The sequence below is a fragment of the Arthrobacter sp. efr-133-TYG-120 genome, assembly GCF_030209785.1.
GTDB lineage: Bacteria > Actinomycetota > Actinomycetes > Actinomycetales > Micrococcaceae > Arthrobacter.
In genome coordinates, this window is sequence record NZ_JARVRI010000042.1 from 1 (window position 1) to 103,922 (window position 103,922).

The following is a 103,922-nucleotide window of genomic DNA, read 5'->3' on the forward strand; positions in this document are numbered from 1 at the left end:
CGGCCAGTACCTACTCTGCCAGCCAGTCCCAGACCAGCCACCCCAATCCTCACAGTCGTTTTGGGCGCTCAAAACGACAACAAATGCGAGTTACTTGGGTGAGGCGTCGGGCTCTTCCAGCAGGGCCGCCTTGCGGGCGCGCAGGGCGTAAAACGCGCCAAAAGCGAAGACCTGGGTCACCACGACCAGGACGATGATCCCCAGGATCTTGTTGCCGCCCAGGATCATAGTGAGCCCGACGATCGCGGACAGGAGCGCGAAGAGCGGCAACAACATGTAGCCGAGCACGAACAGGGTCTCAGGTTTCTTCAGCATTCTCAGTCTTCCGTCCGGCGCCACGTGGCGATCCGGTAGTTGGTGCCGTTCTTGGAGGTCAGCCAACCATCAGCCGGCTCTGTCGACTCAAGGTTCCAGGCCTCGCCGAACTCCGGCGCGAACGTGTCGCCGTCGGTGTCGGAATCGATGACCGTGACGACGGCGACATTCGCGATGTCCATGGACTGCCGGTAAATCTCGCCCCCGCCAATGATCCAGACGTTCTGGCCGCCAGGTGCGAACTGGGACTCGAGGAGCGCTGCGTCAAGCGAGGAGACGACGACGGCGCCACGTGCGTCGGGCGTGTCCGCCCAGCCGTGCTGCCGGGTCACCACGATGTTGGTGCGGCCGGGCAGGGGACGGTACTTTGCGGGGAAAGACTCCCAGGTCTTCCGGCCCATGATGACGGGATGCCCGGTTGTCAGCCGGCTGAAGTGCTGCAAATCTTCGGGAACGTGCCAAGGCATGGTCCCGCCTTTGCCGATCACTCCACTGCCGGTCTGTGCCCACACGAGGCCGATTCCGTTGAGCGTTTCCGCGGCCTCCCCGGGGGAAGGCGACTCCGCGGCGGGAGTTTCCTGGGCGTTCATACCGCCACGGGCGCCTTGATCGCGGGGTGGTGCCGGTAGCCGACTACTTCGAAATCCTCGAAGGTGTAGTCGAAGATCGAGTCCGGCTTGCGGGCGAAGCGCAATTGCGGGTACTCGTAAGGCTCCCGGGAGAGCTGTTCGGTGACTTGCTCCACATGGTTGTCGTAAACGTGGACGTCCCCGCCGGTCCAGACGAAATCGCCGGGCTCGAGGCCCAGCTGCTGGGCCACCATGCAGGTCAGCAACGCGTAGGAGGCGATGTTGAAAGGAACGCCCAGGAACATGTCGGCGGAACGCTGGTACAACTGGCAGGACAGCTTGCCGTCGGCAACGTAGAACTGGAAGAACGCGTGGCACGGCGGCAACGCCATGTCCTTGATCTCGGACACGTTCCAGGCCGAAACGATGTGCCGGCGCGAATCCGGGTTGGCGGCCAGGCCCTTCATGAGCTCTGCGATCTGGTCAATGTGCCCGCCGTCGGGAGTCGGCCAGCTGCGCCACTGCACGCCGTACACCGGGCCGAGTTCGCCATCAGCGTCTGCCCACTCATCCCAGATGGTGACGCCCTGCTCTTGGAGCCACTTCACGTTCGACTCGCCGCGGAGGAACCACAAGAGTTCCAGCGCGAGGGATTTGAAGTGGACCCGCTTGCTGGTGATGAGCGGGAAACCCTGGCTTAAATCGAAACGCAGCTGGCGGCCGAAAACGCTCCGAGTGCCGGTGCCCGTGCGGTCCGACTTGTGCGTGCCGTTGGCCATGACGTCGCGCAGGAGGTCTTCATATGGGGTTGGGATGCTCACGCACCCAGCTTACTGGAGTCAGTCATCGAAGGGCTTGATCTGTTCCACGGCAACTACGCGCTGGCCGTTTCCGCGGGCCACATGGCACACGATCATCTCGCCAGGCGCCAGGTACGGATCCTGGGCCGGCAGCATCTCGTGAAGCTCGGGGCCCATCCGCTCGCCGAGCGTCTTCAGGACGGTGGGGAGTGCCGGCCTGTGGGTGCAGAGCGCAACCCCGCGTTGCTTGTCGAATAAGCCCTCGACGATCGCGGCTGTCTTCTTCGGGCTCCGCTGGTGATGGTGTTCCGTCAGGGCCTCCACAAGTTTCACCTTGGCTCCGGCTGACTTGGCGTACGGCGCGATGGTGGACACACACCTGGCCCAGGGACTGCTCACGATCCGCAGCGGCTTCCACACGCCCAGAAGCCGTTCGACTGCCAGTGCCTGGCGCAGGCCCGTCACGGCCAGCGGCCGGCTGCCCTCTGCCTTGGTCCAGGAGGATCGCGGCTTGGCCTTGGCATGGCGCACCAGAATCAGGGGCCATGTTTCCAGCTCACCATTGAGGTGGGCCTTCGCCAACGCCTGGAGGGGGCCCACATCCGTCGGGTTGCTCAGGAAACGTGCCGCCTTGTCCGGCGCGGCCCACATGTAGGCATCCACTTCTTGGCCGTCCGGCTTGATGATGGACCCGTTGACTTGCGTCGCCCAGTAGTGCACCACCTTCAGCCCGGCCGACACATGGTAGTGCGTCGGAGGAAGCGGAATCCCGAGGGCAGCCTTGAGGCCGATCTCTTCCCTGATCTCGCGGACGGCGCACTCCGGGATGGTTTCCCCGGCGTCGAGCTTGCCCTTGGGCCAGGACCAGTCGTCGTACTTGGGCCGATGGATCAGCAGGACCTCAAGGGTGCCCTTGGTGACGCGCCAAGGAATGGCGCCGGCCGCCGTGACGGCGATCGGCTCCCCCGGATGGTCCGTCTGGTCCGCAATAGGTGTATCGCTCTTCAACTTTTCGCTGCCTACCGCCGGGCAACTGCACGTTGGCGGGACCGGGAGGCAAGCAGCCAGGACTGGATGTCCAGAAGCGGCGAGCCGTCCTCGGCCTGGTGGAACCTGGTCCAGTGGCCTTCGTTATCGAGGTGCCAGCTGGCAGTGCCGGGGTCCATGTAACGGCGCAGCAGATCCATGACCTCGGCTGTATCTTCGCGGCTGGAGAGCTGCACCAGCGCCTCGACCCGGCGGTCGAGGTTGCGGTGCATCATGTCCGCGGAGCCGATGTAGACCACGGGATCGTTGGCATTGGCGAAAGCAAACACGCGCGAGTGCTCCAGGAAGCGGCCCAGGACGGAGCGGACCGTGATGTTCTCGCTGAGTCCAGGAACTCCCGGACGCAGCGAGCAGATGCCGCGGACTATGACGTCGACCTTTACGCCGGCCTGCGATGCGCGGTAGAGGGCATCGATGGTGGCCTCGTCAACCATGGAGTTGACCTTGATCTGGACCTTGGCGGCAATTCCCGCCCGGGCGTTGCGGATCTCGGTCTCGATCCTGTCGATCAATCCGGACCGCACTGAGCGCGGCGCCACGAGGAGCCGCTTGAAGGTCGACTTCGGAGCATACCCGGAGAGCTGGTTGAAGAGCTTGGACAAGTCCTCGCCCACCTGCTCATTGGAGGTCAACAGGCCAAGGTCCTCGTAGTAGCGGGCCGTCCTCGGGTGGTAGTTGCCCGTGCCGATGTGGCAATACCTGCGGAGGCCATCCACTTCCTGGCGGACAACAAGGGACAACTTGCAGTGCGTCTTGAGTCCCACGATGCCGTACACCACGTGCACGCCGGCCTGCTCCAGTTTGCGGGCCCAGGAGATGTTGGCCTGCTCGTCGAAGCGGGCCTTGATCTCCACGAGGGCCAGGACCTGCTTGCCGGCCTCGGCGGCGTCGATCAGTGCGTCCACGATGGGGGAATCGCCGGAAGTGCGGTACAGGGTCTGCTTGATGGCCTGGACCTTGGGGTCGGCAGCCGCCTGCTCCAGGAAGGCCTGGACCGACGTCGAGAACGAGTCGTACGGGTGGTGCAGCAGGATGTCGCGGCGGCGCATCGCCGCGAAGACGTTGGCGGCCTTGGATGTCTCGGATTCGTTCAAGTACCGCGAGGTGTGGGGCACGTGCTTCGGGTAGTGGAGGTCGGCGCGGTCAATTCCGCCGATGACCGACAGGCCCCGGAGGTCCAGGGGAGCCGGAACGGAGTAGACCTCGGATTCCTCGACGCCGAGTTCCCGCACCAGGAGCGCGCGGATGTTCGGGTTGATGTCCGTGGTGACCTCAAGCCGGACGGGCGGGCCGAAGCGGCGGCGCAGCAGTTCTTTTTCAAGTGCCTGCAGGAGGTTCTCGGCGTCGTCCTCTTCGACTTCCACGTCCTCGTTGCGGGTGACGCGGAAGGTGTGGTGCTCCATGACTTCCATTCCGGGGAACAGCTTGTCCAGATGCACCGCGATGACCTCTTCGAGCGCGATGAAGCGTGCCACCCGGCCCGGGACCGCGCCGGCACGCGGTCCGTCGATCGAGACGAGGCGCGGGAGCTGGTCCGGGACCTTGACGCGGGCGAACAGTTCCTTGTCGCTGACCGGATTGCGGACAATCACGGCCAGGTTGAGGGAAAGCCCGGAGATATAGGGGAAGGGGTGGGCGGGATCGACGGCGAGGGGGGTGAGGATCGGGAAGACCTTCTCGCCGAACATGATGCTCAAGCGGTGCTGGGCCTCGTCGTCGAGTTCGTCCCAGCGCATGAGGTGGATGTGCTCATAGGCCAGAGCGGGGCGGATCTGCTCGGCGAATACGCGCGCATGGCGTTCCTGCAGCTTCCGGGCGGCATCGCCGATCTGCTCCAGGACTTCGATGGGGCTCAGTCCGGCGGGGGAGGGCACCGCGAGTCCCGTGGCGATGCGGCGCTTCAAGCCGGCAACGCGCACCATGAAGAATTCATCCAGGTTCGAGGCGAAGATGGAGAGGAAATTGACCCGCTCCAGGAGGAAGAGGTCCGGATCCTCCGCGAGCTCAAGAACGCGGGAGTTGAAGGCGAGCCAGCTTAGCTCGCGGTCCAGGAAGCGGTCCGGGCTGATGTCGCCTTCGGGCTCCAGGGAGGGCGCAAATTCAGGAATGTCGATGCGGTCCTGGGTTGCCCGCGCAGCCGGGACTTCGGAAGACCCGAAGCGGGGAGGCAAGGTTGCGCCCTTGACCTCGGTTTTGGTGGTTCCGACCGGGTCCGGATTCATCGGGCTCTCCTTCGTTCAGCGCGGGGTTTGATTCAACCCTACAAGGATTCCACGTACCGGAATCCTAGATGTCCTAGCCTTTCAGATACGCCTTCGTTCCGGGTTACTTCCCGGTTAACGGCGCATACATGACATCGACGTCCCAACGAACGAAGCCCAGTTTCTGGTAAAGGGCGACGGCCGCCGTATTGTCGGCGTCCACGTACAACATGACCGAGTGCAGTTCGTGGCTCTGGAGATACCTGATGCCAGCGACAGTGAGCGCTTTGCCAAGCCCCAGGCCTTGGGCCGCGGGTGTCACACCCACGACGTAGACCTCCCCGATGGCCGGATGGGGTCCTTGCCGGGGGTGCACCTTCGTCCAATGGAATCCGAGCAGTTCCCCGGCCGGGTTCACGGCGAGCAGGAAACCTGCGGGATCGAACCAATCCTCGGCCATTCGGGCGTCCAGGTCGGCCCTGGTCAGGGAGCCCTGCTCGGGATGGTGGGCAAATGCCGCCCTGTTGGCGGCCAGCCAGGCGGACTCATCCTGACCCGGCACGAAGGCGCGCAGCGAGACTCCCTCAGGCAGGCCGGCGTCGGGCAGTTCCGCGGTGGAGGACATAAGGCGCATCTTCCACAGTTCGCGCGCCGGACCGTAGCCGTAGCGGGCCGCAAGCTCCGCGGCGGCCTCGTGATTCCCGTGGGACCACGCGTTCAGCCCCTCGAGCCCGCGGCTGTCCCGGAGCGAGTCCAGCAACCGGCCCGCGGCACCCTGGTTGCGGTAGCTCGGGTGCACTGCCATTTCCAGGACTCCGGTCCCGTCGTCCGCTTCAACCACGACGGCGATTCCCGCCAGGTCCTGGCCGCTTGCGGGATCGGACTGCTCGTCCGGGGCGTACAGGGCCAGGGCGAGCACAGAGTGGTCGCCGGCATCGGCCCCGCGCAGCATGACCAGGGTCTGTTCTGACAGCGGGGGATTGCCGTCCGACTCCTCGGCGGCTGCGGCGAGCGCCTTGATGTCTTTCAACAACTCGTTGTCCGAGGCGCCTTTGACGACAAGGACGGGCCAGTTCTCCGGGTGCGCAGGGCTCATGCTGCAAGGCTATACGTCTCCGGCCGGTTTGGCGGGATGGATTTTGCAGGCACTGTGTTGGCCGTGTAAGGTCTATATCTCGTCCGGCTTCGCGAAGCAGGATACGAGGGGGATCCACCAGTGGGGTGGCCTCGATACGTTCGACCCGTATGTCCTCCACTCAAGCAAAAGAAGGCCCGGACTCAGTGAGTCCGGGCCTTCTTTGTGCTTCGAAGCTTGGGGTTCGGAAGCCTAGGCCTCGGTGAGCTCATCTTCCGGCAGGCGGACCAACGTCAGCCTGTAGCCAACGTTGCGGACCGTGCTGATGAGGTTCTCGTGGTCCACGCCGAGCTTGGCGCGCAGGCGCCGGACGTGGACGTCCACGGTGCGGGTGCCTCCGTAGTAGTCGTAGCCCCATACTTCGGTGAGAAGCTGCTGACGGGTGAATACCCTGCCCGGGTGCTGGGCGAGATACTTCAGGAGTTCGAACTCCTTGAAGGTCAGGTTGAGCGGCTGCCCGTTCACGCGGGCCGTGTAGCTTGCCTCGTCGATCACGACGCCGGCCGCCCGGATTTCCGTGTTGGTTTCCTCTTCGCCGGGGATTGCGCGGGCCACGGCCAGGCGGATCCGGGCTTCGACTTCGGCCGGGCCGGCCGAGTCGAGGACGATGTCATCAACGGACCAGGCGGAAGAGACGGCAGCCATGCCGCCTTCCGTGAGGATCAGGATGAGGGGGGCGCTCAAGCCCGTGGCTTTGAGCAACTGGGTGAGGGAGCGGGCCCCCACGAGGTCCTTGCGGGCATCAAGGAAGACGACGTCGGTGGGGTCGGTTTCGAGCAAGGCCGTTGGCTCTGCCGGAAGGATGTGGACCCGGTGGTTCAAGAGCTCCAAGGCGGGCAGGATGTCTACCGACGACCCGGTGCTGTTCGTCAGGAGCAGGATGTGCGACATAGTTCCTCCAATGGGCGGTCCGCGCATCATCGGGCGTCTGAACCGGGTTTCCACCGGCCGGTAGCTGCTTATGGGGCGTGGTTCCGTTGTAACGGAAGCGTTGCAACAAGAAGCGCTGTTGACAACCGAGTATACCCAAAGGCCCCTGCAACGTCAGGGATTCGTGTCACCTTCAGCCCATGTTTGCGACATATTTGTGCCGTATAAGGCAGGATTGGCAGGAGGTTGCTCGCGGCTTGGAACGAAATGGGCCCATCGAGGATCCCATGAAGGCGCGGCGAGGTTAGGGACACAGTGAGGTCAGGGGCGCAGTGAAGTCTTGGAGCATCGGGGTGGTCGGCCTCGTGGCGCTCGCGGTTTTCGTCGCCAGCTCTTACGGCCCCACGGAAGGGTTGGTCGCCGTCGGAATCCTGGCGTCGGCCGCGGTTGGCATCGGCTGGCCCCACTTTCTAGCCGTCCCGGCGAAGAAAACGCTCGCCACGGTGATCGGCCTGAGCGGCGCGGGTTCAGCCTTGGCTGCCGGCTTCGTGCCAGCCCCCGGATTTCTCGATGCAACTCCGGCCTTCATCGCCGCAGGCGTGATTGCGGTGTTCGTCGTGCAGTTGATCCGCGGAACCGGTCAGGCCCAACGGCTCGAGTCCACTCTGGGCAGCTGCGCCGGTGTGCTGCTGAGCTGCCTTGGCGCTGGCTGGATTGCGGGGGCGAGGTTCAATGGGATCAAGGAAATGGTGTTGGTCGCTGCCCTCAGCGCCGCGGTCGCCCTCCTCGCCGGCTTGTTGCGATGGCCGGACCGGGTCGTGGCGCCCTTGGGCATCGTGGCCGCAGGGTTGGTGGCTCCGCTGGCAGGCCTGGTGTTCTCCAACATCGCGATCGTGGCTGCCATCGTGGTGGGCGTCGTCATCGGCTCAGTCCTGGTCAGTTTCCGTCGGATGGTGACGCTTCGGCTCGGCCGCCTGAACTTCCAGGCTGTCCTTGGAATGGGCGTCGCCCCCGTTTGGGCGGTTGGCGCCTTGTGCTACTTCATCGACAAACTACTCATCTACTAACAGTTAGGATGGCATCATGTCCGTACTTGCATTTGAAATCTTCTTCCTTGTCCTCCTCGGCCTGGCCAGCCTCTCGATGGCGTGGTTCGCTGGTTTTGTCGTTTACCGTCTCTTCAAAGGCCAGAAGTAGAGCTCCCATCGATTTTGATCAACCCGTACCTTCCGGTCCACTGAGGTAATTGCTGTGCCCATTGAAATTCCTTCCGACCTGACACCCGAACTGGTACCCCTTTCCTGGCTCATTGGTGAGTGGGAAGGCCGGGGACGGCTTGGAAGCGGTGAAGAAGACTCGGATCACTTCATCCAGCACGTCTCCTTCACGCACCACGGCCTGCCCTACCTGGAGTATCGGGCGGAAAGCTGGCTCAGCGACGAGGACGGCACCAAATTGCGGCCCCTCACCGTGGAGACAGGCTTTTGGGCGCTGGAGCGGAAAATGCTCGACGCCGACGGCGGGCCCGGCTTGATTCCCGCGGAAATCGTCCCGGTATTGAAAACTGCCGATGACGTCGAAGCCCACCGGAACGCCGACGGCGGGTTCGACATCACTGTGACGATTGTCCATCCCGGTGGCATCAGCGAGCTGTACTACGGTCAAATCAAGGGGCCGCAGATCCAGATGAGCACCGATATGGTGATGCGCGGCGGCCACTCCAAGGAATACACTGCGGCCACACGCATCTTCGGCCTCGTGGATGGCAATCTGTTGTGGCGCTGGGATGTGTCCACTCCGGGCAAGTCGCTCGAGGCCCACGCTTCGGCTTTCCTGAACAAGCTCTCCTAGGGTGCTTGTTACATAGCTTCAAGGTCTCACCGAAGAGGTCTCACTGAACGTCCCGTTTCGCAGTTCGAACCAAAGGGGAGCAGCAAGTGAACGAAGCAACTAAACCTGCCAGCTATGACGATCTCAAGGCGGTCTTTTTCAACGGGACGCTCAAGCCATCGCCGCAAGTGAGCAATACCGACGGACTGATTGCCATCAGCCGGCGCATCATGGAAAAGCAGGGCGTCAGTACCCAGGTGATCCGGACCGTGGATCACGACATTGCCGCCGGAGTGTATCCGGACATGCGCGAGCACGGCTGGGCCACGGATGAATGGCCGGAGTTGTATCCGGCGGTGCTGGAGGCCGACATCGTGGTGGTGGCCGGTCCTATCTGGCTTGGCGATAACTCCTCCCAGACCAAGAAGCTCATCGAGCGGCTCTACGCCCATTCGGGCCAACTCAACAGCAAAGGCCAGTGGGCCTACTATCCAAAAGTCGGCGGCTGCCTGATCACCGGCAACGAGGACGGCATCAAGCACTGCGCCATGAACGTCCTGTACAGCCTCCAGCACGTCGGCTTCACCATTCCGCCCCAGGCCGATGCCGGCTGGATCGGCGCCGTCGGCCCCGGGCCCAGCTACCTCGACGAAGGGTCCGGTGGTCCTGAGAGCGACTTCACCAACCGGAACACCACCTTCATGACCTGGAACCTGCTCCACTACGCCCGGATGCTCAAGGACGTAGGCGGCATTCCTGCCTACGGGAACCTCCCGGACGAATGGAAAGCCGGTACGCGCTTCGATTTTGAAAACCCGGAATACCGCTGAGCCCCAAGGACTTCTACTACATATGACTTACACGAGCCCCCTATTGTCGCGCCCCGGAGCTGTAGAAGGCGGCGGCGAGGACTCCGGCGTCGCGGCCCACTACGGCGAGCCCCTGCGGGAGCAGCGCGCACTCGCCGCAGGCACCGCCGTCGTCGATCTTTCCTACCGGGGCGTTGTCACGGTCACCGGACCGGATCGCCTGAGCTGGCTCAATACTCTTTCCTCGCAGCAATTGACCAACCTCCAGCCGCGCGTCTCAAGCGAACTGTTGCTCCTCACCATTCAGGGACGCATTGAGTTCGACGCCCGCGTGGTGGACGACGGCGAGACCGCCTGGCTGTTGGTCGAAGCCGCCGAGGCTGCCCCGCTGGCCGAGTGGCTCAACAAAATGCGGTTCATGTTGCGCGTCGAGGTGGCCGATGTGTCGGCCGAGTGGGCCGTCGTTGGCTCAACGAAGCCCGTTGACGCCTGGTCCGGGCGGCTCGTCTGGGAAGACCCGTGGCCGCACATCGGCGTCGGCGGCTATTCCTACAGCGTGGTGGAGGAAAGCTCCCATCCCGGCCTTGAGAGGCCCTGGTTCGAGTACCTCATTCCGGCAGACGAGCTTGAAGCGGCCGTTGAGGGCATGGCCCTCGCTGGCTCGTTGGCCGCGGAGGCGCTCCGCATTGCTGCCTGGCGTCCCCGGCTCGGCGCGGAGACGGACGAGAAGACCATCCCGCACGAGCTCGATCTCCTCCGGACCTCGGTCCACTTGTCCAAGGGCTGCTACAAGGGCCAGGAAACCATTGCCCGTGTCCACAACCTCGGACACCCGCCCCGGCGGCTCGTTTTCCTGCAATTGGACGGCTCGCAGCACACCCTTCCAGCGCCGGGCAGCGTTGTATTTGCCGGAGAGCGCAAGGTGGGTACGCTGACATCTGTGGCCCAGCACTTCGAAATGGGGGCAGTAGGACTGGCCCTGATCAAGCGGTCTGTGGACCCGCACGAAGTGTTGACCGTGCTGGACGGTGAGGAGCCTTATCCGGCCGCCCAGGAAGTAATCGTTGCGCCCGATGCCGGACAGGTGGTGGGGCGTCAGACCGGATTCCTGAAGGGACCCCATCGATGAGCGAAACGACGGACGCTGAAGCCCAAGCGACGGGTGCCGATGACGAGGCCATTGCCTTGGCGCACACCTTGTTCGATGCCGCCAGGGAAGGCAACTCGGAGCTCCTGCGGAGCTACCTCAACGCCGGTGCTCCGGCTGGAATGCGCACTGCCGCAGGCGACTCTCTCCTGATGCTGGCCGCCTACCACGGCCACGCGGAAACCGTTCAGCTTCTGCTGTACCACGGTGCCGATGCGAACGGGGCAAACGACCGTGGCCAGACTCCGCTGGCCGGCGCGGTTTTCAAGGGCTACACGGAGGTGGCCCGGGTTCTGATTGACGCCGGCGCAGATCCCGACGCCGGTGCCCCCACAGCGCGCGAGGCCGCCCGGATGTTTGCCCGCGCGGAGATTCTCGAACTGCTCGGATAGGCCAAGGGGGGCCGTCGGGCTGAGCCCGTGCCTGGCGGCGCGGCCGCGGCGGCTGCCTTGCGGGCAAATATTCCATGTGGAATAGTTGTTGTGGAATAGTTCGCACGGAGGATGGGGAAATGGCACGAGCCGCACTGACTCCGCTTGGTGTCGCCGCATTGGCCCTCCTCGTGGAGGCGCCGATGCATCCATACGAGATGTACCAGCTCCTGATGGCCCGTCACGAGGACCGCTTGGTCAAGGTCCGGCCGGGCACGCTCTACCACGCCGTCGGCCGCCTGGAAGAGGCGGGTTTCGTCGAGTCCACGGGCATTGACCGCGCCGGCAACCGGCCCGAACGGACCACGTACCGAATCACGGGAACCGGCAGGGAGGCGCTGACCGAGCGCCTCCAGAACATGCTGGCGGAACCCGTGAACGAATACCCGAGCTTCCCCCACGCGATCGCCGAGGCACACAACCTGCCGTCCGGCGTCGTCCTCGAACTCCTGGACCGCCGCGTGGCGAACCTGGAAGACCAACTCGACTTCCTGGTCCGCGGTGAAGAAGCTGTCGCCGCAAAAGGCGTCGAGACTAAGTTCTGGATCGACGTCAAGTACCAACAAACCATGCTGCGGACGGAAATCGACTGGATACGCAGCTTCCAAAACGATCTCCGCAGCGGGCAGTTGCCGTGGTAACCGCCCAGCCAACGCACCAACGTGCAAGATATTCAGCACAGTCAAAGGAAACCCATGGAAAACGTAGCTAAACCGTGGCCCGCACTGTGGTCCCTCGTGGTCGGGTTCTTCATGATCCTGATCGACACCACCATTGTCTCCGTGGCGAACCCACGGATCATGGAGGGCCTGCATACCGACATCAACGCCGTCATCTGGGTGACGAGCGCCTACCTCCTCGCCTACGCCGTGCCGTTGCTGATCACCGGAAGGCTCGGTGACCGCTTCGGGCCCAAGAACCTCTACCTGATCGGCCTCGTGGTCTTCACGCTCGCTTCGCTGTGGTGCGGCCTCTCGGGCGACATCGGCATGCTGATCGCGGCCCGGGTGGTCCAGGGCATCGGCGCAGCCATGATGACGCCCCAGACCATGGCCGTCATCACCAGGATCTTCCCGCCGGACCGCCGCGGCGCGGCCATGGGCCTCTGGGGAGCGACGGCTGGCATGGCCATCCTCGTCGGTCCGATCCTCGGTGGCGTGTTGGTTGACGGCCTCGGCTGGCAGTGGATCTTCTTCGTCAACGTTCCCATCGGCGTCGTTGCCTTCGTCCTCGTGACCCGGCTGGTACCGAAGCTGACCACGCACAGCCACAAGTTCGACGTCGTGGGTGTTTTGCTGTCCGCGGCCGGCATGTTCCTGCTGGTGTTCGGCATCCAGGAAGGCCAAAGCTACAAGTGGGGCACCGTCACCGGGCCCATTACCGTGTGGGGACTGATCATCACGGGGCTCGTTGTCCTTGCCGTGTTCGTCCTCTGGCAGTGGCTGCTGGAGCGCCGCGGCGGCGAGCCTTTGCTGCCGTTGGGCCTGTTCAAGGACCGCAACTTCTCCTTGGGTAACACCACCATCATGGCGGTGGGCTTCACCATCACAGCGTTCCCGCTCCCCACCATTTTCTACTACCAGGTAGTCCGTGGGCTGACACCCACGCAGTCCGCGTTGCTCATGATCCCCATGGCCGTGATCTCCGGCGCTTTGGCACCTTTTGTCGGCAAGTTGATCGACCGGATCAATCCGCGCTGGTTCGCGGCCTTCGGGCTCCTCTGCCTGTCCGGTGCCCTGTTCTGGACGGGGACGCTGCTGAAGCCGGACACTCCCATCTGGATGTTCCTGCTGCCCAGCGCCCTCCAGGGCGTGGCCAATGGTTTCATTTGGGGCCCGGTCTCCAACGCCACAACCCGCAACCTGCCGCCGCGCTCGGCCGGCGCCGGTTCCGGCGTCTTCAATACGACGCGCCAGATCGGTGCGGTCTTGGGATCGGCCGCGATTGCTGCCCTCATCCAGTCCCGGCTCGCGGCTGAGCTGCCCGCGGCCCCGCCAGGCGCTGCCCCGGCAGGCGAAGGGGGATTCACCGGCAAGTTGCCAGAATTCCTGCACGACGGCTTCTCGACCGCGATGAGCCAGTCGGTCCTGCTGCCCGCTTTTGCGATTCTGCTGGGGGCAGTAGCGGCGTTGTTGTTTGGCAAGCCCAAGGCCGTCCAGGGTTGGGGTTCTCCGGCGGCAGCCCCGTCCGAGGCTAAGACTCAAACTGTTTCGCAAGACGGCTAGCCCGCGCGAACTGGCAGACGATGCCCTCAAAATGGGGGCATCGTCTGCCAACTCGCGGTTAGCGGAGCAGGACGGAGGTCTGGATGCCCCCGTCGACGAATCCCAGCTTTCGGGCCAAGGCCATGGAGCCCCGGTTGTCCAGCGCTGTTCGCCATTGCAGCGTCAGGCCGGAGGCGAGTGCCTCGTGGGCGGCGATCGAGGCAGCCAGGGTTCCAAGTCCTTGCCGGCGCAAATCCGGCGGCACCAGGACGCCCATGTCCGCGAGGATCCCCTGCCACTCCGCATAGGCGCCGCAGGCCACCGGTTTGCGGTCCGGTTCGTTGCCGTCCATCACGGTGAAATGGTGGTCCATCCTTGAGAGATGGACTTCATTGACGTCGTCTGGAGGGCACCTGCCCTCCAGCTCGATCGCCTCCGGGTGGCCGTGCGAGACGGTGACTTCGCCGCCCGGCCGGAAGAGGGGAAGGTCGTCGGCGAACAGCAGCGCCGACGTCCCGAGCCCGTGGCCGCCGTGTTCGCGGCTGATCCGCAATAGTGCGGAATGCTCGCTCAGTTGATCGTCCGAGAGTTCGACGGCGGCAGCCACCGCCCACGCGGGAGCCACCAATGCGGAGCGGCCAAAGAGCCTCACGAAGGTGATGGATTCGGCGTCTTCGTCTTCCCTGACCAGCCGCTCCCCGGTGCGGGCAGCAGGTGAGCCGGAGACGAAACTGAAGGCCTCGTCGTCGAACCCTAAGTGCCGGGCCCAGGCCAGCAGCACAATTTCCGCCGATCCCGCATCAAGTTCCATGACATCGAGTCTATGCAGTCCCGGAAAAGGAAAGGAGCAGGCAGGCACCGGGTGGTACCTGCCTGCTCCTTGAAGAATCTGCTCTTGTGAAGAACCGGCTCAGCCGAACAGCACCGCAGCTTCGTCATAGCGGTTCTGCGGGACGGTCTTGAGCTTGCCCAAAGCGGCTTCGAAGCCCACATGCTCGATGTCCGTGCCCTTGAGGGCCACCATGGTTCCCCAGCGGCCTTCCACGACGGAATCGATGGCCGCCATGCCCAGGCGGGTGGCCAGGACGCGGTCAAAAGCCGACGGGACGCCGCCGCGCTGGATGTGGCCGAGGATCGTGGCACGGGTTTCGATGCCGGTGCGGGCTTCGATCTCCGGGGCGAGCTGGTCGGCGATGCCACCCAGGCGGGGCCGGCCGAAGGTATCCAGGCCGCGTTCGGAGTGCGGGGCCTCCATGTGGTCCGGAACAAAGCCCTCAGCGACAACAATCAGCGGCGCACGGCCACGATCGTGGGCCTCCTGGACCCACTCGGTGATCTGCTCGATGCTGACCTTCTGCTCGGGGATCAGGATGGCGTGCGCGCCGGCGGCCATGCCCGCGTGCAGGGCGATCCAGCCCACGTGGCGGCCCATGACCTCGGCGATCATGCAGCGGTGGTGGGATTCTCCCGTGGTGCGCAGCCGGTCGATGGCCTCGGTGGCGATCTGGACGGCGGTGTCGAAGCCGAAGGTGTAGTCGGTGGCGTCGAGGTCGTTGTCCACGGTCTTGGGGACGCCCACGATCCTCAAGCCGGCGTCGGTGAGGCGCTTCGCGGCGGCCAAGGTGCCTTCGCCGCCGATGGCGATGATGGCGTCGATGCCGAGGCGGTCCATGTGGGCCTTGATGACATCCGGCCCGCCGCCGTTTTCGAACGGGTTGGTGCGGGAGGTGCCAAGGATGGTTCCACCCTGTTTGGCGATACCGCGGACCATAGTCCGGGGAATGTCGATGACGTCGCCCTCCACGACGCCCCGCCAACCGTCCCGGAAACCGACGAATTCCTGGCCGTGGATGGCGATTCCCTTGAGGACGGCGCCGCGGATGACGGCATTAAGTCCGGGGCAGTCGCCACCGCTGGTAAGGATTCCAATTTTCATGAGGGCTCAAATCCTGGCTAGGAGGTATACGTGCAGAGCGCCACGCTGAGCTCACAACGATTGTAGGGGGCAATGTGGGGTAGGACACAAACCGTGACCGCCGCGGATGAGACTTTTGAAACAACCAGGAAACAGCCCGGGCGAACCCGGGCTGTGCTAGTTCCTGCCTTGCGAGCGCTGGGTGAGGAAGGATTCCAGCGCAATGGTGCCGCTTTGGTTGGGAAGCAGCAACCATGCCACCACGTAGATCACGACGGCGGGTCCTGGTAGCAGGCAGAAGATCAGGTAGCCAATGCGGACGTAGGCTACGTCCACATTCAGCTTGGCGGCGATGCCACCGCAAACCCCTCCGATCAAACGCTGCGGACCGCGCTTCAGGCCGATGCCCCGTACGATGCTGAAGAACTTGTTCATGGCTAGAGCCTTCCCTGTTGTGGCTGCTTTGTCACGTGCTGCTTGCTAGCGGTGGTCGGAATCGGCGGCGCCGGAGTCCGGGCTGGACCCGCGGTCTTTTCGTGAGCGGGCGGAGACCAGGCCTCCGATCACGAGTGCCGCGCCGGCTCCGATCATGAGCCCGATCAGCACATAGGTGCCGTTGAGGACCACGAGGCCGAGTTTGGAAATGATGATCAAAGCTGCGAGTGCCAGGACAATCAGCCCCCAGACCACGGTGCCTACCCTTGCCCGGGCGGTTTGAACCGGGGTTTCAGGTGCTGTTTCAAATGCCTGCGTGGGTTCGTGCGTGCTCATGTCAGTTTCCTTCCTGGACGGTGACGTTGCTCAAAGTGCCGTTGAGCCTGACGACAAGCTTGGCGCCGGGTTTGTCCGTGTTGAAGCTGTCCCGGGTACCGCCATTGCTTTGGGTGACGGCGCTACCGTCTTGCTTGAGGTTCGCGAAGGTCATGTCCGCCTGGACCTCCACCGGCACGGTCGCCGGGATGACGAGTTTGATATTGCTGGCGGTGACGTCCATCGGAACAACGACGTCGGAGCTCAGCGGCGCGCTCAGGTTCAGCTTGGTCAGGTCGACGGTCCCGTTGACCCCGGTGATGTCGAAGCCTTTGCGGGCATCGTCGATGCTCACAGGATTCCATTGGGCATTCTGGAGACGGAAGTGGTCCGCGTTGGGCGCGATATTGAAGATGCCGCCGATCACCAGCGTGGCTATGGCCAGAAAGCCGAGTAGTCCCGACGTGCGGCCACGAAGCCCCGCAACAAGGATCCCGAGGCCGAGGACTCCGGCGCCTGTGGCCCAGACCACCGCGTTGGCGGCATCGCCCAGATGGATGACGTTGCCGGCGTCGAGCAGCTTGAGTGTTCCGCCGGCCAGCAGGGCAGCCCCCGCTGAGACCGCTACGATGGCCGCGCCCGGCCCCTGCCGCCTTGGACGCTCGGGGCGTTCGGGGCGGTTGGGAACGCCGGCCGGTGGGTAGGGCCCTGCGGGATTGACGGGGCCCGAGGGGGTTCCCGGCCCCCCGGTTCCGTAATTACCGGTTCCGCCGGTTCCGTAAGTCCCGGTTCCGTAAGTCCCGGCGCTGTAAGGACCCGCGCTGTAAGGGCCGGCCGGGTAGCCTGCCGAGGCGTGTGTCTCCGCGCCGCCAAAGGAACCTGGAGCGGCCGCGTAGTTGTGTGTGCCCATTGTCTGCCTTCCGTTGCGGGCTTTGCTGCGCTGGACCAGGAAATAGACCAGGTAGATGATGCCGCCTACCCAGAACAGCGTCCACAGGAGTCCGGGAACCCCATTCCAGCCCCATCCCCAGAAACCGCGGCCGAGGCTTGGCAATCCGATGATGGTTGTGATGAGGGCTCCGGTCATGCCTGCGGACCAGCGGCCCGCCCCGGCCTCCTGTGCATGGATGCGGCCATCGGGTTCGGGCAGGAGCGCCCAGGCGATGCCATAGAGCAGGATGCCTATGCCGGCGAAGAGGGTGAGGATGATAAAGATGCCGCGGACGATCAAAGGATCGATGCCGAAGCGGTGGGCGATGCCGCTGGCCACGCCGCCCATCCACCGGTCCCGGCCACGGCTGATGCCTTGGCTTCGGATCCAGTTGAAGAAGTTCTGCGGGGGAGCTGGCACGGCGTGATTCGGTGCCGCGCCGCTGGTGTTGCCGGCGTCCGGCTGGGCCGGTTCTTCGGGCACGCCCGTCGCGGCCGGCTGGATGGATTCTGCAGGTTGTCCGGGCTCCGCAGCTTGTCCGGGGCCCTCTGGATTCATGCTGTTCGCGTTCATACTTCGATCTTGCCGTCCGGCGACGTCTCCCTCTATTGGGGGATACCCTGAACGTTCCCTGAGTGGCCCCCTGAGATGCCCTGCTTCGAGCGCCGAAGACCCTGATACGTGTTTGGATGGATTCATGACAACCGCCACGCAACGCCCGCCGCTGGTCCGGAGCAGCGAACGGATCATTGCCGGCGTGTGCAGCGGCCTGGCGGACCATCTTGGCTGGCCCGTGAAGTACATCCGGCTCGCCATGGTCCTTGCCTCGTTCGCCGGCGGCGCGGGCCTGGCTTTCTACGCCTGGCTCTGGGTCATGGTGCCCACCGCTGACGAAAGCGCCCGCCGAAACAGCCGCCGGCCGGCGTCGCCCATTGCTCCCGCGGTGAGCCTGCCTCCTTCGGTGAGCATTCCTCCCGACGTTGCAGCGCCCGACGGCGCGCAGCCGGTGCCGCTGTCCACCCCGGCTCCCGTCGTCGCCTCCTGGTTCAGGATTCGGCGGATCCAGTATGGGAAAGAGATCCTCCTCGGGGCCGGCCTGCTCCTGGTGGCCGCCATCCTGATCGCCCGGCAGTTCGGCGTCGAGGTCCCCCTCGGCACGCTGATCCCGGCGGCGGCCATACTCGGTGGGGCGGCGATCGCGTGGATGCAGTTGGACGAGACGCGCCGGGCCGGGCTGGTGGACAAGACGAAGGCGGACCAAGCCGGTGGCTGGGTCCGCCTTGCTGCGGGCCTGGCCCTGGTGGTTGCCGGGGTGTTGGTCATGGTGTCCGGTTCCGGCTCGTGGGAGCAGACCTGGCTCGCGCTGCTGGCTTCCATCGCGGTGCTGGGCGGCGTGGCCTTGGTGCTGCTGCCGTGGGGCTTGAAGTTCTGGAAGGACCTTGAAACTGAGCGGGCAGCGCGGGTTCGCGAGACCGAGCGGGCCGAGATTGCCGCCCACTTGCACGACTCGGTACTGCAGACGCTCGCCTTGATCCAACGCCGTGCCGGTTCGGAACAGGACGTGGTCCGCCTCGCCCGTGCCCAGGAGCGTGAACTGCGCACCTGGCTGTACCGGGACGCCGCCAAGGATTCGGGGCTCCTCGCGGAGCGGATTGCCGCAGCCGCAGCCGAAGTGGAGGACGCCCACGGACATCCGGTCGACGTCGTCAGCGTCGGAGACACCGCCATGACGGACAGGCACGAAGCCCTCGTCCTGGCGGCCCGGGAGGCCATGCACAATGCTGCCCGGCATGGCGGCGGAGCCGTGTCCGTCTATCTCGAGACTTCCGACACCGGCAGCGAGGTTTTCGTCAGGGACCGCGGACCCGGCTTTGACCCGGATGCCGTCCCGGAAGACCGGCTCGGTGTCAAGGAGTCAATCGTCGGACGGATGAAACGCCACGGCGGCACTGCGGTCATCAGCAGTAGTTCCGAGGGCACCGAAGTACGCCTGAAACTGCCCGTCGAGAACGCCGACAAAGCAGAGAACCGAAACGGAGAAGCCAAAGTATGAACGCCCTATCAGAGCAAGTAACGCGGAAGGTTCGCGTGGTGATCGTGGACGATCACGCCATTTTCCGGTCCGGGCTGAAGGCCGACCTCGATTCGCGGATCGACGTCGTGGGCGAGGCCGGAACAGTGGAACAAGCCATCGCCGTGATTGCCGAGGTTCAGCCGGAGGTGGTGCTTCTTGACGTCCACTTGCCCGGCGGCCTTGGCGGTGGCGGCCGGGAGGTCATCAGTGCATCCTCGGCGTTGCGCGGGAGCACGAGCTTCCTGGCCTTGAGCGTCTCGGATGCCGCCGAGGACGTCGTGGCCGTCATTCGGGCCGGGGCACGCGGCTACGTCACCAAGACCATTTCCGGCCCGGAGATCTCCGACGCCGTGGTCCGCGTGGCCGACGGTGACGCGGTCTTCTCGCCGAGGCTGGCGGGTTTTGTCCTGGACGCGTTTGGAACTTCCCCGGCCGAGATCGCCGACGACGAACTCGACCGTCTTTCCGCGAGGGAACTGGAAGTCATGCGTCTCATCGCCCGGGGTTACAGCTACAAGGAGGTGGCCAAGGAGCTGTTCATTTCCATCAAGACCGTGGAAACCCATGTCTCTGCGGTACTCCGCAAACTCCAGCTCTCCAGCCGCCACGAACTGACCAAGTGGGCCGCCGAACGCCGCCTCCTCTGACGCCCGCTCACCTATGGGGGCTTAAACCCAAACGCCCGCTCACCTATGGCGGTTTAAACCCAAACGCCCGCTCACCTATGGGGGCTTAAACCCAAACGCCCGCTCACCTATGGCGGGTTAAACCCAAACGCCCGCTCACCTCTATCCCAAGGTGAGCGGGCGTTTGCGCGGGGGAAAGGCTACTTGGCCTGGCCGAGGAATTCCTGGAGGCGTCGAACGCCTTCGGCGAGGTCGTCGTCGCCCAAGGCGTACGAGAGGCGCACGAAACCGGAGGGGCCAAAGGCCTCGCCCGGAACAATCGCGACCTCAACCTCGTCGAGGATCAGTGAGGCAAGCTCAGCGGACGTTGACGGACGGACGGGACCGTTCGAGGTCGGGAATTCCTTGCCCAGCAGCCCGCGGACGTCGGCGTACACGTAGAAGGCGCCGGTCGGCGTCGGGCATTCCACACCGTCGATCGCGTTCAGTCCGGCAACGATCGCCTTGCGGCGGCGGTCGAAGGCGACCTTCATTTCGTCGACGGCGGTCAGCGGACCGGACACCGCAGCGAGGGCTGCGATCTGCATGATGTTCGAAACGTTCGACGTCGCGTGCGACTGGAGGTTGGTGGCGGCCTTGATGACGTCGGCCGGGCCGATCATCCATCCGACACGCCATCCGGTCATGGCATAGGTCTTGGCGACACCGTTGAGGATGACCACCTTGTCGCCGAGTTCGGGAGCGGCAGTGGCGATAGAGGTGAAGGGGACGCCGTCGTAAGTCAGGTGTTCGTAGATCTCGTCGGTGACAACCCAGAGGCCCTTGGCCGCGGCCCATTTTCCGATTTCGGCCACTTGTTCGGCGCTGTAGACGGCGCCGGTCGGGTTGGACGGGGAAACGAAAAGCAGGATCTTCGTCTTGTCGGTGACCGCGGCTTCGAGCTGCTCCACGGTGACCAGGTAACCCTGCTCGGGTCCGGCGAAGACCTCGACGGGAACGCCTCCGGCCAAGCGGATTGCCTCCGGGTAGGTGGTCCAGAAAGGCGTGGGGATGATGACTTCGTCGCCCGGATCAACCAGGGTGGCGAAGGTGTTGTAGACAGCCTGCTTACCGCCATTGGTAACCATCACCTGGGAAGCATCGACTTTGTAGCCCGAGTCGCGGAAGGTCTTGTCCGCGATGGCCTGCTTCAGCTCCGGCAAGCCGGCAGCGGGGGAGTAGCGGTGGTACTTCGGCTGCGAGGCGGCCTCGACGGCGGCCTTGACGATGTAGTCGGGGGTCGGGAAGTCGGGCTCCCCGGCGCCAAAGCCGATCACGGGGCGACCCGCTGCCTTGAGCGCCTTGGCCTTGGCGTCAACGGCAAGGGTGGCGGACTCGGCGATGGCGGAAATTCGCTGTGAAATGCGGGCGGCAGGTATTCCGGCAGACATTAAAGCACCGTTCTTCGCGGGCAGCTCATGAGCTGGATGGTGGGATTCGACGGAATCTACTTTATGCTGTTCTGCGGAGCTATCGGGCTAACGTCTCGAAAGTGACAGTGCATGCTGATCAAACGAGCGCTGATCACACGAGGCTGAACGCTCCGGAAATGGCCCGGTTCGACTATCGCGACGTTGTTGCGTAGACTGGTTCACCGGTGTTGAAAAACATCACAATGGTTCGCGCCCCAGATTGGCCCGGAATCCCGTGTTCTTGGGGATTCCTTGGCAATGATGGAGTGCGGCCAAATATGGATTCGTTCCATAGGGTAGTGGCGCAATTGGTAGCGCAGCGGTCTCCAAAACCGCAGGTTGCAGGTTCGAGTCCTGTCTGCCCTGCGCAAGCTGTTCCGGGTTTCGCTCGGAACAAGCGCAGCAACCATGACTCTGATCAGAGTCGGGTCAACGACGTTTGCATAGATGAGTGAGGATCAGGTGACCGAAACAGCTGCGAGCAGCTCGAAGGGCCGCCCTGCCAAGAAGTCCGATTCCGGACTCTTCGCTCGAATTGCTCTTTTTGTCCGCCAGGTAATTGGCGAGCTCAAAAAGGTAGTTGCCCCCACCCGCAAGGAACTGGTCAATTACACAGTCGTGGTGCTGGTGTTCGTGGCCATCATGATGTTGGTCGTCACCATCCTGGACTTGGCTTTCGGTACGGGAATCAAATGGGTTTTCGGCGCTACCGGCACCACGAACCACTAAGCGGATCGCTCCGCAAACCGCGTGAAATCCCCGGAAAATCAAGGGATTTCACAGGGTTTGCGGAATTGAGCCATTTAAATAGGCATGTTAGGCAATGAGGAAGCAGGAGACCAAGTGTCTGAGCAGGAGCTCGAGGTAACTGAGACTGAGCTGGATGGGCCCGCTGAAAGCACGGCCCACGCCACGGCTGACGCCGTGGAAGGATCCGAGGTCGATTCTGCTGCGCCCGAAACTGCCGACGTCGACGACGCCGACCAGGATGAGTCCGACGACGAGTCCGGCGCCGACGCCCTGGCCGCCGCTGCAGCCGTAGCGCCCGCCGACCCCGCCGAGGAGTTCAAGGCCAAGCTTCGCCGCCAGGAGGGCGACTGGTACGTCATCCACTCCTACGCAGGCTACGAAAACCGCGTCAAGGCCAACCTTGAGACCCGCATCCAGACCTTGGACATGGAAGATTACATCTTCGAGATCCAGGTGCCCATGGAGGAAGTCGTTGAGATCAAGAACGCCCAGCGCAAGATCATCAACCGCGTTCGCATTCCGGGCTACGTCCTCGTCCGTATGGACCTGACCGACGCATCCTGGGGCGCCGTCCGCCATACCCCGGGTGTCACGGGCTTCGTGGGCAACGCACACAACCCGGTCCCGCTTCGCCTCGATGAGGTCTTCTCCATGCTGGCCCCGGTCTTCGAAGAGCAGCAGGCCGAGAAGGGCAAGCCGGTCAACAAGCAGCACCAGACGCCCGTCGACATCGACTTCGAGGTCGGAGAGTCCGTCATCGTCAAGGAAGGTCCGTTCGAGACCCTTCCCGCCACGATCTCCGAGATCAAGATGGATTCCCAGACGCTTGTGGTGCTGGTGTCGATCTTCGAGCGCGAAACCCCGGTTACGCTCGCATTCAACCAGGTCACCAAGATCTAGTTGATCCAAGAATTTCGCCCCGCGGTTGCCCGCTTAGCAGCCACGGAGCGGTCGGTCGCCTTGCCATGGCGGCCACAAACCTGAGGCACGCTCCTGTGTCCTAGGAAGTTATTGAGAGAAGGACCTACATTGGCTCCCAAGAAGAAGGTCACCGGCCTCATCAAGCTGCAGATCCAGGCAGGTGCCGCCAACCCGGCCCCGCCGATCGGTCCTGCGCTTGGCCAGCACGGTGTCAACATCATGGAATTCTGCAAGGCGTACAACGCTGCAACAGAAGCCCAGCGCGGAAACGTTATCCCGGTTGAAATCACGGTCTACGAAGACCGCTCGTTCACCTTCATCACCAAGACCCCGCCGGCTGCAGAGCTCATCAAGAAGGCTGCAGGCGTTGCAAAGGGTTCGGCCACGCCGCACACCGTCAAGGTTGCCAAGCTGACCCAGGCACAGGTTAACGAGATCGCCACCACCAAGATGGAAGACCTCAACGCCACCAGCCTTGAGGGCGCTGCCAAGATCATCGCCGGCACCGCACGCTCCATGGGCATCACCGTCGAGGGTTAATTCCCCTCACCGCTTCATGGCGTCTGTTTTGGGAAACTGACGACGCCGGGTAGCACCGCCGGGAAACCGGCACCATTGAAATATTGAGAATGTTGGAGATCCACGCCGGATGTCCAACTGTGGCAGGGCCCAGCGCGGTCCGCAGACCACAACTGCACAAGGAGAATAAGCAGCATGGCAAAGCGCAGCAAAGCATATGAGGCAGCCGCAGCCAAGATCGAGGCAGACAAGTTCTACGCCCCGTTCGAGGCCATCAAGCTCGCCAAGGACACCAACCCGTCCAAGTTCGACGCCACCGTTGAGGTCGCTTTCCGTTTGGGCGTTGACCCGCGTAAGGCCGACCAGATGGTCCGCGGTACCGTCAACCTGCCGCACGGCACGGGTAAGACTGCCCGCGTCTTGGTGTTCGCAACGGGCGACAAGGCTGAAGCAGCAATCGCTGCAGGCGCCGACTTCGTTGGTTCCGATGACCTGATCGAAAAGATCGCAGCCGGCTGGACCGACTTCGACGCCGCAGTGGCAACCCCTGACCTCATGGGCAAGGTTGGCCGTCTCGGTAAGGTCCTCGGCCCGCGTAACCTCATGCCGAACCCGAAGACCGGTACCGTGACCGCTGACGTCACCAAGGCTGTCAACGACATCAAGGGCGGCAAGATCGACTTCCGCGTCGACAAGCACTCGAACCTGCACTTCATCATCGGCAAGGTTTCCTTCGACGAACTGAAGCTGGCCGAGAACTACGCAGCCGCTCTGGAAGAGGTGCTTCGCCTGAAGCCGTCCGCTTCCAAGGGCCGCTACATCCAGAAGGCTACGGTCGCCACCACGTTCGGTCCGGGCATCTCCGTTGACCCGAACGTCACCAAGGTTCTCACCGAGGCGTAAGCCGCCGGGAGCATCGACTCTGAAAGGACCGTCCGGCATTAGCCGGGCGGTCCTTTCGTTGTAGGCGAACCGTCACCTATCGCGGCCGGCGACCGCTGATTAGGCTGAGGGCATGACAGGCCAGGTTCCGGATTTCAGCATCCACGAGCTCCATCTGCCGGAGTCCCTGGATGGTCCGGACGGCAAGGTTTTTCGGGAGCTCTCATCCGTGATGGACGCCATGGTGCTGGAAACCTGGGGAAACCTGGAACGGGCGTCCTCGGCCCAGGCCCGGCTCGCCGGATGGCGCGATACCCCATACGCGGTATCGAGGCACTTCTTCGCCCGGGTGGACGGAAGGATCATTGGCCACGCGTCCTGCGAAGTTCCGCTCAAGGACAACATCCAAACCGCGTGGCTCGAGGTAGATGTGCTGGAGGCGTACCGCCGGTACGGAATCGGAACCGCGTTGCTTCGCACCGTAGAAGGCATCGCGAAGGCCCAGGGGAGGCACGTCCTGCAGGCGCACACCGAACACCCCATCGGCCTCGCAGGAGCAGAGGGAGTACCCGGGGGAGTATCCGACGTTGCTCCGGGAGCAGCCTTCTGCCTCAAGAACGGTTACACCTTGGAACAGGCCAGCAGATTCAGCACGTTGGACATGGACCACAACGCGGAATGGGCAAGGCTGGAGTTTGCGGCGCACTCCAAAGCAGACGCCGATTACGGGGTCCTTGCCTGGACGAACCGTTGCCCCGCCGAATACGTGGACCGCATGGCCGGGCTGATGGGCCGGATGAGCACGGATACTCCGGCGGGAGGCCTTGAGATCGAGGCAGAGGACTGGGACGCTGCCCGCGTCAGGCAACTCGAAGACACCATGCTTGCCGAGGGTCAGACTGCCCTCGTGGCCGCCGCACAAGACCGGAGGATGGGGGAGCTCGTTGCGTACACCGTGATCTACCTTGATCCCGCGAAGCCCGGTGTGGCCGAGCAGGACGATACTTTGGTGGCACCGCCGCATCGGGGCCATGGGCTGGGAATGCTCGTCAAACTGGCCAATCTGCGCAGGCTGCAGACGGAATATCCGTCCGTGGGGCGCGTCATGACTTTTAATGCCGAGGAAAACGAACATATGCTGTCCATCAACGTACAGCTCGGCTTCAAACCGGCCGGATACGACGGCGAATGGCAAAAGAGGATCAAATGACGAGCACGGTGGAGATCGGCCAACTCTGGATCCCGGATTCCCTTGACGCCGATGACGCAAAGGATTTCCTGGCCGCCGTCGAAGTCAGCCGCAGGGTCCGCATGCAGATCTGGGGCACGGACGATCTTGCCTACACGCCGTTGGAAAAACTGCTCGAACTCGGCGACCCTTACGAACGCCAGGTCATTCTCGTGGCCCGCGTCGACGGCCGCATTGTCGGTACGGTAGACATCGCGCTTCCCCTTGCCGACAACATGGACCTGGCCGAGTTCACCCTCGACATCCTTCCCGAATTCCAGCGCAGGGGCGTCGGGCGGCAGCTCCTGGAAGCTGCCGAGCACTTCGCCAGAAGCGAGGGCCGGACCATGATCATGGTGGACACGAACCATCCTGCCGAGTCCCTCCGGGGCGGTGCCGAAGGGCAACTCGTGCCTGGCAGCGGCCTGGGCTTCGTTCCCTTGGCCAGCCGCGAGGTCGATTTTGCCCGGCGTACCGGTTACACCCTGCAGCACATCGAACAGTTCAGTTCCTGCGCGCTCCCGCTGGATTCAAAGCTCGTAGCCGAGCTTGAGGCCGAAGCCGAGGACGCGAACGCCGGCCGTTACCAGGTCCACCACTGGACCGATCGGTGCCCCCAACAGTGGCTCGAAGCTGTGGCCGCCCTGGAGAACGCAGCCGGCGAGGTGGTGTCGGAAGGCAACGAGGCCCCGGAAGCCGAACAGCAGCAATTAGTGTTCGACGCCGGTGTGTTGCGGCAGGCGGAGGACGCCGCCGTCGCGCAGGGACGCCGAACGGTGGTCACCGCCGTCGAACACGTCGCCAGCGGGCGGATCGTCGGACTCACCACGATCGGGGTCCTGGCGCAACGCCAGGATGTCGTCTTCCAAGACGACACGATCGTCCTGCAGGAGCACCGCGGGAACAAGCTCGGGCTCCTCATCAAGGTCGCCAACATGCAGCGCCTGAGCGAACAGTTTCCCGACGCCCGCGTGATCTACACCTGGAATGCGCCGGAAAACCGGTACTTGCTGACGGTGAACAAGCAACTGGGATTCACCACGGCCGGGGTCACGGGGTTGTGGCAGAAGGAACTGCCGAACATGGGGCCGAGGGTCACCTCCTCCGAGTAGGCGGCGCGATTTGGCGATGCACTTGCCCGTCCCGTAAGCTTGAACTACCAAAGACCGTCGGTTGATGGGAATCCACTCCTCCGGGCACAGCTCAACTCTGTAGCTGCGTGCGGAAGAACCAAGTGGTTTCCTAGACGAAGGACCCTGACAAAGGGCGGCCGGCGCAGGTGAACGAAGCAAATCTCCATGATCATTGGATCGTGTTGAGCCAAGCCCCGTGCATCTGCGCGGGGCGTTTTTTAGTTGCAGCTCTTTTGAGCGGGGACCCGGAAAACCGGCTTTATTCCCCGGAAGGAGGGTTATGGCAACGCCTAGCAAGATCTCTGCAGTAGCTGAGATCACCAACGATTTCAAGGAATCGAACGCCGCTGTCCTGACCGAATACCGCGGGCTCTCTGTTGCACAGCTCAAGCAGCTGCGTGTTTCTCTCGGCCTGGACACCAAGTTCTCGGTCGTCAAGAACACCCTGACCGCCATTGCAGCCAAGGAAGCTGGTGTCGAAGCATTCGACGGTCAGCTTGCCGGCCCCACTGCGATCGCATTCATCAAGGGTGACGCGGTTGCTGCCGCCAAGAGCCTGACGGACTTTGCCAAGGCCAACAAGCAGCTTGTCATCAAGACCGGCTACTTCGAAGGCAAGGCACTGAACGCAGCAGAGGTTGCCGCACTGGCAGCCCTCGAGTCCCGTGAGCTGCAGCTCGCCAAGGTTGCAGGCATCCTCAAGGCACCTGCTGCCGCGGCTGCACGCATCATTGACGCTCTGCGCCTCAAGCTTGAAGAAGAGGGCGGCGCTGTAGCACCGGCCGCTGACGAAGCACCGGCTGCCGAAGAGGCTCCCGCCGAGGCTGCTGCAGAAGAGGCTGCCGCTCCGGCTGAAGCCGCTGAAGCAGCAACCGAAGAGAACTAAGTTCTCCCCACTCAAACTGCGGTGCAGTAACGGACAACGTCCGTGGCAGCACCACCTATAGGAAGGACGCCAAACATGGCGAAGCTCAGCAACGAAGAGCTCATTGAAGCTTTCAAGGAACTGACCATCATCGAGCTCTCCGAGTTCGTCAAGCTCTTCGAAGAGACCTTCGAAGTTACCGCTGCTGCTGTTGCAGTCGCCGGCCCTGCCGGTGGCGCTGCTGCTGAAGAGGCCGAAGAGAAGACTGAATTCGATGTCGTCCTCGAAGCTGCCGGTGACAAGAAGATCGCAGTGATCAAGGAAGTTCGCGCCATCACCTCCCTCGGCCTCAAGGAAGCCAAGGACCTGGTTGACGGTGCACCGAAGGCTGTTCTCGAAGGCGCCACCAAGGAAGCCGCTGAGAAGGCCAAGGAGCAGCTCGAAGCTGCCGGCGCCACGGTTACTGTCAAGTAACTCGCGTTCGCGTTTTCAGGAAGCCCCGTCCGGATTCGTCCGGGCGGGGCTTTCCTGCATTTAACAGCAACGCGGGGTCACTTACGGCCCATTAGGTGCTGCCGGATGGGCCGTAAGTGACCCCGCGTTGCTCAGATGGGGTCGCTGATGTCGGCTACGATCGCGCCCAAGGCCTCAGTGAGGGAATCGGCCTTCACGAAGGCGCTGAATCCGTGTTCGCCTGCGCCCATTGAGATCCTGCGTCCCGCGATGCTGGCATCCGCATAGACCGGCCAGGGCGTCGAACTTCCCAGCGGCGTGATGGTGCCGCGCTCATAACCGGTTGCCTCGAAGGCAATGTCGGCCGAAGGCATGGACAGCTTGTTGACGCCCAGGAGGGCGCGCAACTTGGGCCAGGAGATCTGCCGGTCACCCGGAACCAGCGCGAACAGGAACGAGCCGTCCCGGTGTTTGACCACAAGGGACTTCACGATGTCCGCCGGTGTGACCCCCATGATGCGGGCAGCTTCCTCAAGGCTGCTAGCCGCCGCCCGCTCTACGAGTTGGACGTCGAGTCCGCGTGCGGCCGCGTCAGCCAGGAATCGCTCAGTGCCCCGCATTCATGCTCCATTTCCGTTCACGGCCACTCCGCCGCCGAACTCGCCGAATATCTAGTCGCGGTAGAGAAGCAGTGCTTCACCTTGGCCGCCGCCACCACAGAGCGCAACCGCCGCCTTACCCTTACCGCGGCGCTTCAGCTCGTGGGCCGCGTGGAGGGCCAGCCGCGCTCCTGAGGCACCGATCGGGTGTCCAATCGCGATTGCTCCGCCGTGCACATTGCACTTCTCCAAGGGATAGTCCAGGTCCTTCAAGGACTGTACCGCCACCGAACCGAAGGCTTCATTGATCTCGATGAAGTCCAGGTCGGACGTTGTCCACCCAGCACGGTCCAGCGCGTGCCGTATCGCATTGGAAGGCTGCGAATGCAGGCTGTTGTCGGGTCCCGCCACCTGGCCGGGCTTGCCGACGACGGCAAGGTAGTCAAGGTCGTTCTCCTCGGCGAAGCGGCGGCTCGTGAGCACGAGTGCGGAGGCGCCGTCGGACAGGGGAGAGGAGTTGCCTGCGGTGATGGTTCCGTCGGTGGCAAAGGCGCCCTTCAAGGGGGCCAGGGTCTCGAGCGTGGTCTGCGGGCGGACGCCTTCGTCCCTTGTCAGCACCAAGGGTTCTCCCTTGCGCTGCTTGACGCTGATGGGGGTGATCTCGCCGTCGAACACTCCTTGCTCGGCGGCCGCGGCCGCACGCTGGTGCGAAGCGGCGGCCACTTCATCCTGGGACCGGCGGTCGATGCCCAGCGAGAGGTTCTTGATCTCGGTGGACAGGCCCATTGACTGGCCATCAAAGGCGTCGGTGAGCCCGTCGTGGGCAGCGACGTCGAGGGCCTGGATGGCGCCGTAGCTCCAGCCTTGCCGGGAACCGGGCAGCAAGTGCGGAGCGCGGCTCATCGATTCCTGGCCGCCGGCAACCACGACGGCGGCATCGCCACTGCGGATCATTCGCGCTGCGTCGATCACGGCGGTCAGTCCGGAGAGGCAGACCTTGTTGATGGTGACGGCGGGGATGTTCCAGCCGATGCCGGCGGCGATGGCGCTTTGCCGGGCCGGATTCTGGCCGGCGCCTGCCTGCAGGACCTGCCCCATGATCACTGCGTCCACTTTGTCCGCGGTGAGCCCGCTCGCCGCAATGGCGCCTGAAATGGCGTGAGCGCCGAGCTCGACGGCGGTGAGCCCGGCCAGTTGCCCGTTCAACCGTCCCTGTGGGGTACGGCTGGCGGAAAGGATGACAACGTCGTTGTTGTTGTCCGTTGTGTCTGAGGGGGTGCTCATTTTCTCTCTTCCGATCAAGGGTGGTGAGCCTAGGTTACCGTGGCGTAGATCACCTCTCCATTCAACAATGGAGCCTGGATCAACATTCCGCCCGCGCCAGCAAGAGGCCGTTGCCGCATAGGTGCCTGCGGCAACGGTGCTTGCATTCAGGCGGGATGTGGGGTAGACAGGTGGGTTGATTTGCCGTATTGTGGATATTTGCGTCTTCCCTGTTAACCTTCAGCCTTCATATAGCGGTGGGCTTTACCTCTCAGCTGCGCCATCGACGTGCCGTTAAGAACGAGCATGGTCTTGGTCAGCCGGGGTCCCGGGTCATATAGCGGAACCGGAAAGGTACACTGCGGATTCAATCTGCAGGGTGCAAGCGGGGGAGATCTGAAAACGCCTGAAGGTCTGTGGAAGGATCCCTCTTGGTCGCCTCGAGCACCTCTAATAACGAAACCGCTAATACGGCAAGCACCGATGGTGCAACTCGCCGGCTCTCATTCGCAAAGATTCACGAACCGCTGGACGTTCCGAATCTGCTCGCACTGCAGACAGACAGCTTTGACTGGCTGGTCGGAAACGAACGCTGGCAGTCGCGGGTAGCGAAGGCTGTCGAGGAAGGCGACCTGAGCGTCGCCACCACCTCCGGACTTGCCGACATCTTCGAAGAGATCTCCCCCATCGAGGACTTCCAGGGCACCATGTCCCTGAGCTTCTCCGAGCCGGAGTTCGCTGATCCGAAGTACACCATGGCCGAATGCAAAGACCGTGACGCCACTTACTCGGCACCGCTGTATGTCAAGGCCGAGTTCATGAACAACAACACGGGTGAAATCAAGCAGCAGACCGTGTTCATGGGCGATTTCCCTCTCATGACCGAGAAGGGAACGTTCGTCGTCAACGGCACCGAGCGTGTCGTCGTCTCCCAGCTGGTCCGTTCGCCGGGCGCCTACTTTGAGCGCACCGCAGACAAGACCAGTGACAAGGACATCTTCACTGCAAAGATCATCCCGTCCCGCGGTGCATGGTTCGAACTCGAAATCGACAAGCGCGACCAGGTCGGCGTACGCCTCGACCGCAAGCGCAAGCAGTCGGTCACCGTTCTGCTGAAGGCCCTCGGCTGGACCGAAGGCCAGATCCTCGAAGAGTTCGGCCAGTACGACTCCATGCGCGCAACGCTGGAGAAGGACGCCACCGAAACCCGCGAAGACGCCCTGCTGGACATCTACCGCAAGCTGCGTCCGGGCGAGCCGCCCACCGTCGAGGCTGCCCAGTCCCTGCTGGACAACCTGTACTTCAACGCCAAGCGCTACGATCTGGCCAAGGTTGGCCGTTACAAGATCAACCGCAAGCTCGGCATCGACCGCTCCCTTGGCGACAAGGAAGCTTCGGTCCTGCACGTTGAAGACATCGTGGCCATGATCAAGTTCCTCGTCGCGCTCCACGCCGGCGAGAAGACCCTCATGGGCAAGCGCGATGGCGAAGACCACGAGCTCCGCGTCGAGATCGATGACATCGACCACTTCGGCAACCGTCGCATCCGCGCTGTCGGTGAACTGATCGAAAACCAGGTCCGCACCGGCCTGTCCCGCATGGAGCGCGTCGTCCGCGAACGCATGACCACGCAGGACGTCGAAGCGATCACGCCGCAGACCCTGATCAACATCCGCCCTGTTGTGGCAGCCATCAAGGAGTTCTTCGGAACGTCCCAGCTGTCCCAGTTCATGGACCAGAACAACCCGTTGTCGGGTCTGACCCACAAGCGCCGCCTGTCGGCCCTTGGCCCGGGTGGTCTGTCCCGTGACCGCGCAGGCATGGAAGTCCGAGACGTTCACCCGTCCCACTACGGACGTATGTGCCCCATTGAAACTCCTGAAGGCCCGAACATCGGCCTGATCGGTTCGCTGGCTTCCTACGGCCGCATCAACCCGTTCGGTTTCATCGAGACTCCGTACCGCCTGGTGTCCGAGGGCGTCGTTTCCGATGAGGTCCAGTACCTCACCGCCGACGACGAAGCCGAAGTCCTGATTGCACAGGCCAACGCACCGCTGGATGCCGACAAGAAGTTCGCGGAAGAGACCGTGCTTGTCCGTGCCCGTGGTGGTGGAGGCGAGCCCGTTCTGGTTCCGGCCGGCGAAGTTCAGTTCATGGACGTTTCCCCGCGCCAGATGGTGTCCGTAGCTACCGCCCTGATTCCGTTCCTCGAGCATGACGATGCAAACCGCGCACTCATGGGTGCCAACATGCAGCGCCAGGCTGTGCCGCTGGTCCGTTCCGAGGCTCCGTTCGTGGGTACCGGCATGGAGCGCGCTGCCGCCGTCGACGCCGGTGACGTCGTCATCGCGAAGAAGGCCGGTGTCGTCAACGAAGTTTCCGCTGACCTCGTCACCATGCTTAACGACGACGGCACGGAAACCAGCTACCGCATCAACAAGTTCGCCCGTTCCAACCAGGGCAACTGCTACAACCACCGTGTCCTGGTCAACGAAGGCCAGCGCCTCGAAGTCGGCGGCATCATCGCTGACGGCCCGGCAACGGACCAGGGTGAGCTCGCCCTCGGCAAGAACCTCCTCGTGGCATTCATGTCCTGGGAAGGCCACAACTTCGAGGACGCCATCATCCTGTCGCAGCGCATCGTCGCTGAGGACGTCCTTTCCTCCATCCACATCGAGGAGCACGAGATCGATGCCCGCGACACCAAGCTTGGTGCCGAGGAAATCACCCGTGACATCCCCAACGTGTCCGAGGAAGTCCTCGCAGGACTGGACGAGCGCGGCATCATCCACATCGGTGCCGAGGTTGAAGCCGGCGACATCCTGGTCGGAAAGGTCACCCCGAAGGGTGAAACCGAACTGACTCCGGAAGAGCGCCTCCTCCGCGCGATCTTCGGCGAGAAGTCCCGCGAAGTGCGTGACACCTCCCTGAAGGTTCCCCACGGTGAGTCCGGCACGGTGATCGGCGTGCGCGTCTTCGACCGCGACAACGACGACGAGCTGCCCCCGGGCGTCAACCAGCTGGTCCGCGTCTACGTTGCCGCCAAGCGCAAGATCACCGACGGCGACAAGCTCGCCGGCCGCCACGGTAACAAGGGCGTCATCTCCAAGATCCTGCCGATCGAAGACATGCCGTTCCTTGCCGACGGCACCCCTGTGGACATCGTCCTGAACCCCCTGGGTGTTCCGGGTCGTATGAACGTCGGCCAGGTGCTCGAAACGCACCTTGGATGGGTTGCCAAGACCGGTTGGAAGATCGAAGGCGAGCCGGAGTGGGTCAAGAACCTCCCGAACCTGCCTCGTGAAACCGGCCAGACGACCGTTGCCACCCCGGTGTTCGACGGTGCACGCGAAGAGGAAATCACAGGTCTGCTGGATTCCACCAACGTGACCCGCGACGGCGACCGCCTGATCGACTCCTCCGGCAAAACCCGTCTGTTCGACGGCCGCTCCGGCGAGCCGTTCCCGGACCCGATCTCCGTGGGCTACATGTACATCCTGAAGCTCCACCACCTGGTGGACGACAAGATCCACGCACGCTCCACCGGCCCGTACTCCATGATCACGCAGCAGCCGCTGGGTGGTAAGGCTCAGTTCGGTGGCCAGCGCTTCGGTGAAATGGAAGTGTGGGCGCTCGAAGCATACGGCGCTGCCTACACCCTCCAGGAACTGCTGACGATCAAGTCGGACGATATCCACGGCCGCGTGAAGGTCTACGAAGCCATCGTCAAGGGCGAGAACATCCCCGAGCCTGGCGTTCCGGAATCCTTCAAGGTCTTGATCAAGGAAATGCAGTCGCTGTGCCTGAACGTGGAAGTCCTTTCCACGGATGGTACGACGATCGAAATGCGTGACTCTGATGACGCAGTCTTTACGGCTGCGGAAGAACTGGGCATCGATCTGTCTCGCGCAGAGCCCAGCTCCGTAGAAGAGGTCTAAACAGCCGCTCTGGCTGGCGGTGCAGACCGCCAGCCAAGGCTGCTGCCTCTTTCCGTAAACCCAAGACTTCAGAATTTAGAGAACAAGAGAGAACAGGGACCATATGTCCAGCGAATCCTCCTTCGGCCTCATGCAGATCGGCCTCGCCACCGCGGAAGACATCCGCGGCTGGTCTTACGGTGAGGTCAAGAAGCCGGAAACCATCAACTACCGCACGCTCAAGCCCGAGAAGGACGGCCTCTTCTGCGAGAAGATCTTCGGCCCGTCCCGGGACTGGGAATGCTACTGCGGCAAGTACAAGCGCGTGCGCTTCAAGGGCATCATCTGCGAGCGGTGTGGCGTTGAAGTCACCCGCGCCAAGGTGCGCCGCGAGCGCATGGGCCACATTGAGCTGGCCGCTCCCGTCACGCACATCTGGTACTTCAAGGGTGTTCCCTCCCGTTTGGGCTACCTCCTTGACCTGGCACCGAAGGACCTCGAAAAGGTCATCTACTTCGCTGCCTACATGATCACGAGCGTCGACACCGAGAGCCGTCACGCGGAACTGCCGAACCTCCAGGTGGAGCACGACCTCGAGAAGAAGCAGCTCGTCGACAACCGCGACAGCGACATCGCCACGATTGCCCGCGACCTTGAGGACGAGCTTGCCCGCCTCGAAGGTGAAGGCGCCAAGGCTGCGGACAAGAAGAAGGCCCGCGACTCCGCGGACCGCCAGATGGCCAACGTCCGCAAGCGCGCGGATGCTGAGATCGAGCGCCTCGAGCAGGTCTGGGACCGCTTCAAGAACCTGAAGGTCGCCGACCTCGAGGGTGACGAAGGCCTGTACCGCGAACTGCGCGACCGCTACGGCATGTACTTCGAAGGCTCCATGGGTGCCGAAGCCATCAAGAAGCGTCTTGAGAACTTCGACATGCAGGCAGAGTCGGAGTCCCTCCGCGACACCATCCAGAACGGCAAGGGCCAGCGCAAGACGCGTGCCCTCAAGCGCTTGAAGGTTGTCAACGCATTCCTGACCACCAACAACAGCCCGCTTGGCATGGTGCTGGACGCCGTCCCGGTGATCCCGCCGGAACTGCGCCCGATGGTCCAGCTGGACGGTGGCCGTTTCGCGACCTCCGACCTCAACGACCTGTACCGCCGTGTGATCAACCGCAACAACCGACTCAAGCGACTGCTTGACCTCGGCGCTCCGGAGATCATCGTCAACAACGAGAAGCGCATGCTTCAGGAAGCTGTTGACAGCCTCTTCGACAACGGCCGTCGCGGCCGTCCTGTCACGGGTCCGGGCAACCGTCCGCTGAAGTCCCTGAGCGACATGCTCAAGGGCAAGCAGGGCCGTTTCCGCCAGAACCTCCTCGGCAAGCGCGTCGACTACTCCGGCCGTTCGGTCATCGTCGTCGGTCCGCAGCTGAAGCTGCACCAGTGTGGTCTGCCCAAGCAGATGGCCCTGGAGCTCTTCAAGCCGTTCGTGATGAAGCGCCTGGTTGACCTCAACCACGCGCAGAACATCAAGTCGGCAAAGCGCATGGTCGAGCGTTACCGCCCGCAGGTCTGGGACGTGCTGGAAGAGATCATCACCGAACACCCGGTGCTGCTCAACCGTGCACCTACCCTGCACCGCCTCGGCATCCAGGCATTCGAGCCGCAGCTTGTAGAAGGCAAGGCCATCCAGCTTCACCCGCTGGTGTGTGGCGCCTTCAACGCCGACTTCGACGGTGACCAGATGGCAGTCCACCTGCCGCTGAGCCCCGAAGCGCAGGCTGAAGCCCGGATCCTGATGCTGTCCTCCAACAACATCTTGAAGCCGTCAGATGGCCGTCCGGTGACCCTGCCTTCGCAGGACATGATCATCGGTCTGTACCACCTGACCACCAAGCGCGTTGGTTCCGCAGGCGAAGGCCGTATCTTCTCCTCGGTTTCGGAAGCCATCATGGCCTACGATGCCCGCGAGCTGCACCTGAACTCCCAGGTCAAGATCCGCCTTGAGGGCTTTGTGCCTTACGCCGGCTGGGAAGCTCCGGAAGGTTGGGAGCCGGGTCAGACCGCACTGGTCCAGACCTCCCTCGGCCAGGTTCTCTTCAACGAGACCCTGCCGGAGGACTACCCGTGGGTTGAGGCTGTTGCCGACAAGGGCGAGCTTTCCCGTATCGTCAACGACCTCGCAGAGCGCTACCCGAAGGTTGTCACGGCTGCAACGCTGGACAACCTGAAGGACGCCGGTTTCTACTGGGCAACCCGCTCGGGCGTCACCGTGGCAATCTCCGACATCGAGGTGCCCACCTCCAAGCCGGCCATCCTTGCCGGTTACGAGACCATGGCTGCCAAGATCCAGGGCCAGTACGACAAGGGCCTGATCGACGACGACGAGCGTCGCCAGGAACTGATCGAGATCTGGAACAAGGCCACCAACGAAATCGCCCAGGCGATGCGTGACAGCCTGTCCCCGATGAACACCATCAACCGCATGGTGTCCTCCGGTGCACGTGGTAACTGGATGCAGGTCCGCCAGATCGCGGGTATCCGTGGTCTTGTGGCCAACCCGAAGGGTGAGATCATCCCGCGTCCGATCAAGTCCTCGTACCGCGAGGGCCTGTCGGTGCTGGAATACTTCATCGCCACGCACGGTGCCCGTAAGGGTCTGGCCGACACCGCGCTGCGTACCGCCAACTCGGGTTACCTGACCCGTCGTCTGGTGGACGTTTCGCAGGACGTCATCGTCCGTGAAGAGGACTGTGGCACCGAGCGTGGTCTCATGACCGCAATCGCCGTGCCGGACTCCAACGGTGAGCTGGTCCTTGACGAGAACGTCGAGAACAGCGCCTACGCACGTACCCTCGCCGTCGACGTCGTCGACTCCAAGGGTGCTGTGCTGGCAGCTGCCGGCACCGACTGCGGCGACGTCGTCATTGCCGAGCTGCTCGCAGCCGGCATCACCGAGGTCAAGGTCCGTTCCGTGCTCACGTGTGAGTCCAAGGTCGGTACCTGTGCGCTCTGCTACGGCCGTTCGCTGGCCACTGGCAAGACCGTGGACATCGGAGAGGCCGTCGGCATCATCGCCGCACAGTCCATCGGTGAACCCGGTACCCAGCTGACCATGCGTACGTTCCACACCGGTGGTGCTGTTTCCGCCAGCGGTGGCGACGACATCACCCAGGGTCTGCCCCGTATCCAGGAGCTCTTCGAAGCCCGTACTCCGAAGGGTGTTGCACCGATTGCTGAAGCAGCCGGCCGCATCGCCATCGAAGAGTCCGAGCGCCAGATGCGCCTCATCATCACCCCGGACGATGGTTCCGAGGAGATCGCCTACCCGGTGCTGCGCCGTTCCCGCCTCCTCATCGAGGATGGCGAGCACGTCAGCGTCGGCCAGAAGCTGATCAACGGTCCTGTGGACCCGAAGCAGGTTCTGCGCATCATGGGTCCGCGTGCCGCCCAGAAGTTCCTGGTGGACGAGGTCCAGGGCGTTTACCGCAGCCAGGGCATCGGCATCCACGACAAGCACGTCGAAGTCATCGTCCGTCAGATGCTGCGCCGCGTGACCGTCATCGAATCCGGCGACTCCGATCTGCTTCCGGGCGAGCTCGCTGAGCGCAGCCGCTTCGAAGACGAGAACCGTCGCGTGGTGTCCGAAGGCCGTACCCCGGCTTCCGGCCGTCCGGAACTGATGGGTATCACCAAGGCATCTCTGGCAACTGAGTCCTGGCTGTCGGCCGCTTCCTTCCAGGAGACCACCCGCGTTCTGACGCAGGCGGCCATGGAAGGCAAGAGCGACCCGCTGCTCGGCCTCAAGGAGAACGTCATCATCGGTAAGCTCATCCCGGCCGGTACGGGCTTGCCCCGTTACACCGAGGTCACCGTGGAGCCGACTGAAGAAGCAAAGGCAAGCCTGTTCACGGGCCCCAGCGCCTTCACCGACTTCTCGTATGACGCCCTGGGCGGCGACGGAGCTCCCGAGTTCCACGCCATCCCGCTGGATGACTACGATCTCGGCAACGACTTCCGCTGAGAAGTCTGAAACGCAAGGACCCCGTACTCACTGAGTGCGGGGTCCTTCCCGTTAAGCGCCCGACGACGGCGGCCGGCACCCGCCGTCGTGGTTCACCCCTCTACACCCGATTAAGGCCTCAGATCAAGCCATGCTAGAATTTTGGTAATTGTTCTGTGTGGCAGTGGATGAAGGCCGCCGCAGCATCATTTCGGTTTTGTTCTCATGATGTTGGGTGGAGCCTGTTTCCGGGTTGCGGGCTACGTGCGCAACGAATGCCGCACTTTTGCACGCCCACCGGTCTTCGGGCCAGGGTCGCATGGACAACGCCAAAGCTCTCACGCAAACACAGGCCAACGCCTGGGCGCGGAGCAGAGATCAACCAACGGAGAACACGAAAGTGCCTACGATTAACCAGCTGGTCCGCAAGGGCCGCACGCCGAAGGTCTCCAAGACCAAGGCTCCCGCGCTTAAGGGCAGCCCGATGCGCCGCGGTGTTTGCACCCGCGTTTACACGACCACCCCGAAGAAGCCGAACTCGGCTCTCCGTAAGGTTGCTCGTGTCCGCCTCAACGGTGGCGTTGAAGTTACCGCCTACATCCCCGGTGTTGGCCACAACCTCCAGGAGCACTCCATCGTGCTGGTCCGTGGTGGTCGTGTGAAGGACCTTCCGGGTGTCCGTTACAAGATCGTCCGTGGTGCCCTCGATACCCAGGGTGTCAAGAACCGCAAGCAGGCCCGCAGCCGCTACGGCGCAAAGATGGAGAAGAAGTAATATGCCTCGCAAGGGTCCGGCCCCGAAGCGGCCGCTAGTTTCCGATCCCGTTTACGGTTCCCCGTTGGTCACCCAGCTGATCAACAAGGTTCTGATCGACGGCAAGAAGTCCACCGCAGAGCGCATCGTTTACGGCGCACTCGAAGGTGCACGCGCCAAGTCCGGTGGCGACCCCGTCGCCGCCCTCAAGAAGGCCATGGACAACGTCAAGCCTTCCCTCGAGGTCCGCTCCCGCCGTGTCGGTGGCGCAACCTACCAGGTTCCCGTTGAGGTCAAGCCGGGCCGCTCCACCGCCCTCGCTCTCCGCTGGCTGGTTGGCTACTCCAAGGCCCGCCGCGAGAAGACGATGACCGAGCGCCTCCAGAACGAAATCCTGGATGCGTCCAACGGTCTCGGTGCCGCTGTGAAGCGTCGCGAAGACACCCACAAGATGGCCGAGTCGAACAAGGCCTTCGCACACTACCGCTGGTAAAACTTCCCGTACGCCGCCGGCTCCCTGAGCTGGCGGCGAACGTGTAGTCCATCCGAAAGGGAGACACCGTGGCACAGGACGTGCTTACCGACCTTAGCAAGGTCCGCAACATCGGCATCATGGCCCACATCGATGCCGGCAAGACCACCACCACCGAGCGCATCCTGTTCTACACGGGTGTGAACCACAAGATCGGCGAAACGCACGACGGTGCTTCGACGACTGACTGGATGGAACAGGAAAAGGAACGCGGCATCACCATCACGTCTGCCGCCGTGACCTGCTTCTGGGACAAGAACCAGATCAACATCATTGACACCCCGGGCCACGTGGACTTCACGGTTGAGGTCGAGCGCTCGCTGCGCGTCCTCGACGGCGCCGTTGCTGTCTTCGATGGCAAGGAAGGCGTTGAGCCGCAGTCCGAGACTGTTTGGCGCCAGGCCGACAAGTACAACGTGCCGCGTATCTGCTTCGTCAACAAGATGGACAAGCTCGGCGCTGACTTCTACTTCACCGTAGACACCATCATCAGCCGCCTCGGCGCCAAGCCGCTGGTTCTCCAGCTGCCCATCGGTGCAGAGAACGACTTCATCGGCGTCGTGGATCTCCTTGAGATGCGCGCACTGGTGTGGCCGGGCGATGCCAAGGGTGACGTCACCATGGGTGCCAAGTACGAGGTCCAGGAGATCCCCGCCGATCTCCAGGCCAAGGCTGAGGAATACCGTGCACAGCTCGTTGAGACTGTTGCCGAGGCTTCCGAGGAACTCATGGAGAAGTACCTCGACGGTGAAGAACTCACTGTCGAGGAGCTCAAGGCCGGCATCCGCAAGATGACCATCAACTCCGAGCTCTACCCGGTTCTCTGTGGTTCTGCCTTCAAGAACCGCGGCGTACAGCCGATGCTGGATGCTGTTGTTGACTTCCTGCCGAACCCGCTCGACGTCCCGCCCATGGTCGGTCACGACCCGCGCGACGAAGAGAAGGAGCTCACCCGCAAGCCTTCCGCCGAGGAGCCGTTCTCGGCCCTCGCGTTCAAGATTGCGGCGCACCCGTTCTTCGGTCAGCTCACCTTCATCCGCGTGTACTCCGGTCACGTGGAAGCAGGCGCCCAGGTGGTCAACTCCACCAAGGGCAAGAAGGAGCGCATCGGCAAGCTGTTCCAGATGCACGCCAACAAGGAAATGCCTGTTGAAGGCGCTACCGCGGGCCACATCTACGCAGCAATCGGTCTGAAGGACACCACCACGGGCGACACCCTGTGCGACGCCAACAACCAGATCGTCCTCGAGTCCATGAGCTTCCCGGAGCCCGTGATCTCGGTTGCCATCGAGCCGAACACCAAGGGTGACCAGGAGAAGCTCTCCACGGCCATCCAGAAGCTCTCCGCTGAGGACCCGACCTTCCAGGTCTCCCTCAACGAAGACACCGGTCAGACCATCATCGCCGGCATGGGCGAGCTCCACCTGGACATCCTGGTGGACCGCATGCGCCGCGAATTCAAGGTCGAGGCAAACGTCGGCAAGCCGCAGGTTGCTTACCGCGAAACCATCAAGCGCGCTGTAGAGCGTCACGACTACACGCACAAGAAGCAGACCGGTGGTTCGGGTCAGTTCGCAAAGATCCAGATCGCTATCGAGCCGATGGACACCGCCGACGGCGAGCTCTACGCGTTCGAGAACAAGGTCACCGGTGGCCGCGTGCCCCGCGAGTACATCCCGTCCGTTGACGCGGGCATCCAGGATGCGCTCAACGACGGCGTTCTGGCAGGCTACCCGGTTGTCGGCATCAAGGCCACGCTGATTGACGGCGCGTACCACGATGTTGACTCCTCGGAAATGGCGTTCAAGATCGCCGGCCGTATGGCTTTCAAGGAAGCCGCACGCAAGGCGAACCCGGTTCTGCTCGAACCGCTGATGGATGTTGAGGTCCGCACCCCTGAGGAATACATGGGTGAAGTAATCGGTGACCTGAACTCCCGCCGTGGCCAGATGCAGTCCATGGAAGACGCCGCTGGCGTCAAGGTGATCCGTGCGCACGTTCCGCTGTCCGGCATGTTCGGCTACATCGGTGACCTGCGTTCGAAGACCCAGGGCCGTGCTGTGTACTCCATGACGTTCAACAGCTACGCCGAGGTCCCGAAGGCAGTTGCCGACGAGATCATCCAGAAGAACCGCGGCGAGTAATCACCGACGGATAAACCAGGATGTTGGCCCGTTCCGGGAAAGCATTCAGCGCAGGCGCCGGGCTGTAGCCCAGGCCGCAGCCCGGTCCTTGCGCGAACAGACTCCAGGTACCAACATTGGTCCCTGAATCTGCAATTTCACCAAATCCAAAGCCCCCAAGTAGACTTGCTGGAGTTTCTGCCGCGAAAAGCGCGGCCGAGGAGCAACTCACTTGAAATCGTTCTAGGAGGAACCTGTGGCAAAGGCAAAGTTCGAGCGGACTAAGCCGCACGTCAACATCGGCACCATTGGTCACGTTGACCACGGTAAGACGACGCTGACTGCCGCCATTTCCAAGGTGCTGTACGACAAGTACCCCACTCTCAACGAGCAGCGCGACTTCGCGTCGATTGACTCTGCTCCGGAAGAGCGCCAGCGTGGTATTACCATCAACATCTCCCACGTTGAGTACCAGACCGAGAAGCGCCACTACGCACACGTAGACGCTCCGGGTCACGCTGACTACATCAAGAACATGATCACCGGTGCTGCCCAGATGGACGGTGCGATCCTCGTGGTTGCCGCCACTGACGGCCCGATGGCTCAGACCCGCGAGCACGTTCTGCTCGCCCGCCAGGTTGGTGTTCCCTACCTGCTGGTCGCGCTGAACAAGTCCGACATGGTCGACGACGAAGAGCTTCTCGACCTCGTTGAAATGGAAGTTCGCGAGCTGCTCAGCGCTCAGGGCTTCGATGGCGACGACGCTCCCGTTGTCCGCGTTTCCGGCCTCAAGGCACTCGAAGGCGACCCGGTTTGGGTCAAGTCCGTCGAGGACCTCATGGAAGCTGTCGACAACTCGGTTCCGGACCCCGTTCGTGACCGCGACAAGCCGTTCCTGATGCCGATCGAAGACGTCTTCACGATCACCGGTCGTGGCACCGTTGTTACGGGTCGCGCCGAGCGCGGTACCCTCGCGATCAACTCCGAAGTTGAAATCGTTGGTATCCGTCCGGTCCAGAAGACCACCGTTACCGGTATCGAGATGTTCCACAAGCAGCTCGACGAAGCATGGGCCGGCGAGAACTGTGGCCTCCTGCTCCGCGGTCTGAAGCGCGACGACGTCGAGCGTGGCCAGGTTGTCGTCAAGCCGGGTTCCATCACCCCGCACACCGACTTCGAGGCCAACGTCTACATCCTGTCCAAGGACGAAGGCGGACGTCACAACCCGTTCTACTCGAACTACCGCCCGCAGTTCTACTTCCGTACCACGGACGTAACCGGCGTTATCACCCTGCCGGAAGGCACGGAAATGGTTATGCCTGGCGACAACACTGAGATGACCGTTGAGCTCATCCAGCCGATCGCTATGGAAGAGGGCCTCGGCTTCGCAATCCGTGAAGGTGGCCGCACCGTTGGTTCGGGACGTGTTACCAAGATCATCAAGTAGTTTCTACTTGTAGATCGGTGGAGGATCGGACGCCTGGCGTCCGGTAGCAAAGCAAAGAAGAACCCCGTCACTATCGTGGCGGGGTTCTTCTTTGCTATGGTTTATCTATCGAATGGATTAATGACGAAGTGTGGATCCGTGACTTTGCGGATCCGCAGGCCGTGCGGCTTCGTCGCCCTTGGACAGGAGAGCAGGAATGTCTGGCTTCTTTGGCACCATCCTCGTAATGGTTTTTGTCCTGGTCACTGCTTTGGTGTCGTATTCCTCAGGGAAATCGAAAGGGCGTTGGCTTGCCGAACGTGCTGCCGAACGGCTTGCAGACGATTCCGTCAGGCAGTATCGCTCAGGCTATCTGGCCGGCCACCTTGCAGGGTGGCGCGACGCCGAGGCCCACCGCGGAGCTGCTCCCGCGGAGTACCGGGAGTCCGGCCCGTCGCGCCCGGAGGGTTGGCAAACGCGCGCGACAGCTCCCGTTCAGAGCGTCCCGGCCCTAGCAACTCCAGGCCAGGCCGCCCCAGCCAAGACCGCTCCAGCCAAGACCGTTCCGGCCCTGCCCGTTCCAGTTGAGCCCTGGCCATTCCCCATCCAGCCGCAACCAGCCCGGATGCAAGCAATCCAGTCGCCAGAGGCCCGGATCCCGCCGGAGGCGCTGCGGGAAGAGGAAGCGGCCCGGAAACGGAAGCGGGACCGGCAGAACATCAACATCACCCTCTACGTGGCAAGCCTGCTGCTGGTCGCCGCTTCGGCGCTGTTCATCGGCTCCAGCCTTCCGTCCGTTCTCCGCTTCGTCGGAGTCTGGGCCATCACGGCTGCCTTCTATGCTGCGGGTTTCATCCTCCACGCGAGGGCTTCCAGGCTTCGGCCCGCCGCGATCGCCTTCGCGGGAACAGGCCTTGCGTTGATCCCCGTGACGGGCCTGGCGATGTACAACTTCGCGCTGCATAATGGCCCGGCGGCCTGGCTGGTTACGTCCGTCGTCGGGACAGTGGCCTATGTTGTCGCCGCGGTGCGACTCGACAACAGGGTTCTCGCTTTCCTGTCGTTGAGCTTCGTGGTCTCCGCGGCGTGGTCGGGCGTGTCCATGCTGGGCGGTGCCCTCGTCTGGTATTTCGCATGCCTGATCGGATTCGCCGTAGTCCTGACCCTGATAGCCATGCGCAGACCGCGCTGGCTTCCGCCGGTCTATGTCCGGCCCTTGATGTCCCTCCACCCCTATGTGGTGCCGCTCGTTACGCTTGCCGCGAGCTTCGTTCCCCAACATTTGGGGAAGGGTGAGTACGCCATCGTCATGATGGCGTGTGGACTGTATTTTGCCGTGATGGCGGCCCTTCCGCAGGGCATCTTCCGGCTCCCACAGTTCTATGCCGCGCGGCTCTCATTCACGGTGGCGTTCCTTGTACTCCTGTCCGACGCGGGGCTTGGACTCCCGGAAGTGCTGCTGGCCGGCGTCGTTCTCCTTGCGGCGCAGTCGCTATGGTCGGCATTCGACAGCAGCCGGCTGGTCCGTTGGTTCCCTGGGCTGGGCACATCCCAGGCGATCCGGCGCTGCCGCATTGATGCCGTGGCGTGTTTTGGCCTTCAATCGGCGGCTGCCTTCATGGCGGGCCTTGCCATCCTGGTCCGGCATTCCGGGACGCCCGTGGGGATCCCGTTGTTCGCGGCCCTCCTGTGCGGTCTGGTCCTGGCGTGGAAGCTGGGCGGCGAGGCCGAGTGGCTCCCTGTTGCCGCTCTTGTGATTGCTGCCCCGTTTGCCGATGAGCTGGGCGGTTGGCCGACAGCGGCATTGTTGGCTATCGCCGGCGCGTTCTGGCTGCTGCGCGCAAGCAGGTCTAGGGAGGGCAAACGCAAGGCCTTTGTCCTCGCGGGGCGCATTGCGCTCACTCTCAGTGTCCCGGCAGCGACGGCGGCGGTAGTGCCGGAGACTCCCGAGCGCCTTGCCGCCGTCGTCCTGGCGTTCCTCGCCGCAGTGACGTTCCAGTTGCTATTGGAGGCTGCGCTGGTCCGCTCGGGTGTCAGCACCTTCGCGCCGACCGCCTGCCTCGCAGCCTTTGCCGGTACCGGCATGGCAGCGCTGCCTTTGCTTTTTTTGCTGGACCAAGCATCGGGCCAGCCCCTCACTGTATCGGCCGTGGTGATTCACGTCCTTGCAGTCGCTTTGCTCGGCTTGACGCTGTTCCCGAAAGCTGTGGGCGACGCCGTGAGGACCGGAAGGGTGGTCGAGTTCCTCGCCCCGGCGGCATTTGCCTGGTCGGGGGCGTTGTCCTTCGGGGCAGTGTCCGTGTCGTTGGGAAACACGGTGTTGCTCGTCGGTGCGCTGTACTTCGCCGTTCAGGCGCTCCGCCTTCCCCGCACCCTGCATCGCCGCAGCTATTGGTGGGCAGCCCGTGCGCTCGTCACCCTGCTCGCCGGCACAGGCTATCTGCAGCTGCTCCGGGACGGAGGCGATTTGGTGGTGGCGGGGGAGAGGCTTCAACTTGCCACCGTGGTGTTCGTCGCCTTGACAGTCCAACTGATTCCGCCCCTCGTGGAGGCGGTCCGCGGTATTGACCGGGGCCTTGCGACAGTCGATTCCGCCGTGGTGCTCCCCTTCATGGCCGGCGCAGTCGCCGTCGTCAGCGTCTCCGGGAGGTACTCCGACGGCTCCGTGGCCGGAAGCTGGCAGGCGGTGGCGATCTCGATCACCATGGCGGCGTCGGCTGTGGCGGCGGGGTTCCTGCTTCGCACCGAGGCCGCCTCCGCGGTCTTCGCGCCGGCGACGTTGGCGCTCTTGCTATTGCTTCGCGGTGGGCACATTCACGAGGTCGAGGCTTTGCTTGCCATCTTCGCCGTATTCAGCGCCGTCATGGTCGCTGCGGTGCCCGCGCGCATGTCGAAGGGCGTCTACTTCATCGCCGCCAGGATTCTCACGGCCGCCGTTGCCGCGGTATTTGCCCACGACGTATCAGCCTCCGCCACGGCGGTGTCGCTGACTTTCGCGGGAGTCCTGGTGCTGCAGCACATCATTCGCGGGCTCATGCGGAACCGATTGCAGCAGATTCCCTTCCAATAGGCGGCAGTGTGGGTGACGCTCAGCGCGCAAGCAGTGCTGCCGGCGACGTACCTTTCGTCTGTGTCTCAGCCGGAAGCCCACGACGGCGGCCGCTGGGTGCTGCTGCTTGAGCTGGCCGTGCTGTTGGTTTCCGCCGTGGTCGCTCATCGGATCTTCACCGCCCGAGGCGCTGTGTATTTCACCATTCCGGCGTCGATTGCAGTGGTGGTGGCGGCCGGACCCGAGGTGTCCTTCCCTCCCGGAACCTGGCTGGCCGAACCCTTGCTGGGCCACACGGCGGTGCCCCTGGTGCTGCTCGCTATGTCACTCGTGGTGACTTGCGCGAGGCTACTCGTCCAACCAGGAAGCGGCGTCCCTGAACATTGGTTCTGGCTGGCGGCGTCGCTGGCCTTCGGCGGTGCCGGAGGGGTGGCGTCCGTTGATGTATCGGACACCGCCATGGGAATGGCTGGACTGGTGCTGGCGGTGGTCTGCTTCGTGGCCTCCCACGTCGAGGGAATGCCGGGCTTCTACCCGCTTGCCTCCGCCGCGAGCCTCGTTGGTGCTACTGTCTTGGCTGCTTCGGTCCTGGATGACGCTCGGCTCCTGTGGCTGTCTGGGGCTCAATGGGAGGATTTCCTGCCGTGGCTCCTGGGCTGCGCAGGATCGGCCGCTGTGCTTTACGCTGTCCGTTGGTCCCGGATCCCGGGTGTGGGATCGCACCCAGTGCGCAAGTTGTCGCTCGCTGTAACAGCAGGAGGGGGATTTGCCCTGGCCGCAGCTGCAGGCCTACTGCACGATGACACCGCTGTGGCAGGAACGTGCTTGCTCGGCGCTGCCGTGGCCGTGGCTTTCCTCGAGGTACCTCGCGCCATCAGATTCGCTGTCGCGGAGCTCGGTGCGGTGCTGGTGCTTGCCGCCGCACAGCGGTCGCTCCTCTTCGTCCATGGAGCCAGGCCCGAGCTCTTTTGGGTGGTGCAGTGGTTCGCGGTCCTGGGTGCCGTTTTGGCAGGGGTGCGCTATTACGTTGGGGACAAGCTGGAGGGGCGTATCAGAGGGGGGATCGCCTCAGGCTTGTTGTCCTTCGGAGGCCTCCTCTCGATAGTGCCAGGAAGCCTCTTCCCGGGCACTGTGCCACAGCAGCTATGGGTCCTCGTCGGATTCGCGGTGCTAGTGCTTGCCGGACTTGTCCTCGCCGAGCGCATGTTCGTGTGGTGGGGTGCCGTGGGCGTTGCGCTCAGCGTGATGTGGGCCCTTCGTTCCTATGCCTTCGCGATGCTCGCCGTGATCGCCTTGGCATTGATTGTCCTTGCGGTCTGGCGGCTCAACAGGACTGCTCCCTGATACCGTTGCCTCAAGGGAGGAATGCGAAATGGGAACGCTGATTTTTCTGGTCTTGGTGGTTGTTGTGGTAGCCGGGGTCTTGTGGGGAAGGAAATACTTCCGCCGCGAGATCGAGCGCGCCAAGCGCATCAATCGGGCGAACAGGAAAGACTGATTTAGCACAATCGGTCCACAAAGGGACTTCGAATCAGCTCCGTCGCGCCTTGCTCAAGGACTGGTACCAGTAGTACGAGTCCTTGGGGGTTCTCTCAAGGGTATCGAAATCAACGTGCACCAGGCCGAACCGTTGCGAATAGCCTGCGGCCCATTCGAAGTTGTCCAGTAGCGTCCAGACGTAGTAGCCGAGAAGGTCGACGTCGTGGGCGATCCCGCCGGGGGCAGTGGCCCTCAAGGCCTGGCCAAGGTGCGAGGCAAGATAGCTGATGCGGTCGGCGTCGTGCACCGGACCCTGGGTGTGGTCCGGTTCCGGAAAGCTCGCTCCGCTCTCCGTGATGAACAGCGGAGGCAGCGCCGCTCCGTAGCGGTCTTTCAGCTCCCGCAGCAGGATTCCGAGGTGTTCGGGAGCCACAGGCCAACCGAATCCTGTCGTCTCGTATTCGGGAAACGCCGCCAGATGGAACGGCAGCTTGGCCATCATGTCCGGGGTGTTCCAGTGGGCGGTTCCGTCGCCGCGGCCCGAGGCCACCTTGACGGGGTAGTAGTAGTTCAGGCCGTAGAAATCCAACGGCTGGTGGATGGTTTTGAGGTCCTCGTCGCGGACCTTGCCCAAGGCCCGGAACCAAGGCCTTACCTGGAGCGGCGGCTTTGGGTACTTCCCCAGGAGGATGGGATCGGCGTACACCCGGTTGAAGATGAGGTCGAAGGCCTTGGCCATGAGACCGTCTGCAAGCCGCTTGCTTGCGGGCCGGACCGGAGAGTGGACATTGGCTACGCCGACAGTTCCCGCCACGCCGGCGGCGCGCAGGGCCTGGACCGCCAGGCCGTGCCCCAACAACTGGTGGTGGGCAGCCGGCAGGGCATCGAAGAGCAGACGCCTGCCGGGAGCGTGGACACCGAGCGCATAACCTTGCAACGCGACCGAAACCGGTTCGTTAAGGGTGACCCATTGCGCCACGCGGTCACCGAAGCGGTGTGCGGCCGCGGCGGAGTATTCGGCGAACCGTTCCGCAGTCGCCCGATTCAGCCAGCCGCCGTCGTGCTCCAACGGCAGGGGAGTATCCCAATGGAACAAGGTCACCATGGGGGAGATCCCGGCCTTCAGGAGCTTGTCGATCAGGCGGTCGTAGAAATCCAGGCCCTGTTGATTGATGGGCCCCTTGCCGCCGGGTTGGATTCGCGGCCAGGAGAGGGAGAACCGGTAGGAATCCACGCCCAGGTCCTGCATGAGGGCAATGTCCTCGTCCGTCCGGTTGTAGTGGTCGCAGGCGACTGCCGGGGAGTGCCCATCGACGATCGCGCCCGGTTTCTCGGCAAATGCGTCCCAGCTCGACGGTCCTCGTCCGTCCGCTGTGAGCGAGCCCTCGATCTGGAAGGCCGCGGCAGCGACACCCAAAGTGAAGTCCGGCCGGATGCGGCCTGCAAGATCCCCCACAGTGGCAGCATCTTGGACGGTCATGCCCCCATCATCCCGAGCGCAGGTGCCGATGGCAATGGTCAGGGAGGTCCGATTGGCTTATGCCGGGGAATTCCGGCATACTAGGTGAGTTGTTCAAGCGCTTCTTCGCGTCCCGATCCGGATAATGCCGGGTGTCAGGGTCCAAGCTGAAGCCCAAACATAACCCAGATCCCCAAAGGAATACGGACGCGTTTGCGTGGAAATCGCGACACGCCCGACCGCGGGGGTCGGTTACACCGGCAAGTTGAGGAACCCGGATCCCTCCGGATTCAGCTTGTGCGGCGGGTGGTAGTACTACTTCAAATGCTTCGGCAGCCACATACAACACGTAAGTGAACAGGGCAGCCTTTATTCGAGGGCAGCACAGACTGAAAGAGAGTCAGGCGACATGGCGGGACAAAAAATCCGCATCCGGCTGAAGTCATATGACCACGAGGTCATTGATGTTTCAGCGCGGAAGATCGTTGAGACGGTCACGCGCGCAGGCGCAACGGTAGTGGGCCCCGTGCCGCTGCCGACGGAGAAGAACGTGTACTGCGTTATCCGCTCTCCCCACAAGTACAAGGACAGCCGTGAGCACTTTGAAATGCGTACTCACAAGCGTCTGATCGACATCATCGACCCCACGCCGAAGGCTGTTGACTCGCTTATGCGTCTCGACCTGCCGGCTGACGTGAACATCGAAATCAAGCTGTAGGGAGGTGCTGAGAAAACTATGACCGCAACCCGTAACGTAAAGGGCCTGCTGGGCACGAAGCTCGGCATGACCCAGGTCTGGGACGAGAACAACAAGCTCATCCCGGTAACTGTCGTCCAGGCTGACTCCAACGTCATCACCCAGCTGCGCAACGCAGAGACTGATGGCTATGTCGCCGTTCAGATCGGCTACGGCCAGATCGATCCCCGCAAGGTCACCAAGCCGCTGGCTGGTCACTTTGAAAAGGCTGGCGTAACTCCTCGCCGCCACGTCGTCGAACTGCGCACTGCAGACGCCGCGTCTTACGAACTGGGCCAGGAGCTTTCTGTTGAGCTCTTCGAAGCCGGTCAGAAGATCGACGTCGTCGGCACCAGCAAGGGTAAGGGCTTCGCCGGTGTTATGAAGCGTCACGGCTTCCACGGTGTTGGAGCCTCCCACGGTGCGCACAAGAACCACCGCAAGCCCGGTTCAATCGGTGGCGCATCCACCCCGAGCCGCGTCTTCAAGGGTCTGAAAATGGCCGGTCGCATGGGCGCAGAACGTCACACCACGCTGAACCTCACGGTTCACGCTGTTGACGCCGAGAAGTCGCTGCTCCTTATCAAGGGTGCCGTCCCCGGTGCCCGCGGCCAGGTCGTCCTCGTACGCACCGCCGTGAAGGGAGCCTAGTTAAATGACTAGCACTGTCAAGGTAGACCTGCCTGCAGAGATCTTCGACGTCCAGACCAACGTGCCGCTGCTGCACCAGGTCGTCGTCGCACAGCTCGCTGCTGCTCGCCAGGGTACCCACAAGACCAAGACCCGCGCCGAAGTTTCCGGTGCAGGCCGCAAGCCGTTCAAGCAGAAGGGCACCGGCCGCGCCCGTCAGGGTTCCATCCGTGCTCCTCACATGACCGGTGGTGGCATCGTCCACGGCCCGACGCCGCGTGACTACAGCCAGCGGACCCCCAAGAAGATGAAGGCTGCCGCACTGCGTGGCGCCCTGTCCGACCGCGCCCGTAACGGCCGCATCCACGTCGTTTCTGAACTGGTTGCCGGCACCAAGCCGTCCTCCAAGGCAGCACTGGCCGCGTTGCGTGCAGTCTCCGAGCGTCGGAACCTGCTCGTTGTTATCGAGCGCGCCAACGATGTTGCCGCACTGTCCGTGCGCAACCTCGCAGATGTTCACGTTCTGTACGCAGACCAGCTGAACACCTACGACGTGCTGGTTTCCGACGACGTTGTCTTCACCAAGGCTGCGTTCGAGGCTTTCATCGCTGACAAGGCAAAGAACGAGGAGGATGCCAAGTGAGTGCAGCCACCATCAAAGACCCGCGCGACGTCGTCATTGCACCCGTCGTTTCGGAAAAGAGCTACGGCCTGATCGACGAGGGCAAGTACACCTTCCTGGTGGACCCCCGCTCGAACAAGACCGAGATCAAGCTGGCCGTGGAGAAGATTTTCTCCGTCAAGGTCGAATCGATCAACACCATCAACCGTGCCGGTAAGCGCAAGCGGACCAAATTCGGCTGGGGACAGCGCAAGAGCACCAAGCGTGCAATTGTCACCCTCAAAGAAGGCACAATCGACATCTTCGGCGGTCCGCTCGCGTAGCGGAGACCACTTTAACGAGGAAATGAATTATGGGAATCCGTAAATACAAGCCGACTACCCCGGGCCGTCGCGGCTCGAGCGTAGCCGACTTCTCCGAAATCACGCGATCGACTCCGGAAAAGTCGTTGCTGCGTCCGCTGCACAAGACTGGCGGCCGTAACAACACCGGTAAGATCACTACCCGTCACAAGGGTGGTGGCCACAAGCGCCAGTACCGTCTGATCGACTTCCGTCGCCACGACAAGGACGGCGTCAACGCCCGCGTTGCCGAAATCGAGTACGATCCGAACCGCACGGCTCGCATCGCCCTCCTGCACTACGTTGATGGCACCAAGCGTTACATCATCGCCCCGAACAAGCTGTCCCAGGGTGACTTCGTCGAGGCTGGCCCCGACGCTGACATCAAGCCGGGCAACAACTTGCCGCTGCGCAATATCCCGGTTGGTACCACCATCCACGCAGTTGAACTGCGTCCGGGTGGCGGCGCCAAGATGGCCCGTTCCGCAGGTGCTTCGGTTCAGCTCGTCGCCAAGGAAGGCCGTTTCGCCCAGCTGCGTCTGCCCTCCGGTGAAATCCGCAACGTTGACGTGCGCTGCCGCGCTACCGTCGGCGAGGTCGGCAACGCCGAGCAGTCGAACATCAACTGGGGTAAGGCCGGCCGTATGCGCTGGAAGGGCGTTCGCCCGACCGTCCGTGGTGTCGCCATGAACCCGGTCGATCACCCGCACGGTGGTGGTGAAGGTAAGACTTCCGGTGGACGTCACCCGGTCAACCCGAACGGTAAGCGTGAAGGCCGCACCCGCCGCCCCAACAAAGAGAGCGACAAGCTTATTGTTCGTCGCCGCCGTACTGGCAAGAACAAGCGATAGGAGCCTGGACACATGCCACGCAGCCTGAAAAAAGGTCCTTTCGTAGACCAGCACCTCTTTGTGAAGGTCGCCAGGGAAAACGAAAAGGGCACCAAGAACGTCATCAAGACCTGGTCCCGCCGTTCGATGATCGTCCCGGACATGCTGGGTCACACGATTGCCGTTCACGACGGACGCAAGCACATTCCGGTGTTTGTCACTGAGTCGATGGTCGGGCACAAGCTCGGCGAATTCGCTCCCACGCGGACATTCCGCGGCCATGTCAAGGACGACCGTAAGGGCAAGCGCCGCTAAGGCGCTCGCTCTACGGCTAAGACGAGAGAAGGAAAGCAATGGAAGCCAAGGCTATTGCGCGTCACATCCGCGTAACGCCTATGAAGGCCCGGCGCGTCGTCAACCTTGTTCGTGGTAAGCAAGCGAATGAGGCTCTGGCAATTCTGAAGTTCGCCGAACAGGCAGCTTCGGAGCCGGTATTCAAGGTAGTTCAGTCGGCAATGGCAAACGCACGGGTCCTCGCGGACCGCGACGGCGTTGCCTTTGACGAAGGAGACCTCTACATCAGCGAAGCGTTTGTTGATGAAGGCCCGACCATGAAGCGGTTCCAGCCGCGTGCTCAGGGTCGCGCATTTCAGATCAAGAAGCGCACGAGCCACATCACCGTGGTAGTCGCTACCCCGGAGAAAGAGGAGGCTCGCTAAGTGGGACAGAAAGTAAACCCGCACGGGTTCCGACTCGGCATCACCACCGATCACGTATCGCACTGGTTTGCTGACAGCACCAAGGCTGGCCAGCGGTACAAGGACTTCGTTCGCGAAGACATCCGCATCCGCCAGCTCATGTCCACGGGCATGGAGCGCGCTGGCATCGCCAAGGTCGAAATCGAGCGCACCCGTGACCGTGTCCGCGTGGACATCCACACGGCCCGCCCGGGTATCGTCATCGGCCGCCGCGGCGCAGAAGCAGACCGCATTCGCGGCGAGCTCGAGAAGCTCACCGGCAAGCAGGTCCAGCTGAACATCCTCGAGGTCAAGAACCCCGAGATGGAAGCCCAGCTTGTTGCCCAGGGCGTTGCTGAGCAGCTGACTTCCCGCGTGGCTTTCCGCCGTGCGATGAAGAAGGCCATGCAGTCCGCACAGCGTGCGGGTGCCAAGGGTATCCGTATTGCTTGCTCCGGTCGACTGGGTGGCGCAGAAATGTCCCGCTCGGAGTTCTACCGCGAAGGCCGTGTGCCCCTGCACACCCTGCGTGCGAACATCGACTACGGCTTCTACGAAGCCAAGACCACCTTCGGCCGCATCGGCGTGAAGGTCTGGATCTACAAGGGCGACGTCACTGCCAAGGAACTGGCTCAGCAGGCAGCTGCTGCTCCGTCCCGCGGCCGTGGTCCGAGCGACCGCCCGGGCCGCCCGGGTGGCGCGGACCGTGGTGACCGCCGTCGTCGTACCGACCGTCCGGCAGCTGACGCAGCACCTGCTGCTGCAGAGGCTCCGGCAGCTGAAGCTGCTGCTCCCGCAGCAGAAGGAGGACAGGCTTAAATGCTTATCCCACGTCGAGTCAAGCACCGTAAGCAGCACCACCCGGGTCGTTCCGGCGCTGCAACGGGCGGCACCAAGGTCACCTTCGGTGAGTACGGCATCCAGGCGCTGAGCCCGGCCTACGTCACGAACCGTCAGATCGAGTCTGCCCGTATCGCGATGACCCGCCACATCAAGCGTGGCGGTAAGGTCTGGATCAACATTTATCCGGACCGTCCGCTGACGAAGAAGCCGGCCGAAACCCGCATGGGTTCCGGTAAGGGTTCTCCGGAATGGTGGGTCGCAAACGTCAAGCCGGGCCGCGTTCTCTTCGAGCTCGCCGGTGTCAATGAAGAGGTAGCTCGCGAGGCACTGCGCCTGGCAATCCACAAGCTGCCGTTGAAGGCACGCATTGTGCGTCGCGAAGGTGGTGAATAGAAATGGCAGTAGGGTCGAAGGATCTCGCACCCGCACAGCTGGACGGTTTCGACAACGAGCGTCTCGTTGAAGAACTCCGCAAGTCCAAGGAAGAGCTGTTCAACCTGCGTTTCCAGTCCGCCACCGGACAGCTGGAGAACCACGGTCGTCTGCGCGCGGTAAAGAAGGACATCGCACGCATCTACACCGTTCTCCGTGAGCGCGAGCTGGGCATTCGTGCCGAGGTTGCCGCACCGGTTGTGGAAGCCAAGGAAGAAAAGAAGTCCAAGAAGGCAGAAGCCAAGGCTGAGAAGGCCGAAGCCGAGGCTGGAGAGGACGCCAAGTGAGCGAACAGAAGGAAACTGTGACGGAAGCAGCAGCCAGCGCTGAACAGCGCGGTTACCGTAAGACGCGTCGCGGCTACGTTGTCTCTGACAAGATGGAAAAGACCATCGTTGTTCAGGTTGAAGACCGCGTGAAGCACGCTCTGTACGGCAAGGTCATTCGCCGCACCTCGAAGATCAAGGCTCACGACGAGCAGAACACCGCCGGCATCGGCGACCTCGTTCTGATCTCTGAGACCCGCCCGCTGTCCGCTACAAAGCGGTGGCGCCTGGTCGAGATCCTCGAAAAGGCTAAGTAATCCCGCGTCGGGCTTTGTCCGGCAGCGATATGGATTGGTGGAAGGCCCGTATTCCGGAAGGAATGCGGGCCTTTCCGCGTTTCGGTCCTTAGCATAAAACGTGCTAGGATATTGAGTTTGTATGGCGCCAGTTGTGCGTCAACGACCACCTCGTAAACAATCGTGCCGCGGCATACTGCCCCGCGCAGTTATTTCCGCAAGGGAAGCTGATGCTGGCGGCACGGGAGTTTAGGCCTGCACTGGCAAAATCCAGGCAGGTCAAGAGACACCCCGATCAACCGTTCCGCAAGGCTCATTCCGTATGCTCCATTTCGGTCTGAGAACCGGCGCGACGCAAGGAGTAAAAATTGATTCAGCAGGAGTCGCGACTGAAGGTCGCCGACAACACGGGTGCTAAGGAAATCCTTACCATTCGCGTTCTCGGTGGATCCGGCCGTCGCTACGCAGGCATTGGCGACGTCATTGTCGCAACCGTCAAGGACGCTATCCCGGGCGGCAACGTAAAGAAGGGTGACGTCGTCAAGGCTGTCATCGTTCGTACCAAGAAGGAACGCCGCCGTGCGGATGGTTCCTACATCAAGTTTGACGAGAACGCAGCTGTGATTCTGAAGAACGACGGCGACCCCCGCGGTACCCGTATCTTCGGCCCGGTTGGTCGTGAACTGCGTGACAAGAAGTTCATGAAGATCGTTTCGCTGGCTCCGGAGGTGCTGTAACCCATGGGTGCAAAGATCAAGAAGGGTGACCTGGTTCAGGTCATCACCGGCGCCAAGCAGGAACGTGGCGGCGACCGTGGCAAACAGGGCAAGGTTCTTCGCGTGTTCACCGAGACCAACCGCGTCCTGGTAGAAGGCATCAACCGAGTCACCAAGCACACCAAGGTCGGTCAGTCGCAGCGCGGCACCAAGACCGGTGGCATCGAGGTCGTTGAGGCCCCGATCCACGTCTCCAACGTTGCTCTTGTTGACCCCTCGACCAAGAAGCCGACCCGCGTTGGTTTCCGTCTCGAGACCGTTGAGAAGGACGGCGTCTCCAAGTCCGTCCGTGTCCGCGTGTCCAAGGCATCCGGGAAGGACATCTAATGACTGAGACTCTCGAGACTCCAGCGAAGATCGTTCCGCGTCTGAAGACGAAGTACGCCGATTCCATCAAGCAGACCCTGGTTGAGGAATTCAAGTACGAGAACGTGAACCAGGTTCCCCGCCTGGTGAAGGTTGTTGTGAACATGGGTGTTGGAGATGCCGCCAAGGACTCCAAGTTGATCGACGGCGCTGTCCGCGACCTCACCCTGATCACCGGCCAGAAGCCGCAGGTAACCAAGGCCCGCAAGTCGATCGCCCAGTTCAAGCTGCGCGAAGGCATGCCCATCGGTGCACACGCAACTCTGCGTGGGGACCGTATGTGGGAATTCGTGGACCGCCTCGTGACCCTCGCCCTGCCCCGTATCCGCGACTTCCGCGGCCTTAACGGCAAGCAGTTCGACGGCAACGGCAACTACACCTTCGGTCTGACCGAGCAGGTTATGTTCCACGAAATCGACCAGGACTCCATCGACCGCGTTCGCGGTATGGACATCACGGTTGTCACCACTGCAAAGACCGATGACGAAGGCCGTGCGCTGCTCAAGGCACTTGGCTTCCCGTTCAAATCCGAAGACTAATAACTACGTAGTAGGTCCGGCCGCGGCTGCTTTGCAGCCAACGCGGAAACCATTACGAGGAAGGGCAAGAGCCCACAATGACTATGACAGATCCTGTCGCAGACATGCTTACGCGTCTGCGCAACGCCAACTCGGCATACCACGACACCGTGAGCATGCCGTACAGCAAGCTCAAGGCACGCGTTGCCGACATCCTGAAGGCAGAAGGCTACATCGCTGCTTGGAAGGAAGAGGAAGCCGAAGTCGGCAAGAAGCTGACCATCGACCTCAAGTTCGGTCCGAACCGCGAGCGTTCGATTGCTGGTGTCCGCCGCATTTCCAAGCCTGGTCTCCGCGTTTACGCGAAGTCCACCAACCTGCCTCACGTGCTGGGTGGCCTGGGTATCGCAATCCTGTCCACCTCTTCCGGCCTCCTGACTGACAAGCAGGCCGGCAAGAAGGGCGTGGGCGGCGAAGTCCTCGCGTACGTCTGGTAACGGGAAAGGAAGAGAATAATGTCACGTATTGGACGTCTCCCCATCACCGTTCCTGCCGGCGTTGAAGTTAAGGTTGATGGCTCTGTCATCAACGTCAAGGGCACCAAAGGCGAGCTGAGCCACACTGTAGCCAGCCCGATCGAGGTCACCCTGGACGAAAGCACCTTGACTGTCACCCGCCCGAACGACGAGCGCGCTTCGCGTTCCCTGCACGGCCTGACCCGCACCCTGATCGCGAACATGATCGAGGGCGTCACCAAGGGCTACGAAAAGAAGCTTGAAATCGTTGGTACCGGTTACCGCGTTCAGGCCAAGGGTTCTGACCTTGAGTTCGCTCTCGGCTTCAGCCACCCGGTCAATGTCTCCGCTCCGGAAGGCATCACCTTCACGGTGGAGGGGCCGACCAAGCTCTCCGTCGCTGGTATCTCCAAGCAGCAGGTCGGCGAGGTTGCTGCCAACATTCGCAAGCTGCGCAAGCCCGACCCTTACAAGGGCAAGGGTGTCCGTTACGCCGGCGAAGTTATCCGCCGCAAGGTCGGAAAGGCTGGTAAGTAAACCATGGCCATCGCAATTAACAAGAAGCGTACGAACAAGAGCAAGTCTGCTGCACGCAGCCGTCGCCAGCTTCGTATCCGCAAGCGCATCACCGGCACGGCTGTTCGTCCTCGTCTGGTCGTCAACCGCTCCGCACGCCACATCTTCGTCCAGGTTGTCGATGACAGCAAGGGTGTAACCGTGGCTTACGCTTCCACTTTGGAAGCTGACCTTCGTGCATTCGACGGCGACAAGACTGCCAAGGCCAAGCGCGTCGGCGAGCTCGTTGCCGGGCGTGCCAAGGCTGCAGGCATCGAAGCTGTTGTCTTCGACCGCGGTGGTAACAAGTACCACGGCCGGATCGCCGCCGTCGCTGACGGCGCACGTGAAGGTGGGCTGGCACTGTGACCGTTGAGAATAACGAAAAGGACATTCAGGTGACTGAAGCTGCAGCTGCTGAGGCAACTGAGACTGCTGCTGCCACCGACGACCGCCGCGGCGGCCGTCGTGGCGAGCGTGGTGACCGTGGCCAGGGCCGCGGCGACCGTGGTGGCCGTGGTGGCCGCGACGGCGGTCGCGAGGCCGAGAAGAGCCAGTTCGTAGAGCGCGTTGTAACCATCAACCGTGTTGCCAAGGTCGTCAAGGGTGGTCGTCGCTTCAGCTTCACCGCCCTGGTCGTCGTCGGTGACGGCAACGGCCTGGTTGGCGTCGGCTACGGCAAGGCGAAGGAAGTTCCGGCAGCTATCGCGAAGGGCGTTGAAGAGGCTAAGAAGTCATTCTTCCGCGTTCCCCGCGTTGGCAACACCATCCCGCACCGCGTGCAGGGTGAGGCCGCAGCAGGCGTTGTCATGCTGCGTCCGGCTTCCCCGGGTACCGGTGTTATCGCCGGTGGTCCGGTCCGCGCGGTACTGGAATGCGTCGGTATCCACGACGTTCTCTCCAAGTCGCTCGGTTCCTCGAACGCCATCAACATCGTTCACGCGACTGTTGACGCCCTGAAGCGACTGGAAGAGCCCGCTTCCGTGGCAGCCCGCCGTGGCCTGCCGCTGGACGAGGTTGCTCCTGCTGCTCTGGTGCGCGCACTCCAGAACCAGAAGGCAGGTGTCTAGTCATGGCTAAGAACCTGACTCCCTCCGACGCTCAGTTGGAGATCACCCAGATCAAGGGCGTCATCGGCGCCAAGCAGAACCAGCGTGAGACCCTGCGGTCCCTCGGCCTCAAGCGCATCGGACACACTGTTGTCCGTACCGCTGATGCCGTAACCGTTGGAATGCTCAACACGGTTCCGCACCTCGTGAATGTAGAGGAGGCGAAGTAATGGCCGAGAACAAAACCGCCGATAAGGCAGAGAACGTGGCTGCCGACAAGCAGAACACTCTGAAGGTCCACCACCTGCGTCCCGCCCCCGGTGCCAAGACTGCCAAGACCCGTGTTGGTCGTGGTGAAGGCTCCAAGGGTAAGACCGCAGGTCGCGGTACCAAGGGTACGAAGGCCCGCTACCAGGTCAAGGCTGGCTTTGCCGGCGGCCAGTTGCCGCTGCACATGCGCCTGCCGAAGCTTCGCGGCTTCAAGAACCCGTTCCGGGTTGAGTTCCAGGTTGTAAACCTGGACAAGCTCAACGAGCTGTTCCCGGAAGGTGGCGCTGTCACCGTCGAGTCCCTGGTTGAGAAGGGTGCCGTTCGCAAGAACCAGCCCGTCAAGGTGCTGGGCACCGGCGACATCACCGTCAAGGTTGACGTCACCGCCCACGCTTTCTCCTCCAGCGCAGCTGAGAAGATCGCAGCAGCAGGCGGAACCACCACTGCCCTCTAAGGGCTCTGGGCTATCGCTCGCTGTAAAAAGACTCCCGGTGCGGAGGGCTTCGGCCCCCTGCTCCGGGAGTTTTTTCATATGGCGCGCACCCCTCGATTGTTCGCATGGCGCATCAAACCGTTAGACTCGGGTGTTGGGTTTCAATGACCCCTTTCGACACCCTTGGACTTTTAACTCAGGAGGACGCTTGCTAAGCGCATTCGGCCGGGCATTTCGGACGCCTGATCTGCGACGCAAGTTGTTGTTCACGCTGGGAATCATCACAATCTTCCGCTTGGGAGCTTTTATCCCCTCGCCTGGTGTGAGCTACCAAAATGTTCAGCAATGTTTGTCAAGCAATCAGGACCAGGGCGGCCTCTACCAGCTCGTCAACCTGTTCAGCGGTGGTGCACTGCTGCAGGTTTCGATCTTTGCCCTGGGGATCATGCCGTACATCACGGCGAGCATCATCGTGCAGCTGCTCCGCGTGGTCATTCCGCGGTTCCAGCAGCTGTATGACGAAGGTGCCTCGGGCCAGTCGAAGCTGACGCAGTACACGCGTTATCTGACCATTGCGCTGGGCTTGCTGAACGCCACCACGCTGGTGTCCCTGGCACGCTCCGGACAGCTGCTGCCGAACTGCCAGCTGCCGATCATCCCGGACACGAGCATCATCGCCACGATCCTCGTGGTCATCACCTTGACGGCCGGTACCGGCCTCATCATGTGGATGGGCGAACTGGTTACCGAGAAGGGCGTGGGCAACGGCATGTCCCTGCTCATCTTCACCTCCATCGCTGCCGGCTTCCCGACCTCGCTCGGTGCCATCTGGAACTCCAAGGGACCGGGCACCTTCTTCACGGTGTTGGCGATCGGCCTCGTAACCGTCGCACTCGTGGTCTTCGTGGAGCAGTCCCAGCGGCGCATTCCGGTCCAGTACGCCAAGCGTATGATCGGCCGGCGCACCGTGGGCGGCACCAGCACCTACATCCCCATCAAGGTGAACATGGCCGGCGTCGTGCCTGTCATCTTTGCCTCCTCGATGCTCTACCTGCCGGGGCTGATTGCGCAGTTCAACCAGCCGAAGGCCGGAGAGTCCATCGCCCCGTGGGTTGAGTGGATCAACAACAACCTCACCAAGGGCGACCACCCCATCTACATGGCGCTGTATTTCGTCATGATTGTGTTCTTCACCTACTTCTACGTCGCGATCACCTTCAACCCTGAAGAGGTCTCGGACAACATGAAGAAGTACGGAGGGTTCATTCCGGGCATCCGGGCGGGTAAACCGACCGCGGACTACCTGCAGTACGTGCTTTCCAGGATCACCCTCCCCGGCGCCTTTTACTTGGGCTTCGTGGCGTTGATTCCGCTGGTCGCACTCGTCCTGATCAGCGCCAACCAGAACTTCCCGTTCGGTGGCACGTCAATTCTGATCATGGTGGGTGTGGGCCTGGAAACCGTCAAGCAGATTGATGCGCAGCTACAACAACGTCACTACGAAGGGCTTTTGCGATGACGAGAATGCTGATCATTGGACCCCCGGGTTCGGGCAAGGGAACCCAGGCTGAGCGGATTTCCGAGCGCTTGGGCGTAGTCGCCATCTCTACCGGCGACATCTTCCGTGCGAACGTCAAGGGCGAAACCCCGCTGGGTATTGAGGCAAAGAAGTACATGGACGCCGGCGATTTCGTTCCGGACAGCGTCACCAACAAGATGGTCCGCGACCGCCTGAGTGAAAGCGACGTCGAGAACGGCTTCCTGCTCGACGGCTACCCGCGCACCACCGCCCAGGTGGAATACCTGGACCGGATCCTCGCCGACACGGAAGAGAAGCTCGACGTCGTGCTTCAGCTGACGGCCGACGACGAGGAACTTGTTTCGCGTTTGCTGGGCCGTGCCAAGGAGACCGGGCGCTCGGATGACAACGAAGGCGTCATCCGCCACCGCCTGGACCTCTACCACGAGCAGACCGAGGCCGTCGTGGCCAAGTATGCCGAACGGGGCATCCTGACCCAGGTCGATGGCATTGGCGGCATCGACGAGGTCACGGATCGCGTCCTGTTGGCCATCGAGGCAGCCAAGGCGGTCTAGCCGCCGAACGACTGTTGAAGAGGGTGTGTCCCGCGCCGGAGCTGACTGCTCCCGTGCGGGACACGCCCTTTTTGCTTCCCCGTTTGAGCGCCTGAAATCAGAACCAATTTACGGGCGTTTGTGGCTCCGGTTTCGGGCTGGGCCGCTGATGCGGGAAAATAGGAAGCCAGAGGGGGTCTGGATCTGCAGCCCACCACAAGCAGCACACGACAAGAGGAGACCATGGCGTTCGGCCAGCCCCGCATCGAATACAAGACCAATGAGCAAATGCGCAAAATGCACGAGGCCGGATTGGTCCTCAGCAGAGCGCTCGACGCAGCCGTTGAAGCTGCGAAACCGGGCGTGACCACGCGCGAGATCGACGCCGTGTTCGCCGCGGTCCTCATCGACGCTGGAGCGAAGTCGAACTTCCTCGGATACCACGGCTTCCCCGCCACCATCTGCACATCCGTCAACGAGGAAGTGGTTCACGGCATCCCAGGCGACCGGGTCCTGCAGGACGGGGACATCATTTCGATTGATGGCGGGGCGATCGTTGACGGTTGGCACTCCGACTCTGCACGCACTGTGATAGTCGGCGCGGCGGATCCTGAAGATCAGCGGCTCTCGGATGTCACCCAAGCCGCCATGTGGCGCGGAATCGCTGCTTTGGCCAAAGGCAAGTTCGTCGGCGATGTCGGCAACGCCGTGGACGACTACGTCTCCTCCGTCCCGGGAAAGCCGCTGGGCATCCTGGAAGACTACGTAGGACACGGCATCGGCTCCGAGATGCACATGGCCCCTGACGTGTTGAACTACCGCACTACGCACCGAGGCCCGAAAATCAGGCCGGGACTCTGCCTTGCGATTGAGCCCATGCTCGTCCGCGGCAGCATCGAAACAGCAACCCTCGACGACGACTGGACTGTGGTGACCACTGACGGCAAGCGCTCGTGCCAGTGGGAGCACTCGGTCGCCGTCCACGAAAAGGGCATCTGGGTGCTTTCCGCGCCCGACGGCGGCGCGGAGCAGCTGGCGCCGCTCGGCGTCGTGCCCGTTCCGATTCCCTGATCAGACGCGGCTGCCCAACTAGCTCGCATTAGATGTCGTTCTGACGCGTCAAAACGACATTAATTGCAAGCTAGTTGGGCGGCGGGCAGCACTCGGCGCGTTGAGCCTCAGCTCTTGAGCTTGGGCTTCACGTCCTTGGTGTAGATGCCATCGAGGGTTGTCTTGAGGTCCGTCATGGTGGCCTTCACGTCGCCCTGCTGGGTGAGGATCTTCGCAGCAGCCTTGGCCATTTCCTGATCGGCACCGGGCAGGAATACGCGGGCGTTGTCCTGCACCTTGGTCACGGCGAGCTGGTCCATGGCCGTCTTGATTTGCGGAGTCTTGGCGAGGACCGCAGTCATGTCCGCGGAAACGCGCGTGGGCATGTAGCCGGTGGCAGCGGAGAATGCCGCCGTGTTCTCAGGTTCGGTCATGAATTTCAGGAAAGTGGCAGCCGCGAGCTGGACTTCCTTGCTGACGCCGCTGGGAATCCCGAGTCCCGCGCCGCCGGTGGGGCAGACGTTGGTCTCGGCCTTGGGGCCGCCCGGCAGGAAGCCGACGCCGACGTTGAACTTAGCGGACTTCAGCACGCCCAGCAGGTCTCCGGTGGAGGAGATCGTGGTGGAGGTGATGCCTGCGGAAAAGTCGTCCGCGGCGTTCTTGGAGGAGACGCCGGCCCACTTGTCCTTGTAGATGGAGTCCTGGGCCCACTGCAGGGCCGTGACGGACTCGGTGGAGTCGCAGTTGAAGGTCCAGCCGTTGGACCAGCTGCCGCCCCAGCCCCACAGGTTGTTCTGCAGGGTCCAGCCGGCGTATCCGGCAAGGGCCGGGTAGATGTAGGCGTACTTCGCGCCCGAGCTTGCCTGGAGCTTGGGGGCCCACTCGGCGAACTCCTGCCAGGTCTTGGGAGCCCGGTCCGGAAGGCCGGCGGCCTTGAAATGGTCCTTGTTGTAGTAGAAAAGCGGGGTGGAGCGGCCGTAGGGGAGCGCCCACTGCTTGTTGGCGTATTGGTAGTCCGCGACGAGGGACTTCTGGAAGTCGTCAATCTTGACGTCCAGCTGCTTGATGAGTCCGTCCAACGGGATGATGTTGCCGTTGGTGTAGTAGCGGAACCACCAGACGTCGGAGAGCACCACGAGGCCGGGGAGGGCCGACTTCGCTGCCTGCGAGGTCTGGAACTTCTGCGCGATTTCCTCGTAGTTGGCGCCCGCCGTCACGAGGTTCACCTTGATGTCCGGGAACTTCGCCTGGAACTTGTCGATGATGGATTGCTCGACCGCCTGGGACTGGCCGGGGTGGCTGGTCCAAAAGTCGAAGGAGCCGGCCGGCTTGACCCCCGTGAAGTCGATGTCCGAGGGGCTGCTGCTCGTTGCGCTGCCGCCCGTCGACGGACCGCCGCATGCTGCAAGGGCGGCGGCGCCGACTCCGAGTCCGGCGAGCCCCAGGAAGTTTCTACGATCAAGATTCATTGCCATGATTGGTCCTCTCAAGGATGCAAAGGTGGTGATGGGGTTGTGTGGACGTGCTGTGCTGTTAGCCGGTGACGCTGCCCTGGGTGAGCCCGGCAACGATGTAGCGTTGCAACGCTGCGAAGACCAGGAGGATGGGAATGATCACCAGGACAGCTCCTGCCATCAAGATCCCCCAGCCTGCGCCGTTTCCTTCGGAGTTTTGAAGGAGAGTCAGGCCGACCGGGAGGGTCATGGTTTCCGGGCGGTCCGTGATGATCAGGGGCCAGATGTAGTCGTTCCATTCGCTGACGACTGTGACGAGGGCAACGGTGGCGATCGAGGGGAGCGAAACGGGGACAACCACTTGCCAGAGCCTGCGCCAATGGCCCGCACCGTCGATTTCCGCCGCTTCGAGGATGGACCCCGGAAGGGTCTTGAAATGCTGGCGAAGGAGGAAGGTTCCGAAGGCCGTGCCGAGTCCCGGGAGAATGATTCCCCACAGGGTGTTCTTCCCGCCGATCCCTGCGATCAGGATGTAGTTGGGGAGGATCGACACCTGCGGCGGCACCATCAGGGCCACGAGGATCACGACGAAGATGACGTTCTTGAACGGGAAACGGACAAAAACCAGGGCGTAGGCCGTCAGGATCGCCAGGATCACCTTGACCGTGGAGCCGACTGTGGTGACGATCAGGCTGTTCAGGAAGAACTGTGCGAACGGCACAGTGGTCATGGCCGTGTGGTAGTTCTCCAGGTTCAGGCCCTGCGGGAGGATCTTGAGATCCGTGGTGACGATCTCGCCGGGCTGCTTGAAGGAACTCAGCAGCATCCACAACAGCGGCAGGACTACCACGAGGGTGGCCACGATCAGCGGGATGTAGCCGCCTGCCAGCGTCTGGATGAGGTTCGCGCGGGAGAACGGCTTGTCGCGCCGCGCCGGCAGGTCCGGACCGCCGTCGGGAGCTTTAAGGGTCCCGACGCCGCTCGCGGGGTTGGGGCTGACGGGGGAGAGCGTGCTCATGAGTAGTGCACCTTCCGTTCGACGAACCGCAACTGGAGCACGGTGATGATGAGCAGGATGGCGAACAGCACCACTGAAATGGCGGCGGAGTAGCCGGCTCGGTTGTAGGCGCCAAAGGCCTGCAGATAGGCCTCGTAGATCAGGGTGCTGGTGCCGTTGCCCAGCGGCGTCATGATGCGGATCAGGTCGAAGGCCTGAAGTGAGCTGATCATCGTGGTGATGAGCAGGAAGAACGTGGTGGGCGAGAGCAGGGGAACGGAAATGCTCATGAAGCGGCGGAACCCGTTGGCTCCGTCCAGGGAAGCGGCCTCCATGACGTCCTTCGGGAGCGATTGGAGCCCGGCGAGGTACACGACCGCGCAGTAGCCCAGGTTCTTCCAGACGTAGACGATGATGACCATCGCGAGGGAGAGTTGCGGATCGTTGATCCACTGGGGACTTTGCTGGCCGATGCCGCGGAGCAGCCAGGACAGCACGCCGTATCCGGGATCGAAGATGAACAGCCATACGAGGCCGACGCCCACTCCACTGAGGACGTAGGGGGCGAAGACGGCAGAGCGCGCAAATGTGGTGCCGCGGACCTTCGCGTTCAAGGCCAGGGCCACCAAGAGGCCCAGCACCATGGAGCCACCGACGGTGACCACGGTGAAGATGAGCGTGGTGCCGAGTACTTGCGGGGCGTCGGAGCTGGTGAAGAAGGTGACGTAGTTGTCGAGGCCCACGACGGTGGCCGAGGTGGAGCCCAGGGTCCAGTCAAGGGTCGAGTAATACATGTTGTTGATGAGGGGCAGATACGTGAACACCGCGATCAGCGCCAAGTTCGGCAATGCCAATGCCAGGAATACGAAGAAGTCGCGTCGGGTTCGGCCGGACCAGCGTCCCCGGCGCTGAGGGGCCGGGACAGCCTGCGCGGTGGCCACGGGGCTGCCAGTCAGTTGTCTTGTCATGGGAGGTCTCTAACGGTTCGCAGATATCGGGGCGCGCCGGACTCGGACTGGTGGGTCAAGGGGGCGGCTAGTTTTTACCTCACCACACGCAAACACCTGTCAAGTCACAAAAGGGGGCGTTCGCGGGATTGTTGGACAAGCCTTCTGCGCTCGTTCACTCGATGTTTCGTGGCGGATGGGGCCGTGTTTACATTCGAGGCACAACTACCGTTTGTTCCCAACTGCCTCGCAGTTGGTGTCGTTTAGAAGGCTCATAACGACAACAACTGCCAGTCAGTTGGGCGGGGAGGAGCAGAATAGGCCCATGACTTCCAAGATCACTGATGTGCCGGGAATTCGGGTGGGACATGTCCAGCGGATCGGCGACGGCTGGCTCAGCGGGGTGACCGTTGTCCTTCCGCCGCCCGGGACTGTGGGTTCCGTGGATGTGCGCGGCGGCGGGCCGGGCACGCACGAGACGGACGCCCTCGATCCCACCACCCTGGTGCCCACGGTCGACGCGGTCGTGCTCACCGGCGGGAGCGCCTTCGGTTTGGTCACGGCCCACGGTGCCCAGCGATGGTGCGAAGAACAAAGACGCGGCTTCGCAGTGCCGGGGGGAGTGGTACCGATCGTTCCGGCCGCCGCGATCTTCGACCTGGGTCGCGGCGGTGACTTCGCCGCCCGCCCCGACGAAGCCATGGGATACGAAGCGGCAGGCGCGGCTGCGGCTTCAAGCGAGCACGCCGACGTCGGGCGCGGAAACGTCGGTGCCGGCACCGGTGCCGTGATCGGCCGCGGCGCGTTCAAGGGGGGAGTGGGCACCTCGTCCATCACCCTGGACAGCGGCGTGGTGGTGGGTGCGCTCGCAGTGGTCAACGCGCTCGGGATGCCTTTCGGCATATCGTCCCCGCAGGCGGAAGCCGGCACCTCCGAACCGGGGCCTCCGGCACTGAACACCACGCTCGTGGTCGTCGCCACCAACGCCGTCCTCGACCCGGCTGAATGCAAGCGCACCGCAAGTGCCGCACACGCCGGCCTCGCCCGGGCGTTGAGTCCTTCCCATACCCTCGCCGACGGCGACACCGTGTTCGCGCTGGCGACCGGCGCCGTCGTGCTTGACCGCAGTTCGGAACAAGCGCGGCAAGTCTCGCTCATCACCCTGCAAAGCGCGGCGGCCGACGCCGTCCGCCTGGCTGTCCTCGACGGTGTCGCGGCCGCGGAATCAATCACGACGGCGGCAGGCACCTACCCTGCCTACGGCGCGGTTTAGCGGGATCCAAGGGGGTCCCGCGGCCAGGGGAAGCGTGACACCGTGCCGGTGTCTGCGCTAGCATGGGCGGATTTAACTTTCGCGCCGTCTTGGCGTAGAGTTGTCTGTTGGTTGTCTGCACAGCCACGCCCATTTAACAGGTCGCGAGTCCTGCTTCGTGGAGTGGCAGGGGCCGGACGGTCAAACAAACAAAAAACGTCCGCAGATTTTCCGGTGCCTAACCGGAGGGCTGCGGCAAACAACAGTTAGCGGAGGATATGGCCAAGAAGGACGGGGTCATTGAGATCGAGGGCGTTGTGACTGAGGCGCTGCCCAATGCGATGTTTCGCGTTGAGCTCACCAACAAGCACATCGTTCTTGCACATATCTCGGGGAAGATGCGACAGCACTACATCAGGATTCTCCCTGAGGACCGCGTAGTGGTGGAGCTAAGCCCTTACGACCTCACACGTGGTCGCATCGTCTACCGCTACAAGTAATTGCTGGGCGGCAGCCTTGGGAAACCCGGGTAGTTGCCGCTCCAGCCGACCAACTGCAACACGCAAAGGAACGCCATGAAGGTCAAGCCGAGCGTTAAGCAGATCTGCGACAAGTGCAAAGTGATCCGCCGTAATGGCCGGGTCATGGTGATCTGCGAGAACCCGCGCCACAAGCAGCGCCAGGGCTAATTCCCCGCAAGGGAGCTAGCGCCCGCGAGGGCAAACCTGGGTTGCTAACCCACGCAAGTAAATAAAGGCAGCACAAGCTGAATTGGGACGTATGGAGCCCGGACAGCTAACCCCCGGTCGGAGGCTGGGGCCGCACTGAAAGTGCGGGTGTACTGCCTACGACCTCCGGTTTATTCAAGGAGTACTGCCACTATGGCTCGTCTCGCTGGCGTAGACATTCCCCGCGAAAAGCGGTTGGAAATTGCGCTTACTTACATCTACGGCGTGGGCAAGACCCGTGCACACGAAACCCTGGCTGCCACCGGCATCAGCGCTGACGTTCGCGTCAAGGACCTGACTGACGCCGAACTGGTTCAGCTGCGTGACTACATTGAAGGCAACTACAAGGTTGAGGGTGACCTTCGCCGCGAAGTAGCAGCAGATATCCGCCGCAAGGTTGAAATCGGCAGCTACGAAGGCCTGCGTCACCGCAAGGGCCTGCCCGTACGCGGTCAGCGTACGAAGACCAACGCTCGTACCCGCAAGGGCCCGAAGCGTACCGTCGCCGGCAAGAAGAAAGCCGGCCGCTAGAAATAGCGCCGACTTTCCCCCGATAACTTTCTGTAGGAGAAATAATGCCCCCGAAGACTCGTGGCGCGGTTCGCAAGCCGCGTAAGAAGGACAAGAAGAATATCGCGCTTGGCCAGGCGCACATCAAGAGCACCTTTAACAACACCATCGTGTCCATCACGGACCCGAACGGTGCTGTAATCTCCTGGGCTTCCGCCGGTGAGGTTGGATTCAAGGGCTCCCGCAAGTCCACCCCGTTCGCCGCCCAGATGGCTGCCGAGGCTGCTGCAAAGCGCGCCCAGGAGCACGGTCTGCGCAAGGTTGACGTGTTCGTCAAGGGACCGGGATCCGGACGCGAGACCGCAATCCGTTCGCTGCAGGCCGCTGGCCTCGAGGTCGGCTCCATCCAGGACGTCACCCCCAGCGCCCACAACGGTTGCCGCCCGCCGAAGCGCCGCCGCGTCTAATTGGATTCTTGGCCTTGCCGGCCGGGTCCGCCACGGAACAGCCTGACTGTTCCGTGGCGCCCGGCCGGCAAAGCCGGAACCAAGCCGATTTCCACCACCTGTGTTGCGTCATATAGCGGATGCTCGCCGAAAGGAAACCTAAGTGCTTATTGCACAGCGCCCCACTCTGTCTGAAGAAGTAGTCTCCGAGAACCGCTCGCGTTTCATCATTGAACCGCTGGAACCGGGCTTCGGTTACACCCTCGGAAACTCCCTCCGCCGTACCCTGCTCTCCTCCATCCCCGGTGCTGCTGTAACCAGCATCCGGATCGATGGCGTGCTGCACGAGTTCACCACGGTTCCGGGTGTCAAGGAAGATGTCACTGAGATCATCCTGAACATCAAGAACCTCTCCGTGTCCTCCGAGCACGATGAGCCGGTTGTTGCATACCTGCGCAAGCAGGGCCCCGGAGTCGTCACGGCCGCGGACATCGCTCCGCCGGCCGGCGTCGAATTCCACAACCCGGATCTGCACATTGCCACGCTGAACTCGAAGGGCAAGTTCGAACTCGAACTGACCATCGAACGCGGCCGCGGCTACGTTTCGGCAGCTCAGAACAAGTCCGGCGACTCCGAGATCGGCCGTATTCCGGTCGACTCGATCTACTCGCCGGTCTTGAAGGTTACCTTCCGCGTGGAAGCTACCCGTGTTGAGCAGCGCACTGACTTCGACAAGCTGATTGTCGACGTCGAGACCAAGCAGGCTATCGCCCCGCGCGACGCCGTTGCTTCGGCAGGCACCACCCTGGTGGAACTGTTCGGTCTTGCACGTGAGCTGAACACCGCAGCTGAAGGTATCGAGATTGGCCCGTCGCCGACGGACGCTGCCCTGGCAGCCGACATGGCACTGCCGATCGAGGATCTGGACCTCACCGTCCGTTCCTACAACTGCCTCAAGCGTGAGGGCATCCACACCGTGGGTGAACTCGTTGCCCGCTCCGAGGCTGACCTGATGGACATTCGTAACTTCGGTGCGAAGTCCATCGATGAGGTCAAGGCAAAGCTGGTTGAACTGGGTCTGTCCCTCAAGGATTCCCCTCCCGGTTTCGATCTTGCAGCCCGCGCCGCAGCCATCGAAGAGGACGACGCCGCGTTCAGCGACGACGAGCTCTAACAAGCAGATCTTGGCCACCGAGTCCACGTTCGGACCCGGACGGCCTTCATTACAGGAGAAATTACTATGCCTACCCCCACTAAGGGTCCGCGCCTCGGAGGCGGTCCGGCTCACGAGCGCCTGATGCTCGCGAACCTGGCAGCATCGCTGTTCGAGCACAAGCGCATCACCACCACGGTTACCAAGGCCAAGCGCCTGAAGCCGTACGCAGAGCGCCTCGTGACCTTCGCCAAGCGCGGCGACCTGTCCTCCCGCCGTCGCGTACTCGGCCTGATCAGCGACAAGGGCATCGTCCACGAGCTGTTCACCGACATCGCCGGCGCCGTTGCCAACCGCGATGGTGGCTACACCCGTATCACCAAGATCGGCAACCGCAAGGGCGACAACGCTCCCATGGCTGTCATCGAGCTGGTTCTTGAGCCGGTTTCCCCGAAGCAGGCTGTAGTTGCCGAGGCAACTGCCGCTGCCAAGAAGGACGCCGAGAAGGCTGCTCCGGCCGCCGAAGAGACCGCTCCGGTTGCTGAGGAAGAGGTCGTTGAGACCGAAGCCGCAGAGACCGAAGCCGAGGCTCCTGAAGCTGAAGCTGCTGAAACCGAAGAGGCTCCGGCCGCTGAGGAAAAGAAGTAATTCACTGAATTCTTCACAGTAGACTTAAGTCTATGAACGAACGAAAACCCGCTGCCCCCGTTTTGGGGGGCGGCGGGTTTTTGCGTGTCCGGATGGATCTTTCGTACGACGGCGGACCCTTCAACGGGTGGGCGCTCCAGCCCGGTCTCCGGACCGTTCAAGGATCGCTGGAAGACGGGTTGGCGCTGATCGTGCGGCGCCCTGTGCGGGTCACCGTCGCAGGGCGGACCGACGCCGGTGTCCACGCCCGGGGACAAGTGGCGCACATTGACCTGTCCGAGGCCGAGTGGGACGGACTGCCGAGGGGACACGAGATCGACCCCGCTGCCGCGTTGTTGCGGAGGCTTCGCGGCGCCTTGAGCCGGGTCCTTCAGGATGAAACCGGCGCCATTGAAGTGCACGACGTCGGATTGGCGCCGGACGGTTTTGACGCCCGCTTCTCAGCGTTGTGGCGTCGCTACAGCTACCGGATCGCCGATGGGCCGGAACGCTGGGATCCTGTCTTGCGCAGGCTCACCCTCTGGCACAAGGCGGAGTTGGACGAGGCCGCGATGAACGCGGGGGCCGCGACGCTGCTCGGGCTCCAGGATTTCCGCGCCTACTGCAAGCCCCGTGAGGGAGCCACCACTATCCGCGAACTGCAGCGGCTAGAGTTCGTCCGCGGCAACGACGGCGTACTGCTCGCCAATGTCCAGGCCGACGCGTTTTGCCACAACATGGTGCGTGCGCTGGTGGGATCCGCATTGCGTGTGGGGGAGGGCCTGGAAAGTCCGGAGTGGCTGCACGAGCGTTTGCTCGCGGGGGTCAGGGACGCCAAGTCCGTGCTTGCCGCGCCTCACCCCTTGGTGCTCGAGGAAGTGGCCTATCCCTCTGACGACGAACTGTTTGCACGGGCCGAGCTGACGCGGGCACGGCGGGAGTAGGTTTGGGGGCGTCCACGGAACCCGCGAGGGCCTGCCGTTGACCGGGGCTTCGACGTTGGACGGCCCCCTCCCGGTTCTGGGTACCGTGGAGGGGGCCTGCGATGACCGCCCACGGTTCTGGGTTCGCGGGTGGTCGGTCAATAGCGCCCCAGATGCGCCGGTCATGGGAGCCGTTCTTAGGGCAGGCCCAGAGCGGTCTTCACTCCATTGGCCAGTGCGCCGAAGTAGCCGTTCAGGGCTGTCCCGAACAGTCCTACTCCCGCAACGATGACCATCGCGAAGACGCCCACCAATATTGAGTATTCCGTAGCCGTTGCTCCCTGTTCTTCAGCCAAGATCCCTATTAGCTGCTTGATCCTTCTTTTCATATCGATCACCGTCAGTTCCTTAGTGCACGCTAGGAGAATGCAGCGATGATTTTCATGACCGCTGGACCCAGAAGGATGATGAACAGGGTGGGGAAGATGCAGAAGATCAAGGGGAAGAGAATCTTCACCGGGATCTTCATGGCATGTTCTTCTGCCCGCTGACGGCGCTTGGTCCGCATTTCCTGAGCCTGGGCCTTGAGGACTTTGGCAATGGCAATGCCGTAGGCATCGGCTTGGACAACCGCCCTGATGAAGCTACGAACGTCGGGAACATCGACGCGCTGGGACATATCGAGATAGGCGTCCTTGCGGCTGCGCCCCACTTGAATATCCTGAAGTGTCCGGATGAACTCGTCCGCCAGCGGTCCTTTGCCGTTTTCCGCAGCTCGGGCCATGGCAGCTTCAAAACCTAGACCTGCCTGGACAGAGATAAGCATCTGGTCGAGTGAGTTTGGCAACTCCAAACGAATTGCCTCGCGCCGTTTCTGCGCATTCGAACGAATGAGGAGATCCGGTACGAAATAAGCGATTGCCGTGACGGCAAAGGCAAGAAGAAGTTTTCCGGCCGATGGATCGCTGAGGAACAGCAGCACTCCGAAGACGCCACCACCGAGTGCCAGCAGTGGTTTGACCATCAAGATCCTGCCCAAAGGCCAATCCTTGGGACGACCAGCCCCCGCCAGTTGCTTGTCGAGCCAGACCACGTAGCCGTCGGGCGCAAGTTGCCGTGTTATGGCCGTCAATCGATCCTGAACATTCCCGGACTGTGGGGTGGAAGCCGTGCGGACACCCAGATTAGTACGAATGTTGCGTATTCCTATCCTGTCGCCAGTGAAAGCGAGCCAGACCATCCAAGACACAGGGGCCACGATGGCCAACATGGCTGCATATGCGAAGAATTGCATGGTGGATCCCTCCTAATACTTCGGCTTGATCAGGCGGCTCAGCCAGAACGCGCCAAGGCTGAGCATGACGACCGCCACTGCAAGCATGATGTAGCCAGGCACCGTGGAAGTGAACGTATGGGCATAGCTCGGATTGATGAACAGGAGCGCAATGAACATGACTACTGGCAGCGCCAGCAATACCAGCGCGGACATTCGCCCTTCGGCGCTCAACGCCTTGACCTGGCGACGGATTTGGTTGCGGTCGCGGATTGTTTCGCCAACGTGGTCCAGGACTTCCGCCAAGTCTCCGCCGACTTCTCGGTGGATCTCGATCGCCTGTGCTATCCAGCCGAAGTCCTCGCTCTTCGTCCTTATGGCGACATCGCTGAGGGACTCGCCGAGATCGCGTCCGATCCGAGTTTCGTTGACGATCCTGCTCATCTCCTCGGCCATAGGCGCTTCGCTCTCTTGGGCAGTGGCATCGACTGCCCTTAGGAGGCTATGCCCGGCCCGCATCCCTCCACTCAACATCTGGAGGGCATCAGGTACTTGCTCGTCGAATTTCGACGCACGCCGGGCTGTAAGGACGCTCAGGAACGCCATCAGGGAAACCACAGCGATCAGGCACATCAGGATCGTGAAGACGAGGCCGCCGAGCAGGAATCCGATTGCGCCGGCGAAAGCTACTACGATTCCAGCAATCAATACGTAGTCGGCTGGTTGTTTCTTTAAGCCTGCGGCATCCAGTTTCGCCCGCGAAAGATATCCACCAGAGCCCGATTGAATGCGTATCTGAATGGCATCTCTTGCGTTGTCGGTGAGTCGGGTCAGGGCGGACGTGTGGATCGGAGCGCCGGGTCGGCGCCTTTCGGCATCGAGGGTTCTCTTTGACTTGAGCACCACCAAAACGAGCAGAAGTAGAGCAACATAGACCAAGCCCAAGCCCGCAGCCAGGAAAACGGGTTGGATTCCCGCGTCGCTCATCGCAGGCCTCCCATCATGGGTGCTCCGAAAACTGCCGGAGAGATGGGGATCCCCAGTTCCGCGAAACGATCGGTGAAGCGGGGCCGGACTCCCGTCGGGATCGGCTTGCCGAGGAAGCGACCATTGGCATCGACACCGGCTGAGTAGTCGAACACGAACGCGTCTTGGAGAGTCACGATGTCGCCTTCCATCCCCTGAACCTCGGTGATGTGCGTAACCCTGCGTGTTCCGTCGCGCAGGCGGCTAATGTGCACAATTAGGTTCACGGCTGAAGCCACTTGTTCACGGATGGCCCTCAGCGGAAGGTCCATTCCGGCCATGAGCACCAGAGTCTCGAGGCGGGCAACGGCGTCTCTGGGCGAGTTTGCGTGGACCGTGGAGATGGAGCCGTCGTGGCCCGTGTTCATGGCTTGAAGCATGTCGAGCGACTCTCCTCCACGAACTTCGCCCACAACGATGCGGTCAGGACGCATACGAAGGGAGTTGCGTACAAGATCCCGAATGGTTACCTCGCCGCGTCCCTCAATATTCGCTGGCCTGCTTTCAAGGCGCACCACATGCTCTTGTTGGAGTTGTAGTTCGACCGCATCCTCAATGGTGACGATCCGGTCCTCTACAGGGATGAACGACGAGAGGACGTTCAACAGGGTCGTTTTCCCAGTGCCGGTTCCGCCGGACACGATGATGTTCATCCGAGCCAAGACACAAGCCCGCAGCAGCTCTGCCATTTCGGGGGACAGGCTGCCAAACTCGATGAGTTTGTTCACAGTGAGTGCTTCGCGACCAAATTTCCGGATGGTCAGCGACGGCCCATTGACAGCAAGTGGCGGAATGATGGCATTCACGCGAGAGCCGTCGGGGAGCCTCGCATCGACCAGCGGAGACGACTCGTCGATTCGCCGTCCGACCCTAGAGACGATGCGTTCAATGATCCGCCGCAGGGCCTCGTCCGAGGAGAATTTGGCCTCGGTCTTGTACAGTCGACCATACCGTTCGACGTAAATGCTGTCGTAGCGGTTCACCATGACTTCCGTAATTTCCGGATCGTCCAGGAACCGCTGAATGGCGCCATGGCCGAGAACATCGTCGATGATCTCCGCAGTGAGGCGCTGCCGTTCTGCGGACGTCAGAGGCACCTGCTCTTCGTCTACAACAACCTTCAGCTCGTCGCGCACATATTGGTGCAATTCAGTCTCGTCCAGCGACGAGTCGGAGAGCCTGGAGCCGAGTCGTTCAAACAAAGCCTTGCTTGCCCGCTCCTTAAGGTCGCCGAGTGCTTCACTGGCCAGAATCGTCGACGGCATGTTTTCGTCGGCGTTAGCCAGGGTGTTCGAGGACTCCGCTGCCTTCGTTTCTTGGATGCGGCCGAGCGTGGTTGCTCTTGGCGCAGCCATATCTGAGGGAACTGCCCCAGCGTTTTGTGCCGCCCCGGCACCGGCGTCGTATCGACGACTTTCGAGTCTGCGTGAGAGGTTCACCGGACAACCGCCCTTCTGTGCATCTGCTTGTGTTCTCGCTCGTCCCAATTGGGCTTAAACCGGTTCACCAGCAGCCGTAGGCCCTTGGTGGCGGCATCTCGCGTGCTGTCCTGTAGCAGCGGGACGCCTTTGTTCGTGGAGAAAGGAAGGGTCCGTGATCGTGGAATTGCAACATCCACCGGAACACCAATGGTTGCTTCGACGTCCTTGAGGACCAAACCGCTCTTGGGATCGGCCATGTTGAGGACGACGTGACGGTACTGAGGAAGCAGTTGCAATTCGTCGAGAATACTGAGTCCGGTACGCAATCCGCGGATACTCGGAATGTCCATTCCGCACACCCACACCGCGTCCGTGGCACTTTCAAGTGCGGCGAGCACATGCTCACCGAGCCCAGGGGCTGTGTCTATGACGACGTATTGGAATTCGTGCCGCAACTGTTCCAACAACCTGCTGACATGTTGGGCTGTAATGCGATCCATTTCGACAGGATTGCGGGGGGCACACAGCGCATAGATGCTGGCCGGATGAACGCTCAAGTAAGTCTTGAGCACCATGGAATCCTGGCTGGCTGGTCCAAGCACTGCGTCCGTAATGGTGTGTTCGGGGTTCAACAGGAGGCCGCTGGCCACATCGCCGAACTGTAGATCCAGGTCGACGATCACCACGCCCATGGGCGCCAGGGCCCCTAGTCCGACTGCTAGGTTTGTAGCCACTGTTGTCTTACCAACCCCGCCCTTGGGCGACATGACCGCAATGATGCGACCGCCCGAAGCCTGGGACGGGGTCTCGATGGCGTTAGGGGCGAGGCCCCGTCGCCTGCCGGCGGCTGCAAGGCTTGCCCGCTCCACCATAACGCGGATGGTGTCCGAGTCCGCTGCGGGTGAGAGCAGGTCTCGCACTCCGGCGCGCATTGCCGCGAGGACCAATGACTCGTTCTGTTCGGCAGCCAGCACCACACTGATTTCCGGAAACTGGAGATCCAGCAAGGAAGCGTGCTTGAGCGAGTCATTGATCTCCAACCCCGGGCCCAAAATCAGCACTTCAGGCGGTTCTCCGAGGAGCTGGTCCAAGATCTCCCGTGGCCCCGCCGGCAAGTAGTCGGCCTGGAACCACTGGAGGCTTCCGCTCATTCCAGCAGTTGCCGAGCGGACCCGCCGTTCGAAATCAGGTTCCGGGGTGATGAGAACGAAGCGGCTCATTTGAATACACTTCCCCGGTCAATGACTCCCGTTGCGCCTGCAGCGGCACCGGAAGGCTCTTTGCTGAGATAAATGGTGCCGAACTCAACGGCGTACACGATCTTTTGGACGTCGACGGCAGAGCGCGCCACCGTGACAAGGTAGCCACTCCCCGAGCCCGCGGTCTTGTTGGGGTTCAGGGAACCGCTGCTTGGCTGAGCGGTGGAACTGGAGTTGTCTGCAATCGTTCCATTGGCGTCCTGCACAGCGGTGACCAGGACTTTGTGGAATGTAAAGTTTGTCTGGTCAGGGGAGCTGGATTTGTCATCCGCTTTGAATGACAGCATTACGCCGACTGTGTCACCGGCCTTTACTGTCCCGCCGACAACGCGTTCGATCGGCAGCTTGAGCGTGACCTCTTGAAGTCCAGTAGGAACTTCAACCCGGCCCGGACCGGCCAAGCTGGTTGGATCGACCATCCGGGTCGCAAGCAATTGCTCACCAGGCATGAAGTCAATCGAAGAAACCTTGGAGCCGAGTTCCCCAAGATTCGTGACGCTGTCGGCCGCAATGGCTGACTTTGGCACGGACTTTTTCACGACAGAATCCCCGAAACCGGCCGTCGGCGTGCCAGCGGGGATTTCCTTTTGGATGACGTAGACGTCTTCCGTTTCCGTATTTGCCAGAGCGCGCTTGTCGGCGCCTTGGACGTATAACACGAGCATCACTGTTCCAATGATGGCTACGACAAGCGCAGCGATGCCTCCCAGTAGGCGTGTTTTCACTTTTCTTCCTTCCCAGATGCGCTCGTCCAAGAGCGCGATTTATTGGATGAGTTGCGGCGGAAGGTTGGCCCCGCCTTGCGTGTATCCCCCTCCCTGGTACACAGAGGGGTCAGCAATCCAGCTGACAAAGTACCCGCGGACACCGTTGTTGCTTCCTCCGAGGCCTGTTTGATCGCCGCCGGTCATACCGGGGAAGTTGTACCCGGTCAGATAGAAAGCCGCATATCCCTTGATGTAGTACTTACCTCCAGCGCCGCTTGCCGAAGCTTCTGTGAAAACGGGGAAGGCAACCACCGTGTTTAGATAGCCGGCAATGAGGGACTTGCACTCTTTTGGCATGCTCAACCCCGTCTTGCTCTGCGCGTAGGGATCCACTACTCCGCTTGTTGACGGATCATCTGGATAAACCTGCGCGGCGCACTGGCCGGGCACGGGCGTTAGCCATTCGAATCCGCCAGGGATGACCTGGCCGGACGGGCTGTCACTCACGCAGGTGGTTGATCCGTGGGTAAGAATCGTCTGTGTGGCCCCATTGATGTCGAATTGGCATGGAGCGAAGGCCAGCGGCAGGATCGCGGGGCCGGATCCAGGGCCGCCCCACGTCGCGGTGGCTTGGGCGCCGACCGTCACCGGGCCGGTGTTGAGCGCGTTGGCAAACATCTTGCTCAGGTATCCGGCTCCGGTTGTGCCGTCCTTGGTAGATGTTGTGACAGTTACCTTGCCTGGCACGCTCAGATCCACTGACTTCACGGTGCTGGCGCCATCATTTGCGTTGGAGTTTGCGAGGGGGCCAGCCAGCGACGTATTGCAGGAACCTTTGGCGCAGCTGCTCGCGACGGCGAGTGCTCCGGCGTCGGCCCCGTTCTGCAGTTGGGCCCGCTCCGCATAAATCTGACCGACGTCAACCGCCACGGCGCCAACCCCGATGAGGGTGAGCATCATGAGCGCGACCATGACGCCCGCAGCCCCGCGCTCTCTGTCATGAGGGTCCCGACGTCGGATCAGCCGTTGCATTGCATTGCTCCCTTGCCTGTGACGGTGAGACTGGAGCCGAAGAATCCGGTGAGAGACTGTCCGCTGTAGGTAGTGGTCACCGTGATTGTTGGGGGGGGACTGCCTGCCGCGCAGGCGCCAGAATAGCTAAAACTCAGCTTGGAGGTGTCGAGCGATGGTGCTCCGGCCTTGCCAGCCGCAGTCGCCTTGCTTGTGTCGTTGGTGATTGCCATGCTCCGCGCGGCTTCACGGGAAGCCTGAGTCACTGAAACCTGGATGTTGTAGGCGTTTGAAAACTCGACAACAGCGATGATCAGGGACACGAGGATCGGGGCGACGAGGGCGAATTCGACGGCAACTGCGCCCCGCTCATGGTTCTTGGAAGACTTGATCCTGCGTTTCAAAGGATCCCCCTGGGTAGATGCTGCGGATGTTTGCAGCGAGAAAACGGTGCGTTGTGCCGCGCCCGTAGACGCGGCACAACGCTTGTGCCTGGTTACCAGGTACCGACCGTGGTGCTGAGGGTGTTGAAGAAGCCATTCAGTGCTCCCCCGAACAGACCCACACCTGCCACGATGACGAGGGCGATGAGGCCCACGAGGAGCGAGTATTCCGTCGCGGTGGCACCTCTTTCGGCTCCGAGCCAAACAACGGTCTTATTAAGAAAGCGAACCGCCCATTTCGCCTTAAGGATGCCGCGTTTCGCACTCATGCCGTGGTCGCCTTACCACTTCGCGACTGTGGTGGAGAGAGTAGTGAACCAGGTGTTCAGCGCTCCGCCGAACAGGCCGACGCCGCCAACGATGACGAGGGCAATAAGACCCACGAGCAGTGAATACTCGGTTGCCGTTGCGCCCTTTTCAGAGGTCAGTTTGTCTTTGATGCCGGCGATGAATGCGAGGGTGGAAATCATGAAAGTTGACATTGGAAAAACCTTTCCCAGATAAGTGAATTTGTCTACGAATTCCAGTTGCCTACATATCCCGTTTGGCGTTTGGATTTCGATAGGACAAGAATTGCCCCTGGGAGGGTTAACAAACAATGCGTAGTGGTACTCGTCTTTCCGACAGCGGATGGCGCTGACTACTCGAAGCGCGATTCACGGGTACTCGGTTTACCTGCCTAAGTACTACCTAGGCGCTCGCACAGATGGGGCTCTTGTGAACCGAGGGAACTGGGAAGGACGTCAGGACCTCACGCAACGAGAAGGGCCACTCCAATTGCCGCGGCGAACATGGCAGGTCCGTGTGCCACCTCAGATGGCTTGGTTCCGCGCTTCAGGCGCAACATCAGCACCGTCACCACCCCGCCCACCACGAAGCCCAGCAGTCCCCCGTAGAACACGTGGGTCCAGCCCAAGTAGCCCAAGTACATTCCGAGTGGTGCCGAGAGCTTCACGTCGCCCATTCCGAGGCCTCCCGGAGAAATTAGTCCAAGAATTAAGTACCCCAGGAACAAGATGACGCCGCCGGCAGCCGCTCGCAGCAGCCCCGGCCAGTCCGGAACAAGCACAGCCGACATAGTTAACAGACCAAGCCCGGACGCAAGCAGCACCAGGACCAGCGGGTTTGGGAGCAAATGGTGCGCGATATCAACGCGTGACAGCTGCACGGCGAGCACTGACAGGAGGAGATAGGCGGGGAGTGCCGGAGACAAGCCGAACCGCAGCGTCATGAGGGCAAACAACACCGCGGTGGCAACCGCCGTCGTGAACCTTATGGCGGGGGAAGGGAGCCCGCCAAGCCGCGGCATGGACCAAGTGATCAGAAGCTCTGCCAGAGGGCTCGTGAGCAGCCCCAGGAGCCCGAAGGCGGCCACAAGCAAGGGCTGGGCGGCAGTTGCTGTCATCGCATCTCCTAGGAGCTCAGGAAGGGTCTTAGTTGTTCACGCTCGTTGCCAGCCTATTTTGACCCTGAAGCTCCTTGCCGCTATTGTTGATAGTCGTTGTGCGTGTCCTTTCTCGATGACACATGCCCGCTTGGGGATCCAGTTGCAGGATCGTTAACTCGACAGGCATATCGGGACTTCGGGATGACTGGTACATAGAGCCCTCACCTCTGCTCCGGTAACGCATACCTAGTAGGCACACGCTTCAAGCGTGCCGCCTAAAACATGAACGCCAGAACAAGAACGAGGCAAAACCGTGCGTACGTACACCCCGAAGCCCGGCGATATCAACCGCCAGTGGCACGTCATCGATGCCACCGACGTTGTCCTTGGTCGTCTTGCCAGCCAGACCGCAACACTGCTGCGCGGAAAGCACAAGCCGACCTTTGCGTCCCACATGGACATGGGCGACTTCGTCATCATCATCAACGCTGAAAAGGTCGCCCTGACCGGCGCCAAGCTGGAGCAGAAGCGCGCATACCGCCACTCCGGCTACCCGGGCGGCTTGACCTCCGTCAACTACGCGGAACTGCTGGAATCCAACCCGGTCCGCGCCGTGGAGAAGGCCATCAAGGGCATGCTCCCGAAGAACTCCCTCGCTGCACAGCAGCTGGGCAAGCTGAAGGTGTACCGCGGTGCAGAGCACCCGCACGCCGCCCAGCAGCCCAAGACTTTCGAAATCACCCAGGTCGCCCAGTAGTCCTGGCCACCAAACAACTTTTAATCAAGGAGAATCGTGGCTCAGAACGAAGAACTGACCACCGAGGCCGTTGTGGCTGAGGAAAACCTGACCAGCTACACCTCGGAGAGCGGTCCTGCAGAAGCAGAAGCGCCGAAGAAGGAGCGCCCGGCACTTACCGTTGCCGGCGCCGCAGTTGGCCGTCGTAAAGAAGCTGTTGCACGTGTTCGCATCGTGCCCGGCACCGGCAAGTGGATCATCAACGGCCGCGAGTTGGCCAACTACTTCCCGAACAAGCTGCACCAGCAGGACGTCAACGAGCCCTTCAAGATCCTTGATCTTGACGGCGCCTACGACGTCTTCGCACGCATCCACGGTGGCGGCATTTCCGGCCAGGCCGGTGCACTGCGTCTCGGCATCGCCCGTTCGCTGAACGAGATCGACGCCGAGAACAACCGCGCCACCCTGAAGAAGGCCGGCTTCCTGCGTCGTGACGCCCGCGTCATCGAGCGTAAGAAGGCTGGTCTCAAGAAGGCACGCAAGGCTCAGCAGTACTCCAAGCGCTAAAACCGCTTTCGGACGCTTCCAGCGGCCCGCAGAGGCCCGTTCCGCCATTTTGGTGGGGCGGGCCTTTTCGCGTTTAGCGGCTACTTTCCAATGGATTTCCTAGGTCGTACACCGTGGTGCCATCAGTGACATCTGAGTGGAAGGTGGCCGCCACCCAATTCTGAATCGCCGTGAGCTCCTGGCTGTTTCCCGGGACCTTCAGTTGTTCAGGTTGCTCGACGAGGTAGCAAATTTGTCCCGCAGCGACCCAGTCCCGGAACTTGTTCAGGGTAGGGCTGGGATCCACAGCAGCGAAACCACCCAACGGCATGATCGGACGATTGGAAGCCAGCTGAAAACGTGCAGCCGTTTGGGCAGGGTAAGTGGCCGCGGCCCACGTACATCTCGAAGGGGCGTTTTGCAGCTTCTCCAAGATGGCTTGGCCGGGGTTATTGCCTATCGCAATTCCGTAGGCCCAGGCCGGTTCCTGTTTCCTAACTCCGTCAAGGAATCGGCTAAGCGTGTTCGGGTTCCGGGAGATTCCACCGGAGAGGGGATTGGACCCGGATTGAGGAGAACCCACAGTCAGGAAAGAGCAAAATACCGGTCCGATCAGCAGCGCCCCAATTGTCACGGCAACTGTTGAGCGCCCAAGCCAAGGCCAGGGCGGCCGGACACCAGAGGCTGCCGCCAAGAGCAAGCCGGCAAACAGTACGGCGGTTCCGAGCCATTCGGGATACCCCTCGCCAATTTTCCACATTGCGTTTGCGAATATGAAGCTCGCAACCAATGCAGCCGTAGTCAATATTCGCCCTAGCGCTGTCTTGGCGCCCGACAAGAGCAAACGGGCACCAATACCGACGCAAAGAGCCAGCGGAGGCGCCAGGGAGGACGAATAGTAGGAATGAAAGCCCTGGCTCATGAAACTCAGCACGAGGTAAGTTGTTACGAACCAGACAACTGCTGCCGACGATAGGATCGCCTCATTCCGTTCGAATCGGCGTGTGGCAACGGCCCACGTAATGGCCATGCAACTGAGCAAGGCAGGCATGAGCAGCCAGCCGATTTCCTGTCCGTAGTTCAGATTGATCAGCCTGAAGAATCCCGCGTCAGTGCCCATGCCCCTGAACTCTTGGGGTATGAGTGACAAGGACGGGTCATCTGCATGTTGGACTACGCGGTCGATCCCGTTGTACCCGAGTGTTAGTTCAATCATGCTGTTGCTTGTTGAGCCTCCGACGAAGGGACGGGATTGGACAGGTGTGAGGTCGACGGCGAGCGGCCAGGCCATGGAACCAGCGGCCATGACGCATCCGGCCAGGGCAAGCCCGAGGAACCTTTTACGCCAGGACAGGCGGGCGAAAAGGAGAAAGACCATCGTGATTGCCGGGAGAACCAGAAATGCCTGAAGCTGTTTCGTCAGAAATCCGAGAGCCAACAATCCGCCCGCGAGGATCAGTGGCTTGAGTTTGCCCGTCTCTGAGGCCCGGATCCCGGCGTAGAGCGCCGCAATCATCAACAGGACCATGAGTGGATCCGGGTTGTTGTAGCGGGCTAGTAGAACGGTGATTGGGGTGAATGCGAACACCATTGCGGCGATGAGGGCAGCCGCGGCCGGGAAATATCTGCGGGTTAGGACAAAGATCAGCAGCGTACTGGACAACGTGATGATGACTTGTGGGACTAGGAGGCTCCAAGAGTTGAGTCCGAATAGTCGGATCGAAAGCCCCATCACCCAGAGGCTGAGTGGGGGTTTATCCACGGAGATTGAGTTCCCCCAGTCCGAGGAACCGAAGAAGAATGCCGTGAAGTCGTGTTCACCGGACTGCACTGCAGCTGAGTAAAACGCGTTGGCCCAACCATTTTGATCCAGTTTCCACAGGTAAAAAAATGCCGTGGAGAGCAAGAAGACCGCGATGGTGACCTTCTCCCAGCGCGCAACTGGGGCTGGGCTTCGGACAGCGAAGCCGGTCGGCTGACGCCGAGTACGGGAGGCGGTAGATTCGGACACCGTCAAAAGATTCCTCCTTGAAATTTCCCCCAGATGTTGTTCAAGTCTGGGACAACATGATCAAAGTAGCGACTCTTTTGGCTGATTGAGTGCAAAACCCGTGCGCCGTTCCTCCGACCGACGAACCCGGAAGACCCAGATCCGGAGCAGAACGAATCGGACAAGGGTTGCAAATATGTTTGCGCAGGTCAGGACGAAAAGCTCAGTGCTGGGCGATGCGTCCGGATGGATGGCATGTAGTAGTAGCAGGGAAGAGGAAGTGATTCCCCAGGCGGCCAGGAACACCACGAGGCCTTGAAACTGTTGGGTGAACTGCCGCTCGGGTCCATGGATCCTGAACGTGAAGCGGCGGTTGGCAGCCGTGTTCGCGATGGCCGTGAGCAACAGGGCCAGGAAGTTTCCCTGCTGGGGACCAAACGGGCCCTGGAACAGCAGATATAGCAAAGCAAAAGCAAGAGTGGAGAACGCGCCGACGATTCCGAAACGTATCACTTGGCCGAAGAAACTTGGACGCGTTGGCGCGGCGATAGGTCCTCGCCCCAGCTCCGCGTATATCGCTTGCAAAGGGATATTTCCCTTCATCATGGAACCCGCGACGCGCACGAGGCCCCTGATATCGTCGATGGCCGTTTGGCGGATATCCACCCTGCTGTCTGGATCGTCGATCCAGTCGACGGGAATCTCGTGGATTCGAAGCCCTGCCCGCTCCGCCAAGATCAACAGTTCGGTGTCGAAGAACCAGCAGTTGTCCTTCACATAAGGAAGCAGCCGATGCGCGACTTCTGCCCTGACAGCCTTAAAGCCGCACTGGGCGTCGGAAAACTGGACCTGCATGGTCCGTTTAAGAATCAGGTTGTAGCTCCGGGAGATGAATTCCCGTTTGGGACCTCTGACTACCCTCGAAGTCCGGCCGAGGCGGGTGCCGATGCTGACATCCGAGTGTCCGGAAAGCAGGGGAGCGATAAGCGGCGGCAACGCCGCCAAATCGGTCGAGAGGTCCACGTCGACATATGCCAGAACTTTCGCTTCAGACGAGGTCCAGGCGTCGCGGAGCGCGAAACCCCGCCCCTTTGTCTCAAGGCGCCGATAACTGACATTGGGAACCTCATCAGCGAGCTTCCGCGCAATTAAACCGGTCGCGTCCGTGCTCGCGTTATCGGCAATCGTGATTTTCCAGCTGTACAACAATTCCCGGGAAAGATAGTCGGCAAGCCGGTAAATGCTTCGTTCGAGTATGGCGGACTCGTTGAATACGGGGACAATTATTTCGAGCGCCAAGCCCCCAGAGCTAGGTGTCATGCGGTAATCGTAGATACTTGTTAAGGGGCATTACTAGAGTGGAGCAAAAAGCGCAAGTCAAGTAGTTCCACTCTATCGATCGCGCGGTTGAAGGAGTATGCACGGCCCTTCCGGCACTCCTTCGCTCGGCCCCTGCAACCGTCGTCTAGACTGGGACGCGATGGCTAGATTATTTGGAACAGATGGCGTGCGTGGTCTCGCCAATGGATTGCTCACCGCGGAGCTTGCTCTTCAGTTGGCCCAAGCTGCCGCAGTGGTCCTTGGCCACGAGCGTGCGGCCAACGGAACGCGGCCCCGCGCCGTGGTCGCCCGGGATCCGCGCGCCAGCGGGGAGTTTATCGCCGCAGCCGTGGAAGCCGGACTTTCGAGCTCCGGCATCGACGTGTATGACGCCGGCGTGCTGCCCACGCCGGCAGCGGCCTACCTCATCGCCGATCTCGATGCCGATTTCGGCGTCATGATCTCGGCCTCGCACAACCCCGCACCGGACAACGGCATCAAGTTCTTTGCCCGCGGCGGCCAGAAACTTCCCGACGAGGTGGAGGACGCGATCGAGGCCCAGCTCGGCAAGGAACCCTCACGCCCCGTGGCCGGCGACGTCGGCCGGATCCAGCGCTTCTCGGACGCCGAGGACCGCTACATCGTCCACCTGCTCGGCACCCTGCCGCACCGTCTTGAGGGCCTCAAGGTTGTCCTGGACTGCGCCCACGGTGCAGCCAGCGGCTGTTCCCCGCAGGTCTTCGCCAGCGCCGGCGCCGAAGTTGTTGTGATCGGCGCTGAACCCGACGGCCTGAACATCAACGACGGCGTCGGTTCCACCCACCTCGGCCAGCTGAAGGAAGCGGTCGTCAAGCACGGTGCGGACTTCGGCATTGCCCACGACGGCGACGCCGACCGCTGCCTGGCCGTGGACCATGAAGGCAACGAGGTTGACGGTGACCAGATCATGGCGATCCTGGCCCTCGCCCTGAAGAAGTCCGGAAAACTGAAGGACGACGTCCTGGTAGCCACCGTGATGAGCAACCTCGGACTCAAGATCGCCTTGCGTGAAGCTGGAATCACCATCCGCGAGACCGCGGTGGGGGACCGGTACGTCCTGGAGGCAATGCGCGACGGCGGCTTCAGCCTTGGCGGAGAGCAGTCGGGCCACGTGATCTTCTCCGATTACGCCACCACCGGCGACGGCGTCCTGACCGGACTTCAGATCGCCGCCCAAGTGGCCGGCACCGGACGGACCCTCCAAGACCTTGCCCGCGCCATGACCAAGCTGCCGCAGCTCATGATCAACGTGAAGGGCGTGGACAAATCACGCGCCGCCACGGACGAAGGCGTCGCTGCCGCAGTGGCCGCCGCTGAGCTCGAACTTGGTGACACCGGCCGCGTGCTCCTTCGGCCGTCGGGCACCGAAGCACTGGTGCGCGTGATGGTGGAAGCCGCGGACATGGAAACGGCCACCCGCATATGCACCGAACTCGCCGGCGTCGTCGAAGACCGCCTCGCCATTCCACGCGAACTGGCAGTCTAGCCCCGAAACCAGCAAGCAACTGTGGCCCGTCTCCATAAGGAGGCGGGCCACAGTTATTTCAAGTACTTACCTTTGGCAGTGCTTACCTTTGAACCGTGCTTACCTTTGGCAGTGCTTATCTTTGAGCTAGGCTGTCGCGGATCTCCGTGAGGAGCGTGACCGCGGGGTCCGCCGCCGGCTCGTCTTCCGTGATGCCCAACTTGGCGTTGCGGCGCTCGATGAGGTGGTTCATCGGAGCCACCACGACGAAATAGATTGCGGCTGCTACCAGGACGAAGTTGACGATCGCGGTCAGCAAAACGCCGAACTGCAGGTCATTTCCGTTGATGGTCACCTTCGCGAAACTGTCAAAGTTGGGGGATCCAACCAAGGCAGCGATCAGCGGCATGAGGACGTTCTTGACGAGTGCATCAACAACTGCACCGAAGGCGGCACCCATGACGACGGCTACGGCAAGGTCTACGACGTTGCCCTTCAGAATGAAATTCTTAAATCCACTCAACATGGCACCAAGCTAGTGCATGCTTGTAAATTCAAAGTGAGCGGCCGTTCAATTTTCGGGAGTGTCGGAAACTTTCCTGGTTAATCAACCGTTAGGGGTAGCCCGGCGCCGCTTCGAGTCCAAAGTACTCCTCGAGAGTGCCGATGCCCCGCTTGGCCATATCCGTCGCAGCCTCAACCCCGACGAATCGCAAATGCCAGGGCTCGTAGTAGTAGCCCGTGATCTCATTGAGCATCCACGGGTATCTGACAACAAATCCGTACTTGAACGCATTCGCTTTGGCCCAGACGGCCGCCGGCTGATCAGCGAAGCAGGGTTCGAAGCTGCACGCCCCGCCGCCGTCGCCGATGTCGAAGGCCCAACCGGTCTGGTGTTCCGAGAAGCCGGGACGGGCGGAAGCCGTGTCCGCCGAGGCCTGGCCGCGCGTGCTCACGTAGCCGTTGTATGTGGCGGTTTGGGTCTGGAAGGAGCGGTAACCGGACGCCAAGGTCATGGTGGCGCCTTCCGAGGCGGCTGCTGCGAAGAGCTTTTCGGCCGCTGCGGCGGTGGTGCTGTTGAGGAGGGACGCCTCTCCGCTGACTGCGAGTTGCACGCGGGGCTGTACCAGGTCGGGAGGGACAAACTGCAAGGGGGTCAGCGGCCGGTGCTTGTTGACGATGACCCACTGGCTCGCCGGGTCGCTCAAGGAAAACTGCTGGGACAGGACCCCCGACGGCGGAGCCTTCGACGGCGGTGCGCTCGACGGCGGCTCGCTCGCCGCTGCGGTGGGAACCGCCGTCGTGGTCGCAACGGTCGGCGTCGCGGTTTGGAGACCCGAGGGGGACGGTGCCGACGTGGGCGAGGCGACCCGGGTATCCGGGCTGCAGGCCGCCAAGGCCGCCATTCCCGCCCCTGCGGCAAGAAGCGTCGCGAAGGACCTTCGGCTGGGGCCGCAGTTGTAGCACATCCGTGCTAGACCTTTCGGAGCAGCATGCGGCGGATGGAATGGTCGGCATCCTTGGTGAGGACAAGTTGCGCCCGGCCGCGGGTGGGGAGCACGTTTTCCTCAAGGTTGGGCTCGTTGATCCGCTTCCAAATGCCGCGTGCAGTGGCTTCGGCCTCGGCATCGGAGAGCGTCGCGTAACGGTGGAAGTAGGATTCCGGCTGGGCGAACGCGGTGCTTCGAAGCTTGCGGAAACGGTCCACGTACCAGTCTTCGATGTAGGAAGTCTTGGCGTCAACGTAAATGGAGAAATCAAAGAAGTCGCTCAGGGCCAAGCCTTGCCGGCCGTCCTGCCGGGGACGCGCAGGGGCCAACACGTTGAGGCCCTCGACGATCAGGACGTCGGGCCTCCGGACCACCACTTCCTTGTCCGGGACGATGTCGTAGGTGACGTGCGAATACCAAGGAGCCCGGACTTCTTCGGCGCCCCCCTTGATCGCACTCACGAATCGAAGCAAGGCCCGGCGGTCGTAAGACTCCGGAAAGCCCTTGCGTTCAAGCAAATGCCGGCGCTTCAACTCAGCGAGCGGGTACAGGAACCCGTCGGTGGTGATGAGCTCGACGTTCGGGGTGCCGGGCCAACGGCGGAGCATCTCGCGCAGCACGCGGGCGATAGTGGACTTGCCGACTGCCACCGAACCCGCGACGCCGATCACGAAGGGCGTGCGCTGGGTCTGCTCGCCAAGAAAGGTGGTTGTGGCTGCATGAAGCTGTTGTGACGCCTGGACATAGAGGTGCAACAAGCGGGAGAGCGGGAGGTAGACCTCGCGGATTTCCTTCATGTCCAGGGGATCGCCAAGGCCGCGAAGCCGGATGATGTCCTCTTCGTTAAGCGGCTGCTCCATCTGCGCACCGAGCCGGGACCACGTCTGCCTGTCCAGTTCCACGAACGGAGAGGAGCTGTCGCCGTTCGCTTCGTTGCGTTGCAAAGTCACCATAGAGATTCTGCCCCTCCGTTGGCTGATCCGGAAATACAGCATGAACGGCGGGCAGATTTTGTGTGAGCATGCTCTCCCGGAAAAGGTGCATGAACCTGCATATTCCGCGACCTGGGCTGATTGCGGGCGCGGATATCCTACGTCCATTTCGCGGGGCAACCGCTACTCTTGTAGGCATGTGTGGAATCGTAGGTTACGTTGGCAATTCATCCCGCCGGGCAGATGCCGGGCACTCGGCCCTCGACGTCGTACTTGAAGGACTCCGGAGGCTTGAATACCGGGGCTATGATTCAGCCGGAGTAGCAGTGGTGGCTGATGGAGCCATCACAGCCCGGAAGAAGTCCGGGAAACTAAGCAATCTACTGAACGAGCTCGAGGGAAATCCGCTCCCGGACTCGCTGACCGGCATCGGCCACACCCGTTGGGCCACCCACGGCGGACCCACCGACCAGAACGCCCACCCGCATCTGGCCGATGGCGGACGCCTGGCGATGATCCACAACGGAATCATCGAAAACTTCGCCGAGCTCAAGCAGGAGCTCATCGCCAAGGGTGTCACTTTCGAATCGGAGACGGACACCGAGGTGGCGGCAGCACTGCTGGGCGATATTTTCCGCAACCAACTCAATGGCGACTCCTCCAACGGCAGGCTCACCAAGGCGATGCAGCTCGCATGCCAGCGGCTCGAAGGCGCGTTCACGCTCCTCGCCGTGCACGCGGAACGGCCCGACGTCGTCGTCGCCGCGCGTCGCAATTCCCCCCTTGTCGTAGGACTGGGGGAAGGCGAGAACTTCCTTGGCTCCGACGTTTCCGGTTTCATCGACCACACGCGCCGCGCCGTCGAGCTTGGCCAGGACCAGATCGTCACCATCACCGCCGACACCGTGGAGATCACGGACTTCTTCGGCGCCCCCGCCCAGGGCAAGGAATACCACGTTGACTGGGACCCGGCTTCTGCGGAAAAGGGCGGCTTCAGCTCCTTCATGGAGAAGGAAATCCACGACCAGCCCGACGCGGTCACCCAAACCCTCCTCGGCCGCTCGGACATCAACGGCCAGCTGACTTTGAGCGAGCTCCGGATCGACCCCGAGTTGCTCAAGCAGGTCAACAAGATCATCGTCCTGGCCTGTGGCACGGCCGCATACGCCGGGATGGTCGCCAAGTACGCCATCGAGAACTGGTGCCGCATCCCCACCGAGGTGGAGCTTGCGCACGAATTCCGCTACCGCGACCCGATCGTTGACGCCAACACGCTTGTGGTGTCCATCAGCCAGTCCGGCGAGACCATGGACACCCTGATGGCGGTCCGTTACGCCCGCGAACAGGGCGCCAAGACGATCTCCATCTGCAACACCAACGGATCCACCATCCCGCGTGAATCAGACGCCGTTCTCTACACCCACGCCGGTCCGGAGATCGCCGTCGCTTCCACCAAGGCGTTCCTGGCCCAGATCACCGCCGCCTACCTCCTGGGCCTCTACCTCGCCCAGTTGCGCGGAAACATCTTCTCCGGCCAGATCAAGGACGTCCTGGCGGACCTTGGCAAGATTCCCGCCCACATCCAGAAGATCCTCGACAACGCGGGTCCCCTCCGCGAGCTCGCCCGCAGCATGAAGGACGAGAAGTCGGTCCTCTTCCTGGGCCGCCATGTGGGCTTCCCGGTAGCACTCGAGGGCGCGCTGAAGCTCAAGGAAATCGCGTATATCCACGCTGAAGGGTTCGCTGCCGGTGAGCTCAAGCACGGTCCGATCGCCCTGATCGACGAAGGGCAGCCCGTCTTTGTGGTGGTTCCCTCGCCTCGGGGCCGCGATTCCCTCCACGCGAAGGTTGTCAGCAACATCCAGGAAATCCGCGCCCGCGGTGCGCGCACGCTGGTGATCGCCGAGGAAGGCGACGAAGCCGTGCGGGCTTACGCCGAGCACGTTTTCTACGTCCCCCAGACACCTACCCTGCTGATGCCGCTTCTCACCACTGTTCCGCTGCAGATTTTTGCCGCAGAGCTCGCCAAGGCCAAGGGGTACGACGTGGACCAGCCGCGCAACCTCGCCAAGAGCGTGACCGTAGAATAACGGCATGATTGTTGGCATAGGCGTAGACGTCGTAGACATAGAGCGCTTCGGGCGCCAACTCGAGCGGACCCCGGGCCTCCGTGACCGTTTGTTCGTTCCCGCGGAACGCGAGCTCAACACGCGGTCCTTGGCCGCGCGCTTCGCGGCCAAGGAGGCCGTGGCCAAGGTCTTGGGAGCTCCCGCGGGCATGAACTGGCAGGACTGCTGGATCGGCCTGGACCAGAACGGCCCCACCATCAAGGTGAAGGGCACCGTCCTGGCAGTTGCCGATTCCATAGGCGTGAAGCGCTGGCACGTGTCCATGAGCCACGATGGCGGAATCGCCACTGCCATGGTCATCGCCGAAGCGTAGCAGCGCAAGAAACCATGATCAGCGCCTTCACCGGAACACAGATCAGGGCAGCGGAACAACCGCTTCTTGATGCCGGCGAAGGCGCTGTTCTCATGCAGCGCGCAGCCTACGGTCTGGCAAACGCCGTCGTTCGGGAACTACGTTCCGAGGGGCGTCGCCTGTACGGCTCGAGCGTCACGGTGCTGGCAGGCAAAGGGAACAACGGCGGGGACGGCCTCTTCGCCGCGGCAACGCTCGCGAGGCGCGGCATACGCACGACGGCGGTACTCACCGCCGGTTCGGCCCATCCGGACGCCCTCGCGGCCTTCCGCGCCGCCGGTGGACGCGTTCACGTTTTGGATGAGGACAACGCCGAAGAACTAGCCGTGCTGATTGCCGGCGACGACGTAGTCATCGACGCGATCCTGGGCACTGGTGCCCGGGGCGGCCTCCGCGGTTCGGCCGCGGAATTGGTTGCCGCCTTGGAAGAACTCAGGCCCGACCTGGTGGTGGCCTGCGATACTCCCAGCGGCGTGGACGCCGACACAGGGGAGGTCCACTGGCCTGTATTGACGGCGCGGCTGACCGTGGCATTCGGGGGAATCAAAGCCGGGCTGATGGCCGATCCGGGTGAGGGCAGCGCCGGCCGCGTGATCCTGGTACCCATAGGCATCGAGGAAAATCTTCCGGCACCTGCCCTGCGCCGTTTCTCCGCCCCTGACCTGGCCGCCGTGCTTCCGGACCCGGGGCGCCGGGCCCAGAAGTACACCAGGGGAGTCCTGGGCATCGTGGCAGGTTCCGGGCGCTACACCGGGGCTGCGGCGCTCTGTGTCCAGGCCGCGTCGGCGGCCGGGACGGGCATGGTGCGGTACCTCGGCCCGGAAGTGGTCGCGCGGCAGGTCCTGGCGCGGACCCCCGAAGCCATCTGGGAGCCCGCCGAGCCCGGCCGGGTCCAGGCGTGGCTGCTCGGTCCTGGCCTGGACGGTGTCGAACAACTCCAGCGGGCCCGTGACGTACTGGCGTCGGCGTCCAGTGCCGGCCAACCCGCCGTCGTCGACGCAGGAGCCCTCGAGCTCCTGCCGGAACGCTGCCCGCCGAACTGGATTCTCACCCCGCACGCCGGTGAGCTCGTGGCCCTTCTTGGCCGAGGTGAAGTGCGTGTCACGCGTGAAGACGTGGAATCGCGGACCGTGCACTTCGCCCGGCTAGCGGCCGAACACACGGGCGCCGTCGTGCTGCTCAAAGGTGCCACAACAGTGGTTGCTTCGCCTTCCGGGACGGTCTTCAGCCAGTCGGACGGAAATCCGTGGATGTCAACTGCAGGCAGCGGGGACGTCCTTGGCGGGATCGTCGGCGCGTTGGCTGCAGCGTACGCGGAATCCGGGCTCGACGACGACGGACCCTTCGCCGCACTGGGAATCGCCCCTGACGGGCGCTGGGCTGCGGTAGCCGCCGTCGGCGCGAGCATCCACGGAATGGCTGGTAGCGCGGCCTCCAGGGGCGGCCCGTTGACCGCTTCCGGCATCGCCCGGGCGGTCCCCGACGTCTTCCGATTTCTCGGGGAACATCGCGCCGGATGATCCCGGATGTTCCGTGAAAGTCGCATAGTCTCGCTAGGCTGGCAGAAAGTTATCCGGCACATGAAGGAGAACACATGGACGTTTGGCCAGGATCCGCATACCCGTTGGGGGCCACCTTCGATGGCACGGGAACCAACTTCGCGCTGTTCAGCGAGAAGGCGGAAAAGGTGGAGTTGTGTCTCTTCGACGACGATGGGGAAGAGATTTCCTACACCGTCAGCGAGGTGGACGGCTATGTATGGCATTGCTACCTTCCGCACGTCCAGCCCGGACAGAAGTATGGCTACCGCGTGCACGGTCCGTACGACCCTGCCAACGGGCAGCGCTTCAATCCCAACAAGCTCCTCCTGGACCCGTACGCCAAGGCCATCCACCGGCAGATCGACTGGGACCCGGCGCTTTTCTCGTACAACATGGGGGATCCGGACTCCCGCAATGACAAGGATTCCGCGCCCCACATGATGATGGGCGTAGTCATCAACCCGTTCTTCGACTGGGACGGGGACCACCTCCCGCGGATCCCGTACCACCGGTCCGTGATTTACGAGGCGCACGTCAAGGGCCTGACCCAGCTCCACCCCGAGGTTCCTGAGGAGCAGCGCGGCACGTACGCCGGCGTGGCCCATCCGGCGGTGATTTCCCACTTGCAAAAGCTCGGGGTGACGGCGATCGAGCTCATGCCGGTGCACCAGTTCACGAACGATGGCATCCTGCAAGACAAAGGACTGAACAACTACTGGGGTTACAACACGATCGGGTTCTTTGCCCCGCACAACAGCTACAGTTCCAAGGGCGATACCGGCCAGCAGGTCCAGGACTTCAAGGCCATGGTCCGTTCCCTCCACCGGGCCGGCATCGAGGTCATTCTCGACGTCGTGTACAACCACACAGCCGAAGGCAACCACCTCGGCCCCACGCTGTCTTTCAAGGGCATCGACAACTCCGCGTACTACCGTCTGATGGAGGGCGACGAGAAGCACTACATGGACTACACGGGCACCGGCAATTCGCTGAACGTGCGCAGTCCGCATTCGCTGCAGCTGCTCATGGATTCGCTGCGCTATTGGGTCACCGAAATGCACGTGGACGGTTTCCGCTTCGACCTCGCATCCACGCTGGCCCGTGAGTTCTACGATGTGGACAAGCTGTCCACCTTCTTCGAACTCATCCAGCAGGATCCCGTGGTTTCGCAGGTCAAGCTGATCGCCGAGCCGTGGGACGTCGGTCCCGGCGGTTACCAGGTGGGCAATTTCCCGCCGCAGTGGACGGAATGGAACGGCAAGTACCGGGACACGGTCCGCGACTTCTGGCGCGGCGAGCCCTCCACTTTGGGCGAGTTCGCCTCTCGGTTGACCGGATCGGCGGACCTTTACGAGCACTCCGGCCGGCGCCCGGTGGCGTCCATCAACTTCGTCACGGCCCACGACGGATTCACTCTGGCTGACTTGGTGTCCTACAACGAGAAGCACAACGAGGCGAACGGCGAGGGGAACAACGACGGAGAATCCCACAACCGTTCCTGGAACTGCGGCGTCGAAGGACCCACGGAGGACCCGAAGGTCCTTGGCCTTCGAGCCCGCCAGCAGCGGAACTTCATCGCCTCCATGCTCTTGTCCCAGGGTGTCCCAATGCTGCTGCACGGTGACGAGCTTGGCCGGACGCAGCGGGGCAACAACAACGGCTACTGCCAGGATTCCGAACTGACGTGGATCAACTGGGACAGCGTGGACCAGCCGCTTGTGGAGTTCACGGCAGCGGTCAGTGCCTTGCGCGCCAAGCACCCAACCTTCAGGCGCAGCCGTTTCTTCGACGGACGCCCGGTACTGCGAGGAGAAGGCGAACGGCTTCCGGACATCGTGTGGCTTGACGTCGACGGAACCACCATGACGCCGTCGGACTGGGACAGCGGCTTCGGCCGCTCCGTGGGCGTGTTCCTCAACGGTGACGGGATCCGCGGCCGGGACAACCAAGGCCGGCGCATCACGGACGTCAACTTCCTGCTCTACTTCAACGCCCACGACGACGAAGTCGGTTTCAAGGTGCCCTCGGACGAATACGCACCCGCGTGGGACATCATCATCGACACCGCCGGCGGCGGCGCCGATACCGAACCCGTGCAGGCAGAAGCGGTCCTGGGTGTTGGGGCCAAATCACTCGTGGTGCTGAGGGCACACAGCGTCGCGGACACGGACCCGGACCATTCCGTGGCCGCGTCCCTCGCCGCGCTGTCGCAGACGGCCACCACCGAAACGGCTTCCTTGACTTCGCCGGCTACACCGTCGCCGTCCACCCGGAAGCTCCAGGTTGTACCGGAAGCAACCCCTGAACCGAAAAAGCACCATGCTTCGGAGCCGAAGGCTGACCCCGAAAACAAGCCCGGCGCTGCACCGAAGAAGCCCAGGAAGCCACGCGCCCACAAGAACGGGGGATCATGAGGACACCCGTCTCCACGTACAGGCTCCAGATCAGGCCGTCGTTCACGCTCCAGGACGCTGCTGCCCTCACGGGTTATCTGCGCGAGCTCGGGGTGGATTGGGTTTACCTGTCGCCCATCCTGACGGCGGAGGAGGGCTCGGACCACGGTTACGACGTCACCGACCCCTCCACCGTTGATGCTTCGCGCGGCGGCGTCGAAGGGCTCGCGGCGCTCTCCAAGGCGGCTCGGGAAGCCGGCCTCGGGGTGTTGGTAGACATTGTCCCCAATCACATGGGAGTCGCGTCGCCCCCGCAAAATGCTTGGTGGTGGTCCCTGCTCAAAGAGGGCAGGGACTCCCGCTACGCGGAAGCGTTCGACGTCGACTGGGACTTCGGCGGCGGAAAGCTCCGTCTTCCGGTCCTAGGGAGCGATCACGACGTTGACAAGCTGGAAGTGGTCGACGGCGAATTGCGCTACTTCGCTCACCGCTTCCCGCTGGCCGAAGGAAGCTATGCCGAAGGTGACAACGCCAGCAAGGTCCATGCGCGCCAGCACTACGAGCTGGTCGGTTGGCGCCGGGCCGACGACGAACTGAATTACCGCCGCTTCTTCGCGGTAAACACTCTCGCCGGGATCCGCGTCGAAATCCCTTGGGTCTTCGATGAAGCCCACGCGGAGATCGCCCGATGGTTCCAGGGCGGGCTTGTTGACGGGCTGAGGATCGATCATCCGGACGGGCTCGCGGACCCGGCCGGGTACTTGGAGCGCCTGAAGGAAACCACGGCCGGCTCCTATCTGCTCGTCGAGAAGATCCTGGAGCCAGGGGAGGAACTTCCGGAGAACTTCGACTGTGAGGGGACCACCGGGTACGACGCCCTCGCTGACGTCGACCGCCTTTTCGTGGATCCCGACGCCGAAGTGCACCTTGACGCCTTGGATGCCAGGCTCCGGGGCACCGGCTCGCCCGCCGATTACCAAGCCATGATCCACGGGACCAAGCGGCGCATCACGGACGGCATCCTGCATTCGGAAATCCTGCGGCTCGCACGGCTCGTCCCGGACTCTCCGGAGCTGCCCAATTCAGGGGTAGCCAGCCCGGAGGTGGTTGACGCGCTGGCTGAAATCATCGCTTCGTTTCACGTCTACCGGAGCTACCTCCCGTATGGCAAAGACACCTTGGTGGAGGCCGTCGAACGGGCTGCCCGCACCAGGCCGGAGTTGGAACCCGTCATCAAGGCACTGCTTCCGCTGCTGCTCGAGGCCAGCCATGAACTGGGCCGCCGCTTCCAGCAGACCTCCGGCATGGTCATGGCCAAGGGCGTGGAAGACACCGCGTTTTTCCGCTACACACGCCTTGGCACGCTGACTGAGGTGGGAGCGGATCCGACGGAATTCGCCTTGTCCGCGCCCGGATTCCACGAACGGATGGTACGTCGCCAGGCGCTGCTGCCGCTGTCCATGACCACCCTCACCACGCACGACACCAAGCGCAGCGAAGACACCCGCGCCAGGATCTCCGCGATCTCCGAGGCAGTCCCCGAATGGGAAGCGTTCGTGGACCGCATGCAGGAACTGGCCCCGATTCCCGACGGGCCACTCGCAGCCCTCGTATGGCAAGCCATCGCAGGTGCGTGGCCGGCCAGCCGTGAACGCCTCCAGGGTTACGTCCTCAAGGCTGCCCGCGAAGCCGGCAACTCCACCAGCTGGACCGACCCGAACGAAGCGTTCGAAGCGACGCTCGCCTCCGCCGTCGACGCCGCCTTCGATATGCCCGAGCTGACGGCAGCCCTGGAAGAGTTCGTTGCCCTGGTGGACCCGTACGGGACGTCCAACTCACTGTCGGCGAAGATGGTCCAGCTGACCATGCCGGGCGTACCGGACGTCTACCAGGGGACCGAGTTCTGGGATCGTTCACTCACCGACCCGGACAACCGGCGCGCGGTCGACTTCGAACGGCGGAAGGCCGCCCTCGCAGCCCTCGACGCCGGTGTCCAGACTGAAGCGCGGGACGAGCTGGCCAAGTTGTTGGTGACATCCAGGGCACTGCGCTTGCGCCGGGACCGGCCGGAGCTTTTCGGCGGTTACAGCGCTGTCGATGCCCAGGGTCATGCGGCCGAACATCTGATCGCGTTCGACCGTGGCGCCCTTGCCACCGGGGGCGGTGCCATCACTTTGGCCACGAGGCTCCCGCGGAAGCTTGAGCGGAACGGAGGGTGGCAGGACACCTTCATTCGTCTTGGGAGCGCGGTCCGGGATGAAGTGACAGGCAACAGCTACCCTCCGGGCGAGGTTCACGTCGCAAGGCTTCTGCAGAGATACCCGGTGGCCTTGCTCGTACCCATTGGCTAGTCGGAGCACCAACAACGGCGGGCAAACGAAGCCCGGACAAGACGATTGAGGGGGAGCGATGGCCGAAAAGACCAGCGCCGGGAAACGGTTCGATGTATGGGCCCCGTTTGCGGAATCTGTCACTCTGCTCGCGAAGGAGCAGCGCCACGATATGCGGTCGCACGACGACGGCGCCGCGGGCTGGTGGACGGCGGACGTACCAAGAGAGCCCGGGACCGACTACGGCTATCTGGTGAACGGCGAGGGTCCCTTTCCCGATCCCAGGTCGCAGCGCCAGCCGGACGGGGTGCACGCTCTTTCCCGCACCTTCGACGCCTCGTCGTATGCCTGGAACGATACGGATTGGGCGGGGCGCGGGCTCGGCGGCGCGGTCATCTATGAGCTCCACCTCGGAACCTTCACGCCGGAAGGCACCCTGGACGCAGCCGTGGGAAAGCTGGATTACCTCGTTGAACTTGGAATCGACTTTGTGGAGCTCCTGCCTGTCAATGCGTTCAACGGCGCCCACAACTGGGGCTACGACGGCGTGCTGTGGTTCGCCGTCCACGAGGCTTACGGCGGACCGGAGGCCTATCAGCGATTCGTGGATGCCGCGCATGCTGCCGGACTCGGCGTGATCCAGGATGTGGTCTACAACCATCTGGGACCCAGCGGGAACTACCTGCCGAAGTTCGGCCCCTACCTGAAGTCCGGCGAAGGCAACACCTGGGGCGACTCAGCGAATCTGGACGGCCCCGGTTCCGACGAAGTCCGTCAATACATCCTGGACAATGCCGCTATGTGGTTGAGCGACTTCCACGTGGACGGGCTACGCCTCGACGCCGTACACGCCCTCCGCGATGAGCGGGCCGTCCATATCCTGGAAGACCTCGCCAGCCTCGCGGACGGGATCGAAGCCGAAACTGGCGTCCCCAAGACCTTGATCGCGGAATCGGACCTGAATAACCCTCGCCTCATCTACCGCCGGGACACCAATGGCTACGGCCTGGAAGGTCAGTGGAGCGACGACTTCCACCACGCCGTGCACGTCAACCTCACAGGCGAGACTGCCGGCTACTACGCGGATTTCGATTCCTTGGGCGCACTGGCAAAGGTGCTTGAACACGGTTTCTTCCACGACGGGAGCTACTCAAGTTTCCGCGGCAGGCACCATGGCCGCCCCATCCGCCCGGGGCTGGTTCATCCTGCCGCGTTGGTGGTCTGCAACCAGAACCACGATCAAATCGGCAACCGCGCCGCCGGTGACCGCCTGAGTTCCAGCCTGTCGTACGGGAGGCTCGCGTTGGCCGCCGTGCTGACCATGACGTCGCCATTCACCCCGATGCTCTTCATGGGCGAAGAATTCGGCGCGTCCACGCCCTGGCAGTTTTTCACGTCGCATCCCGAGGAATGGCTCGCAGAGGCCACGGCAAAGGGCCGGCTCAAGGAATTCGAACGGATGGGCTGGGACCCCGCGTTGGTGCCGAACCCCCAAGACCCGGAGACCTTCGAACGCTCCAAGCTCAAGTGGGAGGAAGCGCACGACGGCGATCACGCCCGATTGCTGGAACTCTACCGGGCGCTTGCGAACCTCAGGCGCTCGACGCCGGAGCTTGCGGGCGGTGGATTCACCGACACCCACGTCGACTTCAGCGAAGAGGACAAATGGCTCGTTCTCAGCAGGGGAGCCGTGAGGGTTGCTTGCAACTTCGGGGACCGGACCCTGACGAAGGCGATGGGCGGTGAAGTCTTGCTCGCCACGGACTCCGCGGCCGCCGTCGGGAACGGAGAGCTGACCCTCCCGGGGGAGAGCGCCGCCGTCGTGCGCCTTGAGTGACTGCGCCCTTAAGTGAGCGTGCCCACATGACGGACATCGCGCTTCGAGCCTCGAAGGCGGTGGCAGGATGGTACGTATGACTTATTCGGCTGCGGAAAACCGCTATGAAACCATGCCCTACCGCCGCGTCGGACGCAGCGGCCTCAAACTTCCCGCGATCTCGCTGGGACTGTGGCACAACTTCGGCGACGACAAGCGTTTCGAAGAGCAGCGCGCCATCCTGCGCCGGGCCTTCGATCTGGGTGTCAACCACTTCGACCTTGCCAACAACTACGGTCCGCCGGACGGATCGGCTGAAACGAACTTCGGCCGGCACCTTAAGGACGACTTCAAGCCGTACCGCGACGAACTCGTCATTTCGACCAAGGCCGGTTACTACATGTGGCCCGGCCCCTACGGAGAATGGGGCTCCCGCAAGTACCTGCTCTCCAGCCTTGACCAGTCGCTGCAGCGCATGGGACTGGACTACGTGGACATCTTCTACAGCCACCGTCCCGATCCGGAAACCCCGCTGGAAGAAACCATGGGCGCCCTGGACCACGCTGTCCGCTCCGGCAAGGCGCTCTATGCCGGAATCTCCTCCTACACCCCGGAGCAGACCCTGGAGGCAGCCCGGATTCTCAAGGAAATGGGCACGCCGCTCCTCATCCACCAGCCCAGCTATTCCATGCTGAACCGCTGGACCGAGAACGGTTCGCCCAACCTTTACGAAACGCTTGACCAGGTTGGCGCGGGATCCATCGCCTTCTCCCCGCTGGCACAGGGGATGCTCACCAACCGGTACCTGAACGGAATCCCCGCGGACTCCCGCGCCGCCAAGGAACGGTTCTTGTCCGAATCGGCGCTGACCGAGGAAAAGCTGAGCCGGGTGCGTGGTTTGAACGCCATCGCCGAAGGACGCGGCCAGACCCTCGCCCAAATGGCGATCGCTTGGATCCTGCGCGATCAGCCGAAGGGTTCGCCGGTGACCTCTGCCCTGGTGGGCGCGTCAAGTGTGGCGCAGCTGGAGGACACCGTGTCTGCGATCAACAACCTCGACTTCACGTCGGAGGAACTGACAGCGATTGACGAGTTCGCCGTCGAGTCCGACATCAATCTGTGGGCGCAGAAGTAGATTCGAAAAACTTAATACACTTGCGGGGCCGGCTGGGAACAAAGCCGGCCCCGTTCAGGTTGGCTACAATGCTAAGAGCGCCGAATGGCGCTGTGCCTTTAAGACGCCGTCGTACATACAGGTACTGACGCGCTAGGCACCTGAGGTTAGTTCTCAAAGGAGTTCCGTGTCTTCACATCCGATTCGTGTCGCCATTGTCGGCGTAGGTAACTGCGCCGCTTCGCTGGTCCAAGGTGTCCACTACTATCGCGATGCCGACCCCCAGGCCACGATTCCGGGTCTGATGCATGTTGAGTTCGGCAAGTACCACGTCAACGACGTCCAGTTCGTCGCTGCCTTCGACGTCGACAGCAAGAAGGTCGGCCTCGACCTCGCGGACGCCATCGGCGCCAGCGAGAACAACACCATCAAGATCGCCGATGTCCCTTCCACTGGCGTGACCGTGCAGCGCGGCCACACCCTGGATGGCCTGGGCAAGTACTACCGCGAGACCATCGTCGAGGCTCCGGAAGAGGCAGTGGACATCGTCGCCGCACTGCGCGAAGCCAAGGCCGACGTCATGGTCTGCTACCTGCCGGTGGGTTCCGAGGATGCTGCGCACTTCTACGCCCAGTGCGCCATCGACGCCGGTGTCGCCTTCGTCAACGCCTTGCCGGTCTTCATCGCGGGCACCAAGGAATGGGCCGACAAGTTCACCGCCGCTGGTGTGCCGATCGTCGGCGATGACATCAAGAGCCAGATCGGTGCCACCATCACGCACCGCGTCATGGCCAAGCTCTTCGAAGACCGCGGCGTCACGCTGGACCGCACGTACCAGCTCAACGTCGGCGGCAACATGGACTTCAAGAACATGCTGGAGCGCGACCGCCTGGAATCCAAGAAGATCTCCAAGACCCAGGCCGTGACTTCCAACGTCGAAGCCGTCCTGCACGCCGACGACGTCCACATCGGCCCGTCCGACTACGTCGCCTGGCTCGATGACCGCAAGTGGGCGTTCGTCCGACTCGAAGGCCGCAACTTCGGCGACGCCCCGGTGTCGCTGGAATACAAGCTCGAGGTCTGGGACTCCCCGAACTCCGCTGGCGTGATCATTGACGCCATCCGCGCCGCCAAGATCGGCCTGGACCGCGGCATCGGTGGCCCGCTGCTCTCCGCTTCCAGCTACTTCATGAAGTCCCCGCCGGAGCAGTTCAACGATGACATCGCCCGCGAAAAGGTCGAGGCCTTCATCCGCGGCGACGTCGAGCGCTAAACGCTCGCTCACGTATATCGGGTTTTGGGCGGACGCTCGCTCACCTATGCCGGGTTTTGGGCGGACGCTCGCTCACTTATGCCGGGTTTTTGACGGACGCTCGCTCACCTTCGGGTGAGCGAGCGTCCGTCGTTTAACGCCCGTTCGCTACACGGCGCTTGCAAAGCCGGATGCGACGGCGGGATCGACCCACGCTGATCGGAGCGCCTTCTTGATCTTCTTGGTGGCAGACTCGAATCCATCTGCCAAATCGTCCTTGCGGAACACGAGGACGGTCCATCCGGCTGCCTCGAAGGCTTTGTTCCGGCGTCGATCACTGAGGGTCTGGGCCTCCGCGAGGTGATGGCCGCCGTCGTACTGAATGGCGACCCGCCGTCGGCGGAACCCCAAATCCGCCGACGGCGAGAACGGATCGTCACTTCGCAAGCTGAGCTGGAGTTCGGGTTCGGGGATTCCAGCGTCCAGCATGGCCAAACGAAGCAGGGACTCCGGCGCCGAGTCCGCGCCCACGCGCATCAGTTCGAGCGCCTGCCGGGCACGGACGACGCCTTGCAAATTCGGATGGCGCTCCACCAGAACACGCAGTCCTTCAAGGGTCGCGAACGGCGTGTCCCGTCCTTCCAGGGCCTGGCGGGGCACTCGAATCAGCTCGTCGCCCATACAGACGAGGTCGTTCAAAGGCAGCAGCCGGGCCATGTCCAGCCAAGTGCGTGGGCGCGTGCTGATCCGTATTCCATCAACCGATTCGACCTCGTTCTCGGCCGCGATCACCCTGTGCCCGATTACGCCTTTGCGGCGGGTTCCAGGCAACGATCGGGGCTTGCTGAGGTGCAGCTCCGTAGAATCGGCAAGCCACGGCGGAAGGCAGGAAGAGCGAAGGCGCGCTGCCGTCACGTGCGAGATCCAGGCCCCCGGCGTAGCAGCCGACAACGCACGTGCGGCGGACTCAAGTTCGAAGTCCCAGCCGATCGGACGGTAGAGGCTACGGCTGACGCGTTCGATGTCGGCGCGAAGCAGACGGCCGCGCGGGACACCTTGGGCTTGGGCCTGGGTGAGCGTGAACGGTCCTGAAAGCAGTTCGGCGGGAAGGGCGAGCTCGTTTTGCATACCCGCATTGTGCCGTAAAGGGGCGGATGCCCGCAGAAGTTATCCACAGGCCCGGGATTCGGCCGACGATCCGGCCGCCTTCCGGCGCCACTGGTGAGCGAGCGTCCCGCGAAAGTGCCCTATAGGTGAGCGAGGGTTTCTTACATACGGCCCATAGCTGAGCGAGGGTCAGAAGAGACCCACCGGATTGCCGTGCTCGTCGACGTCCATTCGCATCGCGGCGGGCTCCTTAGGTAAACCCGGCATCGTCATGACAGCACCCGTCAGCGCGACAATGAAGCCCGCCCCGGTCTTGGGAATCAGCTCGCGCACGTGCACCGTGAAACCCTTGGGGGCGCCCAACTGGGACGCATCGTCAGTGAATGAATACTGCGTCTTTGCCATGCAAACGGGCATTCCGCTCCAGCCGTTTCTCCGGATGTCCGCGAGGCGCCTGAGCGCAGGGACGGAAAACTCCACACCGTCGGCACCATAGATTTCCTGCACGATCGTGCGGATCTTGTCCTCAACGGACAGGCCAAGGGGGTACAAGTGCCGGAAGTCCGACGGCGTTGCTGCCGCCACCGCCGCGGCGACCTTCGCCGCGAGCTCGTCACCGCCGTCGCCCCCTCCGCCGCGACCCCACACATCCGCCACCGCGGCCTGGACTCCTTCCTGGGCGCACCAAGCCAGCAGCCATTCGAGCTCTTCGCGTGTGTCCGTCGCGAACTTGTTGATTGCAACAACCGGTGTGACGCCAAACTTCTCGACATTGTGCACGTGCCGTTTCAAGTTCTCGACGCCGGCAGCGAGCGCCTCGACGTTGGGCTCCTTGAGCAGCTCCTTCGGAACGCCGCCCTGCATCTTGAGAGCCCTGATAGTCGCGACCACGACGACGGCGGACGGCGCCACGTCCGCGATGCGCGACTTGATGTCCATGTACTTTTCGGCACCGAGGTCGGCGCCGAATCCCGCTTCCGTGACCACAATGTCGGCGAGTTGTTGGGCCGTCCGTGTGGCGATGAGCGAGTTGCAGCCGTGGGCGATGTTGGCGAACGGGCCACCGTGCACCAGGGCCGGCGTTCCCGCAATGGTCTGCACGAGATTCGGTTTGATGGCGTCCTTCAACAGCATGGTCAGGGCACCCTGGACGCCGAGATCGGCCACGGTCACCGGCTGGCGGTCATAGCTGTATCCGAAAGTGATCCGGCCGAGGCGCTCGCGGAGGTCATCCAAGTCCGTCGCGAGGCAGAAGACGGCCATGATTTCGGAGGCGACGGTTATGTCGAATCCGTCTTGTCGCGGCACTCCTTGTGCGGGCCCGCCCAAGCCGATGATGATCTCGCGAAGCGAGCGGTCGTTCATATCGAGAACCCGTTTGAAGGTCATGCGGCGTGGATCAATGTTGAGCTCGTTGCCTTGGAAGATGTGGTTGTCCACGAGGGCCATCAGGGCATTATTTGCCGAGGTGATCGCGTGGAAGTCGCCGGTGAAATGCAGGTTGATCTGGTCCATGGGGAGAACCTGGGAATAGCCGCCCCCGGTCGCGCCTCCCTTCATGCCCAGGATCGGTCCAAGGGACGGTTCGCGTAGCGCGATCATCACGCGGTGACCGGCCCGCGCCAAAGAATCGGCGAGGCCTACCGTGGTTGTGGACTTTCCCTCACCCGCCGGCGTCGGGGACATGGCGGAGACGAGGACTACCTTGCCCGCTCGTTTGGCATCCGGGAGACGGAGCTTGGCCGGATCGATTTTCGCCTTGAACCGGCCGTAGAGTTCCAACGCGTCGACGTTGATCCCGGCATGCTCCGCGATCTCCTCGATGGGACGCATCGCCGCATTCTGGGCAATTTCAAGGTCGCTCAAGATCTTGTTTTCAGACATCCTTGTCCTCAAATCCGTGCGGAACACTGTGCGCGACAATCTATCAGTCGTGTCCGCATACGTGAGCGAGCGTCGTCGGGATTGCCTTCATTGGTGAGCGGGCGTCGTCGGGATTGCCTTCATT

General features: G+C 62.5%; 105 protein-coding genes and 1 tRNA gene. 69 read left to right on the forward strand and 37 right to left on the reverse strand.

Annotated features, from left to right (window positions below):
- Positions 1-90 precede the first annotated feature (90 nt).
- The 7 genes from QRN51_RS21340 to QRN51_RS21370 all read right to left on the reverse strand — a co-directional run bounded on the left by QRN51_RS21340 (position 91) and on the right by QRN51_RS21370 (position 6,958).
- Entirely contained in the window at positions 91-315 is a 225-nt protein-coding gene (locus tag QRN51_RS21340; RefSeq protein WP_284991810.1) for an NF038396 family protein, read from the reverse strand.
- A 2-nt stretch (positions 316-317) separates the two neighbouring features.
- On the reverse strand, positions 318-905 hold the full coding sequence (locus QRN51_RS21345; protein ID WP_284991811.1) for a dihydrofolate reductase: 588 nt from the start codon (positions 903-905) through the stop codon (positions 318-320).
- On the reverse strand, positions 902-1,705 hold the full coding sequence (locus QRN51_RS21350; protein ID WP_284991812.1) for a thymidylate synthase: 804 nt from the start codon (positions 1,703-1,705) through the stop codon (positions 902-904). The genes QRN51_RS21345 and QRN51_RS21350 overlap by 4 nt, the downstream gene beginning before the upstream one ends.
- A gap of 18 nt (positions 1,706-1,723) precedes the next feature.
- Positions 1,724-2,692, reverse strand: coding sequence for an NUDIX hydrolase (locus tag QRN51_RS21355; RefSeq protein WP_284991813.1), 969 nt, complete (start codon positions 2,690-2,692; stop codon positions 1,724-1,726).
- A gap of 11 nt (positions 2,693-2,703) precedes the next feature.
- The gene (locus QRN51_RS21360) at positions 2,704-4,953 is read right to left on the reverse strand and encodes an RNA degradosome polyphosphate kinase (protein WP_284991814.1); all 2,250 of its coding nucleotides are present in this window, start codon (positions 4,951-4,953) and stop codon (positions 2,704-2,706) included.
- 103 nt (positions 4,954-5,056) lie between these two features.
- Entirely contained in the window at positions 5,057-6,028 is a 972-nt protein-coding gene (gene mshD, locus QRN51_RS21365) for a mycothiol synthase (protein ID WP_284991815.1), read from the reverse strand.
- Between the two features lie 231 nt (positions 6,029-6,259).
- Positions 6,260-6,958, reverse strand: a complete 699-nt coding sequence (locus tag QRN51_RS21370; RefSeq protein ID WP_059387339.1) for a winged helix-turn-helix transcriptional regulator — start codon at positions 6,956-6,958, stop codon at positions 6,260-6,262.
- A 311-nt stretch (positions 6,959-7,269) separates the two neighbouring features.
- Here QRN51_RS21370 and QRN51_RS21375 point away from each other — a divergent pair, with 311 nt between their 5' ends.
- The 7 genes from QRN51_RS21375 (at position 7,270) to QRN51_RS21405 (ending at position 13,379) form a co-directional block, all read left to right on the forward strand.
- Entirely contained in the window at positions 7,270-8,004 is a 735-nt protein-coding gene (locus QRN51_RS21375; RefSeq protein ID WP_284991816.1) for a permease, read from the forward strand.
- A gap of 184 nt (positions 8,005-8,188) precedes the next feature.
- Positions 8,189-8,788: a nitrobindin family protein gene (locus QRN51_RS21380; RefSeq protein WP_059387340.1), complete on the forward strand. Its 600-nt coding sequence runs from the start codon at positions 8,189-8,191 to the stop codon at positions 8,786-8,788.
- 86 nt (positions 8,789-8,874) lie between these two features.
- Positions 8,875-9,597: a flavodoxin family protein gene (locus QRN51_RS21385; protein WP_059387341.1), complete on the forward strand. Its 723-nt coding sequence runs from the start codon at positions 8,875-8,877 to the stop codon at positions 9,595-9,597.
- A 22-nt stretch (positions 9,598-9,619) separates the two neighbouring features.
- Positions 9,620-10,705, forward strand: coding sequence for a CAF17-like 4Fe-4S cluster assembly/insertion protein YgfZ (ygfZ, locus tag QRN51_RS21390; protein ID WP_284991817.1), 1,086 nt, complete (start codon positions 9,620-9,622; stop codon positions 10,703-10,705).
- On the forward strand, positions 10,702-11,115 hold the full coding sequence (locus QRN51_RS21395; protein WP_284991818.1) for an ankyrin repeat domain-containing protein: 414 nt from the start codon (positions 10,702-10,704) through the stop codon (positions 11,113-11,115). The genes ygfZ and QRN51_RS21395 overlap by 4 nt, the downstream gene beginning before the upstream one ends.
- Before the next feature lie 119 nt (positions 11,116-11,234).
- Positions 11,235-11,795 (forward strand): PadR family transcriptional regulator, encoded by a 561-nt coding sequence (locus tag QRN51_RS21400; protein ID WP_059387343.1) that lies wholly within the window; start codon positions 11,235-11,237, stop codon positions 11,793-11,795.
- Positions 11,796-11,849: 54 nt separating this feature from the next.
- Complete coding sequence (locus tag QRN51_RS21405) at positions 11,850-13,379, forward strand: DHA2 family efflux MFS transporter permease subunit (RefSeq protein ID WP_284991819.1); 1,530 nt, start codon at positions 11,850-11,852, stop codon at positions 13,377-13,379.
- Positions 13,380-13,437: 58 nt separating this feature from the next.
- On the opposite strand, the gene QRN51_RS21410 is transcribed toward QRN51_RS21405, so the two are convergent.
- The 5 genes from QRN51_RS21410 to QRN51_RS21430 all read right to left on the reverse strand — a co-directional run bounded on the left by QRN51_RS21410 (position 13,438) and on the right by QRN51_RS21430 (position 17,527).
- Complete coding sequence (locus QRN51_RS21410; RefSeq protein ID WP_284991820.1) at positions 13,438-14,169, reverse strand: GNAT family N-acetyltransferase; 732 nt, start codon at positions 14,167-14,169, stop codon at positions 13,438-13,440.
- Between the two features lie 99 nt (positions 14,170-14,268).
- Entirely contained in the window at positions 14,269-15,294 is a 1,026-nt protein-coding gene (locus QRN51_RS21415) for an ATP-dependent 6-phosphofructokinase (RefSeq protein WP_078108065.1), read from the reverse strand.
- Positions 15,295-15,450: 156 nt separating this feature from the next.
- Positions 15,451-15,708 (reverse strand): PspC domain-containing protein, encoded by a 258-nt coding sequence (locus QRN51_RS21420; RefSeq protein WP_059387344.1) that lies wholly within the window; start codon positions 15,706-15,708, stop codon positions 15,451-15,453.
- Positions 15,709-15,753: 45 nt separating this feature from the next.
- Positions 15,754-16,044, reverse strand: coding sequence for a hypothetical protein (locus QRN51_RS21425; RefSeq protein ID WP_059387345.1), 291 nt, complete (start codon positions 16,042-16,044; stop codon positions 15,754-15,756).
- A gap of 1 nt (position 16,045) precedes the next feature.
- Entirely contained in the window at positions 16,046-17,527 is a 1,482-nt protein-coding gene (locus QRN51_RS21430) for a PspC domain-containing protein (protein WP_284991821.1), read from the reverse strand.
- A gap of 124 nt (positions 17,528-17,651) precedes the next feature.
- On the opposite strand from QRN51_RS21430, the gene QRN51_RS21435 reads away from it, so the two are divergent.
- Positions 17,652-19,007, forward strand: a complete 1,356-nt coding sequence (locus tag QRN51_RS21435; protein ID WP_284991822.1) for an ATP-binding protein — start codon at positions 17,652-17,654, stop codon at positions 19,005-19,007.
- Complete coding sequence (locus tag QRN51_RS21440; RefSeq protein WP_059387347.1) at positions 19,004-19,675, forward strand: LuxR C-terminal-related transcriptional regulator; 672 nt, start codon at positions 19,004-19,006, stop codon at positions 19,673-19,675. The genes QRN51_RS21435 and QRN51_RS21440 overlap by 4 nt, the downstream gene beginning before the upstream one ends.
- A gap of 179 nt (positions 19,676-19,854) precedes the next feature.
- Here QRN51_RS21440 and QRN51_RS21445 read toward each other — a convergent pair whose 3' ends face one another.
- Complete coding sequence (locus tag QRN51_RS21445) at positions 19,855-21,084, reverse strand: pyridoxal phosphate-dependent aminotransferase (RefSeq protein ID WP_284991823.1); 1,230 nt, start codon at positions 21,082-21,084, stop codon at positions 19,855-19,857.
- 314 nt (positions 21,085-21,398) lie between these two features.
- On the opposite strand from QRN51_RS21445, the gene QRN51_RS21450 reads away from it, so the two are divergent.
- From QRN51_RS21450 to rplL, 9 genes are all read left to right on the forward strand, one after another.
- Positions 21,399-21,471, forward strand: a tRNA-Trp gene (locus QRN51_RS21450).
- An 81-nt stretch (positions 21,472-21,552) separates the two neighbouring features.
- The gene (gene secE / locus QRN51_RS21455) at positions 21,553-21,834 is read left to right on the forward strand and encodes a preprotein translocase subunit SecE (protein ID WP_059387348.1); all 282 of its coding nucleotides are present in this window, start codon (positions 21,553-21,555) and stop codon (positions 21,832-21,834) included.
- Positions 21,835-21,948: 114 nt separating this feature from the next.
- A complete protein-coding gene (nusG, locus tag QRN51_RS21460) occupies positions 21,949-22,755 on the forward strand; it encodes a transcription termination/antitermination protein NusG (protein ID WP_284991824.1) in 807 nt (268 codons plus the stop codon).
- A 129-nt stretch (positions 22,756-22,884) separates the two neighbouring features.
- Entirely contained in the window at positions 22,885-23,316 is a 432-nt protein-coding gene (gene rplK, locus QRN51_RS21465) for a 50S ribosomal protein L11 (protein WP_018773647.1), read from the forward strand.
- 174 nt (positions 23,317-23,490) lie between these two features.
- Positions 23,491-24,198 (forward strand): 50S ribosomal protein L1, encoded by a 708-nt coding sequence (gene rplA / locus QRN51_RS21470; RefSeq protein WP_028265118.1) that lies wholly within the window; start codon positions 23,491-23,493, stop codon positions 24,196-24,198.
- A 112-nt stretch (positions 24,199-24,310) separates the two neighbouring features.
- Positions 24,311-25,387 carry a GNAT family N-acetyltransferase gene (locus tag QRN51_RS21475; RefSeq protein ID WP_284991825.1) on the forward strand — a complete coding sequence of 359 codons (1,077 nt, stop codon included), beginning with the start codon at positions 24,311-24,313 and terminating at the stop codon, positions 25,385-25,387.
- Positions 25,366-26,517: a GNAT family N-acetyltransferase gene (locus tag QRN51_RS21480; RefSeq protein WP_370872614.1), complete on the forward strand. Its 1,152-nt coding sequence runs from the start codon at positions 25,366-25,368 to the stop codon at positions 26,515-26,517. The genes QRN51_RS21475 and QRN51_RS21480 overlap by 22 nt, the downstream gene beginning before the upstream one ends.
- Positions 26,518-26,818: 301 nt before the next feature.
- The gene (gene rplJ / locus QRN51_RS21485) at positions 26,819-27,424 is read left to right on the forward strand and encodes a 50S ribosomal protein L10 (protein ID WP_284991826.1); all 606 of its coding nucleotides are present in this window, start codon (positions 26,819-26,821) and stop codon (positions 27,422-27,424) included.
- Between the two features lie 75 nt (positions 27,425-27,499).
- Complete coding sequence (gene rplL / locus QRN51_RS21490; protein WP_059387353.1) at positions 27,500-27,877, forward strand: 50S ribosomal protein L7/L12; 378 nt, start codon at positions 27,500-27,502, stop codon at positions 27,875-27,877.
- Between the two features lie 131 nt (positions 27,878-28,008).
- Here rplL and QRN51_RS21495 read toward each other — a convergent pair whose 3' ends face one another.
- Both QRN51_RS21495 and QRN51_RS21500 read right to left on the reverse strand, forming a co-directional pair.
- Positions 28,009-28,476 carry an aminoacyl-tRNA deacylase gene (locus tag QRN51_RS21495; RefSeq protein ID WP_284991827.1) on the reverse strand — a complete coding sequence of 156 codons (468 nt, stop codon included), beginning with the start codon at positions 28,474-28,476 and terminating at the stop codon, positions 28,009-28,011.
- A gap of 51 nt (positions 28,477-28,527) precedes the next feature.
- On the reverse strand, positions 28,528-29,739 hold the full coding sequence (locus tag QRN51_RS21500; RefSeq protein ID WP_284991828.1) for an acetyl-CoA C-acetyltransferase: 1,212 nt from the start codon (positions 29,737-29,739) through the stop codon (positions 28,528-28,530).
- 410 nt (positions 29,740-30,149) lie between these two features.
- Here QRN51_RS21500 and rpoB point away from each other — a divergent pair, with 410 nt between their 5' ends.
- From rpoB to QRN51_RS21545, 9 genes are all read left to right on the forward strand, one after another.
- On the forward strand, positions 30,150-33,656 hold the full coding sequence (gene rpoB / locus QRN51_RS21505; RefSeq protein ID WP_059387358.1) for a DNA-directed RNA polymerase subunit beta: 3,507 nt from the start codon (positions 30,150-30,152) through the stop codon (positions 33,654-33,656).
- Between the two features lie 103 nt (positions 33,657-33,759).
- Positions 33,760-37,659, forward strand: coding sequence for a DNA-directed RNA polymerase subunit beta' (locus QRN51_RS21510; RefSeq protein WP_284755100.1), 3,900 nt, complete (start codon positions 33,760-33,762; stop codon positions 37,657-37,659).
- Between the two features lie 379 nt (positions 37,660-38,038).
- Positions 38,039-38,413, forward strand: a complete 375-nt coding sequence (gene rpsL, locus QRN51_RS21515; RefSeq protein WP_009358312.1) for a 30S ribosomal protein S12 — start codon at positions 38,039-38,041, stop codon at positions 38,411-38,413.
- 1 nt (position 38,414) lies between these two features.
- Positions 38,415-38,885 carry a 30S ribosomal protein S7 gene (gene rpsG, locus QRN51_RS21520; protein WP_059387355.1) on the forward strand — a complete coding sequence of 157 codons (471 nt, stop codon included), beginning with the start codon at positions 38,415-38,417 and terminating at the stop codon, positions 38,883-38,885.
- Positions 38,886-38,953: 68 nt separating this feature from the next.
- Positions 38,954-41,068 carry an elongation factor G gene (gene fusA, locus QRN51_RS21525; RefSeq protein WP_059387356.1) on the forward strand — a complete coding sequence of 705 codons (2,115 nt, stop codon included), beginning with the start codon at positions 38,954-38,956 and terminating at the stop codon, positions 41,066-41,068.
- 235 nt (positions 41,069-41,303) lie between these two features.
- A complete protein-coding gene (gene tuf / locus QRN51_RS21530) occupies positions 41,304-42,494 on the forward strand; it encodes an elongation factor Tu (protein WP_059387357.1) in 1,191 nt (396 codons plus the stop codon).
- 196 nt (positions 42,495-42,690) lie between these two features.
- Positions 42,691-45,543, forward strand: a complete 2,853-nt coding sequence (locus tag QRN51_RS21535; protein WP_284991829.1) for a hypothetical protein — start codon at positions 42,691-42,693, stop codon at positions 45,541-45,543.
- A gap of 60 nt (positions 45,544-45,603) precedes the next feature.
- The gene (locus tag QRN51_RS21540; protein WP_284991830.1) at positions 45,604-46,866 is read left to right on the forward strand and encodes a hypothetical protein; all 1,263 of its coding nucleotides are present in this window, start codon (positions 45,604-45,606) and stop codon (positions 46,864-46,866) included.
- A gap of 28 nt (positions 46,867-46,894) precedes the next feature.
- Entirely contained in the window at positions 46,895-47,020 is a 126-nt protein-coding gene (locus QRN51_RS21545) for a hypothetical protein (RefSeq protein WP_284991831.1), read from the forward strand.
- A gap of 33 nt (positions 47,021-47,053) precedes the next feature.
- On the opposite strand, the gene QRN51_RS21550 is transcribed toward QRN51_RS21545, so the two are convergent.
- The gene (locus QRN51_RS21550; protein ID WP_284991832.1) at positions 47,054-48,481 is read right to left on the reverse strand and encodes a GH1 family beta-glucosidase; all 1,428 of its coding nucleotides are present in this window, start codon (positions 48,479-48,481) and stop codon (positions 47,054-47,056) included.
- A gap of 388 nt (positions 48,482-48,869) precedes the next feature.
- Between QRN51_RS21550 and rpsJ the strand changes: the two genes are divergently transcribed.
- The 23 genes from rpsJ to map all read left to right on the forward strand — a co-directional run bounded on the left by rpsJ (position 48,870) and on the right by map (position 61,819).
- Complete coding sequence (gene rpsJ, locus QRN51_RS21555) at positions 48,870-49,178, forward strand: 30S ribosomal protein S10 (protein WP_003803825.1); 309 nt, start codon at positions 48,870-48,872, stop codon at positions 49,176-49,178.
- Between the two features lie 18 nt (positions 49,179-49,196).
- Positions 49,197-49,847 carry a 50S ribosomal protein L3 gene (rplC, locus tag QRN51_RS21560; RefSeq protein WP_059387360.1) on the forward strand — a complete coding sequence of 217 codons (651 nt, stop codon included), beginning with the start codon at positions 49,197-49,199 and terminating at the stop codon, positions 49,845-49,847.
- 4 nt (positions 49,848-49,851) lie between these two features.
- A complete protein-coding gene (gene rplD, locus QRN51_RS21565; RefSeq protein WP_059387361.1) occupies positions 49,852-50,469 on the forward strand; it encodes a 50S ribosomal protein L4 in 618 nt (205 codons plus the stop codon).
- The gene (gene rplW / locus QRN51_RS21570; RefSeq protein ID WP_059387362.1) at positions 50,466-50,771 is read left to right on the forward strand and encodes a 50S ribosomal protein L23; all 306 of its coding nucleotides are present in this window, start codon (positions 50,466-50,468) and stop codon (positions 50,769-50,771) included. The genes rplD and rplW overlap by 4 nt, the downstream gene beginning before the upstream one ends.
- A gap of 29 nt (positions 50,772-50,800) precedes the next feature.
- On the forward strand, positions 50,801-51,640 hold the full coding sequence (gene rplB / locus QRN51_RS21575) for a 50S ribosomal protein L2 (protein WP_028265104.1): 840 nt from the start codon (positions 50,801-50,803) through the stop codon (positions 51,638-51,640).
- 12 nt (positions 51,641-51,652) lie between these two features.
- Positions 51,653-51,934 (forward strand): 30S ribosomal protein S19, encoded by a 282-nt coding sequence (gene rpsS, locus QRN51_RS21580; protein WP_018773666.1) that lies wholly within the window; start codon positions 51,653-51,655, stop codon positions 51,932-51,934.
- A gap of 38 nt (positions 51,935-51,972) precedes the next feature.
- Positions 51,973-52,338, forward strand: a complete 366-nt coding sequence (gene rplV, locus QRN51_RS21585) for a 50S ribosomal protein L22 (protein WP_028265103.1) — start codon at positions 51,973-51,975, stop codon at positions 52,336-52,338.
- Positions 52,339-53,175 carry a 30S ribosomal protein S3 gene (rpsC, locus tag QRN51_RS21590; protein WP_284991833.1) on the forward strand — a complete coding sequence of 279 codons (837 nt, stop codon included), beginning with the start codon at positions 52,339-52,341 and terminating at the stop codon, positions 53,173-53,175.
- Positions 53,176-53,592, forward strand: a complete 417-nt coding sequence (gene rplP / locus QRN51_RS21595) for a 50S ribosomal protein L16 (RefSeq protein ID WP_028265101.1) — start codon at positions 53,176-53,178, stop codon at positions 53,590-53,592.
- A 2-nt stretch (positions 53,593-53,594) separates the two neighbouring features.
- The gene (rpmC, locus tag QRN51_RS21600; protein WP_059387364.1) at positions 53,595-53,918 is read left to right on the forward strand and encodes a 50S ribosomal protein L29; all 324 of its coding nucleotides are present in this window, start codon (positions 53,595-53,597) and stop codon (positions 53,916-53,918) included.
- On the forward strand, positions 53,915-54,214 hold the full coding sequence (rpsQ, locus tag QRN51_RS21605) for a 30S ribosomal protein S17 (protein ID WP_059387365.1): 300 nt from the start codon (positions 53,915-53,917) through the stop codon (positions 54,212-54,214). Before rpmC ends, rpsQ begins: the two co-directional genes overlap by 4 nt.
- Positions 54,215-54,561: 347 nt before the next feature.
- Positions 54,562-54,930 (forward strand): 50S ribosomal protein L14, encoded by a 369-nt coding sequence (gene rplN, locus QRN51_RS21610; RefSeq protein ID WP_003803789.1) that lies wholly within the window; start codon positions 54,562-54,564, stop codon positions 54,928-54,930.
- A 3-nt stretch (positions 54,931-54,933) separates the two neighbouring features.
- Positions 54,934-55,296, forward strand: a complete 363-nt coding sequence (gene rplX, locus QRN51_RS21615) for a 50S ribosomal protein L24 (RefSeq protein ID WP_059387366.1) — start codon at positions 54,934-54,936, stop codon at positions 55,294-55,296.
- Positions 55,296-55,874 (forward strand): 50S ribosomal protein L5, encoded by a 579-nt coding sequence (gene rplE, locus QRN51_RS21620; protein ID WP_059387367.1) that lies wholly within the window; start codon positions 55,296-55,298, stop codon positions 55,872-55,874. Before rplX ends, rplE begins: the two co-directional genes overlap by 1 nt.
- Positions 55,875-55,951: 77 nt before the next feature.
- Complete coding sequence (gene rpsH / locus QRN51_RS21625; protein ID WP_028265096.1) at positions 55,952-56,350, forward strand: 30S ribosomal protein S8; 399 nt, start codon at positions 55,952-55,954, stop codon at positions 56,348-56,350.
- Positions 56,351-56,368: 18 nt separating this feature from the next.
- The gene (gene rplF, locus QRN51_RS21630) at positions 56,369-56,905 is read left to right on the forward strand and encodes a 50S ribosomal protein L6 (protein ID WP_059387368.1); all 537 of its coding nucleotides are present in this window, start codon (positions 56,369-56,371) and stop codon (positions 56,903-56,905) included.
- A 3-nt stretch (positions 56,906-56,908) separates the two neighbouring features.
- Entirely contained in the window at positions 56,909-57,292 is a 384-nt protein-coding gene (rplR, locus tag QRN51_RS21635) for a 50S ribosomal protein L18 (protein ID WP_059387369.1), read from the forward strand.
- Between the two features lie 29 nt (positions 57,293-57,321).
- Entirely contained in the window at positions 57,322-57,993 is a 672-nt protein-coding gene (gene rpsE / locus QRN51_RS21640) for a 30S ribosomal protein S5 (protein WP_171983517.1), read from the forward strand.
- Between the two features lie 2 nt (positions 57,994-57,995).
- The gene (rpmD, locus tag QRN51_RS21645; protein ID WP_059387371.1) at positions 57,996-58,202 is read left to right on the forward strand and encodes a 50S ribosomal protein L30; all 207 of its coding nucleotides are present in this window, start codon (positions 57,996-57,998) and stop codon (positions 58,200-58,202) included.
- The gene (gene rplO / locus QRN51_RS21650) at positions 58,202-58,696 is read left to right on the forward strand and encodes a 50S ribosomal protein L15 (RefSeq protein ID WP_284991834.1); all 495 of its coding nucleotides are present in this window, start codon (positions 58,202-58,204) and stop codon (positions 58,694-58,696) included. The genes rpmD and rplO overlap by 1 nt, the downstream gene beginning before the upstream one ends.
- 187 nt (positions 58,697-58,883) lie before the next feature.
- The gene (gene secY, locus QRN51_RS21655; protein ID WP_059387373.1) at positions 58,884-60,194 is read left to right on the forward strand and encodes a preprotein translocase subunit SecY; all 1,311 of its coding nucleotides are present in this window, start codon (positions 58,884-58,886) and stop codon (positions 60,192-60,194) included.
- A gap of 5 nt (positions 60,195-60,199) precedes the next feature.
- A complete protein-coding gene (locus tag QRN51_RS21660; protein WP_284991857.1) occupies positions 60,200-60,769 on the forward strand; it encodes an adenylate kinase in 570 nt (189 codons plus the stop codon).
- A gap of 222 nt (positions 60,770-60,991) precedes the next feature.
- Positions 60,992-61,819 (forward strand): type I methionyl aminopeptidase, encoded by an 828-nt coding sequence (gene map, locus QRN51_RS21665; RefSeq protein ID WP_284991835.1) that lies wholly within the window; start codon positions 60,992-60,994, stop codon positions 61,817-61,819.
- 107 nt (positions 61,820-61,926) lie between these two features.
- Here the strand turns inward: map and QRN51_RS21670 are convergent, their stop codons facing one another.
- From QRN51_RS21670 to QRN51_RS21680, 3 genes are read right to left on the reverse strand one after another with little or no spacing between them, the layout of a single operon-like run.
- Entirely contained in the window at positions 61,927-63,273 is a 1,347-nt protein-coding gene (locus QRN51_RS21670) for an ABC transporter substrate-binding protein (RefSeq protein ID WP_059387375.1), read from the reverse strand.
- Positions 63,274-63,331: 58 nt separating this feature from the next.
- Positions 63,332-64,270, reverse strand: coding sequence for a carbohydrate ABC transporter permease (locus QRN51_RS21675; RefSeq protein ID WP_284991836.1), 939 nt, complete (start codon positions 64,268-64,270; stop codon positions 63,332-63,334).
- Complete coding sequence (locus tag QRN51_RS21680) at positions 64,267-65,217, reverse strand: carbohydrate ABC transporter permease (protein ID WP_284991837.1); 951 nt, start codon at positions 65,215-65,217, stop codon at positions 64,267-64,269. Before QRN51_RS21680 ends, QRN51_RS21675 begins: the two co-directional genes overlap by 4 nt.
- A 304-nt stretch (positions 65,218-65,521) precedes the next feature.
- On the opposite strand from QRN51_RS21680, the gene QRN51_RS21685 reads away from it, so the two are divergent.
- The 8 genes from QRN51_RS21685 to QRN51_RS21720 all read left to right on the forward strand — a co-directional run bounded on the left by QRN51_RS21685 (position 65,522) and on the right by QRN51_RS21720 (position 70,856).
- Positions 65,522-66,469: a P1 family peptidase gene (locus QRN51_RS21685; protein ID WP_284991838.1), complete on the forward strand. Its 948-nt coding sequence runs from the start codon at positions 65,522-65,524 to the stop codon at positions 66,467-66,469.
- A gap of 257 nt (positions 66,470-66,726) precedes the next feature.
- On the forward strand, positions 66,727-66,948 hold the full coding sequence (infA, locus tag QRN51_RS21690; protein WP_009358723.1) for a translation initiation factor IF-1: 222 nt from the start codon (positions 66,727-66,729) through the stop codon (positions 66,946-66,948).
- 75 nt (positions 66,949-67,023) lie between these two features.
- A complete protein-coding gene (gene rpmJ / locus QRN51_RS21695; protein WP_011775570.1) occupies positions 67,024-67,137 on the forward strand; it encodes a 50S ribosomal protein L36 in 114 nt (37 codons plus the stop codon).
- Between the two features lie 192 nt (positions 67,138-67,329).
- Entirely contained in the window at positions 67,330-67,707 is a 378-nt protein-coding gene (rpsM, locus tag QRN51_RS21700) for a 30S ribosomal protein S13 (RefSeq protein ID WP_011775569.1), read from the forward strand.
- Positions 67,708-67,751: 44 nt separating this feature from the next.
- A complete protein-coding gene (gene rpsK / locus QRN51_RS21705; RefSeq protein ID WP_028265083.1) occupies positions 67,752-68,153 on the forward strand; it encodes a 30S ribosomal protein S11 in 402 nt (133 codons plus the stop codon).
- Positions 68,154-68,295: 142 nt separating this feature from the next.
- Positions 68,296-69,306, forward strand: a complete 1,011-nt coding sequence (locus QRN51_RS21710; RefSeq protein ID WP_011692778.1) for a DNA-directed RNA polymerase subunit alpha — start codon at positions 68,296-68,298, stop codon at positions 69,304-69,306.
- Between the two features lie 66 nt (positions 69,307-69,372).
- Positions 69,373-69,933: a 50S ribosomal protein L17 gene (gene rplQ, locus QRN51_RS21715; RefSeq protein WP_284991839.1), complete on the forward strand. Its 561-nt coding sequence runs from the start codon at positions 69,373-69,375 to the stop codon at positions 69,931-69,933.
- A 32-nt stretch (positions 69,934-69,965) separates the two neighbouring features.
- On the forward strand, positions 69,966-70,856 hold the full coding sequence (locus QRN51_RS21720) for a tRNA pseudouridine synthase A (protein ID WP_284991840.1): 891 nt from the start codon (positions 69,966-69,968) through the stop codon (positions 70,854-70,856).
- 176 nt (positions 70,857-71,032) lie between these two features.
- On the opposite strand, the gene QRN51_RS21725 is transcribed toward QRN51_RS21720, so the two are convergent.
- From QRN51_RS21725 to QRN51_RS21775, 11 genes are all read right to left on the reverse strand, one after another.
- Positions 71,033-71,233, reverse strand: a complete 201-nt coding sequence (locus tag QRN51_RS21725; RefSeq protein WP_445286176.1) for a Flp family type IVb pilin — start codon at positions 71,231-71,233, stop codon at positions 71,033-71,035.
- A gap of 20 nt (positions 71,234-71,253) precedes the next feature.
- A complete protein-coding gene (locus QRN51_RS21730) occupies positions 71,254-72,129 on the reverse strand; it encodes a type II secretion system F family protein (protein WP_059387388.1) in 876 nt (291 codons plus the stop codon).
- A gap of 12 nt (positions 72,130-72,141) precedes the next feature.
- Entirely contained in the window at positions 72,142-73,053 is a 912-nt protein-coding gene (locus QRN51_RS21735; protein ID WP_306958959.1) for a type II secretion system F family protein, read from the reverse strand.
- Positions 73,054-73,091: 38 nt separating this feature from the next.
- Positions 73,092-74,489 carry a TadA family conjugal transfer-associated ATPase gene (locus QRN51_RS21740; protein WP_059387390.1) on the reverse strand — a complete coding sequence of 466 codons (1,398 nt, stop codon included), beginning with the start codon at positions 74,487-74,489 and terminating at the stop codon, positions 73,092-73,094.
- A gap of 80 nt (positions 74,490-74,569) precedes the next feature.
- Positions 74,570-75,775, reverse strand: coding sequence for a CpaE/TadZ family protein (locus tag QRN51_RS21745; RefSeq protein WP_059387391.1), 1,206 nt, complete (start codon positions 75,773-75,775; stop codon positions 74,570-74,572).
- Positions 75,772-76,539, reverse strand: coding sequence for a Flp pilus assembly protein CpaB (cpaB, locus tag QRN51_RS21750; RefSeq protein ID WP_284991842.1), 768 nt, complete (start codon positions 76,537-76,539; stop codon positions 75,772-75,774). Before cpaB ends, QRN51_RS21745 begins: the two co-directional genes overlap by 4 nt.
- Before the next feature lie 39 nt (positions 76,540-76,578).
- Positions 76,579-77,553, reverse strand: a complete 975-nt coding sequence (locus QRN51_RS21755; RefSeq protein WP_284991843.1) for a pilus assembly protein TadG-related protein — start codon at positions 77,551-77,553, stop codon at positions 76,579-76,581.
- Positions 77,541-77,936 (reverse strand): TadE/TadG family type IV pilus assembly protein, encoded by a 396-nt coding sequence (locus QRN51_RS21760; RefSeq protein ID WP_059387394.1) that lies wholly within the window; start codon positions 77,934-77,936, stop codon positions 77,541-77,543. Before QRN51_RS21760 ends, QRN51_RS21755 begins: the two co-directional genes overlap by 13 nt.
- Positions 77,937-78,028: 92 nt before the next feature.
- Positions 78,029-78,244, reverse strand: a complete 216-nt coding sequence (locus tag QRN51_RS21765; RefSeq protein ID WP_084784303.1) for a Flp family type IVb pilin — start codon at positions 78,242-78,244, stop codon at positions 78,029-78,031.
- A 12-nt stretch (positions 78,245-78,256) separates the two neighbouring features.
- Positions 78,257-78,457, reverse strand: coding sequence for a Flp family type IVb pilin (locus QRN51_RS21770; protein WP_059387395.1), 201 nt, complete (start codon positions 78,455-78,457; stop codon positions 78,257-78,259).
- Positions 78,458-78,726: 269 nt separating this feature from the next.
- The gene (locus QRN51_RS21775) at positions 78,727-79,380 is read right to left on the reverse strand and encodes a prepilin peptidase (RefSeq protein ID WP_284991844.1); all 654 of its coding nucleotides are present in this window, start codon (positions 79,378-79,380) and stop codon (positions 78,727-78,729) included.
- Positions 79,381-79,675: 295 nt separating this feature from the next.
- On the opposite strand from QRN51_RS21775, the gene rplM reads away from it, so the two are divergent.
- Together rplM and rpsI are read left to right on the forward strand one after the other, a co-directional pair.
- Complete coding sequence (gene rplM / locus QRN51_RS21780; protein WP_024817563.1) at positions 79,676-80,119, forward strand: 50S ribosomal protein L13; 444 nt, start codon at positions 79,676-79,678, stop codon at positions 80,117-80,119.
- Positions 80,120-80,155: 36 nt separating this feature from the next.
- Positions 80,156-80,665 (forward strand): 30S ribosomal protein S9, encoded by a 510-nt coding sequence (gene rpsI / locus QRN51_RS21785; RefSeq protein WP_059387396.1) that lies wholly within the window; start codon positions 80,156-80,158, stop codon positions 80,663-80,665.
- Between the two features lie 73 nt (positions 80,666-80,738).
- On the opposite strand, the gene QRN51_RS21790 is transcribed toward rpsI, so the two are convergent.
- Positions 80,739-82,475, reverse strand: a complete 1,737-nt coding sequence (locus QRN51_RS21790) for an ArnT family glycosyltransferase (protein ID WP_284991845.1) — start codon at positions 82,473-82,475, stop codon at positions 80,739-80,741.
- Between the two features lie 240 nt (positions 82,476-82,715).
- On the reverse strand, positions 82,716-83,954 hold the full coding sequence (locus tag QRN51_RS21795) for a bifunctional glycosyltransferase family 2/GtrA family protein (RefSeq protein ID WP_284991846.1): 1,239 nt from the start codon (positions 83,952-83,954) through the stop codon (positions 82,716-82,718).
- Between the two features lie 160 nt (positions 83,955-84,114).
- On the opposite strand from QRN51_RS21795, the gene glmM reads away from it, so the two are divergent.
- Positions 84,115-85,479 (forward strand): phosphoglucosamine mutase, encoded by a 1,365-nt coding sequence (gene glmM / locus QRN51_RS21800; protein WP_284991847.1) that lies wholly within the window; start codon positions 84,115-84,117, stop codon positions 85,477-85,479.
- Between the two features lie 115 nt (positions 85,480-85,594).
- Here glmM and mscL read toward each other — a convergent pair whose 3' ends face one another.
- From mscL to coaA, 3 genes are all read right to left on the reverse strand, one after another.
- On the reverse strand, positions 85,595-85,984 hold the full coding sequence (mscL, locus tag QRN51_RS21805; RefSeq protein WP_059387399.1) for a large conductance mechanosensitive channel protein MscL: 390 nt from the start codon (positions 85,982-85,984) through the stop codon (positions 85,595-85,597).
- A gap of 88 nt (positions 85,985-86,072) precedes the next feature.
- Positions 86,073-86,927, reverse strand: coding sequence for a M15 family metallopeptidase (locus QRN51_RS21810; RefSeq protein WP_284991848.1), 855 nt, complete (start codon positions 86,925-86,927; stop codon positions 86,073-86,075).
- A 5-nt stretch (positions 86,928-86,932) separates the two neighbouring features.
- Positions 86,933-87,901 carry a type I pantothenate kinase gene (coaA, locus tag QRN51_RS21815; RefSeq protein WP_059387404.1) on the reverse strand — a complete coding sequence of 323 codons (969 nt, stop codon included), beginning with the start codon at positions 87,899-87,901 and terminating at the stop codon, positions 86,933-86,935.
- 176 nt (positions 87,902-88,077) lie between these two features.
- On the opposite strand from coaA, the gene glmS reads away from it, so the two are divergent.
- The 8 genes from glmS (at position 88,078) to QRN51_RS21855 (ending at position 100,828) form a co-directional block, all read left to right on the forward strand.
- Entirely contained in the window at positions 88,078-89,970 is a 1,893-nt protein-coding gene (gene glmS / locus QRN51_RS21820) for a glutamine--fructose-6-phosphate transaminase (isomerizing) (protein WP_284991849.1), read from the forward strand.
- Between the two features lie 4 nt (positions 89,971-89,974).
- Entirely contained in the window at positions 89,975-90,322 is a 348-nt protein-coding gene (locus QRN51_RS21825) for a holo-ACP synthase (RefSeq protein WP_059387406.1), read from the forward strand.
- Positions 90,323-90,336: 14 nt separating this feature from the next.
- Entirely contained in the window at positions 90,337-91,881 is a 1,545-nt protein-coding gene (locus tag QRN51_RS21830; RefSeq protein ID WP_284991850.1) for an NAD(P)H-hydrate epimerase, read from the forward strand.
- A gap of 74 nt (positions 91,882-91,955) precedes the next feature.
- Positions 91,956-94,316, forward strand: a complete 2,361-nt coding sequence (gene glgX / locus QRN51_RS21835; protein WP_284991851.1) for a glycogen debranching protein GlgX — start codon at positions 91,956-91,958, stop codon at positions 94,314-94,316.
- Positions 94,313-96,646, forward strand: a complete 2,334-nt coding sequence (treY, locus tag QRN51_RS21840; RefSeq protein WP_284991852.1) for a malto-oligosyltrehalose synthase — start codon at positions 94,313-94,315, stop codon at positions 96,644-96,646. Before glgX ends, treY begins: the two co-directional genes overlap by 4 nt.
- A 58-nt stretch (positions 96,647-96,704) precedes the next feature.
- The gene (gene treZ / locus QRN51_RS21845) at positions 96,705-98,462 is read left to right on the forward strand and encodes a malto-oligosyltrehalose trehalohydrolase (RefSeq protein ID WP_284991853.1); all 1,758 of its coding nucleotides are present in this window, start codon (positions 96,705-96,707) and stop codon (positions 98,460-98,462) included.
- Positions 98,463-98,538: 76 nt separating this feature from the next.
- Positions 98,539-99,576 carry an L-glyceraldehyde 3-phosphate reductase gene (mgrA, locus tag QRN51_RS21850; RefSeq protein ID WP_284991854.1) on the forward strand — a complete coding sequence of 346 codons (1,038 nt, stop codon included), beginning with the start codon at positions 98,539-98,541 and terminating at the stop codon, positions 99,574-99,576.
- Between the two features lie 166 nt (positions 99,577-99,742).
- Entirely contained in the window at positions 99,743-100,828 is a 1,086-nt protein-coding gene (locus QRN51_RS21855) for an inositol-3-phosphate synthase (RefSeq protein ID WP_059387408.1), read from the forward strand.
- Positions 100,829-100,975: 147 nt separating this feature from the next.
- On the opposite strand, the gene QRN51_RS21860 is transcribed toward QRN51_RS21855, so the two are convergent.
- Together QRN51_RS21860 and QRN51_RS21865 are read right to left on the reverse strand one after the other, a co-directional pair.
- Positions 100,976-101,935, reverse strand: a complete 960-nt coding sequence (locus tag QRN51_RS21860) for a DUF559 domain-containing protein (RefSeq protein WP_284991855.1) — start codon at positions 101,933-101,935, stop codon at positions 100,976-100,978.
- A 168-nt stretch (positions 101,936-102,103) separates the two neighbouring features.
- Complete coding sequence (locus QRN51_RS21865; protein WP_284991856.1) at positions 102,104-103,798, reverse strand: formate--tetrahydrofolate ligase; 1,695 nt, start codon at positions 103,796-103,798, stop codon at positions 102,104-102,106.
- Positions 103,799-103,922: the final 124 nt, after the last annotated feature.

What these genes read in the sequence shown, in the direction of transcription:
- QRN51_RS21340 (WP_284991810.1), bottom strand. Translation starts at nt 315, where the DNA reads ATGCTGAAGAAACCTGAGACCCTGTTCGTGCTCGGCTACATGTTGTTG.
- QRN51_RS21345 (WP_284991811.1), bottom strand. Translation starts at nt 905, where the DNA reads ATGAACGCCCAGGAAACTCCCGCCGCGGAGTCGCCTTCCCCCGGGGAG.
- QRN51_RS21360 (WP_284991814.1), bottom strand. Translation starts at nt 4,953, where the DNA reads ATGAATCCGGACCCGGTCGGAACCACCAAAACCGAGGTCAAGGGCGCA.
- mshD (WP_284991815.1), bottom strand. Translation starts at nt 6,028, where the DNA reads ATGAGCCCTGCGCACCCGGAGAACTGGCCCGTCCTTGTCGTCAAAGGC.
- QRN51_RS21370 (WP_059387339.1), bottom strand. Translation starts at nt 6,958, where the DNA reads ATGTCGCACATCCTGCTCCTGACGAACAGCACCGGGTCGTCGGTAGAC.
- ygfZ (WP_284991817.1), top strand. Translation starts at nt 9,620, where the DNA reads ATGACTTACACGAGCCCCCTATTGTCGCGCCCCGGAGCTGTAGAAGGC.
- QRN51_RS21395 (WP_284991818.1), top strand. Translation starts at nt 10,702, where the DNA reads ATGAGCGAAACGACGGACGCTGAAGCCCAAGCGACGGGTGCCGATGAC.
- QRN51_RS21400 (WP_059387343.1), top strand. Translation starts at nt 11,235, where the DNA reads ATGGCACGAGCCGCACTGACTCCGCTTGGTGTCGCCGCATTGGCCCTC.
- QRN51_RS21405 (WP_284991819.1), top strand. Translation starts at nt 11,850, where the DNA reads ATGGAAAACGTAGCTAAACCGTGGCCCGCACTGTGGTCCCTCGTGGTC.
- QRN51_RS21410 (WP_284991820.1), bottom strand. Translation starts at nt 14,169, where the DNA reads ATGGAACTTGATGCGGGATCGGCGGAAATTGTGCTGCTGGCCTGGGCC.
- QRN51_RS21415 (WP_078108065.1), bottom strand. Translation starts at nt 15,294, where the DNA reads ATGAAAATTGGAATCCTTACCAGCGGTGGCGACTGCCCCGGACTTAAT.
- QRN51_RS21420 (WP_059387344.1), bottom strand. Translation starts at nt 15,708, where the DNA reads ATGAACAAGTTCTTCAGCATCGTACGGGGCATCGGCCTGAAGCGCGGT.
- QRN51_RS21425 (WP_059387345.1), bottom strand. Translation starts at nt 16,044, where the DNA reads ATGAGCACGCACGAACCCACGCAGGCATTTGAAACAGCACCTGAAACC.
- QRN51_RS21430 (WP_284991821.1), bottom strand. Translation starts at nt 17,527, where the DNA reads ATGAACGCGAACAGCATGAATCCAGAGGGCCCCGGACAAGCTGCGGAG.
- QRN51_RS21435 (WP_284991822.1), top strand. Translation starts at nt 17,652, where the DNA reads ATGACAACCGCCACGCAACGCCCGCCGCTGGTCCGGAGCAGCGAACGG.
- QRN51_RS21440 (WP_059387347.1), top strand. Translation starts at nt 19,004, where the DNA reads ATGAACGCCCTATCAGAGCAAGTAACGCGGAAGGTTCGCGTGGTGATC.
- QRN51_RS21445 (WP_284991823.1), bottom strand. Translation starts at nt 21,084, where the DNA reads ATGTCTGCCGGAATACCTGCCGCCCGCATTTCACAGCGAATTTCCGCC.
- secE (WP_059387348.1), top strand. Translation starts at nt 21,553, where the DNA reads ATGAGTGAGGATCAGGTGACCGAAACAGCTGCGAGCAGCTCGAAGGGC.
- rplA (WP_028265118.1), top strand. Translation starts at nt 23,491, where the DNA reads ATGGCAAAGCGCAGCAAAGCATATGAGGCAGCCGCAGCCAAGATCGAG.
- QRN51_RS21475 (WP_284991825.1), top strand. Translation starts at nt 24,311, where the DNA reads ATGACAGGCCAGGTTCCGGATTTCAGCATCCACGAGCTCCATCTGCCG.
- QRN51_RS21480 (WP_370872614.1), top strand. Translation starts at nt 25,366, where the DNA reads ATGGCAAAAGAGGATCAAATGACGAGCACGGTGGAGATCGGCCAACTC.
- rplJ (WP_284991826.1), top strand. Translation starts at nt 26,819, where the DNA reads ATGGCAACGCCTAGCAAGATCTCTGCAGTAGCTGAGATCACCAACGAT.
- rplL (WP_059387353.1), top strand. Translation starts at nt 27,500, where the DNA reads ATGGCGAAGCTCAGCAACGAAGAGCTCATTGAAGCTTTCAAGGAACTG.
- QRN51_RS21495 (WP_284991827.1), bottom strand. Translation starts at nt 28,476, where the DNA reads ATGCGGGGCACTGAGCGATTCCTGGCTGACGCGGCCGCACGCGGACTC.
- QRN51_RS21500 (WP_284991828.1), bottom strand. Translation starts at nt 29,739, where the DNA reads ATGAGCACCCCCTCAGACACAACGGACAACAACAACGACGTTGTCATC.
- QRN51_RS21510 (WP_284755100.1), top strand. Translation starts at nt 33,760, where the DNA reads ATGTCCAGCGAATCCTCCTTCGGCCTCATGCAGATCGGCCTCGCCACC.
- rpsG (WP_059387355.1), top strand. Translation starts at nt 38,415, where the DNA reads ATGCCTCGCAAGGGTCCGGCCCCGAAGCGGCCGCTAGTTTCCGATCCC.
- QRN51_RS21535 (WP_284991829.1), top strand. Translation starts at nt 42,691, where the DNA reads ATGTCTGGCTTCTTTGGCACCATCCTCGTAATGGTTTTTGTCCTGGTC.
- QRN51_RS21545 (WP_284991831.1), top strand. Translation starts at nt 46,895, where the DNA reads ATGGGAACGCTGATTTTTCTGGTCTTGGTGGTTGTTGTGGTAGCCGGG.
- QRN51_RS21550 (WP_284991832.1), bottom strand. Translation starts at nt 48,481, where the DNA reads ATGACCGTCCAAGATGCTGCCACTGTGGGGGATCTTGCAGGCCGCATC.
- rpsJ (WP_003803825.1), top strand. Translation starts at nt 48,870, where the DNA reads ATGGCGGGACAAAAAATCCGCATCCGGCTGAAGTCATATGACCACGAG.
- rplC (WP_059387360.1), top strand. Translation starts at nt 49,197, where the DNA reads ATGACCGCAACCCGTAACGTAAAGGGCCTGCTGGGCACGAAGCTCGGC.
- rplD (WP_059387361.1), top strand. Translation starts at nt 49,852, where the DNA reads ATGACTAGCACTGTCAAGGTAGACCTGCCTGCAGAGATCTTCGACGTC.
- rplB (WP_028265104.1), top strand. Translation starts at nt 50,801, where the DNA reads ATGGGAATCCGTAAATACAAGCCGACTACCCCGGGCCGTCGCGGCTCG.
- rpsS (WP_018773666.1), top strand. Translation starts at nt 51,653, where the DNA reads ATGCCACGCAGCCTGAAAAAAGGTCCTTTCGTAGACCAGCACCTCTTT.
- rplV (WP_028265103.1), top strand. Translation starts at nt 51,973, where the DNA reads ATGGAAGCCAAGGCTATTGCGCGTCACATCCGCGTAACGCCTATGAAG.
- rplP (WP_028265101.1), top strand. Translation starts at nt 53,176, where the DNA reads ATGCTTATCCCACGTCGAGTCAAGCACCGTAAGCAGCACCACCCGGGT.
- rpmC (WP_059387364.1), top strand. Translation starts at nt 53,595, where the DNA reads ATGGCAGTAGGGTCGAAGGATCTCGCACCCGCACAGCTGGACGGTTTC.
- rplX (WP_059387366.1), top strand. Translation starts at nt 54,934, where the DNA reads ATGGGTGCAAAGATCAAGAAGGGTGACCTGGTTCAGGTCATCACCGGC.
- rplE (WP_059387367.1), top strand. Translation starts at nt 55,296, where the DNA reads ATGACTGAGACTCTCGAGACTCCAGCGAAGATCGTTCCGCGTCTGAAG.
- rpsH (WP_028265096.1), top strand. Translation starts at nt 55,952, where the DNA reads ATGACTATGACAGATCCTGTCGCAGACATGCTTACGCGTCTGCGCAAC.
- rplF (WP_059387368.1), top strand. Translation starts at nt 56,369, where the DNA reads ATGTCACGTATTGGACGTCTCCCCATCACCGTTCCTGCCGGCGTTGAA.
- rplR (WP_059387369.1), top strand. Translation starts at nt 56,909, where the DNA reads ATGGCCATCGCAATTAACAAGAAGCGTACGAACAAGAGCAAGTCTGCT.
- rpmD (WP_059387371.1), top strand. Translation starts at nt 57,996, where the DNA reads ATGGCTAAGAACCTGACTCCCTCCGACGCTCAGTTGGAGATCACCCAG.
- rplO (WP_284991834.1), top strand. Translation starts at nt 58,202, where the DNA reads ATGGCCGAGAACAAAACCGCCGATAAGGCAGAGAACGTGGCTGCCGAC.
- QRN51_RS21660 (WP_284991857.1), top strand. Translation starts at nt 60,200, where the DNA reads ATGCTGATCATTGGACCCCCGGGTTCGGGCAAGGGAACCCAGGCTGAG.
- map (WP_284991835.1), top strand. Translation starts at nt 60,992, where the DNA reads ATGGCGTTCGGCCAGCCCCGCATCGAATACAAGACCAATGAGCAAATG.
- QRN51_RS21670 (WP_059387375.1), bottom strand. Translation starts at nt 63,273, where the DNA reads ATGGCAATGAATCTTGATCGTAGAAACTTCCTGGGGCTCGCCGGACTC.
- QRN51_RS21675 (WP_284991836.1), bottom strand. Translation starts at nt 64,270, where the DNA reads ATGAGCACGCTCTCCCCCGTCAGCCCCAACCCCGCGAGCGGCGTCGGG.
- QRN51_RS21680 (WP_284991837.1), bottom strand. Translation starts at nt 65,217, where the DNA reads ATGACAAGACAACTGACTGGCAGCCCCGTGGCCACCGCGCAGGCTGTC.
- QRN51_RS21685 (WP_284991838.1), top strand. Translation starts at nt 65,522, where the DNA reads ATGACTTCCAAGATCACTGATGTGCCGGGAATTCGGGTGGGACATGTC.
- infA (WP_009358723.1), top strand. Translation starts at nt 66,727, where the DNA reads ATGGCCAAGAAGGACGGGGTCATTGAGATCGAGGGCGTTGTGACTGAG.
- rpmJ (WP_011775570.1), top strand. Translation starts at nt 67,024, where the DNA reads ATGAAGGTCAAGCCGAGCGTTAAGCAGATCTGCGACAAGTGCAAAGTG.
- rpsM (WP_011775569.1), top strand. Translation starts at nt 67,330, where the DNA reads ATGGCTCGTCTCGCTGGCGTAGACATTCCCCGCGAAAAGCGGTTGGAA.
- rpsK (WP_028265083.1), top strand. Translation starts at nt 67,752, where the DNA reads ATGCCCCCGAAGACTCGTGGCGCGGTTCGCAAGCCGCGTAAGAAGGAC.
- rplQ (WP_284991839.1), top strand. Translation starts at nt 69,373, where the DNA reads ATGCCTACCCCCACTAAGGGTCCGCGCCTCGGAGGCGGTCCGGCTCAC.
- QRN51_RS21720 (WP_284991840.1), top strand. Translation starts at nt 69,966, where the DNA reads ATGAACGAACGAAAACCCGCTGCCCCCGTTTTGGGGGGCGGCGGGTTT.
- QRN51_RS21730 (WP_059387388.1), bottom strand. Translation starts at nt 72,129, where the DNA reads ATGCAATTCTTCGCATATGCAGCCATGTTGGCCATCGTGGCCCCTGTG.
- QRN51_RS21740 (WP_059387390.1), bottom strand. Translation starts at nt 74,489, where the DNA reads ATGGCTGCGCCAAGAGCAACCACGCTCGGCCGCATCCAAGAAACGAAG.
- QRN51_RS21745 (WP_059387391.1), bottom strand. Translation starts at nt 75,775, where the DNA reads ATGAGCCGCTTCGTTCTCATCACCCCGGAACCTGATTTCGAACGGCGG.
- QRN51_RS21755 (WP_284991843.1), bottom strand. Translation starts at nt 77,553, where the DNA reads ATGCAACGGCTGATCCGACGTCGGGACCCTCATGACAGAGAGCGCGGG.
- QRN51_RS21765 (WP_084784303.1), bottom strand. Translation starts at nt 78,244, where the DNA reads ATGAGTGCGAAACGCGGCATCCTTAAGGCGAAATGGGCGGTTCGCTTT.
- QRN51_RS21770 (WP_059387395.1), bottom strand. Translation starts at nt 78,457, where the DNA reads ATGTCAACTTTCATGATTTCCACCCTCGCATTCATCGCCGGCATCAAA.
- QRN51_RS21775 (WP_284991844.1), bottom strand. Translation starts at nt 79,380, where the DNA reads ATGACAGCAACTGCCGCCCAGCCCTTGCTTGTGGCCGCCTTCGGGCTC.
- QRN51_RS21795 (WP_284991846.1), bottom strand. Translation starts at nt 83,954, where the DNA reads ATGACACCTAGCTCTGGGGGCTTGGCGCTCGAAATAATTGTCCCCGTA.
- glmM (WP_284991847.1), top strand. Translation starts at nt 84,115, where the DNA reads ATGGCTAGATTATTTGGAACAGATGGCGTGCGTGGTCTCGCCAATGGA.
- mscL (WP_059387399.1), bottom strand. Translation starts at nt 85,984, where the DNA reads ATGTTGAGTGGATTTAAGAATTTCATTCTGAAGGGCAACGTCGTAGAC.
- QRN51_RS21810 (WP_284991848.1), bottom strand. Translation starts at nt 86,927, where the DNA reads ATGTGCTACAACTGCGGCCCCAGCCGAAGGTCCTTCGCGACGCTTCTT.
- coaA (WP_059387404.1), bottom strand. Translation starts at nt 87,901, where the DNA reads ATGGTGACTTTGCAACGCAACGAAGCGAACGGCGACAGCTCCTCTCCG.
- glmS (WP_284991849.1), top strand. Translation starts at nt 88,078, where the DNA reads ATGTGTGGAATCGTAGGTTACGTTGGCAATTCATCCCGCCGGGCAGAT.
- QRN51_RS21825 (WP_059387406.1), top strand. Translation starts at nt 89,975, where the DNA reads ATGATTGTTGGCATAGGCGTAGACGTCGTAGACATAGAGCGCTTCGGG.
- QRN51_RS21830 (WP_284991850.1), top strand. Translation starts at nt 90,337, where the DNA reads ATGATCAGCGCCTTCACCGGAACACAGATCAGGGCAGCGGAACAACCG.
- glgX (WP_284991851.1), top strand. Translation starts at nt 91,956, where the DNA reads ATGGACGTTTGGCCAGGATCCGCATACCCGTTGGGGGCCACCTTCGAT.
- treY (WP_284991852.1), top strand. Translation starts at nt 94,313, where the DNA reads ATGAGGACACCCGTCTCCACGTACAGGCTCCAGATCAGGCCGTCGTTC.
- treZ (WP_284991853.1), top strand. Translation starts at nt 96,705, where the DNA reads ATGGCCGAAAAGACCAGCGCCGGGAAACGGTTCGATGTATGGGCCCCG.
- mgrA (WP_284991854.1), top strand. Translation starts at nt 98,539, where the DNA reads ATGACTTATTCGGCTGCGGAAAACCGCTATGAAACCATGCCCTACCGC.
- QRN51_RS21860 (WP_284991855.1), bottom strand. Translation starts at nt 101,935, where the DNA reads ATGCAAAACGAGCTCGCCCTTCCCGCCGAACTGCTTTCAGGACCGTTC.
- QRN51_RS21865 (WP_284991856.1), bottom strand. Translation starts at nt 103,798, where the DNA reads ATGTCTGAAAACAAGATCTTGAGCGACCTTGAAATTGCCCAGAATGCG.